We start from the raw sequence: 113581 nt of genomic DNA, 5'->3' as shown, positions 1-113581 counted from the left end.
ACGGACCCTCGTGTCTGGAAGACCTCCAGTGTTAGCGCCATCACTTCAAGTTTGGACGAGACAAACGCTCGGAGTTCCTCGACACTCCCACGTTCGCGCATCTCGGCTGTGGCAGCCGAGCTGATTGTGTCCATTCGGCTCTGAACCTGTGGGAGGGCACGGTGATATGGCGCAAGATAGGCCTCCTCAGAGGTCAGGAGAAAGCCACGTAATCCCGTTTCTGCATCTTGTATGTCGATCAAAAGCAGGTCGAGCGCCACCACAAGACCATGCGTTTGCGTCACTCTCGCATTGCTGTCTCTGACGTTCTGGACTGTGTAAACGGTTAGCGCGGTGCTGATGACGAAAAAGAAGATCGCGGTCGCTGCGCCGATGAGGGCATTTCGCTCCAGACCGAGCATTCTGTTGCCTGTAAGTGCGGATGTTTTTCTGTGCATCAGAAGGTCTCTAAAAACTCGGTCAGATGATATTATCACGTAAGAGTGACGGCATCGGATGCGGGAAATGGCTAGCGGGGTCGCAAAGCGTGTGGTTGCTGTGTCCCATCCACTCCCGCCGATCACGTCAACTTGAATAGAGTCCTAGGTAGCAATAATTTTATGAGGAAAGCAAGATTACGCTAAAAATGGAACGAAATGAGTTGCTTGCCCTTCAGGGGTTGGCCCATTCGCCGCAACGTCACGCAAGGAAGCTCAGCGGCTTCACGGTGGAGTACCTTCAACCAGAGTTGGGTGCTGCTTTCAGTTACGACTGGACGAGCGACCTCCATTACCATGACATTGTCCTGGAAGATGGGGGCATACGTGCAGGGGATGGATTGGAGGACAACCGCCGTGACCTCCGCCACACGCTGACTTATGTCCCGCGGGGTGCACGCGTCACTGGCTGGTCCGAACTCCAAAGGCGGAACAACTCGTTCGCAGCTATCTATTTAGATCCGGCAGCTATCCGGCAGGAGCTGGACACTCGCTTCGCCGAACATGTCGATGAAAAGGTTTATTACCGAAGCGACGAAGTCGCGGGATACCTGCGCCAATGGGCCGGCCTGCTAAAGCGAGATCATTCTGATGCTCTATACGAAGAAGCATTGGGCCTGATCACGATCTTGGCGATCCACAAAGCAACAATGCCGGCATTGAGACAGCCGCCGCCCCTTGGCAGAGCGCCTCTGGCTCTGATCGACGAGTTTATCGAGGAGAACCTTGGCTCAGATCTCAGCCTATCGAGCCTTGCTGCACTCGCGGGCCTAAGTCGGTTCCATTTCAGCAGGGCCTTCAAGGCGTCCACCGGAGAGACCCCATACCAGCACGTGCTCCGACGTCGAATGGAAAGGGCACGATTGCTCTTGGCCGCAGGAGAAATGCCCATCGACGAAATCGCCAGCAGGCTGGGCTTTCAGGATAGCGCGTATTTCCAAAGGACTTTCAAATCATGGGTTGGAATGAGTGTGAAAGAGTTCAGGGACCGGATGTAGGTCCTCACTGAAGGCTTCGCGCGCTTCAATAGTTCGCCCAATAAGAGCAGACTGTCTGCCTGCGCCTGCGCCTGCTTCGCAGCTAGGAACTCTGCGAACTCTCTCTGGCCAATCGTGGCTAGACGAGAATTGAAATGGGTATCTCACAATCGGCCCTACCAAACCGCGTGGACCGGCTTGGAACGCTGGCAAACAAGTTGGCGTCAGCCAACCTTCAAAAATCCCCGTTTGGGCAGTCCGAATCAAGATCTGTAGAAAGGCGTTAGGTTGCTGCATCAATCTTCGCAAAAAGATTGCAAACTAGTCCCGGGTCCCAGTTTTCTGGAACATCAAGCCGTGTTCGGTGGATATTGAATATTGGTGAATGAAGGAACAACTATGCGAAAAATCGGTCGAGTGCGGGAAGTCTGGCGCTATCCGGTGAGTTCTCTTGGCGGGGAGACGCTCGCCTCGATCACCGTGTCGCCCGAGGGCATCGCAGGCGACCGACGGTTCGCGCTGTTCGATCCGGAAACCGGCCTCGCCGCCGCCCCCGAGAAGGAAACGCGCTGGCGTCCTGCCCTCTTCATCACCGCCTGGCAACCGGCCTCCGGACTGCCGGTGCTGCGCTTTGCCGACGGCGCCGAACATGCGCTCGACGACGGTGCATTGCCGGACCGCCTGGCAGAGCATTTCGGCTTCCCGGTCGCGGTCGGGCTCGTCGGGTCTGGCGATTACCGCTTCCCCGTCGTCTCCAATCGTTACAAGCCAGCGCCGCTTCACCTTGTGACGACCGCTTCGACGGAGGCGCTTGCCGCGGTAACAGGCCTTCCGCCACTCGACGCAAGACGGTTCCGCCCCTCCGTGCTGATCGAAACGGAAGAAGGCGAAGGTTTCATCGAAAACGAGTGGGTTGACCATACGTTACGCATCGGAGACACGGATATCCGCGTCACCGAGGCGTCGCGCCGCTGTGGCATGACGCTTGTCGCACAGCCCGGCATGGCGGAAGAGCCCGATGTGCTGCGCGGGATCATGCGCCACAACAAGCGCAATCTCGGCGTCTATGCCACGCCCATCGAGGGCGTGACCATCAGTGTCGGCGATGCCGTCTATGCCGAGATCTGAAAGAGCGGCGTTTCCGCCTGCGAGATATCCTTGAGGATTGCCCGGCCGACAGTCTCGCCGATATCCCGGGCACTGGTGATGCCCTGAACGAAGGGCTCCTTGTGCAGGAGGAAGGCGATTGCCGCGCAATAGAGCCGGCCTTCCGACATCAGGCCGAGACGCGGGCGATAGAATTCATCGACATCGATGCCGCCGGTGCGCACCATATCGGGATCGCGATCGAGCGACATGATCGCCTCGACCTTGGGCGTCGCGGCTTCGCGCACGCCTCCCTGATCGACAAGCGTCGGAAAGGGGAGATCCGTCGCCGAGAGGGTTTCCTGACCGGTCGCATCGATGAAGGCGCCGAAGCGATGCACCGTGCCTGACACCTCGACCTCTGCGCCCCGCTCCAGACCGACCTCGGCCGTGCGGATCGTATAGTCTTCGCCGAGCCGCAGGATGGACAGTTTGCCGACACGCGACAGCGCGAGCAGACGGCGGATCGACATCAGCGGCACGGTTGCATAGTCGTCGATGAAGATGCCCTTGAAGTGGCGGTGGAAGCGCTTGAGGTCTTTCTCGTCCAGATGCGGAATGACGCGCGCGACAATCTCGTGGGTGATCAGGATCGCATAGCGCCACGGCACGGTATAGCGCTTCACCCTATTGTCCTCGGCCTCGGCCAGGTTCTTCGCGGCCCAGACGAACGGATCGCTTTCGGCTCGGTCGGCATAGTAGGCGGCTGCGAAGGTCTCGACGGTCAGCTGCGAAAGGCCGATGCGGGTGGCATAATCCGGGTCGCGGGCGACGATTTCTCCGCGGAACAGCTCGAAGACCTCATCGAGCAGGTCGTGACGACCTGTCGCGATCAGCGCGTCTATGGCCTCTTCCGTGCAGACGAGCGGCGTCACATAGGGCAGCGGGCAGTAGAAGTCGGCCTCCGGCAGGATGCCCTTGCGGGACATCAGCGTCGCGCGAAAATCCTCAGTCCCGGCAGCCGGCTGATATTGCAGATCACCCGCCGCATCGCTGTAGAACATGCCGTGGGCCGTCGCCACGGTCATCAGGGCGTCGATCCCGCTCAGCGAGGTGCCGAGAATGCCGACGGGTTCATTGCGGATCGACTTCAAAACAGTGGCCGGCCAGGGCGAAACGAAGTAGCCGGGTCGTATTTCGGTGCTGTCGGGCCAATTGTGGCCGGTCGCCATCACGACGTGGTCGAAGACTGCGTCCTCCTCTGCGTCGGGACGGGATACCCTCAGCCGCACTGCGGCCGCCTGTATCTCGATATCGGTGACCTTATGGCGGGCCAGCACGTGGATTTCGTGGCCGCGTTCGCCGGCCAGATTTTGCATCCGGGCAAACTGCGCCTGCATGTAGTCGCCGAGCACGAGGCGGGGATAGAATTCCCGCTCATCAATCGCCTCGCGGCGGATGCCGTGGCGCATCAGCGTGTCCTCATCCTGCCGCCGCAGCCATTCGACCAGGGTCTCGGTGAAAGCCGGAAGCTCGATGCTCGGAATGTTGGAGAGCATCGCCGGGTCATTCATATCGGGGTGATAGGGCGTACCCTTGCCCGGCTCTCCCTCTGCTTCATAAAGGGTGATCGACAGGGGAACGGTCGAGCCGATCAGTTGTTTGAACGTGTAGAGGCCGGTTGGACCCGTGCCGATGATCGCAATTCGTGGAAGCATGGACATATCCTATGTCCGGCGAACAATCTCGCACGGCTGTCAGGGAATGTTCCACCCTTGAAATTGTTCCCGCCCTCATGCGCCCGCGCGAACTAGCCTTCGAGAAAAGGGGGATCGTGTGAACGTGATGTGAGATCTGGCCTGCTGCCGGTTTCATGGACACCGAGTTAAGGTGTTCCTCCTGAAACCGGAGAGCATGAATGCAACGAAGGAAGTTCAGCCGCGAGTACAAGCTTGAGGCGGTGAAGTTGGTCAAGGAGCGTGGGGTCTCTGTTGCCCAGGCGGCCCGTGACCTTGATGTCCACGAGAATGTGTTGCGCAAATGGGTTCGCGAATACGGCGACGATCCCAGCCAGTCCTTTCCTGGAAAAGGCCAGATGAAGCCAGAGCAGCTTGAGATTGATCGGCTCCGTCGTGAAGTCGCCAAGTTGAAGGCGGAGCGCGACATCCTAAAAAACGATCACGGGCTTTGGTCCGCCTGTGCGCGGTAGAAACAGGCTGTGCTACGCTGCACTCCGGAGGGGAGTTGCCGACTGCTTATTGGAGGCGTTCGACCCCGTTAAAAAACGTGGCACATGGGCTGTTGCGAACTTGAGAGTGGTGACGCGGCTTCAGCAGCGATCCCGATTAGGAAAATGACGAACTTGTGCGGCCCAGCCCCTCCCGAACCGAAGGAGGAGAAGCCATGCCCAAGACAAGATTATCTGCCCCGCAGAACCTCACCCGCCTGAACCCGAGCGCAGCCGCGATCGACATCGGGTCCACAATGCATATGGCGGCGGTCAATCCGGACAGCGATGACATGCCAATCCGCGCTTTCGGCACCTTCACCCATGATCTGCATGATCTCGCTGCCTGGTTCCGATCTTGCGGCGTCACGAGCGTGGCTATGGAGTCGACCGGCGTCTACTGGATACCGTCTTTCGAGATTCTGGAGGAGCATGGCTTTGAGGTAATCCTGGTCAATGCGCGTTACGCGAAGAACGTCCCAGGGCGGAAGACCGACGTCAATGATGCGGCATGGCTTCGCCAGTTGCATTCCTATGGTCTGTTACGCGGCAGCTTTCGTCCCAATGCGCAGGTTGCCACTTTGCGTGCTTATCTGCGCCAGCGAGAACGTCTGGTCGAGTATGCGGCAGCTCATATCCAGCACATGCAGAAGGCTCTGATGGAAATGAACCTGCAGCTCCATCATGTTGTCTCCGACATCACCGGCGTGACCGGTATGAAGATTATCCGGGCAATCGTTTCCGGCGAGCGCGATCCTGACGCCCTGGCCTCTTTGCGTGACGTTCGCTGCCACTCTTCTATCGAAACGATCAAAGCATCGCTGGTCGGCAACGATCGTGATGAACACGTGTTTGCTCTTTCCCAATCACTGGAGCTTTACGACTTCTATCAATTGAAGATGCTCGAATGCGACCGCAAGCTGGAAACGGCGATCGCCATGATGACTGTGGAAGTCGAAGTGCCGCTCGCGCCGCTGCCAAAAATCCGGACAAAGACCAAGCAGACGAATGCACCGTCCTTTGATGTCCGGGCCGCTCTATACGGCCTTACGGGCACCGACTTAACACAGATTCACGGCCTCGGCTCCTCGCTCGCCCTCAAGCTCATCGGCGAATGCGGAACTGACCTACGAGCATGGCCCACCGCCAAGCACTTCACATCATGGCTCTGCCTGGCTCCCGGCAACAAAATATCTGGCGGAAGACTTCTCTCCTCGAGAACGCGCCGATCATCGAACCGGGCAGCCGCACTCTTGCGGTTGGCAGCCACCACGATTGGCCGAAGCGACACGGCACTGGGTGCATTTTATCGACGTTTGGCAAGGCGCATCGGAAAGCAGAAAGCCGTGACGGCGACGGCACGTAAGATCGCGGTTCTCTTCTTCAATGCCCTTCGGTTCGGCATGGCTTATCGTGATCCCGGTGCGGCGGCATATGACGAGCGCCATCGCGGTCGAGTCTTGGCAAACCTGCAGCGCCGTGCTCGCTCTTTGGGATATCAACTTGATCCCATTCCCGATGCTGAGAGTGTTTCTTAGGAAGGCCGCAGCCTACTTTGCCAGGGACGCGATATGAGGTTCGCGTTCATTGCAAAGCACCGTTCGATCTGGCCGGTGGCATGGCTCTGCGAAGCGCTAGGGGTTTCTCGTTCAGGTTTCCATGCCTGGTTCAATCGTTCTGCGAGTGAACGCGCTCGCTATGATGAGGTTCTGCTGGACAAGATCAGGCAGAGCTTCAAAGCCAGCGACCGCACTTATGGTGCTCGCCGTGTATGGCATGACGTGCCGGAAGAAGGATTATCCTGTGGTCTCCATCGTATCGAGCGGCTGATGCGCTTGAATGCGCTCAGGGCGAGGCCGAGACGGCGTGGCTTGCCGAAAGATGCCGGTGACCGTGCCGTCATCATGCCGAACGTGCTGGACCGTCAGTTCATGGCAGAGCGGCCGAACCAGAAATGGGTGGCCGACTTCACCTATATCTGGACAGCAGAAGGCTGGCTGTATGTCGCGGCCGTCATTGACCTGTTCTCACGCCGTGTCGTCGGCTGGTCGATGAATGCCAACATGACGGCCCAGCTTGTCACAGATGCGCTGATCATGGCGATCTGGCGTCGAGGAAAACCAGACGCGCTACTGCATCATTCTGATCAGGGAAGCCAATATACGAGCGAGCAGTTCCAGCGCCTCATGAGCGACCACGGCATCACCTGCTCCATGAGCCGCTCTGGAAATGTCTGGGACAACGCTGCAATGGAAAGCTTCTTCTCATCCCTGAAAACGGAGAGAACAGCACGCAGGGTTTATCGCACGAGGAATGACGCCAGAGCGGATGTGTTCGATTACATAGAGCGCTTCTACAATCCGAAGCGTCGCCACTCGACACTGGGCTATCTCAGCCCCAATGACTTTGAAACCAAGGTGGGATTAGCTTAACTCGGTGTCCGAAAACCGGCAGCAGGCCAAAGGCCGCAAATCTCAAAGGCTCGTCAATCACGTTCTAGTTGAGCTCCTCAAACAGCTGTTCTTCATCGATTTAAAGGATCAGCCCGGCTGCGCCCCCTTGGCAGCCTTGTCGCAATCCGTGCGCTAAAAGCCATTTAGCCGGCCGCCGAGACCGTGGCTTGGAATTGTAAGCCTGTAGTGGCCCGAATAAATGTCCCAGCCCGCCCGTACGGCGCCAACCCCAATTTGCACGGGTCCCCATCCGCCGGTCTCGATGTTATTCGGCTCAACGAGCGCGGCCAGCAGAGACTTTATAGACTGACTCCTCATTTATGGGCTCCGGGTGCGTTAGTTCATGCGTGTTTGTCGTTCCATGGAACGCCAACATTGGAAACAACTATCTCGTCCCTCACCGTTTAGAGAGAACGGCGCGGACACGAGGTCCGCGCCTGAACTTCACTCGACCGGAGGCGAGGCTTTGCCGAGCTTAAGAGCAGGTTCCCGGCCCCACACCCGCAACTTCCCAAGTTCGGATACAAAAGCGGCAACCCCCCCTTCACCGGGAAGTGCGATCGTGCCTTCGTCGAGATCGTCGGTGATTCCAGCCTTGACGAGAAGCGGGAAAGCGCTCTCGTCGTAGCCGATGAACTTGCAGTGCTGGAATGCGTCCGCCACGAAGTCCCGTGCTGTCGCCTCCTTCACCAAATCCTCAACTGCGCCCGGAGCCGCGAGGACGGCGACGGCGTCGAACAGCACCGAGGGGCCACCGTCGATCATGTGCTGCGCCTCTATCCAGGTCCCATCGGACGCGGTCACGCCTCCGATCTTCGGCGCAATCAGCTCAACCAAAGCCTTCTCCTTCTCGATCACCATCATCAGCTTCTTGAGGAGCTTTGCATCGACGCCATCCGTTACAAGCACGCCGAGTTTGCGGCCCTCAAACCGCTTCGGTCCGCCTTGCACGATGCTAAGCGCGGGAGACGGCTCCAGATCCTGACGTGTGGGCATGGCAGCGTCGGCGGGCTTAGGCATTGTCTGGATTCCGAGCTTCTGGGCAACGGTGGTGGCGAGCGTCTCGTCGATGTTCAGCAGGTGCGAGATCATCCGTTCGCGGATAGCGACGGTCTCGACCTTGCTTAGCTCGAACGTGAGTGCCATCGCGATGTGCCGCTGCTCGGGCGGCGTCTGACTGAGGAAAAACTGGCGGGCCTGGCTATAGTGGTCGCCGAAGCTTTCCGGACGCAGCCGCACTTTCTGGCCGTTCTCCTCGGCCAGAAAGTGGCGGTATCCTCGGGACGGGGCCTGCCGGGGACCTTCCCCGAACGAGTTCGGCTGGTAGTTTACCCTGCCGACCGGGTTGCGCATCGCCATGTGCCCGTCCTGCTGGAAGTTGTGGAAGGGACACTTTGGTGCGTTGATGGGAAGGTGCGTGAAATTCGGTCCGCCAAGCCGCTTGAGCTGCGTGTCGAGGTAGGAAAAGTTTCTGCCCTGAAGAAGAGGGTCGTTGCTGAAGTCGATCCCCGGCGGAACGTTGTGCGTCATGAACGCGACCTGCTCGGTCTCCGCGAAGAAGTTGTCCGGCATGCGGTCGAGCACGAGACGGCCGATTGGTTTTACCGGCAACAACTCTTCCGGAATAATCTTCGTCGGATCGAGGACGTCGAAGTCCCAGTTGTCGGCAAACTCTTGATCAAAGAGCTGCACAGAGAGTTCCCATTCCGGAAAGTTGCCGGATTGGATCGCCTGCCAGAGATCGCGACGATGGAAGTCGGGGTCGGCGCCGTTGATCTTGACTGCCTCGTTCCACGCAACCGACTGGAGGCCGAGCTTTGGCTTCCAGTGGAACTTGACGAACGTGGACTCGTCTTTGTCATTGACGAAACGGAAGGTGTGTACACCGAACCCCTCCATGAAACGGAAGGATCGTGGGATGGTGCGGTCGGACATGATCCACATGACCATGTGCATGCTTTCCGGCGTAAGGCTGATGAAATCCCAGAAGTTGTCGTGGGCGGTCTGCGCCTGGGGGAAGGCCCGGTCCGGCTCCTGCTTTGCGGCATGTACTAAGTCCGGAAACTTGATTGCGTCCTGAATGAAGAAGACAGGGATGTTGTTGCCGACGAGATCCCAGTTGCCTTCCTGCGTATAGAACTTCACGGCGAAACCGCGGACATCGCGGGCGAGGTCGGCAGAACCTTTGTTGCCGGCGACAGTAGAAAAGCGGACAAAGACAGGCGTTTTCTCGCCTGCGCGCTGAAAGATGTCGGCGCGGGTGACGTCGGACAAGGATTCATAGGTTTCGAAGAAGCCGTGGGCGCCATAGCCACGTGCGTGAACCACGCGTTCCGGAATTCGCTCGTGGTCGAAGTGGAAGATTTTCTCGCGGAAATGGAAGTCGTCCATCAGCAGCGGACCGCGGGCGCCGATCCGAAGAGAGTTCTGGTCGTCGGCGATTGGTCCGCCTTGCGACGTGGTCAACACGTCGGCACCGTCCTCAGCGATCTGGTGGAGTTCGCCGCCCGCGCCTCGGTGAAGCTGCTGATCATGGATGGTGACAGTGTCCGTGGAAGAGGTCGAGCGGGTCGCCCGTTTTGTACGCTTTGCCATGGTTATCCCCTTTGGTGATGGCTGGATACAAAAAGGCCGCCCCTGTGGGACGGCCTTGAATAATGCACTGGGACCTCAGGAAGCATTGCTTTTGCCCTTGGCGTTCGCAGAGGCCTTTGTGAGCTGCGTGAGCTTCTCGTCTGTCGCTTTCTCCTCGGCGAGGTTCGCCTCCAGCAGGGGTACGGCGTCCTTCAGACCAAGCTGTTTGGCCCACTCGATCAACGTGCCGTAACGGGCGATCTCGTAGTGCTCGACTGCCTGGGCGGATGAGATGAGCCCTGCATCCAGAGCCGGAGACTCCTTGAACTCTTCGATGATCTCTTCGCCTTCGGCAATAATGCCCTGTATGGCTTCGCAGGTCTTGCCGCGCGCCGCCTTTCCGAGCAGTTCGAAGACCTCTTCCAAGCGTTCGATCTGGCCCTGGGTCTCGTCGCGGTGCTGCAGGAAGCTTGCCTTCCCTTCTTCCGAATTGGCGGCGCGGGCCATCTTCGGAAGGGCCTTCAGGATCTTTTTCTCTGCGAAGTAGATGTCTTTGAGAGTGTCGAGGAACAAGTCGTCGAGTGTCTTGGTGGCTGCCATTTCAATTCTCCCTTGTGGTTCAAGATCAGGTCTAAGAGTTTGGTTCAGTCAAGCAGGTCGGCGGGGACTTTTCCTCCGTTTTCCGACAGCTTCTTCATGAGAGCCTTGTGAAGAAACGTGTTCATTTTCGCGCTGCCATCGGCGTCGCCGGTGTAGCCTAGTTCCTGCGCCAACTCCTTGCGCTCCTCAAGGCTGGCGTCCATGCCGAGAGCCTTCATCAGGTCAACAATTGAGCGCCGCCAGTCGAGCTTTTGGCCAGACTTCTTCGCCGCTTCGTTGAGTATGGATTCGACGTCGATTGGAGCCCGAGAATTTGAGCCGGAAGAAACGCCTCCGTCTAATTGCGGCGCAGGGTTCGCAGTCTGTGCTGCGGGCGGGGCGGGCTGGCTTATAGCCGGGTTGGCCGCAGTCTCTGACAGTGCGGGTGGTTGAGTGGTAGGCGCGGCTGAAGATGACGGTGCCAAAGAGGCCGTGCTTGACGCTTGCGGGGCGGGCGCGGCATTTGCTTCGCCAAAAATTGCGTCCTTGATGCGGTCGAAGATGCTCATTCATTCCTCCTGCTATGAGCTGGTCAGGGCGCTCGATCCACTCGTAAGCTGCAGCACGCATATGTACCCGGCCGTCGCGAAAAGTTGATGTGCTGTCGCCCCGCCGATTAACGCAGCGAACAAATCGCAGTTCCTTGTGCCCCAGGCTTGGGAGCAAATATTCTTTCGCGTTGGTCGCCCAGCGCGAGGCGGCCCGGTTCGAAGGGCGAGGTGGGCAGCCGCGGTGCACGCTGCTTAGTGCGCGGTGGTCCGCTTGTTCTTTCACGGATTCTTTTTCCGGGATAAGCAACCTTTGTATCGGTGTGATGCCTAATAGAATGCGTGGATCCATGAGCAATTCGGGTCCCGCCGCGTTGGCGTCATTAAGTGGCCTTTCGAAGCAAGCTTGACTCTTCTGCGCTGAGAAAAAACACCGCGATAGCTTTTGTAGAGGACATTAGATCCTGCTCAACACAAGGTGAGGGAGGTCCGTGAAGGATGTCGCGTATCGAAAACCCTCGGGTGATCAACGGACTCAGGGACCACATCGGTAACCCGGAATGGAATGGTCGGGAAGGACCGCGGTTCTACCCTTTGGGGCTTTAATGCCAATCTGCGCTAATGGCCTGCAAACCAGTCCGCCGCGCCGCGCCATTTCCGCCTGAGCACTGAAGCGAACGCCGGTAGCCCGACCCCGCGCGAAGTTCTTCAGCGCTGCGTTAGAGATCCGCTCCCAGGTTTTTCCTCGGTCCCGGCCGGCGGGAACGCGGGGCAGCAGCCCGGGTTCTGCGCTCCAGGCCAGAAGTTGGTCCAAGGATGACGCTGTCGCGGAGGTGGTGCTCGATGAGATAAGCGTCCAGCATGGCACGGTGGGCAGGCAGGCCGATCTCGTGAACGAGCCCTTCCGGCATGCGCTGGTAGCGCAGCATCTGGTTGGAAGCGGGGAAGCTCCGACCAAGACCCCCAGCGCCGACTTCCAAAAACAGACCCATGGTGCGCCGCAGGTACAGCTGGGCGTGCATTAGCGCTGTCGAAACCAGTGCGCTGGGCGGCCAGCGCATCCAGGCACCGGACGGCCGGAGCACGTCTGCGGCAAACTCCTTCCAGAAGGCCGGGTCGGCGACGTCGGCGTCAAGAATATGATGCACGGCGATTGAATCCGGTGTCGTCGGCGGCTCGGGATTGACCACAGAGCTCCGCGCTCCTCGGTCACTCACCACTGGTCATCATCAGCCATAGTGACGTCCTGCCAGCCGATCTCGCAAACGTCGCTCAGACCATTGCCGCCGGTCTCCAGATCGATGACGCGAACTCTAGAGAGAGAATTGTCGGAAATCCTCGTCTATCCTCTAGTTATCCAATCATAACGCCAGATAGAGTTGCGGTTGTTCCCCGTCATCTTCCGACTGATCGTTGGTAAGCGAAGAGAGCGTGACGCCCAGCAGACGGATCGGACGCTTGAACGGATAGACGGTGGAAAGCAGGGCAGATGCGGCCTCCGTGATCTCGGCAACGCCCGTGGCCGGGAGAGTGCCTGTTCTGCTTCGTGTTGCCTGCGTGAAGTCCGAATATTTGATCTTAACGGTTACCATCTTGCCGCTGATCGACTTTGCCTGACAATGCGACCAGCCTTTTGCCGCTGAAGGTTCCATCCGGTGGTGGCGAGGGCTAGATCGTCGGTGTCGTCGACTAACGTATCCTCGGCACCGATTGGTTTTGTCACCCGGTCGGGCCGAACAGGGGGCTCATCGATGCCGCGCGCGATACCGTAAAAGTAGGGACCGGATTTACCGAAGTTCTCAGTCAGGAACTGCAGCGATTTTGATTTCAAGTCGGCTCCGGTTTTGATGCCGAGGCGGTGCATCTTCTCGGCGTTGGCCCACACCGCGAAATTTCTTGACCGCTAGTCCGTCGACGAAAGCTGGGCCGTTCTTCGGGCTGATGACGGTCTGGCCGTTCGGCTTGTTGAGATCCGACGCCATCTTGGCCAAAAACTTGTTGTACGGAATGCCGGCTGATGCATTGAGACCAGCGACTGACTTGATTTTTCGCACGGATCTCCAGCGTGATCTCGGTGGCGATCGGCATGTCCTTCAGATTTTCCGTTACTTCGAGATAGGCTTCATCGAGTGACAATGGCTGATCAGCGGCGTGTATTCGGCAAAGATATCGCGGATCTGTTGGGAAACAGCGCGATAGATCTCGAATGACCTGCCACTGAACTTTCATCCAGTGGCGATTAGAGCCCCGGCGGTTTTGAATACGCCAAGTGGCGCGGTGTGAGCAACCGGCGGAAACGCGAAGCTTTCATTTGCGCAGCGTTGGAGCCGGTTGCGGCGATGGACCCGGCATAGTCGGCCGGGGTCTGATATCCGAGCTATGAGTGCGGCCGGAAATTGTTGTAATCTTCGGCCCATTCAGCGATGGCGCTGCGGGCATGATCGAGGCCGAAGAACAGGCTTTCGTTGAGCAATTCGTCACGCATTCGCCCGTTGAAGCTCTCGACATAGCCGTTTTGCATGGGCTTTCTCGGCGCGATGTAATGCCACTCGACCTTGTGATCCTTCGACCAGGCAAGGATGGCATTCGAGGTGAGTTCGGTGCCGTTATCGGAGACAATCATTCCGGGCTTGCCGCGTCGTTCGATCAGCATCGTCAGCTCCCGTGCGACACGGCGGCCGGAGATTGAGGTGTCTGGAATTGCTGCCAGGCATTCACGCGTCACATCATCGACGATGTTGAGCACCCGAAACCTCCGTCCGCAGGCGAACTGGTCGTGGACGAAATCCAGCGATCAGCGGGCATTGGTCTTTGCTTCGACGAGGATCGGGGCACGCGTGCCAACAGCACGACGCCTGGCTTTGCGCTTGCGCACAGAAAGACCTTCCTCGCGATAGAGCAGGAGATGCGATTGACCCCGGACGGCTCTCCGTCCCGTCGAAGCAAGATGAACAGCCGACGATAGCCAAACCGGCGGCGCTCATTGGCCAGATCGCGCAGCTTCGCTCGCAACTCGATCTCAGGCGGCCGAGAGGATCGATAGCGGATCGTCTTTCTGTCTGCGGATGTAATCTGGCATGCCCGCCGTTCCGAAAGGCCCATAATGGCCTTCAGGTGCGCGACAGCGTCACGTTTGGCGGCAGGCCCTACCATTAATGGGATGGTCCGCCTCGTCCTCCTGCCGCATCATGAGGCGGCCAAACCGAAGGAGGTTGCAATGCCACAGCGCAATATGCCGCGCCCAGCGGCTGTCTACGGAATTGATATTGGCAAGAACATCTTTCACGTTGTCGGCCTCGGGAGCGATGGCGTGCCAGTGCAAAAGGTTCGTTTCCGACGCGACACGCTGCTACAGTTCTTCGAGCGCGCAGCCCCGGCGATCGTGGGGATGGAATCGTGCGCCGGATCTCAGTGGATTGCCAGGAAGATACAGGCGCTTGGACATAAGGTGCGCTTGATCCCCGCGCAGTTCGTGAAGCCCTACGTGAAGTCGAACAAGAGCGACATCATCGACGCGGAAGCGATCGCTGAAGCTGCCACACGTCCAACAATGCGATTTGCTGCACTCAAGAGCGAGGAACAAGCCGACCTTCAGGCTTTACACAGGGTCCGAGATCAGATGATCGGAACGAGAACGCGTCTGATCAATCAGATGAGAGCTTTCTGCCTCGAATACGGGATCGCATTGCGCCAAGGCGCGGGCCTATTCAAGGTCGATCTGCCGCAAGCTGTCGAAGATCAATCCAACGATCTCTCGTCGGCAATGCGTAAGCTGCTTGCAGACCTGTTTGCAGATCTGCGCCAATTGGAACAGCGCATTGGTGACGTCACACGCGAGATCGAGGCGATCGCCAGTCGCGAGGATGTCGCACGGCGGCTCATGACGATCCCTGGGATCGGAGCGTTGGGAGCCACCGCACTTCTTGCAGCGGTTGGCAACGGCCGACAATTCCAGAAAGCTCGCGATCTTGCAGCGTGGCTTGGCCTTGTGCCACGGGAATACTCGACCGGAGGAAAGCAGAAGCTTCTCGGCATCAGTAAGCGGGGAAACCGCTATGTGCGCAAGCTCCTTGTTCATGGAGCACGATCCTGCTTTCGGCACCTCGACCGAACACGAGATCGATTGGGGAACTGGCTGAATGGCCTTCAGGCACGAATGCACCCCAACAAAGCTGTCGTCGCACTTGCCGCTAAAATGGCCCGGATTGTCTGGGTCGTCCTGACCAAGCCTGGAGCGCTCTACGAACGCAGGGACCCTGCCTTCACCTGACGCTCCTGGCTCGATTGCAAGGCTCGAGAATAGTGATGACGAAACAGTGGATCAACATGCCGTAAGTCCTGTGCAAAAAAGCGGGCTTCGTGCCCGAACCATTTATTGGGAACGGCATGTGCGGATCTCATCATGGCCTGGCTGCAACCGCAGCCCACTCGCGAGAGGCCGGATACATTTATGCAACTGGAATCGTCATTTACGATGTCGCGTACCCTTGCACGGACGAGGCGGACCATACATTTTTTGAGAGAAGCTCGCGGAGTGCGGCTGTATCCAGCATCTGCTCGGCGAGCAGCTTCTTCAACTTGGCATTCTCGTCCTCAAGCGCCTTCAAACGTTTGGCCTCTGACACTTCCATGCCGCCATATTTGGCCTTCCAATTATAAAAGGTCGCCTCGGAAATCCCGTGCCTGCGGCAAAGATCAGCCGCTTTGGCTCCGGCCTCCTGCTCCTTCAAAACCGCAATGATCTGTTCTTCCGTAAATCGCTGCTTCTTCATAAGTCCGTCCTCAATAGGCCGGACTCTAATCCATTCCGGAGGAAATTCTCAGTGGCAGGTCAACGCGTGTTAACGCCGTGGGTCAATCAAAGCGGCGGCTGAATACCGGCGCTCGCGGAAGATACGGCTTCAATCGGGAAAGTTGTCGAGATTCTCCCCTACCCGCTCTCGCTTCGGCGATGAGAGCGAGACCTGAGCAAAAGCACAAGGTCCGCGTGGAGTGCCGATGTCACTTTGAGCGGATCAGACGAGTTCTAACATTGCGCTGTCATTTCCTTTGATATCTAACCTTCGAATGAAGAAGGTAACGGCAACAGAACTGGCATCAGACATTGGGAACATCGCGCGGACGATCACCTATCTCGCTCTCCCGGGAATGCGACCGACGGATCTCGTAGGCGCGGTCGGAAAGAAACATCCTTCTGTGGCATAGTAAAGTTAACGACCGAGAAGCAAAGGTGTGACGCCAACCTCTTCCACATCCCGCGCCACGACATCCCCTCCAACCATCATCGAAAACTGCGCACAGCGACGATGAACCCTATGGGCGAAGATCGCTCGGGCATGAACGGTTTTATGCGGCTGGCGTCACACCTTTGCTTCTCGGTCGTTAACTTTACGATGCCGGTATCCACTATCTGATGAAGGTTGAGTCGACGATGCTCCCTCAAATCTGATAAGTCTTACAGTCTGGATCAAACCCGCCGGAAGGTCATTGACAAGTTCGATACTGCCGCCGAAGCGCTCGATGATTTCCCTGGCGATGGCAAGACCGAGCCCCACGCCCGGGGTTGACTTGCGCCGCGCGAGGTCGACCCGGAAGAAGGGTTCGAAAACCCGCCCGATCAGTTCCTGCGGAATGCCAGGGCCTTCATCCCTGATCGTCACGACGATTTCGCTCTCGTCTCCGGTCAGATCGATATGCGCCTTCTTGCCATGGGTGACGGCGTTCAGGATGAGGTTGCGCAGGGCTCTTTTCAGCGCCAGCGGTGCCGCCTTGATGGTCATGGCGGCTTCCGGCTCGATGAAGTCGATCGCACCAGCATGACCAAGATCGGAAACATCGCTGACGATTTCGCTGAGAAGCGTGCCGATGTCGATCGTCTTGACGCTGTCCTGGCTGACCTCTTCCCGCACCAGAAGAATGGCGCTGTCGGCGATGGCGTCCAGCTCCTCGAGGTCCGCCAGCCATTTGGCCCGTTCCTCGTCGTTCTCGATGAATTCCGCCCTCAGCCGCATGCGGGTCATCGGGGTTCTGAGATCGTGGCCGGCGGCGGCGACGAGGCGCATGCGGCTTTCCATCGCCGCCTTCAGGCGGGTGGCGAGTTCGTTCAGCGCCCGCGCCGTGGCGCGGATTTCGCCCGGTCCGGTTTCCGGCAGGTGCGGCAGCGAACCGTCAGGCCCGATGCTGGCGGCGGCATTTTCCAGCATGTCGAGCGGGCGGGTGATCTTGCTGGCGGCAAAGATCGAAACGGCGGCACTGCCGAGGATGATCAGCCCGATCCACATGCCGAAAATCTTCCAGCCGCCCGGCGGCGGACCCATATGCGGAATTTCCGCGACCAGCCAGCCACCTTTTTCCAGCGCGATAGCCGCCACGGGGGCAGGATTTCCCGGTGAGCGGATGACCACCGCGGTGCGCGGCTCTCCGACGCGGGCCAGCGCCTTTTCCAGAAATTCCGAGAGCATGCCGTCGAGATCGCCTTGCGGCGGCCTCTGTTCTATCTGGAAATAGCCGGGCTGCTGCAGGGAAGGATCACGCTCGGCCATGGTCACGGCAAAGGCGAGGCTGCGGGCCAGCGGCTCGATGGTGGCGTCGGGCGGCGGCGGCTGCAATGTCCGGTCCGCCACAAAAGTCGCAAGCGCGATGACGGCGATGATGGAGACGATCATCAGCGCCGTGATGCGGTTTTTAAGCGAGCTCATCGCTGCACCGGCAGGGTTCTGACTTGAACCGTCATCTGGTAACCGCCATTGCGCACGGTCTTGAAGATCGGCGTGTGTGTGTCGGCGTCCAGCTTCTTGCGCAAGCGGCTCATCAGCACGTCGATGGAGCGGTCGAACGGGCCGCGATCCTTGCCCTGCGTGAGATCGAGAAGCTGATCGCGGGAAAGCAGCCGGCCGGGCCTGTCGAGAAAGACTTTCAGAAGATCGAACTCAGCTCCCGTCAAATCTATCTTTTCACCGCTGGCGCGGATGACGGAGCGCTGCTCGGGATCGGCGGTGAAATCCGCAAAACCATAGGCGGCGGATGAGGGGCGGGGGGCTTCCTGCGGTGTGGTGCGGCGGAGCACGGCCTTGATGCGCGCGGTCAGTTCGCGCGGATTGAAGGGTTTGCCGAGATAGTCGTCAGCGCCGATTTCCAGCCCGACGATCCGGTCGACATCTTCCTTCAGCGCAGTCAGGAGAATGACCGGCGTGCGCGGCCGGCGACCCTGCAGATCGCGGCAGATATCGAGGCCGGAGCCATCGGGCAGCATCACGTCGAGCACGATGAGATCGGGATCGGAGCTGGCGATCTTTTCCTCGAACTCACGCCTGTCGGCGGCCATCGACACGCGAAACCCCTGCGAGCCGAGATATTTCGCGAGCAATGTGCGTATTTCCGGATCGTCATCGACGATCAATATATGTGTCACCGAAACTGTCGTCATATCGTCCAACCTTTTGATGCCACTATACATAAGCGTTGAAAAGAAACGGCGGATTTTTGCAACGAAAGCTTTCCGGCGCCGTTCTGGCAACATTCGGTTACAAATAGGCGGTTTGCGGAAGCAGCCCGGAAACATTCGGACCAAAGCCGGAAACGCGATGCTCCTATCGTCCATTCATGTTGGAAAACGGAAGGAAGGTAAGATGAGAAACTCGCTACTGGCCGCCGCCATCGCGACAGCAACTATTGGCGTTTCCGCCGCCGCGCAGGCAGCGGAAGAGAATGCGCCCGCACCCCAGGCGACCGAACAGGCTGCGCCGCCGCACGCCAATCTCGATCTCGGCCCGGACATCGGCCCGGATCGGGGTCCGGATGAAAGGCCGCTGCCGCCGCATATGCGCAGAATGCCCGGCCCGGATGTTCTAGGGCTGGCGACGAAGCTTTCGGCGGCTGAAATCTATCTCGGCGTCACGCCGGAACAGCTCGGTCCATGGCGCGCCTATACCGCGGCGCTGATCGATCTCGTTTCCCCCGGTCCAGAGCGCAATCCGCCGCCGTCGGTGCCGGGTGAAGGCAAGGCCAGGCCCGAGCCGCGTCTTGCGGGAGAGGAGCTGGCAGGCATCATCGCGCAGAAGGCGGAAAAGGCCAAAGCCCTGCAGGACGCCATTGCGGCGCTGAAACCGAAGCTTTCGCCGCAGCAGGTGCTGAAGCTTGCCGAGCTTGAGCGTGCACTGATGCCGCCTCCGCCTCCCGGCCCGCGTCATGGCCCCGCAGACCGCGGCGGCTTTGCTCCCCCGCATGGCGATATGAGGCCGCCGGTTCCCGAGGCGGAACGGGGCTGAGGCAATTATTCGAAGTTTCCTCCTTTAATCTGCCCCCCAGTAAAGGAGGAAATCAGCCGGCGACGGCTGGAGCCGGGGGATCGCACGCCTGCGATCCCCCGCGTGATTTTCAAGCAGGAAGACGATGATGAGATACTTCTATCTGGTGCTGGCAACGGCTTTTGGTTTGAGCTTTGCCTGGTCGGTGGCCGTAGCAAAGGACAAGCCCGTGCAACAGCCGGCGGCCAAATCCCGGCAGGATGAACAGCGGCGTCAGCCCGCCTGTGCGAGGGATCAGCGCGGAAAGACGGATTCCAGACGTCTTCGCAGCACCTGCCGCAAGGCCGCGGTGCGAAAATCGGCCTCTGCCTATGAATGGATCGAAGCGGAGAGGGGTTTCATCCTCGTGAAACACGAGATGACGCCGGTTTCTTCCTTCGAGTGAACCGGCTGGATAGGACATCGATATGAAAACGGCACGCAAGGCAGGTGCATTGCTGGCGGTTGTCGCTCTCGCCGTGGGCGGCTACTGGCTGTCCTCGCAATATACGCGGGCCGCAACGCCCGGTTATATCACCTCGTCTGTGACGCGCGGCGATATCGAGCAAACGGTGCTGGCGACGGGAACGCTGAAGCCCGTTCGCCTTGTCGCCGTCGGCGCTCAGGCCTCGGGCCGCATCACCGCCGTCAAGGTGGCGCTCGGCGATACCGTCAAGGCAGGCGATCTGATCGCCGAAATCGATTCCGTTACCCAGACGAACAGTCTGCGCACGGCGCAGGCGGCCCTGGCGAATGTGAAGGCGCAGCGGGTTGAGAAGCAGGCGACGCTTATTCTCAACCGCCAGAGCCTTGCCCGTCAGCAGGAGATGGTGTCAAAAAACGCCGCCTCCCGCGCCGATTTCGAAAGCGCCACCGCAGCCCTTGCCGTCACCGAGGCGCAGATCGAAGCCATCGACGCCCAGATCGAGGAAGCGCAGGTGGCGGTGGAAACGGCCGAGGCCAATCTTGGCTATACCAAGATCACAGCCCCCATCGAAGGCACGGTTCTGTCGATCGTCAGCCAGGAAGGGCAGACCGTCAACGCCACGCAATCCGCGCCAACCATCGTCATCCTCGGCCAGCTCGACCGGATGACGGTGCGCACGGAAATTTCCGAGGCGGATGTAACGCGGGTCAAGCCGGACCTGCCGGTCTATTTCACGGTGCTCGGCGAGCCGCAGCAGCGGTATGACGCGACGCTCGCCTCGATAGAGCCGGCGCCGGAATCGGTGCGCAGCGATTCCAGCTTCAGTTCCTCGACCTCTTCATCCTCCAGCTCATCCTCTTCCACCACGTCGTCCTCCGAGGCGATCTATTACAATGGCGTGTTCGAAGTGCCGAACCCGGAAGGCAAGCTGCGTACCTATATGACGGCGGAGGTCCATATCGTTCTCGGGGAAGCGAAGGATGTGCTGACCGTCTCTTCGGCAGCCCTTGGCAGCATGGACAGCGACGGCAGCTATGCCGTGCGCGTGGCCGGTGCCGATGGCAGGGTTTCCGAGCGCAAGGTCGAAATCGGGTTGAACAACAAGGTCACGGCGGAAGTGCGTTCGGGCCTTGTCGAAAACGAGCGGGTGGTGACCGGCGAACGTTCCACCGACACCACCGCAAACGCCATGCCGGGGCCGGGCGGCCCGCCAATGGGGCTTTGAAACCATGGCTGAACCTCTGATTTCGCTTAAATCCGTGCGGCGGGATTATCCCTCCGGCGAAGGCACGATCAGCGTGCTGAAGCACATCGACCTCACCATCGAGGCCGGTGAGATGGTGGCGATCGTCGGCGCGTCCGGGTCGGGCAAGTCGACGCTGATGAATATTCTCGGCTGTCTCGACCGCCCGACATCGGGTAGCTACAGCATCAGGGGCCGGGAAACGGGCAATCTCGATGCCGACGCGCTTTCGGCGCTGCGGCGTGAAAATCTCGGCTTCATCTTCCAGCGCTACCATCTGCTGGCCGAGTTGACGGCGCTCGGCAATGTCGAAATTCCGGCGATCTATGCCGGTAAGACACAGGGCGACCGCAGGCACAATGCCGCAAGGCTGCTTGGCCGCCTCGGCATGGCGGAACGCCTCGATCACCGTCCCGGCCAGCTTTCCGGCGGCCAGCAGCAGCGCGTTTCCATCGCCCGCGCCCTGATGAACGACGCCGAGATCATTCTTGCCGACGAGCCGACCGGCGCGCTCGACAGCACCAGCGGTGACGAGGTGCTGCGCATCCTCGGCGAGCTGCATGCCGAAGGCCGCACCGTCATCATCGTTACCCATGATATGTCGATTGCCAGACGCGCCGGGCGGATCATCGAAATCAGCGACGGCACGATCATTTCCGACCGCAGGACGGATGCAACGCCCGTACCGCAGGACGATGCCAAACCCGTTGCCGTTTCCGGCGGGTCTTCCGGTCTCGCGGGTCTCGTTTCGTCCCTGCGCGAAGCCTTGCGCATGGCGATTCTGTCGATGCGGGCGCACAAGCTGCGCACCTTTCTCACCATGCTCGGCATCATCATCGGCATCGCCTCGGTCATCAGCGTCGTGGCGCTGGGGCAGGGGTCGCAGCAGCGGGTGCTGCAGAACATATCGAGCCTCGGCACCAACACGCTGGAAATCTTCGCCGGCAAGGATTTCGGCGACATAAGGTCGGGCAAGATCACCACGCTCGTCGTTTCCGATGCCGAAGCGCTTGCCAGGCAATCCTATGTTGCGGCGGTGACGCCGACGGTCTCGACCTCCAGCACGGTGCGTTTCGGCGCGAAGGAGGCGAATGCGCTGGTGAACGGCGTCAGCGAGCGCTATTTCGTCGCCAAGGGCACCAAGCTGTCGCAAGGCCGCTTTTTCGATGGCGGAAGCGTGGCGCAGAAGGCGCAGGAAGTGGTGATCGACGAAAATACCCGCAAATCGCTGTTTGCGGATTTCGACGGCAGCCCTGTCGGCCAGGTCATTCTCATCGGCAAGGTGCCGGCCCGCATCGTCGGCGTCACGCAGGCGCAGCAGGGCGGTTTCGGCTCAAGCCAGAACCTGTCGCTTTACCTGCCCTATACCGCCGTCCAGTCGCGCTTTCGCGGCAGCCTGTCGCTGCGCAGCATCACGGTGCAGGTGGCCGACGATGTCGATGCCTCAATCGCCGAACAGGCGGTGACGACGCTTCTGACCCAGCGGCACGGCACACGGGATTTCTACATTCTCAATACCGACGATATCCGCCAGACCATCACCAGCACCACGCAGACGCTGACCCTTCTGATTGCGGCCATTGCGGTGATTTCGCTGCTGGTCGGCGGCATCGGGGTGATGAACATCATGCTCGTTTCTGTGTCTGAACGCGTATCGGAAATCGGCGTGCGCATGGCGGTCGGCGCACGGCGCACCGATATTCTGCGGCAGTTCCTTATCGAGGCGGTGCTTGTCTGCATCATCGGCGGTACGCTGGGCGTGCTGGGCAGCCTCGGCTTCGGCGCGCTTTTCTCCGCCTTCAGCAGCAATTTCGCCATGGTCTATTCCACGACGTCGATCGTCGCCGCCTTCGTCTGCTCGACGCTGATCGGCGTTGTCTTCGGTTATCTGCCGGCGCGCAATGCGTCGAAACTCGATCCCGTCGCGGCGCTCTCGAGTGTATGAAGAATAAAATCATTGGGATCACGTTCAAAGCACTGAAAGGAGTGTAAAAGCCTTGTTCGAGGCACGCCGCAAGTTCGAACATCCAATCCCCGCTCTCGACATGGTCGCGCCACAACCGAACAACTGGCCGCTCTCAAAAGCTCACCGACGAGGGGAACACACCCCCACGGCGAAAAAATAGAAGACCGCCCTCTCTAGAAAGTCTCACATCGTGCTGGCCAGATCGGTGGCAATGCTACGGTGATGGAAATGGGCATCGTAAAGTTAACTTCAGCGAAGCAAACGCGTGACGCCCGCCACGTGCACTGCTCATGCGCGAGCGATCTTCGCCCATAGTTTCATTGCCGCTGTGCGCAGTTTTCGATGATGGTTGGAGGGGGTGTCGTAGCGCGGGATGTGGAAGAGGTTGGCAATCGGATCATGGATCGAGACGAAGCGTTGCAATGCCGCTTTGACTTGAAGCGCTTCATGATCCGCTCTCGCCGTCGGACTGGTTGGTGGGAGTTCTCCGCCCGATTGTTCAGCCCTTTATGGGAGCAGTGCTCGACGCCGGGCGTGATTTCCTGTTTTGCTGCGCTGTAGGAGCGAAGCTTGTCGGTGATCACTACGCATGGCGATCGTCCCAGACCTTTCAAAAGCATGCGCATCAGGCGGTTGGCCGATTTGGCGTTGGCGCGGCTTTGCACCAGAACCTCCAGGACAAAACCGTCCTGATCCACGGCGCGCCATAGCCAATGCTTCTTGCCCCCGATCGAGATAACGACCACATCGAGGTGCCACTTGTCACCGAGCCGGCCGGATGACCGAGGACGGATCTCGTTGGCAAAGGTCCTGCCAAATTTCTCCGCCCATACCCGCACGGTCTGATGCGAGACAATGATGCCACGGGGCCGGCAGCATGTCTTCAACCATCCGCAGGCTGAGAGGGAAGCGGAACTAGAGCCACACCGCGAGGGCAATGATTTCAGCGGGAAAGCGGTGGCGACGGTAGAGCGGATCACGGGTGGTCATGCCCCTTCATCGCCTATCAAACTCCAAGTTCAGTTAACCTTACGATGCCAGTTCTGTCTCATGGGCGCAGATGTCAAACATACTATGAACGTTTGGCTGGTGTGCACCGTCATACGGCTCTCCACATATCCCTGTTTATTTATTTTGATTCAAGTAAGCACTGAGCGTGGCATTGGTCAGTCAACCTTTTGTTACGTTCGTCGTTGTAAGGGCGCGAACGTGAGCGAAGCTGGATTGTTCCGGTAGCTCACTGGTTCTTCACCAAGGCCTAGTTGTAAGTGTATGTCTGCACGAGCCCCAGTGTGTTTTTTGAGAGTAGCCTGAGCCAGATAGCCAGCAGCGGCGGGACATTTGCTTTACCTCGGCTCATTGCCTCCACGACTGACAGATCGCATTGGAGGACTTCTGCCAAGTCTGGAAGTGACCACTGGAGATTGCACAGGCAACGGCGAAACTCTTCGGGGGCCATGGTCTTGCCACTTTACTTCGCTTCAAGCAAAGGAACCCACCATTCTCGGCGGGTTCCCTCACGATGCACTACCATACGTTGGAGCGCGGTCTTCTGGTCCCGCGCACGCTCATAGTGTGGCACTGCGGTTAATGATGGGTTAACGGCCAAAAAGAAATCCGCCGGAGCAGGTCTCATGCAAAGACACCATCAGACAAGGCCGCTTGAACCACCAGGCCAAAGCGGCGTCACGACACGAAAGTGTTGAATCTGTCCGACTTTTGAGAACGTATGGTGATCACGCTGCGAGGATGGATGTTTCGCGCCGTAGCGGCCTGAGATCGAGGCTTTCCGTCGAGGTCCAAATGTAATCGCCACTGAGCCTGATGTGTCGCCACCCGAGCGGGGTGATCTGTTTGACTAGGTCGGGCGATACCCTCCCGGTTGAGTTGGGCGAAGGCCGGTTGGAGATAGAGAGTGTTCCAGTAGACGATGGCATTGAACAGCAGGTTCAGCCCGGACGCCCGGTAGAACTGACTCTCGAAGGTCCTGTCTCGCAGTTCTCCGAGCCGGTTGAAGAACAGCGCACGGGCCAAGGTGTTCTGGGATTCGCTCTTGTTGACTGTGATTAGGCATGGAATAAGGGCTCTAACTCACTTTTGATGAAATCAAGTGCTGGCTGATGTTGGTTTCATGCAAGGAATCAATACCATGGGCCATTCGCTCAGATCGTCGACGCTCGTCCCTCGCGGCTTTATAGTCGACAATACAGCCATTGATGACGACGTCATGTTGATCGCAGTCCGGCCGACGAGCAAAGCAAGCTTTTGCCCAATCTGTGGAACAAGGTCGGAACGAATCCACAGTCGATATCAACGACGCCTGGCTGACCTGCCCTTGGTGGGAAAGCCCGTTCGGCTTGTCATTGAAGCGCGCCGGTTCCACTGCGATGCACTGCTATGCGGTCGGCGAATCTTCGCCGAGCGCTTCGACGGAGACATTCTCGCGCCTTCGGCGCGGCGAACCGCCAGGCTTGACCACATCGTCCATCATCTCGGACTTGCACTGGGTGGCAGGCCAGCGGCCACCTTTGCCAAAAGGCTGATGTTGCCGGTCAGCAACGATACGCTGCTGCGCGTCGTGCGGCGACGCGGCAGTCCGCGCTTTGTCCCACCCACCGTGATCGGTATCGACGACAGGGCGTGGCGACGAAATCAACGCTATGGGACCATCATCTGCGATCTGGAACGGCGCAAAACCATTGCTCTCCTGCCGGATCGGGAGCCGTCGACGGCCCAGGCCTGGCTCTCGGACCAACCTCAGATCAGCATCGTCGCTCGCGACCGCGGCGGCGGTTACGCGACGGCTGCAGCCAAGGCGTTGCCACACGCCACCCAGGTCGCTGACCGCTGGCACTTAATGGAGAACGCCAGCCGGGCATTCCTCGATGCGGTGCGCAAATCGATGCGCCAGATCCGAACTGCGATCGGAGCGGCCACGATCAACCCCGAACTGCTGACGGCCGCCGAGAGGATCCAGTACGAGGGATATCTTCGCCGGGAAGACACCAACGCCGCAATTCTCGACATGGCCAAGTCCGGAGCAACAATCAAGGAGATCGTGCGCCGGACCGGATACAGTCGCGGCCTTGTCCGACGCGTACTGCGTGGTCAACGTTCGGATGTCTTCCGCGTCCGTGAGAACTCGCTTGAACTCTACCTGCCCTGGCTTGACGCTCAATGGACGGCCGGAAACCGGAATGGAACGGAGCTATGGCGGCAACTCAAGAGCCAAGGGTTCCGCGGCTGTCTTCGAGTTGTCACCGAGTGGGCCACACGCCGTCGAAAAGCAGAGAAGGTCGATGCGGGCGCGTTGAGCCGAGCGCCTTCGGCCAGGACCATTGCGCGTCTCATGACCATCGGCCGCGACGACCTTTCCAAATCTGAGACCGTGACGGTTGCGGCGATTGAGGGTGGCGTGCCGCTGCTGGTTGAGGCCCGGGAAGTCATCGCCGCCTTCCAGGCCATGATCCGCAAGAAATCTCTCGCTGATCTCGATACATGGTTGGAACGCGCTCGATCGGGCTTGGTCGCCTCCTTCGCCAACGGTGTCGTTAGAGACCGAGCAGCCGTCAGCGCAGCGATCTCTTCACCATGGTCCAACGGCCAGACGGAGGGGCAGATCACCACGCTCAAACTTGTGAAACGCCAGATGTACGGCCGCGGAAAAATTGATCTCCTCCAAGCCCGCGTCATCGGCGCGGGATAAAATCCATCACCACCAAAACTGCGTCAGAGCCGAATAAGGACCCTGCACATGGGGTGATCGGCGTCCAAACGGGGTCTGACGCGATTTCGATGACATCAGGGGGCTCCGACGATACGCGCCTCGAGCAGATCGAGCTTTCCGCGTCCATACATTTGCCGCTTGATGAGTTTGAGCTTGGTGATCTGGCCTTCTGTCTGGCCGTTCGACCACTGCGAGGTTATCGCACTGGCGAACAGCGTCGCGCTTAAATTCTTCGGTGAAATTCGTTTTGCTCATGATGCTCTTCCTGCCTCAAAATTAGGAAAGAAGGCGTCTACAAATCTAGGGGCTATTCAAGCGTCTCCTCAACTAAACGGGAAAGTCGAACGGTCACACCGTACCGATGATCAAGAGTTCTATCAGCTTTTGTCCTATACAGATGACATCGACCTCATTCAAAAACTCAGCGAGTGGGAGAGGTTCTACAATCTTGCAAGGCCGCATGGCGCTTTCAATGGAAAGGCACCTTACGAAATCCTCCGAGAACGCTTATAATCCAGATAAGGATGTCTCATCGCCCTTCAGAAGATTACACCAGCAGTGCCTGTCTTTCCGTCGTGGTTTTGGAAGAACCAGGTATCCGTGCTTTTCGTGGTCCGGTTATCAGCTCTGCCGAACGGGATCCGACGAACAAACAGGAACGCGGCTCTGTGCCTAACGCATGGTTTGCCCGCGATGAGACGAAAATCGCCGATATTCTGCGCTATCAGAGGTGGCTCGGTTTGTCTGAACAGTTTCGGGCTTTTTGTTAAGTGGATTTCCGCCTCGATTATGCTGCCACCATCATTGGTGCCAGCGCGTTGAAGTAGGCCTGATCCGGCGTCTGCCGGTCAAGGGATGAATGTGGGCGTCGGCTATTGTAAAAGGTCAGATAGCGGCCGATGCCAGCGCGGGCCTCGGACACTGTTTTATAGGCATGGAGGTAGACTTCCTCGTATTTGATCGAACGCCAGAGCCGCTCGACGAACACGTTGTCCCGCCACGCACCCTTGCCATCCATTGAGATGGCGATTTCCGCCTTCTTCAGCACCGCCGTGAAGTCCACCGAGGTGAACTGCGATCCCTGGTCCGTATTGAATATGTCGGGTCTGCCATAACGGGCCAGCGCTTCCTCGACTGCTTCGATGCAGAAGGCTGCCTCCATCGTGATCGACAGCCGCCACGACAGAACCCTCCGACTGAACCAGTCCACAACGGCGCAGAGATAGACGAATCCGCGAGCCATCGGAACATAGGTCAGGTCCATCGCCCAGACCTGGTTGGGCCTTGTAACCGCCAGCTTGCGCAGGAGGTAGGGATAGATTTTGTGCCCAGGTGCCGGTTTCGACGTGTTCGGGCGACGGTAGATCGCCTCGATGCCCATCTTCTTCATCAGCGTGGCGACGTGCCGCCGCCCAGCCTCCAGCCCTTCTCCCCTCAGTAGCCCTTGCAACATCCGACTTCCGGCAAAGGGGTAGTCAATATGCAGTTCGTCGATCCGGCGCATCAGAGCCAGATCGCCCTCAGACACCGGACGAGGCAGATAATAGACACTGCCACGGCTGAAGCCGAGAAGCTTCGCTTGGCGCACGACGGATAGCTTATGCTGGCGGTCGATCATTTCTTTCCGCCCAGCAATCCCGCCTTGCCGAGCGCACCGGATAAAAAATCGTTCTCCAGTGTCAGTTCGCCGATCTTGGCGTGCAGTGTTTTGACATCGACGGTTGGACCCGCCGGTTCCGCCTTCGCTTCATCACCGAAAACGCCTGTCGCCCCCTCAAGGAGCTGGTCTTTCCACTGTTTGATCTGGTTGGCGTGCACGTCAAACTGCTGGGACAACTCCACCAGCGTCTGTTCGCCTCGAATAGCGGCAAGCGCCACCTTTGCCTTGAAAGCCGGGCTGTGGTTCCGGCGCGGTCGTCTCGTCATGGTATCTCCTGTTCACGGCATCTAAGCCGAAGTCAGGCAGAAATTCCACTTATCCCCGCTGTTCAAATTTCCCGAGCCAGCTCTATCCACGTGCCAAAATGAAAATGCTCCGGAAGGTTCGCAACGGGATCACGATCGATGATCTCTATGGTTTCCTGACTACCGATGCCAATCGCCTCGTGTAGCTTTCCGGGCGCTCCACCGCTTCAGTTGCTACCTCCTCTTATTCGGCCGTTCGCCTGCGCCACTGTCCAGACCCTTGCATGGTCACTCGTATGCCCGACGCGCCGCCATGCTTGTTGAGCACCTTGCCTCCGATGCTGGAACCAAAAGAACATAAAAGGGTTAATCAGGCGGATCAATCTACGCAGATCCGAGCTAGGGAGAAAACCATGAAAAACACTATTCTCACAGCCGCCTTCATTTGTGTCTCGGCCCTTACAGCACATGCCCAGGGTGCGCCCGCGGCCAACAGCGACGGAAACACGCCGGCAATTGCGACCCCCGACACGAAAAACCCGACGGCCCCGGTCGAGGGCGCCAACAGTTTTACTGAGGACCAGGCAAAGGATCGGATCCAAAAAGCGGGTTATACGGGGTTGAAGGATCTCAAGAAAGACGACAGGGGCGTTTGGAATGCCACCGGCATGAAGGACGGCAAAACTGTTTCGATCGCTCTCGATTATCAGGGCAATGTTGTTGCCAAGTAACCCCTAGGAGGATGTTATGAGAACTGTTACCGGACTTTTTGACGATTACGCAGACGCAAGTTCCACCGTCAGTGAACTCGAAGCTCTGGGCGTACCATCCAGCGATATCAGTATCGTTTCCAATAACGCCGATCGGCGGCACGAAGAGTCGAATGCCGCAGAAGGGGCCGGAACTGGCGCGGGGATCGGTGCGGTCGTCGGCGGCGCGGGCGGCCTGCTCACCGGCCTTGGCTTGATGGCCATTCCGGGCGTCGGTCCGGTCGTTGCAGCCGGCTGGCTTGCTGCGACTGCAGCCGGCGCGGCAGCCGGTGCGGTTGCAGGTGGGGCCGCTGGTGGGATTATTGGCGCACTGACGAGCTCCGGCGTCCCGGAACGAGATGCCCACTTCTACGCCGAAGGCGTCCGCCGGGGTGGCACCCTCGTCACCGCAAAAGTGGATGACGCCTTGGCGCCGGAGGCTGAAGCCATTCTCAAACGCTCGAATTGGGTCGATCCGACAGAACGTCGCGCCGCCTACGAAAAGCAAGGATGGACGCATTTCGACGAAACGCTCTCGCCCTACGAGGCCAACCAGATCGAGCAGGAACGGCTTCGCTATCGCCGCAATGGTATGTGAGAGTTTCAGGAGGGGCGCCACGGTGGCGCCCCTTCAGTGACGCCCGATACCGCCTTTGATAAAGATCTCGTTTGTAAGACAATTGCCGCGATTAATTTAACGGTCTGCGACATAGATTTCATTCCACCCGCTCAAATTAGTATGCAGAATTCGTAAGCGGGACAACCAGCCGGCCGTAAGAGCCCCTCGCCCCTTCGTCAGCCGTTTGAAGCCTGAAATCTATCGGCATGCAAAACCTTGCAACTCCGCGCGGGCCCCGTTTCCGCACCGTCCGCCACGCAGGGAATATCGCAAACCAAGTTTTAACCATTGCCGTCAATTATAATATGGCGCGGCTTGTATAGCGTCCGCGCGTTTCAGTCGGAGACACTCGCATTTTCCGAAAGATTTTACTTTTCCTGATCGTCACCTTGTCTACAATATTCGCGGCCATGCTGATCGCAGTGATTGCAGCAGAGACAAATTGGATCGCGAGTTGGGACAGCAAAATAACGCTCGCCCCTGGCACAGCTTATAAGCTCTAACTGCGATCGCGACATTGCCGTCTCGCGAGGGTCGAATGCAGATGCTCGACTCAATCCTCACCCTGATTGTCATTTTTATCCCGTCTACGCGTTCTTCAAATGGGTTCATCATGACGCGCCGAATGCGGGTACATCCTCAAAACCGCACCAGGCCAGCCGCGGCCTAAAACGCCACTAATTTTCGCGCTGCCGCTCTCCTGTCGATAATGAAAAATTTCCCCGCGCCTGCATTTAAGATTCCCAGAGCTCCGGTCAACCCGGGCATGGTGCAGGACTGCCGTCATTGCCGGATGATCCAAGTTGGGTGACAATCTTACGGCGTCCCGACCTCGCCGAACGAAGTGAACGACATGAGCGGAAGGTAGCTTGCTCTTAGGGACGCCACCTGCATGGTGCCGCTATCGGACATCCGTTCTCTCTCTCTCTCTCTCTCTCTCTCTCTCTCACCCCGTTCATTAGCGCGTTTATCAGAAGAAGCGGCAGCCAGTCTCCATCCATTGACCTCATGGAACCTCATTGCCGACCAATCGTTTTGTTCTCGCGAGGGGGCCACGTCGCCATGTTTTCTCGGGGCCCAGGAAAACAAGGAGAAAAATCATGGTGAGCGGCCAACTGAAAGCATTGCTGGGTGTACTTGCGGTAGCAGGCTATCAGAACAGGGAGAAAATCGCGGATTTTCTGCGGGGGTTGAACACGCAGCAGACCTCCGGAGCTAACCGGGATGAAGAAGCGTCCTCCAACCAGACAAGCGGTGGCGACCTGCCCGGCAAGCTCGGTGGCGGCAGGGAGTCGGGAGGCATCGGATCTATTTTTGACGGGCTCACCTCAGGAGGAACTTTAAGCGGTGGTCTGAGCGACCTTCTCAAGACGTTCCAACAAAACGGCTTCGGGCAGAAGGCGGAGTCCTGGATCAAGCCGGGGGCAAATGACGACATCAACGCCGACGAACTCTCGGAGGCGATCGGGCCGGAGGTTCTCGATGAATTGGCCGCGAAGACACGTCTGTCGCGGGAAGAGATATTGGCGCGTCTTAGCAAGGATCTACCGCAAGCTGTCGATGAACTGACGCCAGATGGGACCATTCCATCCGAGCAGCAGGTTTCGAAGCTCTGATATATATCTTTGCCGGATAGCGCTGACACGCTGTGGGGTGCTTGATCTGTGAGAAAATGCTCGCCGCGAGAGGTCGGCATATAAAATGTCGCAGACGTTTTTTACTCTCTGGAGCAACAGGAAAATGGAGGCGGCAGGCCTCATTTCCGCTGATCAGGAAACACCGGTCCCAAAACGCGCAGGTTCTCATCGCGACCGTAGACCCTTCGCGGTTTACTCTTTCCTGCAACCACTCGCTGCCTTAATTCAACTTAGGGAGACCTGATGGAGTCACATAGTCAACCGATATACATAGCGTTCTCACGAACAGAAGCAAAAATTTTACACCAAGCCTTGAATGAAGTTTGCAATGGTCTTTCTCTGCCAGAGTTCGAAACTCGAATGGGAGCGAATCGCGATGAAGTCGAAAATCTCCTTACTAGGTTGACCGAAATACTTGATGCCCCATGACCGCAATTGGCGCAAAGCAGTCACTACAACTGAGGAAGCTAAAGCCAAAGAGGGAGAACAACACCCGCCCCCTCCCTACCCTTGCAACCCGGCCCAGCCGGTCCGGTCGGGGGCTGATTGTCGGAGCCAGTGTCGCATTTCTAACGGGCCAGAGGCGTCGCATCTCTAATCGGCTTTGACATTGATTGATTGTAGCTGGAATTCCCTTTCATGGAAATTACGCGCTTCCAAGCCCTCGGGATCTCCTGCAAAAATGCCCAGGGCCTCCGCCGTTACGAAAAACCCGCGGGCGGGCAGCCTTTGCTGCAATCTGCTGACACAAAGCGCTGCAAGCAACGGTCGACCGGCCAGGGCATCCTCCGCCATGAGAACTTCGAGCGCCTGCGCTACGCGATGAATGGCTTGCGGCGGCGTCAAGCCAAGTCGATCGGCGAGTTCCCTGTAAGTGACCGGCTCGCCGGTCCGGGCCTGCTCGATGAGAACCACTCGCAAGCGGTCCTTTAGCATCCCTCCGTCTTCGCTGTGCATCATCTATACAGCCGCCTGCCACGCCGCGACACGGACGAATTCCGGATCATCGGCATGGTCCAACAGCATGCGCGCCACACGATCCTGCCAGTGCTTCGCGAATCGGGCCTGCTCTTGCCGTCCGCCGATCCCGCTGCGACCTTCGGGAAGAGCATCCTCATCGCCGCATCCCGCTGCACCCGTGGAGCTTTCCGCCGGAACCCAGGGCAATCGATATCCGAACGGCCATGGAACGCGCCGTTTCATGTCGTCAAAAGAGTCGTCCGGATGGCAGCGGTCGTAATCCTCCCGCACGAGCGGTTCCAGACGGGCGCGTTCGGCATCGTCCCAGGTGTGGGCAGGTTCCTGGTAATTACGCGGCATTTTGCTCACTCCTTCTCATTCGTAACGCCCTCATTCGTAACGCCCGTTTGCGCGCAAGCGGCGCACGAAGCCTTAGATGCGAAGGCCCAGTGGTCGCCTAGCCCCTATTGTCAGGCTCAATCAACCTCGCTGTCATGTGCACGTCGCCAGATAAAGACCCACCCCTAAATCTCAGCGCGCCTCCCGGAGCGGAGCGTACGTAGGCTATCGATCAATTCCGCCGCGAAACCCTGAGCGCGATCCCGTTCCAACTCGTCGGTCGCGGTCTCGCCAAGGTCGAGATAACAATCGGTTAGAAGCTCGCAGAGCGATAGGATCTGTTCAGTTGCCGCATCGGGCACCGCTTCAAGAAGCGGTGCAGATGCAAATGGGGTTCCGGCAAGCGATTCAGCACGCAGCCGGGCTTGTTCGGCCAAGGTCTGCAATTTACCGATCTTCTGCTCACCAGCAACCTTGGCGAGGTGTCGGAACTGCTCGGCAAGCCGCGTTTCCAGCGCCCGCAAATTGGTGCTCGCAGCGTCGGTCGTCCTGCGACGCTCACGATGAAAGGCACGCCTGCGTTCGCTCCTGAGCTTTGCGACGTGGCCCAATTCTTCTCGCGCCATGCGCTCGGCAGCATTGCGGATCGCGTCGGATTTCGCGTGCGCGGCGACATAAGTCCAGAACGCAAAGGCACGTTCTTCATTTCGCACCGCCATGGAAAAAGCGCGGTAGGCGCTGAGCATGTCAGGTGCGACCATGCTGGCCCCCTCGTCGTCAAAAACGTCTTCGGGAGGATGTATCATCGCCTCACGCGGCTGACCGGACGCCTCTTGCCAATCATCCACCTTTGCGAGATGACCCTCTTCCTCTACAATTAGTTTTTCGAACACTACGGCGAGATCGGGACGATCCATGCTTCTCATGCGCGCCGCTAGCGCGACATAGCCATCGATGGATTCTTGCTCCATAGAGCGGGCTAGTGCCAACAGTTCATTCATCGATGCGACCTCCCAAGGATCGCTTTCCGTTGTCGGCATGTTTATCTCCTTCGTCGTGCAATCGTTGTCGCATAGACCGTGTTTTGCAACAATTTGTTTTGGAGCGTTTGATTTCCCTCATAGAAGCTCTAGACTATTCATGAAATTCGGTGTGTCACTGTAAACATTAGAAAGACGGTATTAATGGCGTCGTTCGAAAACAAACAACGCGCATGGCTACTGAGCATCTTGTGGATGTCCGTCTTCGTTGTCGCCTGGATGAATGCCACCCCTAGTGCGGCGGCGAACCTGTTAACAAGCTATCTCGAGGAGCTTCAGCCAAGTGAACTTTTTGAGGGCGCAGACCGGTTCGGCGCGGTAGAAGGCGATCCGCCTATCGCGCCAGTCTATAAGGGCGAGGAATTGCTCGGCTATGCCTATCTGAATTCCGATTTCACCAGCTCCATCGGCTATTCCGGCAAGCCTATCCATATCGTCGTCGGTATCGAGCGATCGGGCATTATTCGCGGGATCAAGCTCGTCGATCACAAGGAACCGATCGTACTGATCGGCATTCCCGAGAAAGACGTAGTCGCCGGCCTGAACTCGATTATCGGCAAGGATCTCGGCCGCGTCGCCGCCGGTCAGGAGCGCCCGCCGCAAGTGGACATCGTCAGCGGCGCCACCGTGACCGTTCTGGTGATGAGCGACAGCGTCGTGCGGTCCGCGGTGGCGCTGATCCGCAGCAACCGGCTAAGCGGGGAAAGCGTTGCGAACACACAGGCGGTAACTGAGAAGAGGACGCTCGATCTTTCGAAAACGGAAGCAAGCGACTGGGAGACACTGCTCGGTGATGGGTCGATCCGAAGCCTGCGCCTGACAGTCGGCGAAGTTTCGAGAGCGTTCGCGGATGCCGGTCACGCGGAGGCGGCGAAGAAGCCGGAAACACCGCAGCCTGAAGACAGGTTCATCGATCTCTACATTGCCCCTGTCAGCGTGCCGGTTATCGGGAAGACGCTGCTTGGCGAGACGGGCTATCAGCGGCTCCAGTCCCGGTTGAAGCCGGGCCAGTCGGCTCTCCTCGTCGCGGGCGACGGCGCCTATTCGTTCAAGGGCTCCGGCTATGTCCGGGGTGGCATTTTCGACCGCATCGAGTTGCTGCAGAACGGCCAGGGTTTGCGGTTCAGGGATCGCAACCACACCAGGATTTCGGCTTTCGCAACGGACGGCGCCCCTCGTCTGCGGGAGATCGCCCTTTTCGTCGTGCCCACCGATTTCCAGTTCGATATAACTGAACCATTCGAACTGCAATTGCTAGCGCAGCGCAGCACCGTGGCGCGTGACAAGGCTGCTATCGCTTTCAATCTTGGCTATACGCTGCCGTCTTCCTACTACACCGTTACCCGGGTGGTGACGCCCGTCGCGGCGGCCAGGACCGAAACTTCCGCCGAAGAACCGGCGGTGGTGACCCAGACCGAACCACTACCCGACGCGCCGCCGCTCTGGGTCAGCATCTGGGACATGAACCGGGTGACGATGGCCATCACCGTGGCCGCCCTTCTCGTGCTCACCGGAATTTTCTTTTTCCAGGACTGGCTAGTGAAGCGGCCGAAACTGTTTGCGTGGGTCCGCACAAGCTATCTCGTTTTCACCCTAGTTTGGCTCGGCTGGTACGCCAATGCCCAGCTTTCCGTGGTCAATGTCCTGACGTTCATCAATTCGCTCGTCACGTCGTTCCGGTGGGAGTTCTTTCTGGCAGCGCCGCTGATCTTCATACTCTGGGCCGCGGTTGCCGCCGGCCTGCTGTTCTGGGGACGTGGCCCTTTCTGCGGCTGGCTCTGCCCGTTCGGAGCGCTGCAGGAACTGCTCAACAAGATTGCCGTAAAGCTGAAGATCCCGCAGGTGAAGGTGCCATGGGGCCTGCACGAGCGCCTCTGGCCGATCAAGTACATCATTTTCCTCGGGCTTTTCGGGCTGTCCTTCTATTCGATGGCCTATGCCGAGATGCTGGCCGAAGTGGAACCGTTCAAGACGGCAATCATTCTGAAGTTCGCCCGCGAGTGGCCCTTCGTCATCTTCGCTTTGACGCTTCTGGCCGCCGGCCTGTTCATCGAACGTTTCTACTGCCGCTATCTCTGCCCGCTTGGTGCGGCGCTGGCCATTCCCGGCCGGATCCGCATGTTCGAATGGCTGAAGCGCTGGCCCGAATGCGGCACGCCATGCCAGCGTTGTGCCAAGGAATGTCCTGTGCAGTCCATTCATCCGGAAGGCCAGATCAATGTCAACGAGTGTATCTACTGCATGCATTGCCAGGAACTCTATCACGATGATCATCGCTGCCCGCACATGATCCAGGTCCGCCTGAAACGGGAGAAGTTCATGGCTCTGTCGACGCCGGCATCGCGCGGTGAAAGCCCGCCCAGAACCGTCGTCACCCACAATGGCGAAGCCATAAAGAAAACATGAATTCGGCAGCGGACAGACGTCTGGGCCAACAACACCAGCAACAAGGGAAGACACCATGTCCAACGACGATACCCAACCGCGCCTGAACAGACGCCAGCTTCTGGGATCAACCGCCGCCGTCGCGGCTGCAGGCGCTGCCACCGCCGGTGGCGCGCTGACCTTTGCCGGCGGCGGCACGCCCGCGAAGGCCGCCACCAGCGGAGAATTGCCCTACGAGGTCAAGCCCGGCGAACTGGACGAATATTACACGTTCTTCTCCAGCGGCCAGAGCGGCGAGGTCCGCATTGTCGGACTTCCATCGATGCGCGAATTCATGCGCATTCCGGTGTTTAATCGGTGCAGCGCCACCGGCTGGGGCCAGACCAATGAAAGCCTGAAGGTGATGACCGAAGGCCTGCGTCCCGAAACGATCGAGTACCTCAAGGACAAGGGCGGCGTCTATCACAACGGGGACCTGCACCACCCGCATCTGTCCTTCACCGACGGCACCTATGACGGTCGCTATCTCTATGCGAACGACAAGTCCAATACCCGGGTCTGCCGCATCCGCCTCGACGTCATGAAATGCGACAAGATCATCGAACTGCCGAACCAGCACACCGTGCATGGCCTGCGCGTTCAGAAATACCCTAAGACCGGCTATGTGTTCTGCAACGGCGAGGACGGTGTGCCGCTGCCGAACGACGGCAAGATCCTCGACAAGCCCACCGAATATTTCTCGATCTTCTCGGCGGTCGACGGCGAGACCATGGAGGTTGCATGGCAGGTGATCGTCGATGGCAACCTCGACAATGTCGATGCCGATTACCAGGGCAAATACTGCTTTGCGACCTGCTACAATTCCGAAAAGGGCGTCACGCTCGAAGAGATGATGTCGAAGGAGCAGGACTGGGTCGTCATCTTCAACATCAAGCGGATCGAGGAAGCCGTCGCCAAGGGCGACTTCAAGGAAATGAACGGCGTACCGGTGATCGACGGTCGGGCGGGATCCGCCTACACCCGTTATGTCCCGGTTTCCAACGGCCCGCACGGCATGAACACCGCCCCCGATGGCATCCACGTGGTCGCCGCCGGCAAGCTATCCCCGACCGTCACGGTGTTCGACGTGCGCAAGTTCGACGATCTCTTCGACGACAAGATCAAGCCGCGCGACGTGGTGGTCGCCGAGCCGGAACTCGGCCTCGGTCCGTTGCACACGGCTTATGACAACAAGGGCAACGCCTATACGACGCTGTTCATCGACAGCCAGATCTGCAAGTGGAACATCGAGGACGCCAAGCGCGCCTTTGCCGGCGAGAAGATCGATCCGATTCGCCAGAAGCTCGACGTCCACTATCAGCCGGGCCACAACCATACCTCCATGGGCCAGACCAAGGAAGCCGATGGCAAGTGGCTGATCTCGCTGAACAAGTTCTCGAAGGACCGGTTCCTCAACGTCGGCCCGCTGAAGCCCGAATGCGATCAGTTGATCGACATTTCCGGCGATCAGATGGTGCTTGTGCATGACAACCCGACTTTCGCCGAACCGCATGACGCAACCATCGTCCATGCTTCGAAGATCAATCCGGTCAGCATCTGGAGCCGTGACGATGTCTTCTTCGCCGATGCCGTGGAACAGGCCAAGAAGGACAATATCGACCTGCTCATCGATTCGGAGATCATTCGCGACGGCAACAAGGTGCGCGTCTACATGACCTCGTCGGCGCCGGCGTTCGGGCTCGAATCCTTTACGGTCAAGCAGGGCGACGAAGTCACAGTGTATGTGACCAATATTGACGAGGTGGAGGACCTGACCCACGGCTTCTGCATCGTCAACTACGGAATCAACATGGAGGTCGCACCTCAGGCTACCGCCTCGGTGACGTTCAAGGCCGACCGGCCTGGCGTCTACTGGTACTATTGCTCGTGGTTCTGCCATGCCATGCACATGGAAATGAAGGGCCGCATGCTGGTGGAGCCTAAATCGGCCTGATGCGGTATAGATTGGCAAAACTCTGGATGGCGGCCCTTCTGGCCGCCATTCCTTCGGTTGCGCTGGCGGCGGAATGGATCGTCACACCTTCCGACGGGCCGACGCTGTCCGCCGTTCTTAAAGCGGCAGCTCCGGGCGACCGGATACGCCTCAAGCCGGGCCGGCACGATGGACCGCTGGTCATCGACAAGCCGGTAACGCTGGACGGCGAGGACGGAGCCAGCATCGTCGGCAACGGCAAGGGCAGCGTTGTTACCATCGAGGCGGAAAAGGTTGCCGTGCGCGGCATCGCGGTCACCGGCTCGGGCATGAACCTGTCGACGCTGGATTCCGGCATTTTCGCAGCCCGGACGGCGACCGGCGCGATCATCGAGAACAACACCCTCACCGGAAACCTGTTCGGCATCTATCTCCACGGCGCGAAAGACTCGTTGGCCCGGAAGAACGTGATCGTCGGCCTCAAGGATGGTCGGATGAGCGAGTTCGGCAGCGGCATATCGGTGTGGAACGCGCCGGGCGGCAAGGTCATCGATAACGATATCAGCTTCGGTCGCGACGGAATCGCCACGATGGCTAGTAAGAAGAACGTCTTCAGCGGCAACCGCATCCGTGACCTGCGCTTCGCCATCCATTATATGTATACCAATGACAGCGTGATCAGCGGCAATGTCTCGACAGGCAATTCCGTCGGCTACGCCATCATGTTCTCCAACCGGCTGAAGATCGTCCACAACACCTCCGATGGCGACCGCGACCATGGCCTGCTGCTGAATTCGGCCAACAGTTCGACGATATCGGGCAATATCATACGCGGCCGGCTACAGCCGACGGTCCGCTGGACGATGGCAGGAATCCAAGATTCCGATCATGGTGTGAAGGATGATGCCGAGACGACGGGCGCCATCGAGGGCGGCATGCGGCTCGGGCCCGAGAAATGCGTCTTTATCTACAATGCCAACAGGAACAAGCTGCGCGGCAACGAATTCCGGGGCTGCGCCATCGGCATCCATTTCACCGCCGGGTCGGAAGGCAATACGATGACCGGCAATGCCTTCATCGATAATCGCAATCAGGTGAAATATGTGGGCACCCGCTATCTGGACTGGTCGGTGGACGGGCGCGGCAACTACTGGAGCGACAACCCGGCCTTTGACCTTGATGGCGATGGAATCGGCGATAATGCCTATCGCCCGAACGACCTCATGGACAAGGTCCTGTGGACCTCGCCGCAGGCCAAAGTTCTCACATCGAGCCCAGCCGTGCAGATCATCCGCTGGGCCCAGGTCCAGTTTCCGGCGCTGTTGCCCGGCGGCGTGATAGACAGCCATCCGTTGATGGCACCGACAAGACAAAAGGACGGTTTGCAGTGACGGCACCCACGGTCACATTATCAGGCGTGGCGAAACGCTACGGCCGGATCGAAGCGGTCAAGAATGTATCCTTCGAACTTGAGCAGGGGCAGACGGTCGCGCTTGTCGGTCATAACGGCGCGGGCAAGACGACGCTGATCAAGCTGATGCTCGGCCTCATCCGGCCGACGCAAGGCACAGTTCAGGTGCTGGGCGAAGACCCGGCCAGGGGCGATTTCGCTGTGCGCCAGCGGCTCGGTTACCTGCCGGAGAGCGTCTCCTTCCACATGGCGCTGACGGGGCGCGAGACGCTTAACTTCTATGCACGGCTGAAACGTGTGGATATGTCGGACATGGAGGGCCTGTTCGAGCGCGTCGGGCTCGCGCCGGCTGCAGCCGATCGCCCCGTCCGGACCTATTCCAAGGGCATGCGGCAACGACTGGGACTGGCGCAGGCGCTGCTCGGCGCACCGCGCATCCTGCTGCTCGACGAGCCCACCAGCGGCCTTGATCCGGCATTGAGACGAAATTTTTATGAACTGGTGTCCGGCCTGCGCTCGGCAGGTACAACGATCCTGCTTTCCTCGCATGCGCTGACGGAACTTGAAGATCGCACCGACCGGGTGATCATCATCAACGAGGGTGTGGCAATCGCCGACGGCACGCTGGAGAAGCTGCGGGGCATCGCCCGCCTGCCGACCCGGATCAGCGTCACGCTGGCGGACGGCGCGGGAATAACCGCTCCGAGCGGCGGGCAGGTCGCCTGGAAGGCGATCAGGGACCGCACCTTCGAGGCGGAGGTTACACCAGAAAACAAAATCTCGATCCTCAGGGACGTCACGGCCGATCCCGCCGCAGTTACGGCGCTGCATGTGGTGGAGCCGACGCTCGATGAACTCTACGCCCATTTCCTTGGCGGACGGGGGATGATGCGATGAACAATATATTGATCGTGGCGCGCAAGGAGATCCAGGAAGGCCTGCGGAACCGCTGGGTGCTGGCCACGACGCTGTTGCTGGCAGCGCTTGCGCTCACTCTGTCCTTCCTCGGCAGCGCGCCGACCGGCAATGTCGGCGTCAACCAGCTCGATATCGTCATCGTCAGCCTGTCGAGCCTTACCATATTTCTGGTGCCGCTGATTGCACTGCTGCTGGCGCATGATGCGATTGTCGGCGAAGTAGAACGTGGTACGATGCTGCTGCTGATCAGCTATCCGATCGGTCGGTGGCAGATCGTCTTCGGCAAGTTCCTCGGGCATCTGGCGATCCTCTCTTTCGCCACCCTGTTCGGCTATGGCACTGCTGCTGCCGTACTGGCGGTAACCGGAACCGAGATCGGCCTGGCCAGTTGGTGGGCCTTCCTGTCGATGATTGCTTCATCAATCCTGCTCGGCATGGTATTCATTGCTATCGGCTATGTAACGAGCGCGCTTTCCAGCGAGCGGAGCACGGCCGGCGGCATCGCGATCGGCGTCTGGCTGTTCTTTGTGCTGATCTACGACATGGCTCTGCTGGGAGCATTGGTGGCCGCAGAAGGCCGGCCGCTGCCCAGCGGACTTCTCGATGTCCTGCTCGTCCTCAACCCGACCGATGCCTATCGACTCCTCAATCTGGGCTCGGGAGAGGCGGGCGCGCTTTCGGGGCTCGGCGGCATCGCCGGACATACAGGGCTCAACGGGCCCATGCTCGTTGCTGCTCTCGTCACCTGGATCGCCGCGCCGCTTGCGCTCGCGCTTAGGATATTCTCAAGGAGAGAGCTATGAAGATTGCTCCCGTCATCGCACTCTTGCTCTGCGGCCTTATCTTATCAGGCTGCAGCGAGGAAAAGGACGTGACGCCACCAGCTCCCTACGCACTCACCGAGGAAGCGATGGGCCGTTATTGTGGGATGAATGTTCTGGAACATCCGGGCCCCAAGGGACAGATTATAATGTCCCAAATCCCAGAGCCTATCTGGTTCAGTTCGGCGCGAGACACGCTCGCATTCACGATGCTGCCAGAGGAGCCAAAGGACATTGCGGCCATCTATGTGTCGGATATGGCTAAGGCAACCACATGGGAAGAGCCTGGAGCCGATAACTGGATCGATGCGCGCCTCGCATTCTTCGTGATCGGCAGCGGGCTGCGCGGCGGCATGGGCACGGACGAGACGGTACCGTTTTCGACGCGTGATGCCGCCGACAAATTCGCCGACGAGCATGGCGGCCGCGTTGTCAGCTTCGAAGAAGTTCCTCGCGATTACGTGCTAGGGTCGACGACGGACGATGCTGAGAGATAGAATACGCCGGAAAATTTCGTAGAACCCGGGAAAGGACAGACAAATGGCTAGTATTGTCACCCGCCGCCGCGCCATTGCGATATTCGCCGCAGCCGCTGGCCTACCCCTGATACGGCCCGCGCGGGCGGTGACCCATGCGGTCACCTGGAAAGGGCAGGCGCTGGGTGCACCTGCGACGCTTATCCTACATCACGAGGACAGGGACAAGGCCCAGCTGCTGATCAACCGCGTCGTGACGGAGGTGTCGCGGCTGGAAGAGGTGTTCAGCCTTTACAGGAGCACATCCGCGATCAGCGAGCTGAACCGAGTCGGTGGCCTGGCCGCACCATCCGGTGATCTGGTAGCACTGCTCGAAGCCTGCCACCACCATTGGCATGAGAGCGGCGGTGCTTTCGACCCGACCATACAGCCGCTTTGGGCGCTTTATCGCGATCATTTCTCGGCACCCGGCGCGGATCCCGACGGCCCTCCACCCGAACAAATCGCACAGGCGGTCGCGCGAGTCGGCTTCGACGCGGTCCGCTTCAACCGCGACCGCATCGTGTTCAAGCGGCCAGGCATGGCGCTGACGCTGAACGGCATAGCTCAAGGCTATGTCACCGACCGCGTGGTTTCGTTGCTGCGGGATGCGGGTATCACCAGCAGCATGGTGGACATGGGTGAAGGTCGAGTTATTGGCGCGCAGGGCGACGGCACTCCGTGGCGCATCGGCCTTGCCGACCTCCAGGGCGCCGAACGTCCCGACAGCGTTCTCGATCTTATCGACCGGGCGGTCGCGACATCCAGCCCGGCCGGCTTCCAATTCGACACCGCACGCCGGTTTAGCCATATCCTCGACCCGCGCAACGGCCATGCCAGCGCGTCTTATCGGCGCCTGACGGTCGTGGCGCCGGACGCCACGACAGCAGACGCTCTCTCGACCGTCTTCACTCTGATGAATCCGGATAGTATCCGTTCAAACCTTACTGGAAAACCGGACATCATGGTGGATCTTATTCTCGCGTCAGGCGAACACAGACGATACGGGAGTTGAACGTCCCGCATGGGCTCAAGCAATTTTGTCGAAATGCTTTTACGCTTTCACTGTCTTTGGCCGGAGGTATTCGCCTGCCGCTGATGACGAACTCGACATTTCCCAGGCCCTAGATGTCTATGTTCTGGGTGGGCGGCAATTACACGTCAACGTTGGGAAGAAACCTTCACCTCAGCTAGTGGGATTTATTGACAGCTAGGATTGGCCACCATCCTATCTATGCCAATTCGTGGATTTCGATTCTGCGTCTAAGCCGATCGGTTCGAAACGGAACTTTATGCTTTTCCTTGGGTTGAACGGGCATTCCTGGTTGTTATGTTCAGACAGAGGCTGCCCCACGGCTCCTTAGTTCCATGATCTACGCTGCCGTCGTGCAGCCGTATAAATATCGAGGAGAAATACAATGAATTTTATCGCAACGACTCTCATCGGAAGCGCTGTTTCGGTTTTGATAGGCAGTAGCGCAATCGCTGCGGACTTCGAAGTTGATATGCTTAACAAGGGTCCCGATGGGGTGATGGTGTTCGAGCCGCTCATGTCAAAAATCGCTGTCGGTGACACTGTCACTTTTGTGCCGAAGGACAAAGGCCACAACGCTGAAGCCATAAAAAACATGGTTCCAGACGGGGCAGAGCCGTTCAAGGGCAAGATCAATGAAACAGTAAAACAAACGTTCGATAAGCCCGGGGTATATGTCATAAAGTGCACGCCGCATTTTAGTATGGGTATGGTCGCAGTGATCGTGGTGGGAGATAACCCCGCCAATGTGCAGGCGATCAAGGACGCAAAGTTGCCGAAGAAGGCGCGCGAGCGGACCGACAAGGCACTGTCGCAGCTGTAAGTGCGATTAATACAAACGATACCGACGGCCGGTCAAGGGACCGGCCATGCTCACCGGAATTCTCCTTGAGATTTACAGCAAGGGCCTGATAGCCCTTGCAAACTGCATTTGGTCCAGTGCCGCCGCTAGCCTCTTCTATCTTTAGAAGAACAGGAGCCAGGCAGAACTTCGAAACTCAGGGTTACCGAAGCGATCGACAACCAGTTTGGGGTCAGAACAAGAGCAGTCCGAAATCGTACGCTAAGGACGAACGGAATGAGAACTTACGCGGCGTTCCTTAGCCTAGCCGGAAAGCGGAGCGATCGAAATCCGTTCGGCATCTGATGTTCGGCATCCCATGTGTAGATGCCGGTAAGGTTGATATGTTCCCAACTGAGCGGCGATATGTGTTTCAATAGAGTATCAGGAATGTCTCGCCCCGCTCGTTTCAGCTGTGTGACCGCGCGATCAAGATAAACCGTATTCCAGTGCACGATCGCACTGACGACGAGATTGAGCCCCGAGGCGCGGAAAGCTTGGCTTTCGAACGACCGGTCACGGATCTCGCCTCGCTCGTGGAAGAACACAGCGCGTTTCAGCTTATGGGCGGCCTCTCCCCTGTTGAGACCGGCTTGGCATCTCCGCCGCAATGCCGGACTTGAGTACCATTCGATCATGAAGAGCGACCTTTCGATACGGCCGAGTTCGCGGAGCGCCCTCGCGAGATGGCTTTGCTTCGGAGATGCGGACAGCTTCTTCAGGATCGTAGACGGTACCACGGACCGCGTCGTGATCGACGCCGCGAGATGCAGCAGATCGTCCCAATGGTCGAGAATCAGGGCGGTGTTGATCGGCGCCCCGATATGGTTCGACAGGGTTGGATATGCATCGCTCCTCTCGAACGTGTGGAACTTCCGGTCTTTGAGATTGCGCAGTCGCGGTGAGAACCGCTTTCCGATCAAGGCGAACAGCCCGAAGATATGATCACTGGCACCGCCCGTGTCGGTAAAGTGTTCCTGAATGTCGAGCACCGTGTCCTGGTCGAAGAGCCCATCGAGCACATAGGCCGCCTCGCTTTCGGTCGGACTGATGGGCAAAATGCCGAAGTAGCCGTACTGATCTGATAGATGGCTATAGAATTTCGTCCCGGGTTCGCTGCCGTAGTGCAAATTGATGTCGCCGCGCTTTGCGGCTCGGTCACTCGCACGAAAAAATTGGCCATCTGACGATGACGTTGTGCCATTGCCCCAAAGGCGGGAATGCGGATGCTGGGTGTGGACATCGGTGATGCACGCTTGCGCCGCGCGGTAGGTCTCCGATCGGGCATGGAATGTGCGCATCCACCCAATCTGGTGAGCGCTGATCCCCTTGGATGCGCCCGCCATTCGCTTTGGGCCGAGGTTCGTCGCATCGGCCAGTACACCAGCGAGCATGGCAGAGACATTTTTCGGGATGTCGCCGGTACGAACATGCGTGAAGTGATCCGCAAAGCCGGTCCATTCATGCACTTCCCTTAACAAGTCGGGAACCTCGACCAACGGATACATATCGCTGATCTCGGCATTCAGTTCCTCTGCTGCCACGGGGACTTCGCCGACGGTTGGTGTGACGATCAACGTTCCGGCCTCAAGACGAACTCCTTCGAGCTTTCCGGATCGTGCTCTGTGCGCAAGACGCTGCAGGTTGAACTCGAGCATCTGGCACGCTTCAGCAAGCCACTGCGCGCCGTCGCCTTGGACCCCCAAACCGAGACGATCTTCTTCCTTCATCGTGATGAATGTCGACCGCGGCATCAGATGCTCGTCAATCGGCCGGAAAGATCGGCTGCCGTCGACCCAAATGTCCGCAGATCTAAGCCGGTCTCGCAAAGCCGCTAGCGTGGCGATCTCGTAGAGACGGCGATCAGGTTTCCCTTGTTCGAAGATAAGCCGTCGATCAGTTTGGCTGAGATGGGTGAGCGGCACGCGATCAGGGAGTGTCCGCCGCTTCTCGGCATAAAGCCGTTTCAGCAGCGCAATTGCCGCCAGAAGCGGGTCGTGGCGATGCGCCGAGCGAAACGTGAAGGCCTGAAGAAATGCACCAATGTATTTGTGGACGGTCGCGTATTGTTCGGCTGCCACGGTCAACGGCGGTGCCTCGTTGTCGTCGACCATCGACTCAAGCTCAGGCTTCATCCGAAGCAACCGGTCCCAACCGACTTTTTGGTCGAGAACATCCAATGCGTTCCGACCATGGTCGTTGGCGGACTGCAGTGCGGTGATCGTATCTAGAAACATGCGCAGCGCTTTGGCGGTATTCGCCCTGCAGTCCATCTGTCGCTGCTTCTTTCGATTGTTGGCTTGCGAGAACAATTTACCCATCAGCTTGATGAACATCGTCACCGCATCGTCCGTGAGCTTCTGGCAAAGCTTGATGACTTGGGCCACGATCAGAGCGTGGCGACGGCTGGCGTTGAAGTCGTTGGCAAGCCAAGCCGGCGTTGCGTTGCCCTCCCGGATCATCTGGTCCCACCGTCCGGATGACACGCGCGCCTGCAGTTCCGGATCGATCTCCAGCCGCCGCAGAAAGGCTATCCGCTCGGTCAGCCCGACGAGGTTCGACGCGGCCGGCGCTTCTGGTGCCGAACGCAGCCAATGAAAGCGGGTCTGGCCGATCGACGGGTCAACCTCTAACAGCCTATCCAGTGATTGAAGCCTATCGAGTGGGATGTCTTCAATCAGGGTTCTTTCTGCTCGCCGCCGGGCTATGGCACGGCCGGCAAGGCCGATGCGTTCGATCGTGTCGATCGCCGGCAGAAGAGCGCCGCGTTCGCGAAACGCGGCGACAGTCGAACTGGCTATCGCAGCACCGTCGTCGGACAAGGTCGCCGCTTGAATTGCCGCCAATAGCGCGGCGCGGCGATCTTGCAGCGTCGCGCTTCTCGTATCCAGATACACCATTAGCCGCGCCATATGATCCCGACGGGTTTCTTCGCGGCGTGCATAGAGGGCAAATTCGTCTGGAGCGGCGCCGATCTGATCAGCAACATACTTCAGCATGGCGCGAGGCGGAGTTTCTTCTGCTCCAAGCACTCGACCCGGGTATCGCATTAGACATAGCTGGATGGCGAAGCCGAGCCGATTGTGATTACGTCTCCGGATCGTGTCCCGGGGAGTGGTGTAGCTTAGACGACCACGGCTCATCCCAGAGGGGCGGATGAGTGTCAGCTTGCGGCTGGCAGGCTGATGAGCGGATCATCGCTCATTGTGGCGATGGTCTCAAGTGTCATGTAGCGGGATCGCTGAACAGCCCACTCGTCGTTTTGCTCGAGGAGCAAAGCGCCGACGAGCCTGACGATGGCGTCGTCGTTCGGAAAGATACCGACGACTTCGGTGCGCCGCTTGATCTCGCCGTTGAGACGTTCGATCGGGTTTGTTGAATGAAGCTTTGCCCAGTGCTGCTTGGGAAAGGTCATGTAGGCGAGCACATCCTGCTCGGCACTATCCATCAGGGTAGCGAGTTTCGGCACTTTCGGCCTGATCTGGTCGGCGACATTACGCCATTGGGTGCTTGCAGCCTCCGGAGTATCCTGGGCAAACGCCGTGGCGATGAAGGCAGAGACGACACGCCGTCCGCTCTTCCCGGCATGGGCAAGCGCATTGCGCATAAAGTGGACCCGGCACCTCTGCCATGTGGCGGACAGCACCTTCGACACCGCTGCCTTGATGCCCTCATGCGCATCGGAGACAGCAAGCTTCACGCCGCGCAGGCCTCGCCTGGTCAGCTTGCGCAGGAACTCAGTCCAGATCGCTTCTGCTTCTGAAGTGCCGATCTCCATGCCGAGCACCTCGCGTCGACCGTCGGTGTTGACGCCGACAGCGATGATGACAGCGACAGAGACGATGCGTCCGCCGCGACGAACCTTCAGATAGGTGGCATCGATCCAGAGGTATGGCCACTCGCCCTCGATAGGACGGTCGAGGAAGGCCTTCACCTTCTCGTCGATCTCCTCGCAGAGCCGCGATACCTGGCTCTTGGAGATGCCGCTCATGCCCATGGCCTTGACGAGATCATCTACGGATCGGGTCGAAACGCCTTGGATGTAAGCCTCCTGAATGACCGCCGTCAGAGCCATCTCCGCCATCCGGCGCGGCTCCAGGAAACTCGGGAAGTAGCTGCCTGTGCGAAGCTTGGGAATGCGCAGCTCGACGGTCCCTGCTCGTGTCTCCCAGTCTCGATCGCGGTAGCCGTTGCGCTGGGCAAGTCGAAAGCCGTTCTTCTCGCCATATCCCGCGCCAGTCTTCGCCCCGACTTCCAGTGCCATCAACTTCTCGGCAGCAAAGCCGATCATATCCCGGAGCAAATCGGCGTCGGCACTCTTCTCAACGAGTGAGCGCAGGTTCATCATATCGTCGGTCATCGGTGGTGTCCTTCAGGTTGGATCTAAGCAACCCGACCCTACCGGAAATCACCGATGGCTATGAAATCCAGCTACACCACGCGCTGGGACACGATCCGTCTCCGCAGTTCAATCTCCAGGCGATCCGCCAATGACAACGAATAGTGTCGGATTAGGTTATCCTCGTCGACTGGTATGTCGACAAGCTTCCGGCGATCTTGATCTTTAAGAAGCTTGCGCTTTGCCATCGCCCGACTCCATTGATGAGCAATCTGCTCGAAGCGTTGTCGAGTCGGGCCGGACAGAGAAATCAAAATTGGCGCATGTCGGTGGCAATCCACAGAGATCGGATGTTGCACATCGGATCTACGGCATCGTTCCGGTTTCGTTCGACCTTAGCGTACGATTTCGGACTGCTCTTGTTCCGACCCCGAATAGATAACCTCCACCTCACCGTAGCGCGGGGATACGTCACCAAACTGCTTGCCAATGGCCGTGTCACCCGGTGGTTAGAAAATCACCGCCAGGAATATCTTGGGGAATTCCAGAAGATTGCCGAGATCGACTCGATCGCACCCTTCAAGGATGCTCCCGAGCCGTAGGACTTGCGTGAGTTATCAACATTGGCAACAGACGATCGAGGTTGCGTCCCTCCTGCGGGACTTCGGTCCCGCCGAAATCAGGCTCATCTGCTGAGCGGTCATAAGGAAGTGCGTGAGATCGAAAATTGGCCTGTTACCGCATGCAGTAGGACGCCCTTGTTTAGGTTTGAGCGCATCTGAAAGCATGCGAATTAGAAGATCGCGGCCGCTCTCTTTCATGACCTGAGTTGTGGGTGCCCCACCAGTTTCATCAACATGCCACCGGCCTACGTCGCGTTCGTTCGGGCGGCACACAAGTTTCTCGTAGCATCGCCCGAAACGACGTGGACAAACCCGTCAAAAGTTCTCGCTGACGTCACACACGCGGTACATTTGCCACCTCGACAAATCCATTCACTGCTCTGTCTCGCCTTTTCGAGTTGACTGTCATGTCTTGAGCGACTTGTTTCTAGCACCCGTCTCAGGCAAGATAAAACGAGTTGCTCTTGTCGCAAAATTAAACTCAGGCTTTTGCGCCTCAGTTTTGCAACTCGCTTTCTCAACCGTTGTTCAGGCGGCGATTTTTGCAGAAAACTATCCGATTGTGCAGATCGAGGTCTCGGGAGATGAATTCTCTGCCGTAACATCTTCGGAAGAATGCGCTGAATGAGGCTTGACCAGTTGCGTAGCCTTATCAGGCGAAGCAGGTGGTCATAGCCGGGCAATAGGTATCACAGTGGTCTTGCGAAGCCACACTGCAAGGAGACCGGCTATGACCGACAACAACATTACCGCATCCGCTCCCGTTCTGGAAGCGATCGATATTTCTAAGGAACGCCACGAAGTGCTGATCGAAGCGCCGGACAGAATCCGTGGCCGCCGAGTAAGCGTTCTCAACAATCTCGATGAGTTTGATCGCCTGATCAGCCTATTGCGCAGTTATCAGCGCCCTGTCCGCGTCGGGCGTTGTCACGTTGTTCGTGGCTTAGCGGTTGACGGATAACCGGACGTGATGAGCACGCCGACCATCAGCTACAAGAACCACCGTTTCCCACCGCAGATCATCGCCCATGCGGTCTGGCTGTATTACCGGTTCCCGTTAAGCCTGCGGCTGGTGGAAGAAATGCTGCTGGAGCGCGGCATCGTCGTGTCCTACGAAACGATCCGGCGCTGGGGCCGGAAATTCGGTGCGGCCTACGCAAAGCGACTGCGCAGAAAGACGCCGTCGCGAGAGGATATCTGGCATCTGGACGAAGTGGTCGTAACGATCGGCGGGCGAAAGCATTGGCTTTGGCGAGCCGTCGACCAGGACGGATATGTTCTCGACGAGATCGTGCAGACCCGTCGAGACACCAAGGCTGCCAAGCGATTGCTGATCAGGCTGCTGAAGAAGCAAGCCCTCGCGCCAAAGAGGATTGTCACCGATAAACTGCGTTCATACGGGGCGGCAAAGCGAGATGTGATGCCGGCCATTGAACATAGATCACACAAGGGCCTTAGCAACCGTGCGGAAAATTCCCATCTGCCGCTGCGAAAACGAGAACGAGTGATGCAGGGTTTCCGATCCGTCGGCAGTCTGCAACAATTTGTCCCCGTGTTTTCAGCGGTTAGAAATCATTTCGTCCCGTCGCATCAAAAACACTCCGCCCTCGCCACCCACATTCATCGGATCCGCGCCATGGCGCACTGGAAGGCCGTGACCGGCGCAACTGCCTGAGTTTAACTGAAAGCGCTTCGTCCGGCCTCAGTCGAACAACGTGACAACGCCGGCCAGGTTGCACCGGGCACTTCTTTCTCAAGTCACCCTGTGAGATTACTTGGTAGCAAGGATGTCGAAATTGCGGGCGTTTGCCACAACACCATCGTCCCATCCGCCTGCGACCAATTCTGAAGCCTTTGCATTAAGGAGCCCGGCGACTTGTCCGGCAAAGTGCGCTTCGCGCCCAGAGCTGTCGGCAAAGATGTCAAAGATGGCGAAGTTGTTCTCGTCAATCTGCAGCGCCGTCCAGAACAAAGTTTTTGGTTCGGTATCTGCAACGATCGGACCAGCGGCGGTCAACAAGGCTGTCAATTCGGGACCTTTACCTGGAGCAGCTTCGAGCTTGATATAAGTTGCGGTTGTTGCCTTGTGGAGGTCAACCGGCGCTTTTACCGAAAGGACATCGGAGTTGTTGATGTTCGCGACAACACCGGCGTCCCATCCTCCGTCGACCAACGCGTCTGCGTTCTGGTTCAAGGCAGCTGCAACTGCTCCTGAGAAGTGAGCGCCCCGTGCTTCTTCGTCTCCGAAGATGTCAAAGATTGCGAACGTATCACCGGCTTGCAGAGCAAACCACAGTACAGTGCCCGGCTCTGTTTCTCGCACGATAGGTGCAGCACCAGCCAGAAACTCCGCGAAGGCTACGGTCTGGCCTTCGACGGCGGGCATGGCGATGTAGCTGGCAGTATGATTTTCCATTGGATTGTCCTGTGCAGTTGCAGAAGTTGTGATCAGAGCCAGTGCGGCGCATATCGGAAGGATTTGCGTGTTCATGGTCGTCCCCTGACTTGACGTTCGTCGTGTTTGGTTTCGATGCACTCTTGTCCCATGGCGGATGGGTCGGACTCCAATTCCGAAGTTCTATTTTTTAATAGACATGGACTATGGAAGTTGCTTTGATGGCGTGCGTTGAGATGTGGCGGAGAATGCGGCGATGGAAATGAACCAGATCAGGTATTTTCTCGCTGTCTTTGAGCACCGAAACTTCACCCACGCAGCCAGTGCCTCCAATGTCTCCCAACCTTCCTTGACGACTGCGATCAAGAAACTTGAAGACGAGCTTGGAGGTGAGCTGTTTGTCAGGGACCGTGCGGGATGCAGGCTTACAGCCCTCGGAAAACTCATGCAGCCAAGGTTGCAGAGGATCTACGATGAGACGCGCCAGGCGAAGGCTGAGGCGGTCCGTCACATGCGTTTGGAGCGGGTTCCAATCTCTGTTGGTGTCGGCGAAACGATTGGCCACAACCTGATTTCGGCAGCTATGGAGCGTACGCGTAAGCGATTACCGCAAGCCGAAATCGAATTGATCGTTGCATCATCCTCCGAGCTTCTTGCCGGGTTGCGAGACGGCAAACTCGACGTTGCAGTCACCGCAGAGAAGGTCAGTGAAGACCTCTATCGCATAGACCGTCTCTATGAAGAGGACTACAAGGTAGTAATGTCAAAGTCGCATCCGTTGTCTGAACAAGATGCGATTTCTCTTGCGGCTCTCGCAAAAACCGACATGCTCGACCGACTAAATTGCGAAATGCGGGACGCTTTGCATGGGACCTGCGCAGATTATGGTCATGAACTCTACGCGGCGTATCGGTCCAACCGCGTGGATTGGTTAGTTGAACTTGCTCGGCAAGGGTCAGGTGCGCTGATCTTGCCGGCCACTGCTATTCCTTCGGACATGGGCCTGGTGTCGAAGCCCATCGAGGGCCTTCAATTATCGAGAACTGTTCTGGCTCTCCGATATCGGCACCAAACGACGAGACCAGAGACAAATGATCTGATCCGTGAGATTATGCGGACGCCGATGTAGTGAGGTCGGCAGTCGACATTCGCCCATGGTGCAGCATTCGTCCCGTTGGGCTCCAGCCGGCGTTGTCACGTTGTTCGACTGAGGCCGGACGAAGCGCTTTCAGTTAAACTCAGGCAGTTGCGCCGGTCACGGCCTTCCAGTGCGCCATGGCGCGGATCCGATGAATGTGGGTGGCGAGGGCGGAATGTTTTTGATGCGACGGGACGAAATGATTTCTAACCGCTGAAAACACGGGGACAAATTGTTGCAGACTGCCGACGGATCGGAAACCCTGCATCACTCGTTCTCGTTTTCGCAGCGGCAGATGGGAATTTTCCGCACGGTTGCTAAGGCCCTTGTGTGATCTATGTTCAATGGCCGGCATCACATCTCGCTTTGCCGCCCCGTATGAACGCAGTTTATCGGTGACAATCCTCTTTGGCGCGAGGGCTTGCTTCTTCAGCAGCCTGATCAGCAATCGCTTGGCAGCCTTGGTGTCTCGACGGGTCTGCACGATCTCGTCGAGAACATATCCGTCCTGGTCGACGGCTCGCCAAAGCCAATGCTTTCGCCCGCCGATCGTTACGACCACTTCGTCCAGATGCCAGATATCCTCTCGCGACGGCGTCTTTCTGCGCAGTCGCTTTGCGTAGGCCGCACCGAATTTCCGGCCCCAGCGCCGGATCGTTTCGTAGGACACGACGATGCCGCGCTCCAGCAGCATTTCTTCCACCAGCCGCAGGCTTAACGGGAACCGGTAATACAGCCAGACCGCATGGGCGATGATCTGCGGTGGGAAACGGTGGTTCTTGTAGCTGATGGTCGGCGTGCTCATCACGTCCGGTTATCCGTCAACCGCTAAGCCACGAACAACGTGACAACGCCCTGGCGGCGGTGGAAATGCGCAAGCGGAACATCAGCCTTTGGGGGCGCTTACGGAAGTCAACCGGCGTCGCCCGGCCGACAGACGTCCATCACGCTGGCGACGGCATCGCTGTCACTGGCGTCTTGCCCTTGAAGTCGGTGATGATCTCGCCGATCAGCGCCCGTAGCCAGCGGTGTGCACGATCGTGCTGGTAGCGGACGTGCCAGGCCATCTCCACGGGAAAGCTGCCGAGGTCGACCGGCGCCGGCAAGATCTTCAGCCGAGGGTCATCCATCAGCCGCCTGCAGATGAGCGAGGGTAAAGTGGCGCAGTAGTCGGTCACTGCCACCATCTCGGCTGCAGCGAAGAAGTTGGTCACGGAGATCGCGATGTCGCGCTTCAGCTGTTGCTGCGCCAGCGCCTGGAACAGACCGGCGCGCATCCGTCCGGGCGGCATGATGTTGACGTGCTTCATCGCCTCGAACTGCTCGCGCGTCATGGCATCGCCGACGCCTGGATGGTCGGCGCGGACGGCGCAGGCTAGCCCCTCGTCCATCAAGTGCTGGACGACGAGGTTGTCGGGTGGGTCGACGATGCGGCCCAGCACGAGGGCCGTCGTGCCCGACACGACGCCCGTCTCAACGAGATCGTTGCCGTACGGCGTCAGGTGGAGCTTAATGCCGGGCGCGACCTTTTCCAGGCGCGCCACGACAGCGGGGACGAGGACGAACTCGACATAGCCGTTGGGCGCGATCGTGAAGAGCCGCTCGGCCTGTGCGGGGTCGAAAGCCTGCTGACCGAGGACCGCGTCGTCGAGCAGCGCGAGTGCCTCGGCGATCAGCGGTGAGAGTTCGAGCGCGATCGGGGTCGGCTGGATGCCATAGCGCTCGCGGACGAACAGCTGGTCCTGAAGCATCAGTCGTAGACGCGATAGGGCATTGGACAAGGCGGGCTGGGTCATGCCCATGCGCTCGGCGGCCCGCGTGACGCTGCGCTCATCCATCAAGGCGACGAAGATCGGCAATAGGTTTAGATCGTAGCGCATGCAGTCATGCTATCAGCGATATATCTGAAATCAAGAAAATAAATTTCTAGAATGTGTCTACATGGCCTATCTCCCATCCATCGGCGATGGACGCCGCGAACATGGAGGTTCAGATGAGCAAGGGTCAGAATCCGGCGTCGGACCAGGCCATAGCTGGCGCGTTGATCGAAGCCCTCGATCGCGCCGCTGCATGAGTACCAGGATGACCGGCGGGGCGCTCAGGATGCGCCCTGCTTCGAATATAGCCAAAACAAGGAACGATGCCATGACCGCCAACGTGAAGATCGTCGCCGTCCTCACCGCCCGTGCGGATACCGTCGACCGCCTGAGCGCTCTGCTAGACGCCATGCTAAAACCGAGCCGTGCCGAGCCGGGCAACCTGCGCTACGATTTGTGGCAGGATCAGAGCGATCCGAATCGTTTCGTGCTCGACGAGCTGTACGCGGACGCGGATGCGGTCGCCGCCCACCGCGAGACGCCCCACTTCCAGAACTACCTCTCTCAGATCGGCGATCTGGCCGAGCGCGCCGCGTTCGTCCTCAACCCCGTCTCAGCGACCTGAGGATGGTGCCATGGGCAAGCTTAAGGAATGGGTGGGATCGGCGCTGCGCGCACAGCCGTTCTGTACCGAGGATCTGCGGTTGATCGGCCTGTTGACACCTGCTCTCCGCGTGGGCCTGATGGGCCTCATTCATCCACGCGACTACCGCTAAGGCGGAGCCGCGATCCGGCGAAAAATCAACATGTGAATTGAAGGAACACAATCATGACAAAGGGTATCAAAGACAAGGTCGTTCTCATCACCGGCGGCAGCACCGGCATCGGCGCAGAAACCGCGCGTCTTCTCGCTGAACGCGGCGCGAAGGTGGCCATCGCCGCGCGGCGCAAGGACAGGCTCGACGAGGTTGTCGCGGAAATCGCCGCAAGCGGCGGCGCGGCGCGTAGCTACGCGCTCGACGTCACCGACAAGTCGGCGGTCCAGTCCGTCGTCGCTGCAGTCATTGCCGACTTCGGCCGCCTCGATGTGCTGATCAACAACGCCGGGCTGATGCCGATCCGTCCGATGGCCGAGGTCAACACCGACGAGTGGGACCAGATGATCGACGTTAATCTAAAGGGTACGCTCTACGGCATCGCGGCGACCCTTCCCGGCTTCCTCGAGCAGGGCAGCGGTCACATCATCAACCTGAGCTCGGTTGCGGGCATCAAGGTCTTCGCACCGGGCGGCACGGTTTATTCCGGCACCAAGTTCGCCGTCAGCGCGATCAGCGAGGGCCTGCGCCAGGAGGTGGGTGAAAAGGTCCGTGTCACGTCGATCGAGCCTGGAGCCGTCGAAAGCGACTTGAAGTTCACGACGTCTGGCACGGCTGCCGAGACGGTACTCGACTTCTACAAGCAGGCCATCCCGGCGGCGGCGGTGGCGCGCGCTATTGCGTTCGCTGTAGAACAACCTGATGACGTCGACGTCAACGCGATCGTCATCCGGCCGACCGCACAGCAGTTCTGATCTCGACGAGGAGGCGGGGCCGCGTGTGCTCCGCCTTCGTAACGTCAGCTAATCTCACCGTCGTTCAGCAAAAAATGCCGACGTGGCGACCTATGCGCTGACGATTGTGTATCGCAGCTCATGTCAGTCCCAGGTCGGCGCAACCAAGGCCGAAATGATCTTCTCACCGCAAGGCCATTTCCTCGAAAATGCGAGCGATACCGAGGATCTGCTGGTCGTTGTCGCATTCAATGCATCCTCGATGGAGCCGGTCGATGACATCGGTCTCGGCCAATCTAACAGGGCGATGCCCGCAAACGTTCCGGCCGCGGCGTTCAGCGGCTCGATCGGGAAATTCGAGAACCGTCCCGACAAGCTCGGTCGCGCCGTCCTCGCCACCACGGAGGGGCTGACGTTATGCCAACGTACGCTTCCGACCCATTGGGGTGCAAGATGGATTGATGCGCTGATTCACGTGGGCAGACCGCTGTCTGCCCTGCAACAGGTCGGTGGATGCCGCGTCCGCTCTTGCGGGCAGGTAGCTGCCGCGTTAGCTCATTGCGTTTTCCACTGCGGCGTTGCCAATCGGGTGATTGCTGGGGAACGTTTAGGCCCGCTCGCGCGTTATTTTGCCAGATGATATCTGTTCATTTACCCTTAGGAGTTGATCATGCCCAAACTTGCGCTGTACGTGCCATTGAAGGCCAGGCCCGGAAAGGAGAACGATGTTACCGATTTCCTGACCTCGGCGTTACCGCTCGTTCAAGCCGAGTCCGGTACCCTGACCTGGTACGCAATCCAGGAGGGTCCCGGTGCGTACGCGATCTTCGATACGTTTGACACAGAGGAAGATCGGCAGGCGCATCTTGACGGCAAGGTTGCCGCCGCACTTATGGATAAGGCGGAAGAACTGTTTTCCGAACCGCCGCAGATTCATAAGCTTACCCTACTGGCAGCTAAATAGCGGAATACTCGGCACCATTCCGGTGGGCTTGGGTGAACGGAAGATCAGTACTTCATACGCTCGTGTTCTCGACGTACGATGTTGGAGTCCTAAGCTGCCGTTTGACTGCACGCTGAGGGGCGTGTGCTATTCGGAATGAATGGGCCGGCTCTCGATCTCAATCAGAGGGAAGACAACAGGCCGTCCGCCATAGTGGATCGCCTCGTCCTTTGCGTTTATCCCGCTTTTGACGTTACTGTCTGATAAGGCTGCATTCCTGCATCGCAGGTAATAAAGAGAGCTTACGCTAAGGTCGAGGGAGGGGTGGCGCTTGGTTGCGGACCGCACCGGACGGAAACAAGGTGTCCATTCGAGGTTTCGTTACCAGTCAGACTCGTTGTTTTCGCAGGAATTTCTTGAGTATATCAATCTGCCGTTTTTTAGACTGTTTAAGCTCAGGAAATCAACAATCCGCTGTAAATCGATCTGAGAATTGCCGAACGGTGGAACCGCTCAGGTGTCAAGCCGTTAGGGTCAAGACCCATTGATTTGAACTGACGGCTGTGATTCAGATGGGCGTATAGGAGCCCGACTGATGAGTAATTTGTTTTGGCTGACGGACGAGCAAATGGCTCGTCTTCAGCCCTATTTCCCCAAGAGCCATGGCCGCCAGCGTGTTGATGATCGACGCGTTCTGAGCGGCATCATCTTCGTCAACCGCAACGGGCTGCGTTGGCGTGATGCGCCGAAGGAATATGGCCCGGCGAAGACGCTTTATAACCGCTGGAAACGCTGGGGCGACAAGGGCGTATTTATCCAGATGATGGAAGGTCTGGCCGTGCCTGAAGCCGCAGAGCACAAGACCATCATGATCGATGCGACCTATCTCAAGGCCCACCGCACGGCTTCCAGCTTGCGGGTAAAAAAGGGGGCGCGGGCCGCCTGATTGGACGCACGAAAGGCGGCATGAACACCAAGCTTCATGCCGTAACGGATGCGAGTGGTCGCCCGATCAGCTTCTTCATAACGGCAGGCCAGGTCAGCGATTACACCGGTGCTGCCGCCTTGCTTGATGAACTTCCCAAGGCCAAATGGTTGCTGGCCGACCGTGGCTATGATGCCGACTGGTATCGTGACGCTTTACAGGCGAAGGGGATCACTCCCTGCATTCCAGGTCGAAAATCCCGCAAGAAGACCATCAAATACGACAAACGCCGCTACAAACGGCGCAACCGGATCGAGATCATGTTCGGGCGTCTCAAAGACTGGCGGCGTGTCGCTACGCGTTACGACCGGTGCCCAATGGCCTTTCTCTCCGCCATCGCTCTCGCTGCGACCGTTATCTTCTGGCTATGAGCAATGAGTCCTGACCCTAGGACGCTGAGATCAGCTAGAAAGATGCCATGTCCTCCGCCGCTGCGCTGGATTGGCTCATAAGCAAACTTCGAACTGATGGCGCTTTGAGCAAAGCTACAAGAGGAGATGATCCGTGAAAGCTGTCGTATACAACGGACCTAAAGACGTTTCCGTCGATACCATCGATGATCCCAAGATCGAGAAACCGACCGATGTAATCATCCGCCTGACTACGACAAACATCTGTGGGTAGGACCTGCACATGTACGATGGCCGCACCAGCTTCGAGAAGGGCAGGGTCTTTGGCCACGAAAATCTTGGCGAGGTTATCGAAGTCGGCTCCGGCGTCGATCGGATCAAGAAGGGCGATCGCGTCTGCATGCCGTTCAACGTCGGTTGCGGGTTCTGCGATAATTGCGAACGCGGACTTACGGGTTTTTGCCTCACAACCAATCCTGGCACTGCCGGCGCTGCGTATGGCTTCGCCGAGATGGGGCCGTGGCAAGGCGGTCAGGCCGAGATGATGCGCGTACCTTATGCCGACTTCAATTGTCTAAAGCTGCCCCACGATGCCGAAGAGAAGGAGGACGACTATGTCATGCTCTCCGACATCTTTCCGACCGGTTGGCACGGCGTCGAACTATCCGGTCTCTTGCCTGGCGAGAGCATCGCGATCTACGGCGCTGGTCCGGTCGGTTTGATGGCCGCGCACTCGGCCGAAATCCGAGGTGCCGCGTAGATTTTCGTGGTCGATGCTCACGATGACCGCCTAAAGCTCGCCGTGGCTATGGGCGCGATCCCGATCGACATGCGTAAGGGCGATCCCGCCCAGCAGATACTTGACGCGACCGGCGGCCAGGGTACCGACCGTGGCGTCGAGGCAGTCGGTTACCAGTGCTGCGATCGCCACGGCAAGGAGCGCAGCAACTATACGATGAACTGCCTTGTCCAAAGCACAAAGGCTACCGGCGGCATCGGCGTCGTCGGGGTGTTTATCCCGGAGGATCCGAAGGCGCCCGACGATCTCCAGAAGGAAGGCAAGATTGCGTTCGACTTCGGCAGCTTTTGGTTCAAGGGACAGAAGATCGGCACTGGGCAGTGCAATGTGAAGCATTATAACCGGCGGCTGATGAACCTTATCGAGCATGGCCGGGCCAATCCTGCGCAAATCATCTCGCACCGACTGCCGCTCGATCAGGCACCGGATGCCTACAAACATTTCGATGCGCGCGATGATGGTTGGACAAAGGTCGTGCTGAAGCCGACCGCCTGACCTTAGTATTTGACGGAATAGGGGATAACTTATGACCTTAGATGGCAAATCAGTTGCGGTTCTGATCGCGCCCCGCGGGACGGAAGAGCCAGAATTCTTGAAGCCGAAGCAAGCTATCGAGGAGGCTGGCGGCAAAGTCACCGTGGTCAGTTCTGAGGCAGGCAAGGCTCGCACAGTCAATAATGATCTTGACGAGGGTGGCAGCTATACTATCGACAAGACGTTTGCGGACGTTGAAGTCGATGTTTTCGACGGCCTTGTTGTGCCCGGAGGTACTGTCGGTGCCGACATGCTGCGCGGCAGCGGCGAAGCAATTGATTTCATCCGCGCTTTCTTCGATCAAAAAAAGCCGGTTGCGGTTATATGCCATGCACCTTGGACATTGATCGAGGCTGACGTTCTTAAGGGACGTACCTTGACCTCCTATCCAACGCTGAAAACCGATATCGAGAATGCCGGCGGTACATGGATCAATGAGGAAGTCGTGGTCGACAAAGGCCTTGTCACAAGCCGCAACCCTAGTGATCTACCCGCCTTCTGTGCCAAACTCGTCGAGGAATTCGCCGCAGGTGTGGGCGCTGGGCTCGCAGCCGGGAGTTAATGACGGGTCGGTTTCGACAGACCATATGGCCCGCCCACATATCTTATCGTGACTACAACGTTTATCAGTGGGTGGGCCACTCGCTTCGCGCTGGCGAAATGCGGCGCTTTTTGCGTGGCTGCTCTCGGTCTCCTCGATTGAGAACGAAGCGGTTGAGGATGGCTGCGCGGATTTGCATTTCGGCGACCTGACCATCGAAGCCTCGTGCCATGAGGCGTTCGCCCGGCAACTTGGAGCAATGCATTTTTGTTTCGACCATGCTGCGCTGGTGATAGCCGCTCTATCGTTTCCAGAGCGCTCTGCTGAACCGCCTGATTGAGCGAAAAATTTCGTTCCGGACCACAAAGTCCGGCTTATTTTCGGACCAGGTTTGCGCATTGCTGCGGGCGAGGGTAATGGCGTTGGCATCGCGTGCGCAATGGCTTCGCGACAGTTTCTTGTGTCGAAAGCGCCATCGGCGCTGACGCTCGCGATGGCTTGATGATGTGGTATCTGGTCCAGCAGTTCGGGTAGCATGGGCGCATCGCCCACTCGGCTTCCCGTCACTTCGATAGTCCCGATTTCCCAGAATACGAGGTCTACATGTTGGTTTCCGCGCAGAAGTGAGCCGGTTAGGCGGCGGCTCACTTCTGCGCGGAAACCAACAGCCGGTCTACGCCAATATGTGAACCCTAAAAACGAGATGGTGGCGGTTCTGCGCGCCACCAGCCGAATCAAAAGGAGTGTTCCATAATACAGATTATGCGATATGTTATTGTAAGGGCTATTTAGTAATGCGACAGTTGGGCCAGTTAGAGATGCGACAGTCTCGCCTCTCGACGCACTGGTCAAAGCCAACGTTGGGAGCAAGGATGACGATCTTCAGCCTGGTCGAGACCATGAGCGGTCGGAGTCGTCATGTCCTTTTTGATCACCATGTCGCAGAAAGAATTGCATCGCCTCGAACTTATCCAGAAGATCCGTGACGAACGCCTGAGCGTCGTCCAGGCGGCGGACCGGCTCGACCTCAGTCGAAGTCAGGTCCATCGGCTGCTGCAGGCCTATGACCGGGATGGCCCGGCCGGGCTCGTTTCGAAGAAGCGATCACAGCCAAGCAACCGGCGCCACAGCGAGGAATTTCGCAATGCGGCGCTGGATCTGATCCGCGAACGCTATCTGGATTTCGGCCCAACGCTGGCGCGTGAGAAGCTGATCGAGCTGCACCGGATCTCGGTCGCCAAAGAGACGCTGCGGCAATGGATGACCGAGGCCGGAATCTGGATCTCGCGCCAGGAACGCAAGAAACGGGTTTTCCAACCACGTGGCCGACGTGATTGCTTTGGCGAACTGGTTCAGATCGATGGTTCGCATCACTGGTGGTTCGAGAACCGCGGCCCCAAATGCGCCCTGCTCGTCTATATCGATGATGCCACCGGCAAGCTTCTGCATCTACGCTTTGCCGGATCGGAGAACACGTTCGACTATCTGCATGCTACGAAGGCCTATCTACAGCAATGGGGCAAGCCGCTGGCCTTCTACAGCGACAAGCACGGCGTTTTCCGCTCGCTGCATGCGTCGAAGAAGGACCGCACCAGCGGACTGACGCAGTTTGGCCGTGCTCTTTATGAGCTAAACATCGACATCATTTGTGCCAACACCCCGCAGGCTAAAGGCCGGGTGGAGCGTGCCAATCAGACGCTGCAGGATCGGTTAGTGAAAGAGATGCGGCTTCGCGGCATCGACACGATTGAAGAAGCCAATGCCTTTGCACCTGAGTTCATTGCGGATTTCAACATTCGTTTCGGCAAGCTGCCACGCAATCCGAAGGACATGCACAGACCGCTGGCCGATCAGGAGAACCTCGATGGCGCCATGTGCCGCAAGGAAGTCCGCACCCTGTCGCAATCTCTGACACTGCGTTACGACAAGGTGCTGTTCATTCTCGATCCGACCGAGATATCCAGGCCATTGGCGGGCCAGAAGGTGATCGTGTGCGATTATCCCGACGGCCGGCTCGAGATCATGCACGAGAGCTTTGCCCTGCCCTATAGAACCTTCGACACGTTACGCTCGGTACATCGCGCCGAAGTCGTAGACAACAAGCGACTGGATGACATGCTGTCGCTGGTTGCCGAGATGCAGGCTGGTCGCGAACAGCAACGCAGCAAGGACGGCCATCGCCGCACCGGTCAGACGGATCATATGTTCGGCATTCGCGACGGCAGCACGGCGAACGGCTATCAGAAGCGTGGCCGCAAGCCGGGACGACGCACGGATTTCATGAATGATCCGGAGGTGATTGCGAGAAGGCAGAAAGCGCTTGCTCGAATGGAGGCGGCTGAATAAGGCCGCTTTCGGCCCGAAGGAGACATTGTATTAGACTGATACGATACCGGCCCGCTTTTCAGATCGAGTAAAAATGATAGACAATTGTCGCTCTGATCCAGAGATGCAGGAGTCGCCATTGCCAAACGTGTCGCTCGTACACAGAATTGAGCAATCGCTTTTGTCATTATGTCGTCGGGAAATTCTTCCGTCATCTGCGGCAAGTTCCTTCCTGCTTAACGGGCGGGCGCTGGAAGCACTCCCGTATCATCTCATCAAAGAGATGGAAGACATCGGAATGGACCTCGAGATTGCGGCTTGGCACGATGAAGAAGAGTTTAGTCCAAATATTCGCCCTGTTATCTCCCGTGCAGAAGAGTGGCTGGCGAAGGTTCCTCGGTAACTTTTCGCTGAGAACTGATGACCGGTATTGGCGCAAAGCAGTCGCCACAACTGAGGAAGCTAAAGCCGAAGAGGGAGTTTCATTACCCGCCCCCTCCCTACCCTTGCAACCCGGCCCAGCCGGTCCGGTCGGGGGCTGATTGTCGGAGCCAGTGTCGCATTTCTAACGGGCCAGCGGCGTCGCATCTCTAATCAGCTTTGACAGTTATACCATAACGGTACATTCTATTTCGAAGTGCGACATGCCAATAATTTCAATGGCTTCACTTTGGAGATTTTACATGTCCGGATGCTATACGCAATTGACCCTTGCCGATCGCCGCCTCCTTCATCGTCTCGTTGATCAGAAAGTCTCCGTCAATGAAATGGCCCGGCGGCTGGGACGCCACAGGTCGACCATCTATCGAGAAATCCGCCGCAACACCTTCCATGACAACGAGCTGCCCGAGTACACCGGGTATTTTGGGACGATCGCTGATGAACTGAGGCGCGAGCGTCGTCGTCGCCTGCGCAAGCTTCGACGCTATCCAGATCTTCGTGCCGAAGTCATCCGACAATTGGAGGCCCGGTGGTCACCCGAACAGATCGCCGGGCGTCTGGTATCGGAGAAATTGAGCCTTGTCCGTGTGTGCGCCGAGACCATTTACCGGTTCATCTACAGCAAGGAAGATTATCAGCTCGGTCTCTATCACTATCTGCCGGAAGCACGCCGCAAACGTCGGCCACTGCGGTCAAGAAAGCCTCGCGACGGAGCATTCCCGGCCAGCCATCGCATATCGCAAAGGCCTGATTTCATTGGAAACAGATCGCGGTTTGGGCACTGGGAGGGTGACCTTATCATCTTCGAGCGACCGTTTGGCCATGCCAATGTCACGTCCCTCGTCGAGCGCAAGAGCCGCTACACCGTTCTCATCAAAAACCCGAGCCGGCATTCGCGACCAATCATGGACAAGATCGTGCGGGCATTCTCCCGCCTGCCCGCCTTCGCACGTCAGAGCTTCACGTTTGATCGCGGCACAGAGTTCGCGGCATTCCGGGCTTTGGAAGATGGGTATCGGTGCACGAAGCTGGTTCTGCGATCCAAGCGCGCCCTGGCAGAAAGGCGCCGTCGAAAATGCCAACAAACGCATCCGCCGCTTTTTGCCGTCGAACACCGACCTCAGCCAGATGTCGCAAGCAACCCTGAACCAGGTCGCACGCATCCTTAACGACCAACCCAGAAAGTGCCTTGGATACCGGACACCAGCCGAAGCATTCATGGCCCATTTGCAGGAGGAGGCCTGATCCCCTACCCTGCAAACCGGCATGGTGCACTTGGGTTAGGACGTCCAACTTGATAGTATCCCTGTCCACGCGCCGGCATCACTGTCGCTGGAATGTTCGCGCGCCGCCCTCTCTCTAAGCGATTGGACCAGGAAGCGCGCCGAACACCTGCATCCCTCTGAAGGAGTTTAGAATGGATTCGGATACACAATCGGCGCTTTTCCAAGCCGCATTTCGCGAGATTAACGCGACGCCGGACGTCGAGATCGCTCTTCACGGGCTCAATAAGGTCTATCGGATCGATTTTTCCACCTATCATCTTGCTCAGACAATCGCCGATGTCGTCGACATACCTTTTGTGAGAACCACGTATCCCGGTCCTTGGGTTTCTCGCTATCTTCTCAGAGGATACGCCAAGGTCGATCCCATCCTTCGCGACGGCATTATGCGGCAACTGCCTTTCGACTGGCGCGAGATCGAAATCCCGGCAACAGCCCGCGATTTTCTGGTCGATGCCGCAGAACACGGCGTTGGTGCAAGTGGCTACTCCATTCCCATCATCGACAAGTCGCGGCGCGCCCTGCTGTCTTTCAATTCTCACAAGCTGCCTGCGGAATGGAGCGCGAGCATTGATCGGCATCGAGGCGAGTGGCTGGAACTCGCTTTCCTGATCCACAAGAAGGCTGTTTTCGAGCTGCACGGTAAGAATGACCCGGTTCCACGGCTCGGTCCACGCGAAAAGGAGTGCCTCCATTGGAGCGCGCTCGGCAAGACAAATGAGCAGATCGCCGAAATCCTCGGGCTCTCCGAACACACGATACAACGATACCTGACGACCGCCCGGACCAAGCTTGGGGCCGCATCAACCACCTCTGCGACTGCGCTTGCGATTCAGCTTCGCCTAATAAACCCGTATGGCAATACTCAGGATTCGGGGAGCTGATTTCCAAGTATTTATCGGCTGCGAGAAGAGCAGCATGTTGGCTTCTGTCATCAGATGGAGGCCAACATGTATCTCCTTGTTCAAGCGCATGAATTTCACAAATTTCGGAATCTGCTCGACCAGTCGTTCCGCCTGAGGAAAAAAGTCTTCGTTGACCAACTCGGCTGGGCGGTCAGCGCGCGTGGGCCGTACGAGCACGACCGATACGACGCTCTTCACCCGGCGTATCTGCTTTGGTGCGACGAAGAATTGGAACAGCTCTATGGCTCGGTCCGGCTGATGCCAACGACGGGTCCGACACTGCTCTACGACGTCTTCCGCGATACATTCCCCAATGCCTGCGATCTCATTGCGCCTGGAATATGGGAAGGTACGCGAATGTGCATCGATGACGAGGCTGTCGGACACTCGTTTCCGGACATGCGGCCGGAACGAGCCTTTTCACTGCTGTTGCTCGCCCTCTGCGAAGTCGCTTTGGAGAATGGCATCGACATGTTGATTTCGAATTACGAACCACACATGAAGCGAATCTATCAGCGGGCGGGCGCCGAATTCGATGAACTCGGACGTGCCGAAGGGTTCGGCAGGTTCCCGGTGTGCTGTGGCGCCTTTGAAGTGTCACCGCGCGTGCTCGAGCAGATGCGCAGCAAGATCCATGTCGTCGAGCCACTCTACAGACGCCCGCATTTTAAGAGAGCGGGCTCCGAAATCCTCGAAGCGGTGTCGGCATGAGCCGAAGCGTCCACCTCCGCAACGGGCTCCTCTTGCACAGCACGACGGAGCAGTTGAGGCTAAAATGGAGCTCAAATGTACAAACACATTGCCGAGGCCTTCGTCGCCGTCGCGCACGCGCAACGCGTAACCGAGAATATTTGCGCGAGAGTGCAGGATTTCTGCCAATCCACCGTGTCCGTAGATCCCGACAGGCTGCTGGACTTCGGTGACGGACGGGTGATCATCCGGCCGGTTGACGAAGGTCTACTCGTTCATGTCTCAGCCGAGCATCTCGTCATTTTTTATGGGATCCGGGCTCTGCTTGAAGGCAGCCTTATAAAATACTTGCCCCGCGCCGAGGGGGCAATCGAATGGCTACCGGCCGACCGAGCGCCGTTTCGGGCGATCAACCGGCACGTCGCTGACGACGGAGCTGGCAAAGCGAAATGTCCATAGGCTAGGCCTATGGGTGACTGTTTGCACTCTAGCGCCGGATATCGAGTTGATTTGCACGGGAAAGGTCGCGGTTTTGCCGCAGCGCCCTTTGCTGCACCACCCCCAATCGCTCGTGGATTCCACGCAATGCTATTCCCTGCTCCGGCGATATCCCCAGAGATGAAGCCAATCTGCCTATATTGCCGTCCTTTAGGTCCGTCTTCTCCGCAGGAGAGAGCCGTTTGGCGATTGCCAGCGTCAAAGATTCGAGCTCACGTCTCAAAACCGGCTCAGCGCTTAATCGCCGGCCTTGTTCCTGTTTTTCTGTTCCCAGGACTTCCATCAATGCTGCAGAAGGCTGCGGAATCTCCACACGCTGCCTCACCTGTTCCTCGCGGCGCTGCGTCATTATCTGATGCCGCTCGAAATCCACCGCCAGACCATAATCGGCAAGTGCCGCCGCAAGTTGCGGCGCATGGGCTTCGGCTGTCTGGCGATCAAGGTTAGGGCCACGCAACCATTTTCGTCCCTCACCGGCGAGATCGCCCAGCCTGCCATCGCGCATATCGTCGCTGGCGGCCGCGCCACTGCGTGCATCGGTGATCCGATCGACCGATGCCGACAGCGCCTGGCTGTTGCCGAACACAAGCCGCGAGAGGTTTTCGATCTCGGCGCGTTTGTCGGCCAGCCGCGAGGAAACGCGCAGGCGATCGGCGACCTCCGGCTCGGTCAGGTCGGGCAATTGCCGCGCTGGCACGAGGACGTCGGGTTGCGGGGCGCCCCGACCCGGTGCTTGGTGCATTCCGAGATTTCGTTCGTTTTCGGCAATCCCGCGAACAAACTCTTCGGCGGTTCGCCGCTGTTCCGGACCAAGATGACCGTGCCGTGCCGTCTCGGCCAGAGCCGCCTCCATCATGGCCTTCGCCCGTGCCCGATTGTTTAGATCGGCCGTTCGTAGCCGAAGATCGTCCCGCATTGCGCGAAATGGCTCTCCTTTCTCATCGATGACCAGAGTCGCGATCGCCGCGCGCTCGGCAAGCGCCATGTTCCGATCAAGGCGCCGGCTGGCCTGTGCATTTGCCGCCGCATAACCCGGCTCGACGATTTCGGACATCGCCGCGTCGGCCGACATGCCGCCGCTGGCGACCGCATTAGCGGCACGAGCGAGCGTCTTGCGCATCCCGGCAGCCTCCACCCAAGAATCCGCGACATTGGCGAGACGCGACAGGCGATCGGTTCGACTGAACACCTCGCGATCGACAGCGACGCGATTGAGCTCGACGTCAAAATGATCCGTGAGCCGCCGGCGCGTGCCGTCCTGCATTTCAACGGCGATATCCGCGGGCAGGCGGTGCGCCGCGGGAAACTCTTGGGTCGCGCGCTTGTCCTGGACCATGGCGCGCGTTGCGACAATCTTCCCGTCCTCCGGCAAAAGGCCGAGGCCGCTGGCGGCTTCGACCAACTTCAGGGCGATGTAAGTCTGCGTGAGCCGGCCGATGGCATGAGCCTCTATGTCGCCGATCGGCCGGCGTACTGCGTCGCGTGAACCACCGTCGTAAAGTTCGACAAAGAGGGCCAGCGCATCGGCCTGACGCTGGAAGATCGTCCGTCCCCGCTGCGTGCCCTCCTCTCCATTTGTCTCACGCCGTTGCGTGAGCAGAAAGTTCACGTCTTCGACAGCACGTGCCCTGACCGCCGCGATACGGTCGTCGGGAGCATGGCGTTCTTCCATCCGGCTCAGCACATAGCTCCAGTCATCGGCAAAGCGCTGCAGCTCGGCTCGAGTCATCGGGCGCGACTGTTCCACCTCGAGCGCCTGCCTGGCGCCGGAAGTGCGGGACCATTCGCGATTGTGCATTTCATTGTCGTAAAGGATCGTGCCGCCGCGTGTCAGCAACTGCACCCGGTCGACCAGGCGCTCACTCTCCACTTTCTCCAGGCTGATGCGAAGCCCGTCGACTGCGGCGTCGTGAATATGCTGCGGCGGGACGCGCGCCGCGTCTCCAGCGCGCAGCATTTCCTCGAAGCGATAGTGGTTGCCCTGCCAGCTGAGCCGCGGATTGACGGCGACGGCGCGTACCTCGACGTTATAACCGGCCTCACGCGCCACACCGATGACCCGGGCGACGTTTTCCGGGGTGCGCATCGTCGTTTCGAAGACGATGTTGACCTGACGCGCGACCGCGGCCGCCAACAGCTTTTCCGTCCAGCGACCGGCATCACCTTGAGTGAACTGTGACGCAGTTTCCGGATCCTGTCGCTGGAAGACTGGGAATTGCGGATGATAGGACCTGAGATCATCGCCGATGATGCGGATCGTCGATCCCGATTGCTCGAGCTCCGCATGGCTCGCGATCAGAACCGCCGTCTTGCCGGCGCCCGGCTGACCGCCGAGCAAGATCAGGCGCGGGCGCTGCGCCGGCCTCATTGCGTCCGGCAGATAGTCTTGCACAATGTCGTTACGAAAGATGCTCTCGTTCTTCTCTGGCGAGAGCAGACCGGAAACCGTCTCCTCCGCCATGGTCAGAACTCCGCCCAGAAGCGGGCCTCGTCCTTCACGCGCGGTCCCCAGACAGCGATCAGGTTTTCGACCGTGTCACGATCGGCGACGCGGATGCTCTGCTGCAATTCGATGAGGTCGCGCCGGCGCCGGCGCAGGTCTTCGGCGGCGCCGGGATCCTGCTCTTCGAGTTCGTAGACGCGTGCCGTGACGATGGCGCGCGCCTGGTTGATGAGTTCGATGGCGATCTCGGCGCGAACGATCGCGTCGTAAGAGATTTCCTGTTCAGCCATTTTCTTCTCCTTCGGCTTTCTTCAAAATTCTCAACGGATGACGCCGCGGGCGCGATCGAGGACACGCCGCTGGCGCTCCGCTATGATTTCTTGGCTGCTCTGCATACGCACCGTCTGCTGCAGAACCTTCAGTCGCTCGTGCATCGCCTCGAAGGCGCGACGCTGCGCCGGCGGTACCCGATTGATGACGTCCTTCTCGCCCCGCAAGATCGCATTGCGACCGAAGCGCTCGTCGAGCGCACGGCTGACGGCTGTGAATTCCTGGGCGACGCGGGGATCGAGCGAACTCACCGCGACGGCGAGCTTGGCGTTCTTCTTCTTCATCTCCGCCGCCAACTGTCTGAGCGCGTCTTCGGCTGGTTGCGACAGACCGGGAATGGCGACCGCCATGCGCCGGCGCTCCTCGGTGATGTCTCTAGTTTCGGCCTCGAGGGCACTGGCATAAGATGCGCCGAGCGAACGGACGCGGCCTGCGGCTTCCGGCACGGCCAGAAGGGCGTCCCTCCGCTCTCTGCCGACGGCGAGCAGTTTGTCCATGATGCGGTCGGAGCCGCGCAGCGCACCGTAGGCAGCGGGATCGTTGCTGACCGCCGCCGCGATGCGCTCGCCGGCAAAGCTCTTCATGACAAGCTCCTCGATCTTGCCAATCGCGCCGGCCGGATCACGCCAGATGCGCGTCGCGGTCTCGGCGAGTGCTGCGCGATGATGGCGATAGTGAGAAGCAGCCAACGCCCTCCCCCGGGCCTCCTCTTCCACTGGTGTCTTGAATTCGGTCACAGCGGCGAACATCGGCAACATGGGCGCGGTCTCCTTGTCCAGCGCGACGCTGGCGCCGGCAACGATCTTCGAGCGGTCCTGCCGCTCGGCCAGATGCTGTTCTTCCGCAAAACGCCTGATGACGGCGAACAGGCGGGTGAGCTTCTCGCGGCGCTCGGGAGCAAGATCCTCCGGCATCCGCTCGACCATGCTGCGCTCGGCGGTCGCATCCGCCTTCGCGGTGAAGGCACTCCAGCCGAAGCGTCCGCTCAAGGCATCGTTGACGGCCTTGACCTCCTGGACCAGCAAGCGGTCCTCCACGGCAAAGGCGAAGGCGGTCTTGTAGGCATCGTCTCCGCCGCGGTCGCGCACCGCCTCGATTTCGACCAGACGCGCCATCGCCTGTTTCGACAGCGCCGGGATCGACAAGGACATGTGCGCACGGCGCTGCTGCTCGCGGATGCCGAAGCGCTCCGCCTGCCTGCGGAACTCGGTCGCATGGGCGCGCGCCAGAGGCAGCAATTCCGCCATGGCGGCCTTGGCAATGTTGCGCTCGTCGCGCGCTGCGCGACCATCTACCATCAAGTCCGATCCCCGCAGACGACCGAGGCGATCCGATGTAACGGCGAGATCCTCGGCGAGCCTGCGCGGCTCGATGCCAGCATCCGACGCCAGCGCGTCCAGGCGGACGAGCGCTTGATCCGGATCGCGATAGATTTTCTCGAGCACCGGCCGCAGGATCACATCCCGCTCCTTCCACCGTTCCGAGGCAAGCTGCGCTCGGCGCGCATCCTCTTCGACGCTGCGGACGAACAGGGTGGTGGGCGGGATCAGATATTTCCCGCGCGCCCCGACGTCTGCTGCGAGGGTTTCGTTCTGAGCCTCGTTGTAGGAAACGCGCCGTTCGCGCTCGATCGCGAAACCAAGCGCAACGCTCGCCCGCTCCCAGAGCTTCGCCACCTGCTCCTTCCTTTCCAGAATCCACGCCAGCCGCCGGGAAGCTCCCTCCTCCATCCCGGCCGCGACCTCGGCGAGCGTGTCGATCCCACGCCGCCGCGCGAAATCCCGCGCATGCGCCCGGTAGCCTTCCTCGCTCTCGAAATCGAGCGTGGTCGTCTTGGCACCGGATCTGCAGAGGCGCTCGACCAGTTGCTTGAACACATCCGGCCGATGGCTTTCCCGCTCGATCCGCTCCAGGCGGACTTCGGCGGTTTCAATCTGCTTGGCAGTCCAGACATTCCGGTCGACCTCGCGTTCCTCGAAACGCTTCTGCCCGGTTTTCTCATCGAAGATGGGAACCTGGACCTTGACCCTTTCGACGCCGCCCTTGCGCAGAGTCACCGTGTCACCATCCGAGACGCGGGCATCCTCCAGCGCCTTTGGCAGGCTCACGCCCCAGAGACGGACCGTTCCGTCATCCGTCTTCACATCGGCGTAGGGGCTCTCGTCCGCATCCTCATCATGCGGCCGGAATTTTGCCTCCCCGGTTTCCACGAGCTCACCGGTGACGCCGGCAGCATGATCGACACGCGGCTCCCGCCCCCATTCCGGCTTCGCTTCAAAGTCCTCGCTTGCGGCATAGAGGTCGGCGCGGTCGCGATGGCGCGTCATCGCCACATAGGTCAGATGCTGGTCCATCATGCCGGTGGCGAGCACGAAGGTCCGGTCGACGGTGGCGCCCTGAGATTTATGGATGGTTGCGGCGTAGCCGTGATCGATATTGCGATAACTGGCCTCGCTGATGACGATGTCGCGGCCATTGTCGAGATGTATGGTCAGCAACGGATCGCCGCGTTTGTCGCCAGTGGAAACGACCGTGCCGAGCATGCCGTTCTTGACATATTGCGGACCGAGCCGCCTTGCCCGCGGCTCAAGGAAGCGGGCGTTTTCGAGGAAGATGATCCGATCGCCGGCGGCGAACTCGCGCACCCCGCGCGCCGTCTGGAATTCACGCGCACCGGTCAGGGCGCCCTCTTCCATCATAACCTTGCGCAGGAACGCGTTGAGCTTCTGCACGTCGACATTGGTATGCGCTAGCACCAGCAGTTCGTCGCCACGAAGGCGGCCAGGATGTTCGCCATCGGCAGATTTCTGAAGTAGCTCGCGGCGGGCAGCCGTCCAATCGGCAACGATGCGCTCGACGAGATCGGCGCGGGTTTCCGTCTCGACGATGCGGCCCTGCTGCGCATAGGCGTCGAGGCTCTCTTCGATTTTACCGCGGGCGAAGTGACGCGAGGCATCGCGCGCCCACTCATCGCGCTGGCGGCGCACACCGGCAAGTTCGGCAAAGCCGATCCGCTCGGTGATCGCCCGGAACGCCGCACCCGCCTGGATCGGCTGAAGCTGCATGGCGTCACCGACCAGGACGATTTTCGCCTGCGCCTCCTCAGCGATCTTCAGGACACGCGCCATCTGCTGCGACGACACCATGCCGGCTTCGTCGATCACCATCACATCACCGCGACCCAGCAATTCGCGTCCACTGGCCCAGGCCATTTCCCAGGAAGCGAGTGTCCGCGACCTGATGCCGGAACTGTCCTCCAGCCCTTCCGCTGCCTTGCCGGCCAACGCCGCACCGATCACTCGGCGGCCATTACTTTCCCAGGCGACGCGGGCCGCCGCCAGTAATGTCGACTTGCCCGCGCCGGCAAGCCCGACCACGGCGGCGATGCCGTTGTCTCCGGTGACATGACGGACGGCGTCCACTTGCTCCGGATCAAGACGGAACGCCTTTTCCGGATCCTGGGTTTCGACCTTTTTGATCGCAGCCGCAATCGCCCGGTCGGAAACGACAAAACCGCGGCGCGCCGATGAAACCTGCGCCGACTGCGCCATATCAAATTCGATGCGCAGGATTTCCCGCGTCGTGAAGACCGCCGGTTCCGTCGCCTTCCCCGTTTCGGTATCGACCTGCTGCGGCTTCAACAGCACCAGGTCGTCCGAGGCCATCAGCCGCGCGCGGATATTGGCGAAATCCAAGGGATCGTCGACGGTGCGATGCAGGGCCTTGGCGATATCGCGCTCATCGAAGGTGGAGCGTTCATTGCTCAACTGCTTCAGCAGCAGCTCCGGTTCCGCGAGCAGCCGGTCTGCCATCTCCTGCCGTCGCGCAAGATCGGCCGGCGCGAAATACATCTCGACACCCTTGCGCGCCAGCGCCGCTTTCTCTGGCCCGAGATGTTTCTGCGCGATGCCATCCAGGCCCTGTTCGGCATAGGAGCGGCCGTCGAGGCGGATCTCATGGCCGGCAAGCGCCAAGTGCCGATTGGCGGTTTCGGCCCAGGCGATCTTCCACGCCTTCATGGTTTCCTTGTCGCCGGCCCAGAGCTTGTAGACGATCTTGCCGTTCGGCCGGTCGGGCGTCACCACGCGTAGCGGATCGCCGTCTGCATCCAGCACCGGCACCTTCTTCGGCCCGAACCCCTCGTCCGTCAGCGGCCTCAAAGTGGTCATCAAATGGATATGCGGATTGCCGTCCTTGTCGTGAAGCACCCAGTCCGCGATCATGCCCTTTGAGATAAAATTGTCCCGGACGAATTCGCGCACCAGCGCGATGTTCTCCGCTCGCGTCAGTTCCTCCGGCAGCGCGATGATCAGCTCGCGGGCAAGCTGCGCGTCCGCCCGCGTCTCGAAGGTATCGACCGCGTTCCAGAGTGCCTCGCTCGCCTTGGCGACGGATCTGCCGTCGACGGCCGATTGCAGCCAGGCCGGCATCTGGTCCGGCAACGCCAGTTCCTCATGCACCAGTTCCGACGCCCCGCCCCGATAGCTGAAGGACGTTCCGGCCTGTTCGTCCATCATCCGGGCGCGGTGGCGATAGGCGGCGGCCGAGACGATGCTGCGTCCCGCTCCCCTGCTGATCACCTGCGCTCTGACGAACATAATCGCCACTACCGTCTCCAGACATCTCCGAGCACGTCGCGCCAGCGACGTATATTGCGCCCTCAAACCGATCGGCCCGCAGGGCCGATGCCGCTTTTCCGGAAGACGGCCCAAGCCGGAATTCCGGCATCGACGTTTTGGGGACTTGTGCAAGGTAGCTTATTTTACTATCGTATTCTAGTCAGTATAATAGATAAATCTGAAGATTGTCGCGACGGAAAAGGATACGCAGATGGCCGCAAAATCATCAATTCTGGATATCGACGCCCAGATCGAGAAGCTGCGCGAACGCAGGCGTTCTCTGATAGTTAAATCCGCCGAGCGCTTCGCCAGGGCCGCCACGAAGTCGGGGCTGGCGGAGATGGAGATCGCCGATGAGGAGGTCGATCGCATCTTCGAGGAGATCGCCGCGCGATTTCGGAAAGAAGAGAAGAAAGGTTCTGGTGGCGCAGCTGCTCCGGCGCGTCGACCGGCAGATAGTGGGGCTGGAACGGCGGAGGCGGTTTCAAATGACGGCTGACCGCAAACAGGAGGCGCGGGAAAAATTCCTGCTCGGCGGCATCGTCGTCAAGGCAGGCCTGTCGAAAGCCGACCGGGCCTTCCTGCTTGGTGGCCTGCTCGAACTGGCGCGCGTGGCAACCGGCTCTCCCGAACACCGGCGGCTGCGCGATATCGGCGAAAAGGCCTTCAAGGCACCCGCTCTAAAGAGCGAGCCCGCGCATGCCGGGGAGATGCTGGAATGGCATTGAAGGGAAAACTCCATCCGAGCCTGTTGCTGACCCTCGTGCCGGTCGTTGTCACTGCGATCACCGTCCATATCGCCGGCTGGCGTTGGACAGGATTGGCGACCGGGATGTCGGGCAAAACGGCATACTGGTTTCTGCGCGCCGCCCCGTTACCAGCGCTTCTGTTCGGGCCGCTCGCCGGCCTGTTGACGGTCTGGGCCTTGCCCATGCATCGCCGGCGGCCCATAGCCATGGTGAGCCTGTTGTGCTTTCTCGGCGTCGTCGGCTTCTATGCCTTGCGAGAATTCGGCCGTCTCGCTCCATCGGTCGAGCGCGGTCTCGTCAGTTGGGACTATGCCCTTTCCTATCTCGACATGGTTGCCGTGGTGGGAGCCTTGGGCGGCTTCATGGCGGTTGCGGCCTCGGCCCGCATCTCCTCCGTCGTTCCCGAACAGGTCAAGCGGGCGCGGCGCGCGACCTTCGGCGATGCGGACTGGCTTTCGATGTCGGCCGCCGGAAAACTCTTTCCGCCGGACGGCGAGATCGTCGTCGGCGAGCGTTACCGCGTCGACAAGGAAATCGTGCATGAACTGCCCTTCGATCCGAATGATCGCTCGACCTGGGGGCAAGGCGGCAAGGCCCCGTTGCTCACCTATGGGCAAGACTTCGATTCCACCCATATGCTGTTTTTCGCAGGATCGGGAGGCTACAAAACGACGAGCAATGTCGTGCCGACGGCGCTGCGCTATACCGGTCCGCTGATCTGCCTCGATCCTTCCACCGAGGTCGCGCCAATGGTGGTCGAGCATCGCACAGCCAAGCTCGGCCGCGAGGTCATGGTGCTCGATCCGACGAACCCGATCATGGGGTTCAACGTGCTCGACGGGATCGAGACGTCAAAACAGAAAGAAGAAGACATCGTCGGTGTCGCCCATATGCTCTTGTCGGAGAGCGTTCGCTTCGAAAGCTCGACCGGCTCCTACTTCCAGAGCCAGGCGCACAATCTGCTGACGGGACTCCTCGCCCACGTCATGCTATCGCCGGACTATACTGGCCGGCGAAACCTCCGCAGCCTGCGCCAGATCGTCTCCGAGCCCGAGCCATCGGTGCTGGCCATGCTACGCGACATTCAGGAGAATTCGGGATCGACCTTTATCCGTGAAACCTTGGGCGTGTTCACCAACATGACCGAACAAACGTTCAGCGGCGTCTATTCGACGGCGTCGAAAGATACGCAATGGCTGTCACTCGACAGCTATGCAGCACTGGTCTGCGGCAGTGCCTTCACATCAAGCGATATCGTTACTGGCACAAAGGACGTTTTTCTGAATATCCCGGCGTCGATCCTGCGCTCCTATCCGGGCATCGGCCGGGTGATCATCGGCGCGCTGATCAATGCGATGATTCAGGCTGACGGCGGGTTCAAACGTCGGGCGCTGTTCATGCTCGATGAGGTCGACCTGCTCGGCTACATGCGCGTCCTCGAAGAGGCGCGCGATCGCGGTCGCAAATACGGGATTTCGATGATGCTGATGTACCAGTCTGTCGGCCAGTTGGAACGGCATTTCGGGAAGGATGGTGCGACATCATGGATCGATGGATGTGCTTTTGCAAGCTACGCGGCGATCAAGGCGCTCGACACGGCGCGCAACGTCTCGGCGCAATGCGGCGAGATGACGGTCGAGGTGAAGGGAAGCTCGCGCAACATCGGCTGGGATACGAAGAACAGCGCGTCGCGCAAATCGGAGAATGTCAATTTCCAACGTCGGCCGTTGATCATGCCGCACGAAATCACGCAGTCGATGCGCAAGGACGAGCAGATCATCATCGTGCAGGGGCACAGCCCGATCCGTTGCGGACGCGCGATCTACTTCCGGCGCAAGGAGATGGATCAGGCTGCGAGAGCCAACCGTTTCGTCAAAGCGGAACCGTGATCAGGCTTGTTCCGCCAAGTCGTACTCAGCCTCGGTCGGCCACTTCGCGGCTTCCATGACCGCCAGCGCCGCATCGATCGCCTTTCGTGCTTCAAGGAGATCGCGACGCCGGCCCGAAGGATCGACATAGATACCATAGCCGTTCACGATGCGGCCGTTGAAGCCGGACTGCAGGGCCTCCAACGCTGTACCGGCATGGTCCTGTATTGTGGTTGTTGAAGCTGCAGCTTTCTCGATGGTCGACATAACGTTCTCTCACTAGTCTATCTTCGATGGGGCGTCTGTTCTCGCGGAGCTTAGCCGCTACGAGCGGCGAAAGCGAGCCGTCCCAACTCGGAGAAAGTCGCCTTATCGGCTGGACGGCGATACCGCGCGAAAGGGTCGGCGGCGCCGGGCGGCGTGATCCAGCCGAGGAAGATGGTATAACCGATGGCGAAGCCGACAAAGCCGAGCGTCATCAGGATAAAGGCCCAGAATGGCATACCGTTCGCGACCTCCGGTTTCACGAAGGCTGCAATGGAGAGCGGCACCATCACGACCGCCGCCGCCACAGCCATCCCGATGAACGGACGGAGCATGCAGAGGATGAAAAATAGCATGTACCATGCGCTGTAGAGCAGCGCCCAAACGATGACGCGAAAAATGGCAAAGGGTAGCCTCGCGGTGAACCGTAGGATACGGCCACGGGGATTTTGATGAGATTCCTCAACAGCCGACTCGCATGAGCAAGGTTCAGCGGTCATCGATGCGCCTCCTGTTGCAAGTAGCCGGCAAGCCCCGGGCCGAACGTGGCGGTAAGATTTACTTGCTTGTTTGCGTGAGTCTAGCTCCGGCAAAAACGCTGCGCAAGCATTGGCGTGTACCGGACACGTCTTGTCCGCATGACGAGAGACAGAGAGGGGTCAGGCCGCCGGGCGACGAGCGCGCAGCCGATTTTCTGGCGCCGCCTTTTTTTCTTTCTTGGGGGTGGCGACGGAGCTGAACACGGTCCAGTTGCCTCCTGGTCGTTCCACATCGCGAGAGGATCGTCACGCGGATGCGCGGAGACCGCTTGCGGGCTCCGGGAGCGCCCATTCGGGCGCGAGTAGAGCCGCGCCCAGCAAGGGCCTCGCCCGAACCTTCTTTACGGAAGACACCGGATTAAACCCACCAATCATCACTGCAATGAATCAGTCGGGGCGGATCGATTCAAAGAAGTCGTTGGACGGGTCTTCCAAAGGAAGCAAGACTCCGATCATGGAAAATGAGGATACAGGAACAATTCATCTTCGCCGCATCGATCCGTCACAGAACATGCGGCGCTTCTATGTGCTCGCGATCCAGCCGACGCTCTTCGGTGGCGCATCAGTCATCCGCAACTGGGGCCGGATCGGCACGAACGGCCAGTCGAAGATCGAAACCTTCGACAGCGACAACGATGCCGCAACTGCCGCGATGCGGCTTCAAAAGGCAAAACGCCGAAGGGGATATCGGGATGATGGTACGACCTGAAGGCAGGTGACACGACGAAAACGTCGATTTCCAGTGGATTCAGGGCGGTACTGTATTCTTTGCCCCTACCATCGCCGCTGGCCGATTGCGATACAGGAAGGGATCATCAACCTGGTAACGAGATTTCTTCCATGACGACAGCAACCGAGATCGCGGACAAGATCGCCGGCGAACAGAACCTGACCAAAGCACAGGCGAAAGCTATCGTCGACAGCGTGTTCCGGCAGATCGGCGAAGCGGCAAAGAGCGGCGCTGAGACGAACGTGCCGGGTTTCGGCAAATTCAAGGTGAAAGAGACGCCAGCGCGTGAAGGCCGCAATCCGGCGACGGGAGCGACAATCAAGATCGCAGCGTCGAAGAAGCTGACCTTCACGCCGGCCAAATCCGTGAAGGACGCGCTCAACGGCTGAAGCCGCCGAGCGCGCCGGAAGCGTGACGCCGCCCTAGAAGGGCGGCTCGTTCTTGAGGAAGGCTGCCTGCGCGGCCCAGAGCGTCTCGCGCTCGGCCAGTGCCTTCGCCAGTTCCTTCTCGATCCAGCGGCGCTCGTTGTGATGGACGGCGTTTCGCAGTTCGGCCCGCAGTTCCTCAATGTGCTGATCGATCGACATTGGTCATCTCCTTGATGTTTGTGAAAGACGCCGCCCGCGGTCATGGCGGGCCGGAGGGGTCAAGGAGCGCGGAACGCGACCGCCGGAGGCGGCGAGTGGGGGAGCCGATTTTCTGACGTGGTCCCGCAGGGGCTGCGGCTGAAAATTGGGGGAACCGCTCGTCCTTGAGGCATTCGGGTCGCCATGGCACCCTTGGACGGACTGAGCAGACAAAGTTTGGTCTCGTTTGCCACCGGAGAGGAGCGGAAGGGGCTCGATGCCCGCTTTCGCTCCCGTGACCACGCGGGGTCGGCTGGCACAAAAATGCCGAAGCCGGCCCCGATCGCTCAGGGCCGGCTGCGTGCCGTTCAGTTCGGGTTGTTCCAGAGGATCACCTTCTTCGCCGGATCGCCGCCGGGGGCCTGGGCGAGGTTGCCGAAGATCACGCCGATCTCGGGGGCCTCCAGCTTCACCGAGAGATATTCCTCGCCGGTCTGGCGGGCGATGCGGTTCCAGCCGGCGCCGATTTCGAAACCGGTCTTGCGGTGGATGACGCGGTAGTCGGGGGCTTCTTCGCTCGCCTTGTTGGCGTTCGGGACGATGGCGATCGGGGCGTTGACCCGGATGGTGGCGAAGACGCCTTCGAGGATGCCGTCGGTCTTCTGCGTGAGCGTTGCGATCGTGGTGGCCATGGTTCTGTCTCCTTCGGTTGCTCGGGACCATTCCCGATGGCGCACGAAGAGACGGCCGATCTGCTGCGGTCAGCTCGCCTGAAAATTTTGCAAAATTGTATTTTCCGCCAACACAAGGAACCGAAATAGAATTTTGCAAAAATTTCGGGCGAGTCTTACCCCTTCAGGGGTTGGCCGCAAAAGCGGGCGGTCGTCTATACGAGCGACATACAACGGGAATGGTTCGGGGCAATCGAAGGGCAAGACATCATGCCTGCCCGGTCCGGCACTGTGCGAAGCGGCCGTACAGCTCCATCAATCCCTTCGCCACTATCCGCTTCAACGCCACCTCCCTGGCGACCGCTCCCGGTTGAAAGGCATGCGGTGACGCTTCCGCCTTGCCATCCCTTCGCGGTCCGCGACGATCGGCACCGCGACCGTCTTTGTCCATTGCCAACCGTGCGGCAATATCTGGTGGCGCTGCATGCGCTCGTATCCGATGCGCAATCTTTGCTAGCTGCCCGGTTATCGCCCAGACACCCGGAACTAGAGACCCTCTGGCACGCTGTCTACCGGCAGGCCAGCAGTACCGAGCGAACTGGGACGACTTCGTCGACGGAGCCAGACCATCGGAGATCACAAGGCGACTGGACCTGGACAAGTCAAAAAGGAATGCGTCCCCGAGCTTGCCGATCCGCAGTTCCAAAGCATCTGCTTATTTTTCAAAGAGTACGGCAGCGTAGTCCAATGCACCATGCAAGACATGGACAATGACCACTTGTTCGGCGTCCACACGGTAGAAAATCAGATAGTTCCCATGTACCCGGCGGCGAATGCCGTAACCTTCGTATCGGGGTACCAGAGGAAACGCCAATGGGTTGTAGGCCAATGCTTCGCACTTGCCGCGTAATTCCTGTACGAATGAGAGCGCCCGGCGCGGATTATCTTTGGCGATGTAATCCACAATTTGTTCAAGATCGCTTTCCGCCTCGCCGGAAAATTCAACGATCATGCGGACCGTTCATCCTGTGCAGCCATCGCACGATATTTGGCCTCCAGGCGGTCAAACACCTCGCTGGCTGGCTTCGTGCGGCCAGCGTCAGCATCGGCCAACCCGCGCATAATCGATGCATCAAGTGCGGCCAGTTTCGTTTCTCTGTCCTGCACAAGCCGCACGCCCTCGCGTAGCACTTCGCTCTTGGACCCATAGCGACCTGTATCGACAAGCTGCTGGATATAGCTTTCGAGCTGCTTGCCCAAATCGGCACTGATCATGTCAAAATCTCCGTCGATTGTGTTCGCAAAGCATAATAGATTTATCAACTATTATCAATGCTCGCCAACTGGATGTACCTCAACGTGGAATGTTGAAGACTGGCCGACTGAATGAAGTCAACGGAGAGAGGCTAACCAGCTTCCTATTCTGTGTGCTCTGTTCGCGAAATCCGGCTTGATGGCTTCGGCAAAGAGCAGAAACATTGCGTCGATTAAAACAAACAAGACGGCGATAGCGCTCAGAACAACAATCACCCATCCGAAAGCGATAATGATCACAAAAGCAGGTTGTTCGACTACCGGTCCCCATAGATCGGCATTGCCGACAATCAAGCCGAAGGCGAGAAGGATCAGCACGAAAGGCGTGGCCCCCACTGCGAGAATAAGGACCTCTATGCATCGGAGCGACGGCGAAACGGCGCTATGCTTCATCTGCCATGGAAAACGGAAGCGTATCGATGAGGCCGGATCCGTGAACCTCATCTCAAGATACCCGCGCTTCAGTCCTGGCAGAGCGGATATGAACTTCCCGATCAACGCAACAGTTAGACTCGCACCACGGTTGTAGCGGCAGTCCGGCGAGGTTGTCAGTGCGATCACTGAGCGAAGAGTACTCGCCGACACAAGAATCCACACTCCGACTGTTGCTGCGGCCGCCAGCCACGATGGGCTTTCCTGGTGCCTGAAAACAAGCGCGAAATTCACACACCCAAGAGCGCCGAGCACGACGGCTGTGCGGAATGGAAACATGACGAATATCTCCGCTCGACGAAGAGATGAGCGTCGCTGTTCGAACGATGAAACAGAGTTCGGCATAGCACTCCTCGTCAATCATACGATATCCTGACCGAACTATAGCATCCGGACGTGCTACATCAACCATACCGGGCCAGTGCCTTCAGGGGCAACGTTGAAGCCCTTGCGCGCGATAATTCGGAATCACTCGGCCATATGATGACCCTGGAGTATTTCAGAGGCCGCTGCGCACGGACCGCACGGCCTCCGAAGGGACCGCTTAAGCACTGTCTCCGCCGAAGCTCCAGACCGGGATGCCGAGCCGGCGAGCCTTGTCGGCAAGATTGTCGGTAATCCCGGAGCCGGGAAAGACGATGACGCCTGCCGGCATGACCGAGAGCATGGCATCGTTGCGGCGGAACGGGGCCGCCTTGGCGTGTTTCGTCCAGTCGGGCTTAAAGGCGATCTGCGTCACCTTGCGGGTCTCGGCCCAGCAAGCGGCGATGCGCTCAGTACCCTTCGGCGAACCGCCGTGCAGCAGGACTAGATCGGGATATTTGGCATGGGCCTTGTCGAGTGCGGCCCAGATCCGCTCATGGTCATTGTAATCCATGCCGCCGCCAACAGCGATCTTGGTGCCGGTCGGGATCAGCACTTCGGTCTCGGCGCGCCGGCGGGCGGAGAGGAAGTCTCTGGAGTCGATCATTGCCGCGGTCATGTTGGCATGGCTGACCTTGGACCCCGTGCGCGGCCGCCATGTCGATCCGGTGTGCGCTTCGAACAGGTCAGCAGCGACATCGCGCATGAACTCAAAGGCATTGCGGCGTTCGAGGAGCGTGATGCCTTCGGCGACATGCCGCTCAAGCTCGACGCTCTTGACCTCCGAGCCATCCTGCTCACGCTGGCCGGTACGCTGGGCATCCTCGTTGCGCTGAAGATCGCGCTGGATGCGCTCGCCGGCGCGATGGAAGAGATTGGGAACCGACCACATCAGGTCTTCGAGATCGGGTTCCAGCCGCGTGTCTCCGAGCATCTCGTAGAGAGCGTCGAAGATCGCGGTCAGCGCGGACTGAACGGTCGGCTCCTCGGGCAGCCGTCGCGGGTCCGGCTCGTCCTGGAAGGGGCGATGGCCGTAGATCTGCATTTCGTAGATGAAGCGGTCGGTTGGCGACGATGCGTGGTGCGGTTCGAAGGCGTCGTCGATGGGAAGCGTCATGTTCACGATGGTCTCCGTCGGTTTGGGCCGCGCCTCTCGCGGCCTGACGGCGATCCCTGTCCAGGCGGCGGGCGGGCCGGAACCGCGAGCGAAGCGAAGCGGCCCAGCGCAAGCGCCGGGCGGTTGAGGGAGGGTTTCTTGGCCCGCGAGGAGCGCCGGCGAGCCGGCGCGGGGAAGAAACCAGACCGATCCGCTGAAGGCCCAACAGCCCCCTGGTAAGGGTCGCCTCTCGGCAGGCCCCGCAGGCGCGCCACCCAGACTGAGACCGGCACGATCGGTGCTTACGCAACGCAATGCCGGCCCCACCCGCGTTCACCGCCTGCCTCCCGGCCCTGTCACGCAAGCAGAGCGGCCTTAGCATCCTCAGAGGACAGCTGGGCGCGGAGATTTGCGATCAGCCGGTCAGGTCCAAGCCGACGCAGATCCTCGTTGAAGTCGCCGAGTTCCGGGGTGAGCACAAGCGGCAGGATCCCGAGCGCCTGCGCCCGGCGGCTCAGTCCCTCGATGCCATGCCGCCCGGCCGCATCCGCGTCGGCTGCAACGTAGAGGCGCAAGCACCCGTCCGGCGTCCGGAAGGCGGCCAGGTGATTGGCCGTCAGCGCCGAGACCATCGGCAGGCCGGGCATCACATGCGACAGCGACAGGATGCTTTCCAGGCCTTCCCCCGCGACCATGACAGGTACAGGGCCAGAGGCCGGAAAGGCAAAGCGCACGGCATTGCCAAGAAGCCCGCCCAGCGCGCGGCGGGGATCGTCGATCTTCGCCTTTCCGTCGCCATTGGGGTCGAGCCATGTGCGATGCACGCCGGTGATGCCGCCGGCGGGATTTGTGACGGCGGCTATCAGTGCGGGCAAGGCGCGTGTCCGCCCGGTTTCCAGATCCCGGTAGTAGCATGAGGGATGGAAGCGCAGCGCCGCGTGCTGAGCCCCTCGAAGAATGCCGCGCTGGCGCAGGTAGCTGTCGGCAAGCGTGCCGGAGAGTGGCTGCGTCATGCGGAACAGGCGTCTTGCGCGTTCGGCGGCCGGTCTTTCAGCTGGCTGGCTGTCGGAAGTCTCTTGCCCGCGGGGCGCGCCCGGTCCGGGCTGGGGCTCGTTCAGGAAACGTCGCGCCTCGTCCGCGACATCGCGGAAGTCGATCAGACCGCAGGTCTCGCGCACGAGATCGAGCAGATCGCCATATTCCGATGTCGCCGCATCGGCCCATCGCCCTGCTCGCGGCCCGGTGAGGTGGACGTAGAGCGATTTGCCCTTATTGTTGGCAGTGTCCCCAACGACCCAGTAGTTGCCAGCCCGGCGGCCGGCGGAGAGGTAGTGGCGGCAGACCGCCTCGGCATGGCGCGCGAGACGGTCGGCAAGTTCGGAAGCGGACAGCATGACGGTCAGGCCCGGCCGGCGACGTCGACGACGCGATGGCGTTCGAGGAGGCGCGACAGGACCGCCTGCCCGTCCTCCGACGCCGGGATGAAGAAGCGGAGCTTCCAGGCAATCATCTCGGAGAAGAGGCCCATGGATCTCAGCCGGTCGCGCATGCCATCGGTGAAGCCGGTGAGCTCGACGCGATAATCGTTCATCACCCGAACGCGTCGCAGCGTCATGTCGCCGGCGAGCAGCGAGTGCCACACCTCGGCGGCGCTGACCGCCACGGTCTGGTCGAGCCCGAAGTTGCGGCACAGCCTGGAAAGCCCTTCGGACGAGACAAGCCGACCGACGATGCGCTCGCCTTCGTCGGTCTGAAGACGATAGACCCTGCAATGGTCCTGCGGCAGCAGTTTCCAGATCGCCAAGAGCAGGCCGGAGACGACGTGCATCGTCGACAGGGAGAATTCTGGAAGAGCGGCGACCTCTGCCTCCCAGGCAGCGGCAAAACTCTGCTCGTCCGTCTCCTCCCAGTTCGTCTCTTCGAGCTGGCGCAGTTCGAAACGGATCTCGTCCATCGGCCGGACGAGCGCGACGCGCGGCTGCACCGAACCGTCATCGAGCATGATCGACCGCGTCGGGATCCGGACGGCCGGACGGCCGGACTTGCCGTTGACCATCAGCCTTGCCCGCGGATCGCGCTGAACTAGTCCCAAGGCATCGGCAAGCAGCATCGGCTTGTTGCGATCCATGCGTTCAATGGTCAGAAGATGCGACTGCGCGCCGGTGACGGGATGAGTGTAGATGAGCCTTCGCTCCTTCACCGTCATTCGGTCCGCAGTCAACGTCTCAAGCCCCCTGTCATAGACGCCGGCGGCGATCGCCCCTTCGATGCGGCCTGCCAGCAGTTGTTCGAAAGCCTCGAACAGGAGGTTCTGCATGGCGATCGTCAACGCCAGCATGCGGTTCAGGAAGGTGTGGATCGGCGGCAGCTCGTCCCTGAGCCCGCCTTCCTCTGACGTCAGCGACAGGCCGGTGATCGCCTCGAATGTCTCCAGCGAGCAGCCGGCGACGCCGCCGCCGTGGATCAGCCTGTAGAATTGCCGCAGCGCATCGCGGGCATATTGGGATTCGAGGTTGTCCTCGCTCCTGAACATCCCCTGTCCGCCCGTCTGCCGCTGCCCGCGGGTGATGGCGCCGAGCGTGTCGAGGCGCCGGGCGATCGTCGACAGGAAGCGCCGTTCGGCCTTGACGTTGGTGGCGATCATCCGGAATTTCGGCGGCTGCGCCTGGTTGGTGCGGTGGCTGCGGCCGAGACCCTGGATGGCGACGTCGGCGCGCCAGCCGGCTTCGAGAAGGTTGTGCAAGCGCAGGCGCTGGTTCTTCGCACCGAGGTCGGCATGGTAGGAGCGCCCCGTGCCGCCGGCCTCCGAGAAGACCAGGATCGGCTTCTCGTCATCCATGAAGGCGCGGGTCTCGTCGAGATTGGCGCTGCCCGGCCGGCTTTCGACGGCGAAGCGGTCGATCGTGCCGCCGTCGTCACGGCGCACGATGCGGCGCGTGCGGCCAGTGATCTCGGCGACCTGGGCAGTCCCGAACGTCTGGACGATCTGATCGAGCGCGGTTGGGATCGCCGGGAGGCTGCCGAGCCGTTCAAGCAATGCGTCCCGGCGCGCAACCGCCTCGCGGCACAGGACCGGATTGCCGTCGGCGTCGTAGACCGGCCGGGACAAAAGATTGCCTTCGGCGTCGGAATATTCCTCGAAGAGCTGGGTCGGGAACGAGTTGTTGAGGTATTCGGCGACGATCTCGCGCGGCGTGACGTCAACCTGGATGTCGTTCCATTCCGCGGTCGGGATCTCCGCCAGCCGGCGCTCGGTGATCGACTGGCCGGTGGAAATGATCTGGACGATCGCGGCGTGGCCCTCCTCCACATCCGATCTAATCGCGCTCATCAGCGAAGGCGTCTTCATCGACGTCAGCAGGTGGTTGAAGAAGCGCTGCTTGGTGCTTTCGAAGGCGGAGCGCGCGGCCGCCTTGGCCTGTCTGTTGAGTGTGCCGCCGCTGGAGATGATGCCGGACGCCTCCAGCGCCTGGTCGAGGTGATTGTGGATGACCTGGTAGGCTTCGGCATAGGCATCGTAGATGCGAACCTGCTCCTCGCTCAGTTCGTGTTCGAGGATGTCGTACTCGACACCCTCGAACGACAGCGAGCGGGAAGCGTAGAGCCCCATCGCCTTGAGATCCCTCGCGAGCACTTCCATGGTCGCCACGCCGCCATCCTCGACTGCGGCAACGAACTCGGAACGGGTCGAGAACGGGAAATCGGCGCCGCCCCAAAGGCCGAGGCGTTCGGCATAGGCAAGCGACTCCACCTCGGACGCGCCGGTCGCCGAGACGTAAACGACGCGGGCATCGGGGAGCGCGCGCTGCAGCCGCAGGCCGGCGCGGCCCTGTTGCGAGGCCGACTTTTCGCCGCGCTCGGACTTGCCGCCGGCGGCATTGGCCATCGAATGGCCCTCGTCAAAGACGATGACGCCGTCAAAATTTTCTCCCAGCCAGTCCACAATCTGCTGGACGCGTGACCGCTTGCCCTCGCGCTCGTCGGTCCGTAGCGTCGCGAAGGTGACGAACAGGATGCCCACATCAAGCGTGATTGGCTTGCCCTGCCGGAAGCGCGACAGCGGTGTGACCAGCAGCTTCTCCTGCCCGAGTGCCGCCCAGTCGCGCTGGGCGTCCTCGATCAGGGTCTCGGACTTGGAGATCCACAGGTGCCGACGACGGCCCTTGAGCCAGTTGTCGAGGATAATACCGGCGGCCTGGCGGCCTTTGCCGGCTCCGGTGCCATCGCCGAGAAACCAGCCGCGACGAAAGCGGCGGGCGCCTTCTCCGTCAGGCTTGACGGCTTTCAGGTTGTCAAAACTGGCGTCGACCGTCCAATGGCCGGCGAGATAGCCGGAATGCGCCTCGCCGGCATAGATGACGCTTTCGAGCTGGGCGTCGGAGAGGTCTCCGCCGGTGACGACACGCTTCGGCAGATGCGGCCGATAGGTCGGCCTCGGCGGCGCGACCGACGCCATGGCGACGGATTCGACAAGTTTGTCGGGGTGCGGCTTCGCGTCCAGGATGTGGATCGCCTGCAGCCGATAGGGCTCGTAGATGCCGTCGGCGACGTCGGTCTGGTTCGTCCACGCTGCCTCACGTAGCTCATACGAGAGTTCGACGATCTCGTCAGCGATGCGGGCAGGCATCGACGCGGCGGATGTGGGGAGGGATGAAGGAGCAGGCGGTGAAAGACGAAGGCCGGGAGCGGCGACCGCAGCAGGGCGCAGGGTCTCACCGGCTGTTCGGGCTGCCATTTTCGCCGCGCAGGCGCGCAGGATGCCATTCGACAATGCGCCGATCGAGTTCGGCGCGGTCGATGGCGAGCGGGGCGGGAGGTCGGAGATCCATGAGAGCAGGGTTTCGAGATCGGGAGCGGTGCCCTGCGAGGCGATGAGGCGCGTCGGATCGGCGGCGGCGATCTTGTCGATCACCGTCAGTCGGGTTTCCATCGTCGTGCCGTGCCGGACATACACGCGGCCGTCGATCGCCGCGCTGAAGAGCACGGTGCCGCACTCCTGCAGGCGGACGAATGCGTCGCGCCATTTGGGGTTGTCGGGAGACAGACTGGAGCCGGTGATCGCGACCAGGCGGCCGCCGGGCGCAAGCCGCGCGAAGGCGGAGGCGAGATGACGCCATGCGGCGTCGGCCATTCGCCCTTCCACATGGATCCCGGCGGAGAACGGTGGGTTCATCAGGACGACGGACGGGCGAGCGGCGCGATCGAGATAGTCGTCGATGTGGGCCGCGTCATGCTGCGACACGGTTGTTCCAGGGAAGAGCTGCTCCAGCAGGCCGCGGCGCACCGGCGCATATTCGTTGAGAACGAGACGCGCACGCGTGAGCTCGGCGAAGACCGCCATCAGGCCGGTCCCGGCAGACGGCTCCAGCACGGTATCGTCCGCCATGATGCCGGCGGCGCGGGCCGCGACGAAGGCCAAGGGGATCGGCGTCGACAACTGCTGGAGATGCTGGCTTTCCTCCGAGCGCCGCGTATGAGTGGGGATCTGGCTCGCGACCTTCGTCAGCATCGAGAGCGTCCCCTGCGGTGCGTGGGCGCGGGCGGCGATGGCCACGCCGAACTTGCGCAGGAACAGGACCTGTGCGGCCTCCGTCGCCTCGTAGGCGTCTTTCCAGGACCAGAAGCCTTCGGCATCCGAGCCGCCGAAGACATCGGTCAGAATGGTGCGAAGGTCGGCTGCGCCGATGGGCTGGCCACGTTCGAGAAACGTCAGAAGCTGCTCACCGGCGCAAGCAAGTTTTGCCGCGCGGCCAATCTGATCTGCCGGAGCCGGAGAAACAACTGCGGCGGTGGCAGCGCGAGAAGAAACGATGTTCATGGGAGATCCTGTCGAGAGCGGGAAGGGACAGACCCGCCCGGACGCTCTCCAAGCCCCAGCAGGTCATCTCTTTCCGGCCCCTCTCCCCCTCTGCCCAACGCAAGGCGGCGGGCGCCCGGCCACCAGCCGGGCGCGAGCTTCAGGTTTCCAAACGCCGCAGTGCCCGAAACCGACACTTCGTGCAGGACGGCCTTGCCTCCGGCGGCGATCCAGTCTGCCGCCTGCCCGACCGACAGCTCTTGGACGTGGACGCAATGCCGCTCCGCCGTGGCGCGCTGGCGCTCGAAGGCAGTCCTGTCCTCGAAGGCGTAGATCGTATCGCCCGGGCCGTCCCAATAGACGACGGCGAAGCAGACCGGCCGGACGACCTCGGAACGGAAGTTCAGGAATACCGGCTCTGCGGCCGGGCGGCGAATATCGATGGCTCGAATGGACATGTTACTCTCCTTAAAATGCGGAAAGGCCCGGCGCTCCTTGGGAGCACCGGACCTTGTTCAGAAAAACGACGTCGCGGACGGCTCTTCGCCGGCGACACCTAGGGCGGGCCGACGGTTGCAGCCTCGACGAAGACCTCATCGCTATTGGCTTCGAAGAGCATCAGGATGCGATCGCCAACGGCAACACACTCGTTGATCCAGCGGTGATCGGTCGTCGAATGGTGGCCGAAGCGGGCGGTCGGAACATAGACGATCGTAAAATGCTCGTAGTCCCGGCCATCGGGCGCCTGATAGACGACGGGGCCCTCGACCGCGATGACAATGCCGCCCGTGCCATAGGAGGTGCGAACCGCCATGCCGGACCGGACAAGGGCCGGCACGTCCGGAGCGCCGGATCGGGTTACGCGATAGCGCCCCTCATCGTGTGCGCCAAGCTTGGCCGAATACAGCGAATGGGCGATATGCCGACGCTCGCCGGGCCGCGGTTTACGCCGGGTCTGCATCGCCACCCTCTTCGGCGCTGTTGGTTGATGGACCGGCGGCGGCTCCCGCCTGAACCATGGTCAGGAAACCGCTGGGATCATCGGGATCAGGCGGGGAATAGGCCTCGTACGGGTTTCCGTCGGCAAGATGGCCGAAGGGCGTTAGAACGCGGTCCGTGCCGTCGCCGCCGACGGCGCACAGCACGTAACGAGGTTCCCGCGTTCGAGCGTCGAGGCACTCCATGAGGGCAAGATTGCCGTCGGCCGCGGCGCGCAGCAAGGTTCGGAAATTTGTCTGAGCGTAACTCGGTATAGTCATTCTGTCCTCCTGAGATGGAAAAGCCTGGCTTTTGCCGGGCGGATGGATGATCGATTTGATAGACGGCTCAAAATCGACGTAGCCTGCCCGGGCAACTCTCTACCGGCTGGACAAGCCCAACTGCCCCTCTGCCCCCTCTCCCTCTGCCGCACGCGCTGACGCAGCTTCTTCGAGGTCGTCGCTGATGGACATGCGGGCCTGGTGCGGAGCCTGGAGGAAAGACAGATTTTGACTAACGATTTTGCGTTAGTCAAATGGCTCGTGCTTCTGTAGCGTGGCACAATGAACAGGGAGAATTGAATTGAGGACTTTCAAGCTAGGTGATCGGGTGTTCGGGGAAGCCTCCGAAGAGCTGCAGGCATTTCTTCCCCAAGCCTACGAGCAACGATTGCGGCCGATGTGCATGTGCAAGGCACCGCCCGTTCCGATGTACATTGCGCGGGTCGAAGACCAGCATCTCGTCAAGCGGATGCCGTTGTCGGGGCGCGATCATGACGCAACCTGCCCGTCCTACGAGCCTCCCTATGAGCTTTCCGGACTTGGGCCGTTGATCGGCAATGCTATCCAGATCGATGCCGCCGGCAAGGCCGAGCTCAAGCTCGACTTTTCCTTGACGAAGCGCGGGCCTCGCGCCGCGCCCGGCAGTTCGGCTGAAGCTCTAGAGCACGGCATCCGCAGCGAGCCCAGGAAACTGTCGCTGCGGGCGATGCTGCATTACCTGTGGGAGGCGGGCGAGTTGACCGAATGGCGGTCGACCTGGTCAGGCAGGCGCGGCTGGGGTCGCGTGCGCGCAAGCCTCCTCAATGCCGCGGCGCAGATGACGGCGAGAGGGGCTGCTTTGGGCGAGATGCTCTTTGTGCCGGAAGTGTTCCATGCCGAGGATAAGGATGGGATCGCCGCCCGCCGTACAGCTGCACTCAAAGGCATCCAGGCGGCCGGCGCGGGACCGCGCAAGCTGATGATGATCGTGGGGGAGGTGAAGGAGTTTTCCGCCGCGCGCGAGGGACAGAGGATCGCCGTTCGGCATTTGCCCTTCCCGTTGATGATCGAGGAGGGCGCATCGCGGCGGCTGGCCGCTCGTTACGAGACGGAACTGGAACTGTGGCGTTCGAACGAAGCGTTTCACCTGATCGTCATCGCCACGTTCGGCGTCTCCGCGGCCGGCATTGCAGCGGTCGATGAGACGGCGCTCATGGTTGTCAACGAGCACTGGCTGCCATTCGAGGATATTCACGAGTTGCGGCTTCTCGAAAAGCTGGGTCAGATGAAGCGAAAGAGCGTCAAGGGCTTGCGCTTCAACCTGCCGCGCGACGCGCCGATCGTTTCCGTGACATTGCCGGAGCAGAAACCGGCGGCGGTCGCCATGTTCATCGTGCCGGCGAGCGCTGGAGAGGAATACGAGCAGGCGCTTGCGCGAATGATCGAGGAAAGACCCGAGATCACGCCCTGGGTCTGGCGCGTATCGGAAGGCGAAATCCCTCGCCTGCCGTGATCCGCGTCGATCACCACGGCGCCGGTCAAACAGAGAACCGCGAGGCACGACAACGTCAAAGCCCCTGTGTGGCCGCCCGGTTTACTCCTGCGGAGGCCGGCAAGAATATTCGAAGCCGCGACCATCGTGAGGAACTGGCTCGCCATCGACGCCGGCGTACCGCCAGTCGATCAGCCGCGATCCGGGCGAGAACTTTCGCAGTTGTTCCCGTAGAGTCTCGGCAATGCAGTCGCTGGCCTCCGTCTCGCAATCGACATCGACGAGAAGCTCCAAGGTTGCCTTGAACAGGGCCATGTCACCGTCCTCCGAATGAGGCGATCCTTTCGGAAGCCGGATCGGGGCTTGATGCACTCTGCGCGACGATATCGCCCCGATAGCGCCTGACAGCCGTCATCACCTGTTCTAGGAAGTCTTCCGGCTCGCCTTCACGGTGGGCTCCATCCTACGACCAGAGCAGGGTTTCGACAAAGGCCGGCGCGAAATCGAATCGAAGGTGAAGCCTTCTTCTTCAAGATCCTCGAACAGGTCGTCATAAACATCATGCGCAAAGGGCACGAGCGCGCGAACGCGGAGCCGCATGGGCTGCCATCCTACCTCATCCCAGAGCTCCGACATGCGAACGATATTGTTGGGGACCGGCCGGCCATCCTGATGAAGCCCGCGGAAATACAGCATGGCCTCCCACAGGCACAGAGCCGTCTCAAGTTCCTTGCCTTCAAGGCGGTTGGTTGCGGTGCCATTGTCACAGACGCCGCCATCCTTTGGAAGCACAAACCGGGATGTCTTGGGCAATAAGCCCTTGTCCTGCTGCCTGAAGCCGGCGAGAAGATCCTCGCTGGTGGCGTGGTGGATAGCCTTGGCGGTGATCAGCGAAACACTGGCACCGTATGAATCGGGACGTTGAGAAGGATGGTTCATCCACTGGATCACGGTAACCTCGCGCAGATCCGTCGATCGTGCGACGATACCCTGCACCACGGATTGCCACGGGAAATCGCTGAGATCGATATCGATCGTTGCGTCGACTTCGGAGGTGTTGCCGCCTGCCGGCAGAAGGGCAAGCACACGGCTGGCAACGAAAATATTGACCGCCGCCTCGGCACGCTGGGCCGAGGCGCGAAATGCCTCGATCAAGTCGCCGCGCGCGACGCGAATAGGGTTGGCCGGCCCCAGATCGGTGAACAGGACGAGGCCCGCGTCGGTTTCGCTGCACTCGAGCACATTGGTGAGGATGAGCATCTCGAGCGGACTGATGTCCGCGAGCGGAATAGGTGGCCAGCTGTAGATCCTTGTTTCGGGAGAGGTCATGACAGTTCCTTTCCGGGAATGGAAAAGCCCGGCGCGATGGCCGGGCGATGAAGGGTGGGGAAGACAATGGAGGGCCGTCACGCGGCGCTCTCGAGCAGCTTCTTCGCCTTGGCTTCGAGTTCGAGCCGGGAGTCCTGATGCGGCTTGCCTCTGGCAAGTGCGGTGATGCCTTGCACGAAGTCGAAAATGCTTTCCGGTGGCCGGCCCTCCTCGCTCAAAACCGTCTCGATGATCTTGCCGGTTTCGGCCTTGGAGAAGCCGCGCTTGCGCAGGAATTCCGAGCGATCGTCCTCGTTTCGCGCGACGATTCGCTCGCGGGCGGCGCGGATGCCGGCGATGAACGGCGCGGGCGAGGAATTGGCGAAGTTCGTCAGCGCCGGGGCGGCCTCGTGGGCGAAACGCTGGGCCGCGAATTTCGAATGCCTGATCGTAATTTCCTCGAAATTTTCCGTACCCCAGAGATTCCTGTTGGCGCACACTGCCCTGAGGTAGAAGCTCGCGATCCCAAGAGTTTTGGAGCCCACCTCCGAGTTCCAGGCGTAAAAACCGCGAAAATACAGATCGGGCTCGCCGTTTGGCAGGCGGCCTGCTTCGATCGGATGGGTGTCATCGCAAAGGAAGGCGAAGACATCGCGGTCGCTGGCATAAAGCGTCGTCGTATCCTTCGTGATGTCGACGAAGGGATTGTGGGTCATCGTCGACCAGTCGAGCAGGCCGGGAACCTTCCAGATCGTGTCGCCTGTGCCATTGCCTGCAATGTTCATGATGGCGGCGATCAGATCCTTGTCCCAGATACGACCATATTCAGGACCGGTCGCGGCGCGCAGTTCGAGGCGGCCGTCCTCCATCTCTAGCGTCTTGACCGTTTCGGCGTTGTGATTGAGCAAGCCGTGCTGGAGATTGATGGCGGCGAGCGATGCTGGGAGCTGGCGCATGTAGCTCGCCGGCGCGCCGACCAGGCTGCAGAGTTGACCATAACTCCAATGGGTCGGGGCCAACGGCTCACGGCTGCCAGGCAAGATCAGCGACATGCGCTCGGTGTTGTCGCGGGTCGCTTCGACGTGGACGTCGGCGGCTTCGACGGTGCGGACACGAGCCTGATCGGTCCGTGCGCTGACGGCGCGATGAAGGTCGGAAAGGGACAGGTAGCGTTCGTCGTCTGGCCGCGAGAACCATTCCGACGACACGCGGCCGATGCGTTCGCCGCGCGATATATCGACCTTGAAGCCTGACGAGGCCGGCCGGGAGTTGGAAATCATGGTGTGCATGTTGGTGTCTCCTTGGACAAAAGGGCGGGCGGCTGACCGCTCCTGCGGACAACCGGACGGGCGAAACGGGTGTTGAAGCACAGAGCGCCACAGCGCATGGGCGGCGCTTTATGGTGGGGGCAGTCGACTGCGCCGCCCTAGGCGGCGGCGCAGGGGAACACTCAATCGATGGCCTGGAAGATTTCCGAGGCTTCGGGATGGTCCGCGGCGTAGGCGTAGAGGCAGCCGTAGCCTTCCGAGAGACGATCGGATTGATGCTGGAAGGAGAGATGCGAGAAGGCGAACAGCGTCGCGATCACCCCGGCAGCCTCCGCCGAGACGTCCCCCTGAAACCCGGTGATCTCACCGGTGATCCTGAAACGCGATGTCGATCTCGGAGCTAGAAACAGCGACTTGCCGTCCTGCTCGTAGAAATCCCAGAACCCGCCGCGGTAATCGAGCGGGCTGAGCCTCTCCATGAGACCATAGACGGCATTCTCGCCGATGATGACGAGCGAACGCCCGAACAAGGTGGGAAGGAATTCCGCGCGGCGATCGTCGGGGACAATAGACGCGGCCAGGGGTGATATTTGGCAACTGGACATTGATTTTCTCCGGAGAGGCGATGGGACGACACCGGGCTGCCCTCTCTTCGCCCGCCCGGCCTGCCCCTTCCCGGCCCAACTCTCGCCTCTCGCCGGCCGCAGCTGCCGGGTTCCACGCGCGCGCCGGATAATCACCCCCGGTGCGTCAACCTGGCTGGAGCCGACGGTGCGCCGCCCGGATCGCCTCCATTGCCGCCAGAAACTCCGCATTGCTCACGGCGTCGGAGAGATCTGCGGTTGCGACGATGGTTTCGCAGGCAGCTCTGACGTCTTCATCCGTCACCAGAGCCGGCGAGACCGATCGGAAGCTGTCGTCAACATCGAGCACCGAGGCGATCGCGCTGCGCACGCGCTCTTCGTCCAGACGCGCAAGGACATAGCTCGGCTTTGGCGCGACGACCGGATCGGCGGGATCAGCGGAACCGGCCAAGATCGCTTCACCCCGCGCAATCGCCCAATCCGATTTGGCAAGCCAGTCGACCGGCAGCCGACGGCGCGCGTGGACATCGTGGGCCATCATCTTCAGCAGGCCGAGCAGGATTTCGAAGTGGTGGGCCCGGCGCTGAACGGATTCATCGAACTGCGAAGGGACTGCCACCGGCGATCCGGCATAGGCGGCATTCTCGCCTTCCCAGATGCCGGTTACGTGGATCTCACCGGAGGAATCGTAGTCTTTCTTCAGAGACTCCCAGTTGTCGTCACCGAGTGCCGCCTTGCAGGCAGCCTCGGGCGTGTCGGCGAAATAGGTCGCATGCCGGAATACCGGCAGAGTGTAGGTGGTTTCGATCGTATAGGCAGGCATGACACTCTCCTGAAAAACAGAGAAGCCCGGCACAGCGGCCGGGCTTTCGTGAATGTGCGTTTTGGAGTGGTTACTCGGCGGCTTGCAGATGCTCGCCGTCGCCATCGATCGGGTCGGAGGTCGCTTCCGCGGCTTCCTCTTCCTCCGTCAGGAAGGACGGCAGATCGATGTCCGCGGCCTCAACGACAGCGTCGGATACGACGGTATCAAGCTCCGCCTCCGCCCGAACCTGATCGACCGGCAGCCGCAGCACTTCGGGAAGCCATCCGCTGCCTTCGAGCAACCGGGCGGCTTCGCGCGCCATGTCGGGCTTCTTCAGGTGGTCGATCAGTTGAGCCGACTGCTCGCCTTTCGCCTCGCGGACCGCCTGCAGGATGTGCGCCTTGGTCACGCGGCCGAGGTAGTTGTCGACCGTCGGCGTCCAGCCGGCCGTGACCATGCCGAAGCCGAGCGAGCGGGCGAGCTGCGTGGCATGGGCGTTTTCCTTGCTCCGCCGGTTCCATGCCTGCACGGTGGTGTTTACCGACAGCGAGACGCAATGGGCAAAGAGCGCCATGCGGCTATCCTGATCGAGCGCGATCAGGTATTCCCAGACCTCGTCGGCGTTGCCGGGGAGATCATAGCCCCAGGATTCCTGCCGCTGTTCGATCTCCTTGGCCCAGACCGTGTCGCCGAGGCCCTGCGTCTGACTGAAGGCGGTGTGCTGGAGCGTGATCTCGAGGCATGAGTCGCTGCCGTATCGATAGAAGATCTTCAGGACCGCGACATGCAAGGCGGCGATGAAGGCCATGACGGGATCGTTGGCCAACGCATTGCGCAGAGCGACGGTGCGCGCCGCGGTCAGATCCTCGATGACGCGATCGGAAAGCGGACGAACCTTGCCGTCGTCTTCCTCCGGTTCCTCGACGCCAGCAGGCTTTCCGTTGACCGAGACGCCCCCATTCGAAGAAGGGGCAACGGCGTCATCGTCGCCATTGCCATGGTTGTCACCGGCATCACCGCCTTCCGGCTCGGCGATCGGTTCGTCTTCGGGCCGCACGAAGCCGCGTTCGATCTTCAGTTCGCCATTGGCGGCAAGCGAGACGAAGGCGCCGCCGCGAGCGACCTCTTGCGGGTCGAAGACGTAGGGCCGGTCGTTGAGGGCATCGAGCTCGTTGCCCAGTTCATCGAGGCGCGCCTCGGTCTCGTCGGACTGTTCATCCGCCTCGGCGTATTCCGCGTCGAGCTTGTCATATTCCGCCTTCAGCGTGTCATGCCGCGCGAGCTCTTCCTCGGTGTATTCGGCACGCTCGCCGTAGAAGCGGCGAAGGCCGCCGGTGTGGCCGTAGGGGAAGTCGAACGCCGCATCGACCCACTTCCAGCCTTCCTGGTCCTTGAGCGCTTCCGCCTCAGTGGTCAGCTTTTCCAGCACCAGTTGTTCGAGCAGCGCCGGATCCTGCAGCCATCCGCCGTTGTCCTGCTCGAACAGGTCGCGCATCACGACGCCGCCGGCTGCCTCGTATGCTTCGACGCCGACGTAGACGGCGCGGCGGTCGGAGGCCCGCACCGCGGTTTCGGTCAGCATGCGCCGGATGTAGTAGGCGTCCTGATTGTGGGAACGCGAGATCGTGTCCCACACTTGTTCCTGGCGGACATGGTCGTTGGTGATCGAGAACGCCATGACCTGGCTGAGTTTCATCTCGTCGTTGGCATAGGTTTCGAGTAGCCGGGGCGAGACCGAAGCCAGACGCAGGCGCTGCTTGACGGTGGCCACCGACATGTGGAACCGGGCTGCAATGTCCTCCTCGTCGAGCCCCTGTTCGCGCAGCGTCACGATGGCGCGAAACTCGTCCAGCGGATGAAGATCGACACGCTTGACGTTTTCGGCGAGCGAATCCTCGACCTCGAGGGTATCACCTTTGCTGACGATGCAGGGAATGGCGGCTGTCTTGGCGAGCTTCCTCTGGCTGACAAGAAGTTCGAGGGCGCGATAGCGGCGACCGCCGGCCGGAATGCGATAGATGCCGGTCTCGTTGCCGTCGCCATCGACTTCGGCGCGGACGTTGAGGCTGGTCATCAGCCCGCGATGGGCGATGTCCTCGGCAAGCTCCTCGATCGAGACGCCCGCCTTGGTCTTGCGGACGTTTTGCTGGCTGAGAACAAGCTTGTTGAAGGGGATGTCACGCCCGGTATTGAGCATGATCTTCTGGATGGCCTGTGCCATGTCGTTTCTCCGTGGCGGGCTGGCCGGAGGCTCTCTCCGACAACCTCAACCCACCGCGAACACCCCTTCCCCCCTCTTCCTCCAGCCACATCCGCTCGCCACCGTTTCCAACCGGCCGCCCGCCACGCTCCTCCGCCACAACTCTCGCCACGGTGCGATGCCGCCTGCTCCCGGCCATACACGTCGCCGGATATGAGGTTTGAAGGCCAAGGTGTCGCATAAAAATTCGTCGAGATGTCCTAAGCTGGCCGGGAAGCAGTACGCGCTGCTTTGGGGCGTCGAAACCCCTGTATCCAATGGTTGGGCCTGCCCAAAAGGCCCCCTCCTTGACCTTTTGCGTCGGGGAGCCTGTGGCGTATGTCCAGGTTCTCGAACTAAAGGCTACAGGGCTGTGGATACACAGTTTCGAACTCCCCGCGGCTGGGGTCATTGAGTGCGCGAACGGGGGCGAACCGTTCCGCCGCATGAAGTTGGAAACGCATTGGGCAATTCGGACAGAGAGAAGGATGTTGCGAGAGCGCCTCAACGTCGCGCGCGCGGGCGACACGAAATCCACCAGACCTACGCGAGCGATGCGCACAAGGCTCTGGATCATTGGCTGGCTCAGGCGACGTTCGTTGCCGCGCTCGGCGACATACTGAAGACTCCGCTTGCCGATGAGACACCTGCGGCCAAGCTCAAGCAGCTCGGCATGCTGGTCTATATTATTGAACTGATAGGTCAGGACAAACCAATCACCTTGACGTCTCTCGTCGAGGCGAGCGGTCTGGCTCGCAGCGCCGTCGGCGACATCATGGACAAGCTGGTCGAAAAAGGCTGTCTGATCGAGTCGATGGGGAGGAACGCGTGGGGGCGAGGCAAGGCGCGCCAGTTCAGGGTCAGCGCGTCCATTTTCGACCGCATTCGACCTTAGGCTGTCCGATAATTTCGTGCCTGCCCGTCTCGTTCGTTCGCAGGTACGGCGACTGCATCACGATAGTAAATCTCGGTCACCCGAAACCGTCCATCGATCCGTTTGCATTGGACGATGATATCGATCGCGATCGTCAGCATTTCGCGTATGTCGTGCCGTTCGAGATCGCCACCACCTTCCGACTCCTTCACCAGCAGGGTCAGTTGCTCGAAGGCAAGGCGTGCGGAATCGGCGTGAACCGTCGTAATCGATCCTGGATGGCCGGAATTCACATTGCGGATATAGTAAAAGGCCGTGCCATCTCTGAGCTCCTGCAACAATATCCGGTCCGGACGCATACGCAGGCAGGATTCGAGTAGCTCCCTAGCCCCGATCTTCGCGGTCCCCTGGCCGCCCTTCGAATAGAAGAGACGGACGTGGTTGGGCTGCGGGATGACCAGTTCGGGCGTATCCTCAATGGAAATGATCCGTTCGGTATCCGGGATATACTGGATCAACGCCTTGGATAGCGTCGTCTTGCCCGATCCCGTGGCCCCGGAAATGATGATGTTTTTCCGCGCCAGCACCGCTTCGCGAAGAAACTGCCTGTGTGCGCCGGCACGATAGAGTTCCGACAATCGTTGGTCCGGTTGCCCGCTATTCTCCTGCGTGCGGACCACATCGGCAAACAGTCCACTCTGGTCAAGATCGTCAAGGCCGAGCGACACCGAGGACGGTTTGCGAATGGTGACGCTGACGGTTCCCCTCGTCGTCGCAGGCGGGATCACGATCTGGATTCGCTCGTCGTCGGGAAGGGTCGCCGACAGGATCGGGCGCGTTTCGTCGATCGATTGATTGGAGTAGCTCGCCACCGCGCGAGCGAGACGCATCAGCCGGTCATAGGCAAGTTCCGGTATATCGTGGATCTGCCATCCGTTCGCTCCTTCGGTCACGACCTTGCCGGGCCTGTTGACGATGACTTCATACAGCGCCTTGTCGCGAAGGAACGGCGAGAGCGGCAGGAGCAGTTCACGCACGACACCGGAATCTGTGGCTTCAGTCATCGCAACACCTACTTCGTTACAAGCTTGGAGTCCGGGGCAAAGTCGCCGAGAACGGCGCGGTCATAGACGCGGTTGCGCGGTTCGGTCACGCGCAGCCGGTAGACGCTGGAAAAATCGAGATCGCGCGCCACGAAGATCGAGACCAGTCCTCCCTGATGTTTCATCAAGGTCGGCGGAATGTTGATCGATTGTTCAACGGCAATCGCCGCGGCCTGCTGACCGGCGCTGGTGGTGTTCTGTGCATCGACGTCGCTATCGCGTAACTGGCTGTTGGCATGGGATGTCACATCGCCAACGAGCGATAGCAGGATGGCGCTGCCGAACCGTTCCCACCAATGCGTATCGACATAGCCGTCCATGCCTGCGCGACCCAGGGCATCGGTGGCCGGCGACGCCAGCGTGATGATCACGCCCTTCGGGGTCTTCGCACGGTTCCAGAGGACAAAAAGCCTCTTCTGGCCCCGGCGCAGTCCGCCACGATATTCGCCGACGACCTGCGTGCCCTTCTCCATCAGCACGACGCGGCCGTTGTCCGACAGGACATCGCGATTGATGACGCAGCTGGTGAATCCCGGCTGATCGGAAGAAAGCGCCGTCTCGAGCACGCAAGGGATGGAGGTTCCCATCGCGATGATGAAATCCCGGTTGCCGAGTGTGCCGGCACGCGATCCCTGCAACTGCGTCGGGGTCAGCATACGATTGAAGCGCTGATCCTCGTTTTCCCCCTGCCCCGTAAAGCTGCCCGGGGTGTTTGCGAGCGGAACATAGTTCGAGGCGGCGTTGGTGTTCGCATCGTCCTGCTGGCGCCTGGCGGTCGGCGTTTTCTCGGCGCCATACGCCATAACAGGAGCGCGGCGCGCTGCGTCGAGCAACTTATCGTCACCGGTGGGCGCCTGCTCGGTAACGACGGGCGCCGGGAGTTGAACCTCAGTTGGGGTGGTCACGGGCTGGACCAGCTCCTTAGCCGGCTCGAAATCCGACGTCTGACGGATGACCACGCGCTCCGGCTGCACGCCGTCCGTCGGTTTGTTCTTCCCACCCATCGACCAGAGGGCAAAGGTAACAAAGGCAACGATCGCGACGGCGACGGCGCCCCGTTTGAGAACGGGGTTGTTGTCGATCCGCCGGCTGGTCGATGTTTCGGCGCGCTCGCCGGGGATCGGGGTGGTTTCTTCGTCGGCCATGACACCTCCTATTGCGTCGTGCCGGGGGCGGCCTTGACGACGCGCTCAACCGACGGTGACGTCGTATTCGTCTCGGGATTAATGCCGACGCGATCGTAGGCCTCGTTGAAGACGCACAGGACATCGCCGCCGCGGCGCAGGATGAACTTGCGGCTGATCGCATGGACCAGCACCAGATTGCCGTCGACGGATTTTGGAACCAGGCTTTCGCTGCCGTCCGAATTCTCCATATAGATCGCCGGCATTTCCTGATTGCCGGTAAAGGCGAAGGTCGTGACCTTGCCGTTGTCGTAGACGGCCTGCGGTTCGAGCGCTTGCGAACCTTGAGCGGAATACCGCCAGTTGCGCGGTCCATAGGCCTCGTGAAGAGAGAGAACACGATCGGCCTCGCCGGCCTGCGCCGCCAGGGCGCGAGCGGCTGCGACCTCTCTCCGGCGCTCCGCTTCATCGGCCGGATAGCGGTATTTTACATAAAAATAGGTGTTCTGCCCGGCTTCGACACTGCCGTCCCTGACCGTCAACTCCATCTGGTAGCTGCGCGTCGAACCGTCCCGTCTGGTCGTCACGACGGAGATGTTGGTGACGGGCTGGTTTTCCCGGGGTTTAAGAAAAAGGATGTTGCCGGCCGGGGCCACCTCCCATGCGACGCTGTTGCCGAGCGCCACATGCGCGATTTCCTCGTCGGCGGCGAACTCGACCTGCACCGATGAACGCAGCGTCCCAACAACCCGGGTGATGTTATAGGGCTGGTAGTCGACAAACCGGACTCGGCTGTCCTGCGACGCCCCGCGCGGGATCTCCAGAGCTGATGCCGGCAAGGAAAAGCCGGCGATCAGGAAAAGAACAGGTAAAAATCTCTGTATCAATTGATGGCCTCCGGATCGGCGCGATACTCGCTGACGACGAAGCCCAGGGGATTGACCAGCCGGTCGGTGGAAGACATCGGAGCGTTGACGTAGGAGAAGGTGAGCGTCGCCACCCAATGCGTGGTGCGAACGTCGTCGCCACGGGTGACGGTGCGCATGTATCGGACTGATGCCACATTGGCGTTGATCAGGGAGATCGAAACGATGTTGATCCGCGAGGTCGCGTTCCGGCCGTAGGTATTCTGCGGCGAGTCCGGATTGCTGCCGCGATAGGCCGCGGCAAAGCGGGACTGCTCTGGCTGTGTCGACAGGAGCGCCACCGTCCGAAAGTTCTCCTCCCCCTCGCTCCAGACATAGCCTTCGCGGGCGCGCACATATCTGGCCGCAAAAAATTTCGTGACGGCTTCGTCATAGGTGCCGGCGGTGGAGGTTAGTGCTGACACCACGTCAACGATCCCCGTCGAATTGTCGACCCGCACGACGAACGGCTCGACCGTCTTTAGAGGCGTGAGGCCGGCGATCGCGAAGACAGAGACGACGGCAAGGACGCTGGCCGAGATCGCAACGAACCAGGCGATGCGGGCCGAGCGCTCGACCTGGATGAGCCGATCCTGATCGAAACGGCGCGCCGTGTCGAAATAGCTCTTGAGGCTGTCGGTGTTCACCATCTCAGTTGCCCTCACACGGACGGTATGAGCCTGCGACATCGAACTGCGCAAACGCAGCCGGCGTTACCGAGGCCGGCTCTTCCGCGAAAGGGGCCGCGCGGCTCACCTGGTTATGAGCGTTCTCAGCGCCAGGCTTCTGCAGCTTCCCCTTATCCTCCCACTGCCACATAGAGCGGTTCAGCGGACGCCGGGAATAGCCGTCACATTTGGGCAGCGGGTTGGAGATCGAGGCGCAACCGGAGAGGCTGGCGCTCAGCGAAAGCAGCAAGAGAATACGGATCATCTAAAAATAACCTGTCCAATGTCCTTGATATCGAGGCGGTCATTCCGCCCGGTTTGGTGTCAGTCGGCGGCCGACAGCGCGTGTTCCGCGGCCAACTGCCCTCACCGTGTGCGAGGTAGCCCAGGCGAGTGTGCTTTCATGCGCGTCCCGGGCCGCGCCATAGCCATAGGTCAACGATGCCCCGCCGGCGGCGAGCGCCGAAGCGATGCCGGGCAATTGATAGAAGACATAGAGAGCGGCGATGCAGATGGCGCAGAGCGCGATCGGACGCATCAACACATCGCTGTACCCTTCGATCGCGGTGAAGGTCGTGTCGATACAGGTGATCAGCAGCGAGCCGATGGCAACGACCAGCACCTGCAGAATGACGAAGTTCACCAGCTGACCAATCCAGGATTCGGTAAACCGGCGCGTCGACTGGAACATGGCGAGTGCGATGAAGATCGGCCCGATCGCCAGAACGATGGCGAGCGCCAGACGGGCATAAAGCGAGACGATATAGCCGATGGCCGCGACGAGAAAGCTTGCGCCGATCACCAGCATACCGCCAACGCCGGTGACAATGTCTACCGGCCAGGAGGCGCGGGACCAGATCTCATAAGCGCACTTCTGGCCCTTATCCAGCAGGCTGTCGAAAGTCGATGCGCTCGGGGACGTCCCGGAGTTCAGTGCCTCGGCGATCTCCTTCGGCAGGGTGTCGAAAAAGATGTTGGTGACGTAGGTCTGGTAGTCGCTGGCGTTCCTCACCAGCATGACGATGATGGCAAGTTTTATGGCCCGGAAGGCGAATTCCAGGATCGGTTCCTGCACCGAGCCACGCAGCACGAGATAACCGTAGAGCACAACATACAGTGTTAGTGCCGCCGTGAGCGGGCCGCTGACCCAGTTGGCGATGTTCGAGGTGCCGGTGGAAATGAAGTTTTCGAGTGGCGCCTTGAACTGCCCGTCGACGAAACTGAATACCTGATACATCGGTCAGCCTCCGAGCGACTTGCGCATGCGTTCGAGGCGGAGCTTGCCGTCGGAGGCTTCGGCATTACGGCAATTGGCGGTGTCGCTAAGTTCACCGGGATTGTTTCGGCATTCCCCGATGATTTTCGTCAGAAGGGCCGCGTCGGTGACCAGTTCATCGACGGTGTATATCCTCTCCTCAGAGGAACAGGCCGACAGGAGAAGCATCATCAAACCGGAAACCAACCATCTCATTTGAGGGCTGCTCCCATGGTGTCCATACGCTGGCGCCAGTCCTCGGCCTTTCGCTGGTCATCGACCTGCACCTGCGCCTGCTGGACCATCTGCAGGCCCTGCATGCGAAGGACATCGGTTTGCAGAAAGGCGGTTTCGGCCTGCAAGCGCGCCTGCAGATCGGCGATGTCCTTGGCGTCGGCGGCACTAGAGATTTTCTGCCGAAGCTCATCGATGCCGTCGATCCGCTTGGTGGCGGCATCATAAATCTGCTGGCCGAGACTTAATTGTCCGGCGTTCCTGTTCTGGACGCGTGAGAGTTCCTGCGCGTAGAAATCGTTCGCGTTGGTACGGTAAGTGGAATTGCCCTCGAGAAATTTCGAGGCCGAGTCGCCGAAGACGCCGCTTGCCGAGCCCTTGAACAAGCTTTCGATGGCATTGAAGTTTTGCGGGAGCGCCTTGCGGATCGAGGAATCGTTGAGCAGGCTGGCGACATCGGCCATGTTGGTGATTTTGTTCAGCGAGCCATAGAGCTGCTGCGCCTGCTGTAGCTGCTGGTTCAGCGCATCAAGCTGGGACTTGAGCTGGGCGATACTCTCGATCTGTTTGGCGATCGCCGCCTGGTCGGTAACGGGAATGCCCTGAGCATTCACTAGACCGACCGACGCCAGCAGCGTGACGGTTGCCAGCAAGAGCCCTGTCCTGCCGTTACGGATCATGATGTCCTCCTTCTTTGCTGGAACACGGTCAACCAGTCCTGGTGTCCCTCGCCGAGTTCGGCGCGGATGGCATCCGCCAGTTCCACATTCACTGTCCGACCCGACAGGATCGCGAGCTCATCGTCGAAGCCATTGAGGTTCAGTTCGGCCACCACGCTGTTGTGGCCCTGCTTGACGATGAAGCGCCGGCTTTCGAGCGAAAGCTCGCGGGAGATCAGTTCGAATTCGCGCTCGGTCAGCTTGAAACCGTCGACATAGTCGGCGCGGTCGCCGCGCGGGTTGGGCAGAAAAATCTGCGTCGGGCACTGTTCGATGATCGTATGGGCAATCGGTGATTTGATAGCGTCACGCGGGCTTTGAGTGGAAAACACCATCAGCCCGTTTTGCTTGCGAAAGGTTTTCAGCTTGTTCTGGGCAAGAGCGAGGAATTCTTCCTCCTCCAGCACGCGCCAAGACTCGTCGATAACGATGATGATCCGGCGGCCATCGACCAGTTGCTCGACACGGTAGAACAAATAGCCCATCAGCGGCGTGCGGATCTCCTCGTTGTCGAGGAAGTCGGTCATGTCATAGCCGATAAACCTGGCGCCGATCCCGATATCATCCAGATCGTTGTCGAAGACCCAGCCGAGCGGCCCTCCCCTTTCCCAGCGCCGGAGCCGCGAGGCAATGCCTTCTGGATCGGTATTGTTGAGGAAGGTGCGCAGGGCGCCGATGGAGCGGCGCTCGACGGGAAGGTCCGCCAGACCGTCGACCGCGGCTGCGATATCGCGCAGCTCGCTGACATTCAGTTCCCGTGTCGCCGCTCCCGCCAGCTTGCCGATCCAGCGAGCGAGAAATATCCTGTTCTCTGGTGTCAGATCAAGCGCTTTCAGCGGTGCGCAGCCGGTCGGCACACCATTCCTGAGCGGCAGATAGGTGCCGCCAGCGGCGCGAACGAACAGGTCGGCGCCCCTGTCCTTGTCGAAGAACACCATATGCGGATCATGCTTCTCGAGCTGTGAGAGCATGAAGTTGAGGAGCACCGTCTTGCCGGCACCCGATGGGCCGCAGACAAAGGTGTTGCCGAGATCGCTGTGATGGAAATTGAAATAGAACGGCGATCCTGAGGCCGTCTTCAGCATGGCAACCGCCGGGCCCCATTCATTGCCGTCCTTCTGGCCTGTCGGATAGGAATGATAGGGTGAAAGTGCTGCAAAATTGCGGGAGGTAATCGCTCCCGAGCGCGCACGATAGCGGAGATTGCCCGGCAGCTGCGCCCACCAGGCGGCCTCAAGCCCCAGATCCTCGCGGGCGACAACAGCGCCACCGCTGGTCAGATGCGCGCGTGCCTTCGCCATATGGTCGGCCAGTTCCTTGACGGTCGGAGCGAAGACCGCAAGGCCGAGGTGATGCTCGCCCATCACGAAGCGGTTGGATTCGAGATCGTCCATCGCCTCGCCAAGCTCCTCAATCTGCGAGGCGGCCTTGTCGGCGGCGCTGACCATCTGGTTCTGCTTGCGGCCCATGATCGTGCGGGCGTCCGCCTTCGAGGTGAAGGCAAAGGACTGCGTCAGGACAAGTTCGAAAGGAGCGGTCAGGATGCCATCGAGCATGCCGCTGCGCGTCGTTGCCGGATATTCTTTGAAGCCGAACATGCCGGCATAACGGGTTTCCGCCTCATGTCGAATTTCCACCGTCTCGCGGCCGAAGATCACCCGGTCCGAATAGATCGCCGATGAAATCCGCCCCTCCGTCAGGGGCACGGGTTCACGCCGCCCGCCGACAAGTTGATGAAGAAACTCGCTCGGCTCGGAGAACAGGATCCCGTCGAGCTCATGGAGAGACAGAACACGAGGGGCGAAGCGCTTCAGCCCGGCAGCGACGTCAATCACCTTGTCCTGCAGGTGCTTGAGCGCCGCTTCGTCCAGCTCCATGCCGGATCGGCGCGCTTTGCGCAGACGGGAAAGGAGATTGGCTGCCTTTTCGGTGGGATTGTGGCTCGGAGACCAGACAAGGGTGAGATAGAGATCGTTGCGGAACAGATCTTCGCGCACCATCCGCTCGCGGTATCTGGCATTGAGACTATCGGAAAAACGATTGGTGAAGTGCCCTTCAGGATAGTCGTTGTCGCGACGGCGGATGACATGCGTCCAGAGCGCCAACCGCTCGTCGGCAATATTGCGATAGAGCGTATTGAGGCTGCGGTGCAGCCCGTTGAGATCCAGAACATCGGCGGTTTCGAAGGAGACGCCCTCGAGCACGAGCACGGTCATCAGCGCGCGGGAATTGAGCGCGATGGTGGTCTCGTCGACATGGCGTACATAGGGGATGAAGGTCTCCGGCCCGAGCTCTCGGGACCGCATCGTCACAAGGCTAGGCAAGGCTCAGATCCCTTTCGTCGTAGCGCCGGACAAGCTTCAACGGCGAGAGTGTTGCACCACCCCAATAGGCCGCGTTGCGCGAGCGGCCGCGGGTCCCGACCCAGGCAAGCAGAATGCGGAACATATTGTGGTCGTGCTTGACGAGCGCCCGGAACACGAGATGGAAGATGACGCCGACAAGCGCGTACGCGATCGATCCTGCGGTGATATAGAGGACGGTGGTCAGCATGATGTTGATGCCCATCGCTTCCATGGTCACGCCGGCAATCATCGCCGGGCGCGTGCAGGCCAGGAACAGCGTGTCTTCCTCAAGGACGGGAGTGCTCGCCATTGATGATCAACCGCCGACGATGGTGTTGACCAGCTCGGTGGCCCCGAAAATACCGCCGATACCAATGATCCAGAAGCCGGCCTTTCTCAGATCCATATAGCCGAACATCCAGGCAATGCAGATAATGATCACGGCGATGATCGCCAGCAGGCGGGCAATATTGCCGGTGAGCATGGTGACGATGTTCTGCAGCACGGTTTCGATGCCGGAGGATTGGGCTAAGGCCGGTTCGACGAAGCAAGCGACAATAACGACGGCCATGAGCGTGGAGGCCGCATGGGGACGAAAGCTGGTTCTGGAGATCATTCACTCTGCTCCGATGGGTCATGCTGGAAAATGAGAACAGAAGAGTGCCGTCTGGAACGGAACACGTCCCATGATGCGGTTTCTTCGGTTTGGGCGACTTGGTTGGGGACGGGCTGGGCCAATTGTTCGTGAGCCTGCTCCTCCGGGGCATCCTCGCGATCAAGCGGCCCGTCGATGGCGATCGACGCGAGTTTCGGAGAGAGGCGTTTCGCCTCCTTCCGCACCTGCTCGTCATACCGGACCATCTCACCGACGGACGGGTCGTCCCGTCCGTACCAGGACTGGAGCATCACCGTTTCGGCCCGCTGCGTATCAGCACCGAAACGCAGGGCAAGACGGTAGTAGCCATCGAGTAGAGTGGCTGTCGCCTTGAGGTTCTGGCACGGATCAAAGGCGTCGGAAACGGAGAGGTTGAATTTGCGAAGCTCCTCCACGCCGATACCGCCAAGCCCGATCTGGATATCCTGGTGATCCGCTATCAGGGACGTCGCCACCTCGATCGCCTCCGCCTTGCTGGCGGGCTGCGCGGGAAGCGGCATGCCGCTATTGATGCGGATATTGAAAGGAAGGAACCGGCTCTCCAGGCTGACGATGGCGGCCAGCGTTTCAACCTGAACCATCGGCGCGCAATTCTGCGCGATATCGACGAATGCGGCACTCATCGCTCAGTACCAGGCGCGCTGCTTGCCGACGCCATCGATGGTCACGTCGATATAGTGCGGCTGCGATCGCAGGTTGGGGCGCGTGATCGGATAACCCATGCACTGGAGCCGGCCGTCCTGGCGCTGCCACCGTGCCGACAGGACCGAGCCGGAGTTGCCTCCGTCATTGTCTCGGCCGAAAGAGCAAAGCGAGCCGTCTACCCGCTGGAGGGAGGTTGAAACGCAGGTCGCCTGTTCACCGCGAGATCCGTAGCTGCTCGAAAGCCGATAACCTTCGTCGCAATAATACGGCTCGTAGCCAGGCCGAGAACTATGAAACCCGACGCCGCTGCAGATTGGAAACGAATGCCCCTTGGCGAGTTCACGCCAGAGTTTCTGGATCGGTGGCCGGCATTCCGCATACTGGGTTGGCCCGCCGGGATTGGAAAGGCACAGAATAACCTGACATCCCCAGTCATCGGCACGCGCATTGCTGTGGGAAATCAGATAGTATGGCAGCATGAAGGAAACAGACAGCAGGCTATTCAGCAGAAGGTTTTTCATGGACTTGCCCCTCCGAAACAACGACAGCGCGCTACGGCAACAATGTCCGACGAGGGCGCAACGCAATGTTACTAACGTATATAACACAGTTAAATAACATGACAAGAGCGCTCAAGACACAATTGCACAACCTCGCCTTCTCCGGACTGATCCTCCATGAAATCCTCGACCATCCACTGGAAGACGAAACACCACAGGCGCGGCTGAAGGAGATCGGCATGATGACGATCTTGTACACGATGAGCCAGGCTCATCAGAAGCTAACCCTTTCCAATATCGTTGAAATTACTGGATTGACGCGGAGCGGAGCAAAGGAGACTGTCGATCTTCTGGTCAAGCGGGGAATGCTGAATGAAACCATGGGCACGAATTCCATGGGGCGGGGAACCGCGCGTCAGTTCGAGATATCGGAAGACCTTCTGAAAAAGCTGAGCACCTTCGAAAGCTGACCGCATCTTCGCGATTAAACTAACGTTTTTTGATACAGTGTGGTGGAGACGAATCGATCTCTTACGAAGCACGCAGCTGTGCATTCGCCCTCCGCCGCAAAAAAGTGTTCGTACTTGAAAACAAGCCTTCGGTGATATAGGTTATAGCATAATAGATAACCGAAATATCCCGGAGTATCGAGATGGCTGCCACTAACGGTCTTCGCGTCTATGATGGCGCCGAATTTGCCCACGCGCTACAGGTCGAGATGGATTCTGCTTCCGGCGAGAAAACACCGGACGCGGGTGGGCGCCTGCTGAAGCGTAAGCTGACAGGAAAACAGCGCGCGTCTTCTATCGCCGCAAAACTGCGCAGGGCAATGGCAAATGCGATGCACTCGACGCCGGAAACCGATGTCGATGACATGATGGTCCTACTGGTCGACACCCCAAACCTGGCGGTTCGGGAAACCATCCGCGATATCGTCGAGCATGTGCCGGCGATCATGGAAGCCCGGCAAAGCAAACTGACCGATGACGCGATCGACGCGCTGGTTTCGGTCTATATGCGCACGCCTCCCAACGCCGAAGTCGAGAGGTTGCTCTATGACAGCAATGCGAAGGCAAGAGCGCGGTTTTTTGGGGAGTGGCCAAGCTTTACCAGCAAGGATCTGGCGGACGTGGCCGGACATGGTTCCAAGAACAAAAGCATGACCGCCTCGCGATGGAAAATGAAAGGCAAGGTCTTCTCGATCAGGCATGGGGGCGTCGAATATTTCCCGGCCTTCCAGTTCGAGGAAGGCCAGCCTATTGAAACCGTTGCCAAAGTGCTCGCCCTGCTTGGTGAGAAAAAGTCCGGCTGGCAACTGGCATTCTGGTTCACCTCTCCGAATGGGTGGCTTGCTGGCAAGCGCCCGGTCGACGTCCTGAAAGACGGCGATGCGGTCGTATCGGCGGCAGCCCGTGAGGCGGAAAATATCGCCGGATGATTTCTCTGCCGCCATCACCCCTCCCCGCCTCGAACTCTCACGAGATCAAGGCGGGGACGAGATTCCACAGAGTTCATGATCACCGTTTCGAAAGCTGCTCTTTTAACCCTGGAAAAGGTCGTCCCAGCCGTTTTGCACCGCTATTCCTAGGCAGCGATCCGATCCCGACGCAATATCTTGCGACCGATTACGAGTGCGCGGTCCATGAAACGATTTTTCACGACGTGCCGATTGACGAGCCGAGCAAGGCCGTCGGCGTCGACAATATCAAGCCGCTCGCTCATTCGGTCATCGAGTTGAAGCGCGATCTCGTTCTGGTCCCGCTGTTCGCCCCTGATCTGGCCAAGTGGGGCGTCAGCAGGTCGAATCTCATCGACACGACGGCCGCTGATTATCACATCACAGCCCAGTGGGCACTAGCGATCCACCAAAGCCGGCCGGACGCGCATGGCTTGATCTGGACGTCAAAACGTTGTGATCCGCAGCAGGCAGTGGTTTTGTTCGGAGATCGCGTCGCAGAGGCCGATCTGCTCGAGATCAGCAATGTTCCGATCTATTCGGATGTTGGAGAAATGAGGCAGATCGTTGCCTTTGCCGCTCGTGTCGATATCACCCTCGTCCTGTAAATGCGCGGCTGTTCCGCGGCGATATAAGCGAAACATGAATTTTGCTCCCGCAGAAAACGGCACATCCGCAACGGGGTACATTAGATCCCTTACACCGGACCTCTCGTTTGACTGAGGACTATGCCGGAAGAGCTCTTAATCGGATGATCAATCCTGACAAACCTAGCAGGGATGGCTTGCATGGGTTGGTTCGATACGCGCACTCTAAACGGATAGACTTGGCGCCCGCTCTTACGATGGTCTTGATCTCGATCTAAGAAGCGCTAGGAGCATAGGGCCGGCACTGAATTGCCGAAGGCATGCCCGCCGGCTAAGGTCCCTGAGGTAGGCACCAGCGGAATTGATTTCCTCTGCCCTCTCAAAGATGCAGGCAATCACTACAGCTGCATTCACCGGGCCCATCGCCCGGCAAGCGGCTTGAAAGGCGGGCCGATTGATCTGCAGCATGGAGCCTAGGATGGTGCTTGCTGCCACAAAGTCTCTCCAGCTTGTGATCGAACCTCCTGGACCATAGTGTTTGATTTCAGGGCAAGCACGTAACACTGTATCCAACGAAATGGCTGGACGGATGGCATCCTGATGGGCTGGGTGATCGTTCTCTCGATGTCCAGTGTCTTGTTTGAACTTAGATCCTTGAGATGGAACCACACGGTTTGAAGCTTCGTGACCGCATTCAGATTCAAATTGGGAATATGTTTGTGAATCCTTTATGTGCCGCTCATTTTGGGATTCATTGGCGCTCATATTTCTAGAATTATCGTGTTCTTCCAAAAGGTTGATGATCCGCGCGCGGATTTCATTCAGTTGTGACAAAAGTGCTTGAAGTTCTTCAAGCGAGGGGTGCCGCGGAAGTGATGACAAGAATGACCGAAAGCGATCGTAAAGCTCCGCCCAATCGCCTGGGATGGCGTTTTCCCGGGCGAGATAGATTAGCTTGGTGATCTCGCGGCGGCAGAGACTGATTTTCTCTCGAGCGGATTGGTAAAGTTCACGATCGGCAGCCATGCGGGCGGCAATTGTCTCAATCTCCTGAGCACGAGACAAGAGCGGTGCCAGACTGAAGCCAAAGGCTTCGCTGACGTCCCCTGCCCTGCTCCTACGAGCATAACGCTTTCCGTTTGGGCTGTCCTTTCGCAGGATGAGACCCGCATCAACGAGTGCGGCAAGATGCCGTCTGAGCGTCGCAGCAGTCATCCCGCGTGCTCGGATCGAAAGCTGAGCGTTGGACGGAAACACGATCATGCTGTTCGTTGCTGAAAGCTCGTCCGATGGATAAAAGGACAATAGCGCGTCCAGGACAGTCAGAGAGCGGTCACTGACGTCAAGGTCCTCACGAGCCTCGCAGACGGCCCGAAAGAGCTTCCACTTGTTACGTTTGATGTCTGGCGGTGTTTTCTCGGCTTGCCTATGCTTTGCCAGTAAGGCAAACGTCATCGACCGCCGCCCAAAAGGCGTCGTCACGCATGCGGTATCCATGTTCTTCCACCTTTACAAAGGCAAAAGAAATTCGCTCACCAAAACGGTGCCAAGACTCTTGACGGGGATTCGTGAAAATGCGATTCTCTGATTGCTACATACAGAGGAAGGCTTCCACGACGGCAACGTTATGGGGGCCTTTTTTCTTTTGCGGTTAATCTCCTGCTTCAGTCTGCACTTCACGCTGGAACGTCTGATAGAGCGACTCCAACTGGTCGGATAAAAACGCTCCGAATCTCGATGCATCTTTCGAGGTCAGCGCGAGCGTAAATGTTTTTCCGGACGATTTGGTCGTCACGGCAACAGATTTTGCGGCTACGTCAAACTGACGAACGGACGGAGATGCGTTCTGTTTTTTTTTCGGCTTCTTTGCGGTTTTAAGTTCGGCCAGGAGAACATTGAATCGCTCCGCTTCTGCCGTATGGCGGAAATCATCCGTGCGGATAAATTCACACGCCCTCTCAGCATTGGCTGGAATCTGGAGGAGCTTTTTCAGTTCTTCCCAGCGATCGCGTCCGACGCCTTTTGCAGCGCCGACAGCGTCAAAAACAGTCTCGGGAACGGTCTCTGCGACAGCCAGCATTCTCGAAAGAAGCGTATCGTCGATCGTTAGGGCGATCTTCACGACATCCTTGCTCATACCATTGGCGACGAGCTTTCTGGCAAAGAGGGCCTTCTCGACGAAGGTCAGGTCGGATCGAGCCGTGTTTTCTTGACCCTGAGCGATCACGTGGGCGATGTCTTCGAGGGGCTTGATCACTGCCCGCACTGGGATCCGAAGGTCCCGCGCGGCACGGGCACGACGATGCCCAAAGACGATCATGTACCGCCCTTCGGCAGCCGGATGGGGGCGAACGAGTATCGGGGTTGACTGGCCCGATTGACGGATTGCTTCGCGAAGCTGGATGTAATCCTCTTGATCGTCGCCGATGCGGTCTGCAACGAATGAACCTTCAAGCAGGTCAGGATCAAGTGCAACCACCGTCTCGCCTTCGAGCATGCGGATAGAAGTCTCAGCCAGTTCGTCGAGTGACTGCATCATCGAACGCGAAGCTCCACGACGGGTATACTCCGCGCGGGCGTCCGCAGTTTTCTGATGCTCTTCCGCTGACGGCTGTACGAACTTCGCCAAAGAGTGGTTTCTAGCCATTGGTTGTCTCCCTAACGCCTTCAAGTCGATGATTTGCTGAAAGATTCAGCGCTTCTGCACGGCTGTCAAAAAGTCCCGTCATTTGCGTCCCCATGCCTTATGAATGAGGTCTGTGACTTCGCCGTTCACGGCATTGAGGCATTCGAGAGCGCGATCGTAGGTTGATCGAGTGAATTGGTGCTTCTCCACCTCATAAAGCGTCTGCTTGGTAATGCCGGCATCGCTGATGGCGGTGGATTTCAACATGTGGTTCTGCAGCATGCGCTTCGAGAACATTGCCTGCATGAACCCCACCATCTGAGCCTGAGGGCCGTCTGTCGGTTCATATCGCGTCACCAGATACCTGAACCAGTTCAACTTGACGCGCGCACCTGCTCCCTTGATCGATTCAAGGATTCCACCGAGCATGAGGAGGAACTGGCTCATCGACATGATGTCGAGCATTTGCGGATGGACTGTGATCAGGACGGAGGTGGATGCTGTCAGCGCGGTCAGGGTGAGATAACCAAGCTGCGGTGGGCAGTCGATCACCACGACATCGTAGCGATCGTCGACTTCCTTTAGTGCGCTAGAAATGCGCGTGAAGAACAGCCTGCCCTCCGGCGACGATTTGTTCGATGCGGCTAGTGGCGTCTGGTACTCGTATTCCTGGAGCTCGAGATTTGCCGGAATAATGTCGAGCCCCGGAAAGTTCGTCGATTGGATGACCTCAGTGATTGACTTGCGCTGCTCGTCGTAGCGGAGCGTTTCGAAGAGAGAGGGGTTTTTGTCGAGCTCAGGCTGAATGCCGTGAAGGGACGTCAGCGAGGCCTGAGGATCGAGATCGATGGCAAGAACACGATGGCCGGTGAGAGCCAAATATTGAGCCAAGTGGGCGGTTGTTGTTGTCTTGCCGGAGCCGCCTTTGAAATTGACGACCGAAACGATCTGCAGCGGCTCTCCTGCCCTGCGATGTGGAACGTAACGTTTAAAGTCGCTGCGCCCGTTCTTGTCCAGGAAATGGCGAAGTTCCAGCATCTGCTCGGCGGTGTAAGTTCTGCGCCCCGACGAGGTGGTCGCTGGGACCGGTCCCTTTCCTTCGAGGTGAAGCTTCTTGATGTGATTTTGCGTCACGCCGAGATAGTCGGCGACTTCGGCCAGCGAGAAGGAACGTAGACCTTTTTCTGCATCCGGTGGATATTGCTCCAACCGGAGCATGTTGAGATTGTCAGAGATCAATTCTCCCTGCTGAAGAATCTCCTGATCAAAATCAGATGCCTCGATGTTGATTGCCATGTTCAT

At 59.6% G+C, this 113581-nt stretch carries 100 protein-coding genes and 15 pseudogenes (1 of these 115 cut by a window edge); 54 read left to right on the top strand and 61 right to left on the bottom strand.

Annotated elements, in window-relative coordinates; translation table 11 throughout:
• Positions 1-437, bottom strand: partial view of a response regulator gene (locus tag CFBP6623_RS25670; RefSeq protein WP_072492895.1) — the 5' portion only. Its footprint begins 3010 nt before the window's first position; the window shows 437 of its 3447 coding nt (coding positions 1-437); it begins with the start codon at positions 435-437; its stop codon lies beyond the left edge, outside the window.
• Between the two features lie 188 nt (positions 438-625).
• Here CFBP6623_RS25670 and CFBP6623_RS25665 point away from each other — a divergent pair, with 188 nt between their 5' ends.
• Together CFBP6623_RS25665 and CFBP6623_RS25660 are read left to right on the top strand one after the other, a co-directional pair.
• Complete coding sequence (locus CFBP6623_RS25665) at positions 626-1474, top strand: helix-turn-helix transcriptional regulator (protein ID WP_072492894.1); 849 nt, start codon at positions 626-628, stop codon at positions 1472-1474.
• Positions 1475-1852: 378 nt separating this feature from the next.
• On the top strand, positions 1853-2581 hold the full coding sequence (locus tag CFBP6623_RS25660; protein ID WP_072492893.1) for an MOSC domain-containing protein: 729 nt from the start codon (positions 1853-1855) through the stop codon (positions 2579-2581).
• Here CFBP6623_RS25660 and CFBP6623_RS25655 read toward each other — a convergent pair.
• Positions 2566-4257, bottom strand: a complete 1692-nt coding sequence (locus tag CFBP6623_RS25655) for an FAD/NAD(P)-binding protein (protein WP_072492908.1) — start codon at positions 4255-4257, stop codon at positions 2566-2568. The genes CFBP6623_RS25660 and CFBP6623_RS25655 overlap by 16 nt on opposite strands.
• 200 nt (positions 4258-4457) lie before the next feature.
• Here CFBP6623_RS25655 and CFBP6623_RS25650 point away from each other — a divergent pair.
• The 3 genes and pseudogenes from CFBP6623_RS25650 to CFBP6623_RS25640 form a co-directional block, all read left to right on the top strand.
• Positions 4458-4727, top strand: a pseudogene (locus tag CFBP6623_RS25650) (transposase); the annotation flags it as partial.
• A 215-nt stretch (positions 4728-4942) separates the two neighbouring features.
• Positions 4943-6304 carry an IS110 family transposase gene (locus CFBP6623_RS25645; protein WP_072492891.1) on the top strand — a complete coding sequence of 454 codons (1362 nt, stop codon included), beginning with the start codon at positions 4943-4945 and terminating at the stop codon, positions 6302-6304.
• Positions 6305-7198, top strand: a pseudogene (locus tag CFBP6623_RS25640) (IS3 family transposase); the annotation flags it as partial.
• A gap of 465 nt (positions 7199-7663) precedes the next feature.
• Here the strand turns inward: CFBP6623_RS25640 and catE are convergent.
• The 6 genes and pseudogenes from catE to CFBP6623_RS25610 all read right to left on the bottom strand — a co-directional run.
• Positions 7664-9814, bottom strand: coding sequence for a catalase C (catE, locus tag CFBP6623_RS25635; protein WP_072492890.1), 2151 nt, complete (start codon positions 9812-9814; stop codon positions 7664-7666).
• A 75-nt stretch (positions 9815-9889) separates the two neighbouring features.
• Positions 9890-10393: a ferritin-like domain-containing protein gene (locus CFBP6623_RS25630; protein ID WP_072492889.1), complete on the bottom strand. Its 504-nt coding sequence runs from the start codon at positions 10391-10393 to the stop codon at positions 9890-9892.
• 44 nt (positions 10394-10437) lie between these two features.
• A complete protein-coding gene (locus tag CFBP6623_RS25625) occupies positions 10438-10941 on the bottom strand; it encodes a DUF3597 domain-containing protein (RefSeq protein ID WP_072492888.1) in 504 nt (167 codons plus the stop codon).
• A gap of 698 nt (positions 10942-11639) precedes the next feature.
• The gene (locus tag CFBP6623_RS25620) at positions 11640-12110 is read right to left on the bottom strand and encodes a hypothetical protein (protein WP_232370480.1); all 471 of its coding nucleotides are present in this window, start codon (positions 12108-12110) and stop codon (positions 11640-11642) included.
• 171 nt (positions 12111-12281) lie between these two features.
• Positions 12282-13127 (bottom strand): annotated as a pseudogene (gene dinB / locus CFBP6623_RS25615) (DNA polymerase IV); the annotation flags it as partial.
• 18 nt (positions 13128-13145) lie between these two features.
• Positions 13146-14073: pseudogene (locus CFBP6623_RS25610) on the bottom strand (IS3 family transposase); the annotation flags it as partial.
• Between the two features lie 64 nt (positions 14074-14137).
• On the opposite strand from CFBP6623_RS25610, the gene CFBP6623_RS25605 reads away from it, so the two are divergent.
• Positions 14138-15190 (top strand): IS110 family transposase, encoded by a 1053-nt coding sequence (locus CFBP6623_RS25605; protein ID WP_080843372.1) that lies wholly within the window; start codon positions 14138-14140, stop codon positions 15188-15190.
• Between the two features lie 238 nt (positions 15191-15428).
• Here the strand turns inward: CFBP6623_RS25605 and CFBP6623_RS25600 are convergent.
• A pseudogene (locus CFBP6623_RS25600) lies at positions 15429-15692 on the bottom strand (transposase); the annotation flags it as partial.
• A 462-nt stretch (positions 15693-16154) separates the two neighbouring features.
• On the opposite strand from CFBP6623_RS25600, the pseudogene CFBP6623_RS27150 reads away from it, so the two are divergent.
• Positions 16155-16260: pseudogene (locus CFBP6623_RS27150) on the top strand (IS6 family transposase); the annotation flags it as partial.
• Between the two features lie 20 nt (positions 16261-16280).
• On the opposite strand, the gene CFBP6623_RS25590 reads toward CFBP6623_RS27150, so the two are convergent.
• Together CFBP6623_RS25590 and CFBP6623_RS25585 are read right to left on the bottom strand one after the other, a co-directional pair.
• Positions 16281-17618 (bottom strand): ATP-binding protein, encoded by a 1338-nt coding sequence (locus CFBP6623_RS25590; RefSeq protein ID WP_052114349.1) that lies wholly within the window; start codon positions 17616-17618, stop codon positions 16281-16283.
• Positions 17615-18346: a response regulator gene (locus CFBP6623_RS25585; protein WP_200883221.1), complete on the bottom strand. Its 732-nt coding sequence runs from the start codon at positions 18344-18346 to the stop codon at positions 17615-17617. Before CFBP6623_RS25585 ends, CFBP6623_RS25590 begins: the two co-directional genes overlap by 4 nt.
• A gap of 202 nt (positions 18347-18548) precedes the next feature.
• Here CFBP6623_RS25585 and CFBP6623_RS25580 point away from each other — a divergent pair, with 202 nt between their 5' ends.
• From CFBP6623_RS25580 to CFBP6623_RS25565, 4 genes are all read left to right on the top strand, one after another.
• A complete protein-coding gene (locus CFBP6623_RS25580) occupies positions 18549-19187 on the top strand; it encodes a hypothetical protein (protein WP_037094614.1) in 639 nt (212 codons plus the stop codon).
• 127 nt (positions 19188-19314) lie between these two features.
• Positions 19315-19611, top strand: a complete 297-nt coding sequence (locus CFBP6623_RS25575) for a hypothetical protein (protein WP_037094617.1) — start codon at positions 19315-19317, stop codon at positions 19609-19611.
• Positions 19612-19633: 22 nt separating this feature from the next.
• Complete coding sequence (locus CFBP6623_RS25570) at positions 19634-20857, top strand: efflux RND transporter periplasmic adaptor subunit (protein WP_080843309.1); 1224 nt, start codon at positions 19634-19636, stop codon at positions 20855-20857.
• A 4-nt stretch (positions 20858-20861) separates the two neighbouring features.
• Positions 20862-22820 carry a MacB family efflux pump subunit gene (locus CFBP6623_RS25565; RefSeq protein ID WP_080843308.1) on the top strand — a complete coding sequence of 653 codons (1959 nt, stop codon included), beginning with the start codon at positions 20862-20864 and terminating at the stop codon, positions 22818-22820.
• A gap of 309 nt (positions 22821-23129) precedes the next feature.
• Here CFBP6623_RS25565 and CFBP6623_RS25560 read toward each other — a convergent pair.
• Both CFBP6623_RS25560 and CFBP6623_RS25550 read right to left on the bottom strand, forming a co-directional pair.
• A pseudogene (locus CFBP6623_RS25560) lies at positions 23130-23831 on the bottom strand (IS6 family transposase).
• Between the two features lie 746 nt (positions 23832-24577).
• A pseudogene (locus CFBP6623_RS25550) lies at positions 24578-24902 on the bottom strand (Tn3 family transposase); the annotation flags it as partial.
• Between the two features lie 88 nt (positions 24903-24990).
• On the opposite strand from CFBP6623_RS25550, the gene CFBP6623_RS25545 reads away from it, so the two are divergent.
• From CFBP6623_RS25545 to CFBP6623_RS27145, 3 genes and pseudogenes are all read left to right on the top strand, one after another.
• Entirely contained in the window at positions 24991-26547 is a 1557-nt protein-coding gene (locus CFBP6623_RS25545) for an ISL3 family transposase (RefSeq protein WP_137002617.1), read from the top strand.
• 333 nt (positions 26548-26880) lie between these two features.
• Positions 26881-27081: pseudogene (locus CFBP6623_RS25535) on the top strand (integrase core domain-containing protein); the annotation flags it as partial.
• A 101-nt stretch (positions 27082-27182) separates the two neighbouring features.
• Positions 27183-27272, top strand: a pseudogene (locus tag CFBP6623_RS27145) (SOS response-associated peptidase); the annotation flags it as partial.
• An 83-nt stretch (positions 27273-27355) separates the two neighbouring features.
• On the opposite strand, the gene CFBP6623_RS25520 reads toward CFBP6623_RS27145, so the two are convergent.
• Positions 27356-28494, bottom strand: a protein-coding gene (locus CFBP6623_RS25520; RefSeq protein ID WP_113731869.1) for an IS3 family transposase whose coding sequence is annotated in 2 segments (ribosomal slippage) — positions 27356-28236 and positions 28236-28494 — 1140 coding nt in all. Because the reading frame shifts where the segments join, the coding sequence is not laid out codon by codon here.
• Positions 28495-28886: 392 nt separating this feature from the next.
• On the opposite strand from CFBP6623_RS25520, the gene CFBP6623_RS25510 reads away from it, so the two are divergent.
• The 3 genes from CFBP6623_RS25510 to CFBP6623_RS25500 all read left to right on the top strand — a co-directional run bounded on the left by CFBP6623_RS25510 (position 28887) and on the right by CFBP6623_RS25500 (position 31457).
• Positions 28887-29204, top strand: a complete 318-nt coding sequence (locus CFBP6623_RS25510; protein WP_080843306.1) for a hypothetical protein — start codon at positions 28887-28889, stop codon at positions 29202-29204.
• A 16-nt stretch (positions 29205-29220) separates the two neighbouring features.
• Positions 29221-29820: a general stress protein gene (locus CFBP6623_RS25505; RefSeq protein WP_080843305.1), complete on the top strand. Its 600-nt coding sequence runs from the start codon at positions 29221-29223 to the stop codon at positions 29818-29820.
• 1121 nt (positions 29821-30941) lie between these two features.
• The gene (locus tag CFBP6623_RS25500) at positions 30942-31457 is read left to right on the top strand and encodes a YidB family protein (RefSeq protein ID WP_052114369.1); all 516 of its coding nucleotides are present in this window, start codon (positions 30942-30944) and stop codon (positions 31455-31457) included.
• Between the two features lie 615 nt (positions 31458-32072).
• Here the strand turns inward: CFBP6623_RS25500 and CFBP6623_RS25495 are convergent.
• The 3 genes from CFBP6623_RS25495 to CFBP6623_RS25485 form a co-directional block, all read right to left on the bottom strand.
• On the bottom strand, positions 32073-32438 hold the full coding sequence (locus CFBP6623_RS25495; protein WP_200883220.1) for a hypothetical protein: 366 nt from the start codon (positions 32436-32438) through the stop codon (positions 32073-32075).
• The gene (locus tag CFBP6623_RS25490; RefSeq protein ID WP_037094324.1) at positions 32439-32798 is read right to left on the bottom strand and encodes a hypothetical protein; all 360 of its coding nucleotides are present in this window, start codon (positions 32796-32798) and stop codon (positions 32439-32441) included.
• Between the two features lie 164 nt (positions 32799-32962).
• Positions 32963-33817 (bottom strand): ferritin-like domain-containing protein, encoded by an 855-nt coding sequence (locus tag CFBP6623_RS25485; RefSeq protein WP_037094322.1) that lies wholly within the window; start codon positions 33815-33817, stop codon positions 32963-32965.
• Between the two features lie 195 nt (positions 33818-34012).
• On the opposite strand from CFBP6623_RS25485, the gene CFBP6623_RS25480 reads away from it, so the two are divergent.
• The 8 genes from CFBP6623_RS25480 to CFBP6623_RS25445 all read left to right on the top strand — a co-directional run bounded on the left by CFBP6623_RS25480 (position 34013) and on the right by CFBP6623_RS25445 (position 43695).
• Positions 34013-36223 (top strand): NosR/NirI family protein, encoded by a 2211-nt coding sequence (locus CFBP6623_RS25480; protein WP_232370479.1) that lies wholly within the window; start codon positions 34013-34015, stop codon positions 36221-36223.
• A 55-nt stretch (positions 36224-36278) separates the two neighbouring features.
• On the top strand, positions 36279-38195 hold the full coding sequence (gene nosZ, locus CFBP6623_RS25475; protein ID WP_080843303.1) for a TAT-dependent nitrous-oxide reductase: 1917 nt from the start codon (positions 36279-36281) through the stop codon (positions 38193-38195).
• A complete protein-coding gene (locus CFBP6623_RS25470; RefSeq protein WP_408606512.1) occupies positions 38192-39565 on the top strand; it encodes a nitrous oxide reductase family maturation protein NosD in 1374 nt (457 codons plus the stop codon). The genes nosZ and CFBP6623_RS25470 overlap by 4 nt, the downstream gene beginning before the upstream one ends.
• Positions 39562-40482: an ABC transporter ATP-binding protein gene (locus CFBP6623_RS25465; RefSeq protein WP_080843301.1), complete on the top strand. Its 921-nt coding sequence runs from the start codon at positions 39562-39564 to the stop codon at positions 40480-40482. Before CFBP6623_RS25470 ends, CFBP6623_RS25465 begins: the two co-directional genes overlap by 4 nt.
• Positions 40479-41306: an ABC transporter permease gene (locus tag CFBP6623_RS25460; RefSeq protein WP_080843300.1), complete on the top strand. Its 828-nt coding sequence runs from the start codon at positions 40479-40481 to the stop codon at positions 41304-41306. The genes CFBP6623_RS25465 and CFBP6623_RS25460 overlap by 4 nt, the downstream gene beginning before the upstream one ends.
• Complete coding sequence (locus tag CFBP6623_RS25455; RefSeq protein ID WP_080843299.1) at positions 41303-41821, top strand: nitrous oxide reductase accessory protein NosL; 519 nt, start codon at positions 41303-41305, stop codon at positions 41819-41821. The genes CFBP6623_RS25460 and CFBP6623_RS25455 overlap by 4 nt, the downstream gene beginning before the upstream one ends.
• Before the next feature lie 43 nt (positions 41822-41864).
• Complete coding sequence (locus tag CFBP6623_RS25450) at positions 41865-42854, top strand: FAD:protein FMN transferase (RefSeq protein ID WP_080843298.1); 990 nt, start codon at positions 41865-41867, stop codon at positions 42852-42854.
• A 403-nt stretch (positions 42855-43257) separates the two neighbouring features.
• Entirely contained in the window at positions 43258-43695 is a 438-nt protein-coding gene (locus CFBP6623_RS25445) for a pseudoazurin (protein ID WP_080843297.1), read from the top strand.
• 263 nt (positions 43696-43958) lie between these two features.
• Here CFBP6623_RS25445 and CFBP6623_RS25440 read toward each other — a convergent pair.
• Together CFBP6623_RS25440 and CFBP6623_RS25435 are read right to left on the bottom strand one after the other, a co-directional pair.
• A pseudogene (locus CFBP6623_RS25440) lies at positions 43959-46814 on the bottom strand (Tn3 family transposase); the annotation flags it as partial.
• A 62-nt stretch (positions 46815-46876) separates the two neighbouring features.
• A complete protein-coding gene (locus tag CFBP6623_RS25435) occupies positions 46877-48073 on the bottom strand; it encodes an IS256 family transposase (RefSeq protein WP_080843295.1) in 1197 nt (398 codons plus the stop codon).
• Between the two features lie 242 nt (positions 48074-48315).
• On the opposite strand from CFBP6623_RS25435, the gene CFBP6623_RS27140 reads away from it, so the two are divergent.
• The 4 genes and pseudogenes from CFBP6623_RS27140 to CFBP6623_RS25405 all read left to right on the top strand — a co-directional run bounded on the left by CFBP6623_RS27140 (position 48316) and on the right by CFBP6623_RS25405 (position 50350).
• Positions 48316-48654 carry a hypothetical protein gene (locus CFBP6623_RS27140; protein ID WP_232370478.1) on the top strand — a complete coding sequence of 113 codons (339 nt, stop codon included), beginning with the start codon at positions 48316-48318 and terminating at the stop codon, positions 48652-48654.
• Positions 48655-49087: 433 nt separating this feature from the next.
• Positions 49088-49303, top strand: a complete 216-nt coding sequence (locus CFBP6623_RS25415) for a hypothetical protein (RefSeq protein WP_137002608.1) — start codon at positions 49088-49090, stop codon at positions 49301-49303.
• Positions 49304-49405: 102 nt separating this feature from the next.
• Positions 49406-49594, top strand: a pseudogene (locus CFBP6623_RS25410) (IS110 family transposase); the annotation flags it as partial.
• 51 nt (positions 49595-49645) lie between these two features.
• Positions 49646-50350 (top strand): IS6 family transposase, encoded by a 705-nt coding sequence (locus CFBP6623_RS25405; protein ID WP_137002607.1) that lies wholly within the window; start codon positions 49646-49648, stop codon positions 50348-50350.
• 96 nt (positions 50351-50446) lie between these two features.
• Here CFBP6623_RS25405 and CFBP6623_RS25400 read toward each other — a convergent pair whose 3' ends face one another.
• Entirely contained in the window at positions 50447-51166 is a 720-nt protein-coding gene (locus tag CFBP6623_RS25400) for a putative quinol monooxygenase (protein ID WP_080843293.1), read from the bottom strand.
• A 160-nt stretch (positions 51167-51326) separates the two neighbouring features.
• Between CFBP6623_RS25400 and CFBP6623_RS25395 the strand changes: the two genes are divergently transcribed.
• Positions 51327-52199, top strand: a complete 873-nt coding sequence (locus CFBP6623_RS25395; RefSeq protein ID WP_080843292.1) for a LysR family transcriptional regulator — start codon at positions 51327-51329, stop codon at positions 52197-52199.
• Between the two features lie 109 nt (positions 52200-52308).
• On the opposite strand, the gene CFBP6623_RS25390 is transcribed toward CFBP6623_RS25395, so the two are convergent.
• Positions 52309-53013, bottom strand: a complete 705-nt coding sequence (locus CFBP6623_RS25390) for an IS6 family transposase (protein WP_137002607.1) — start codon at positions 53011-53013, stop codon at positions 52309-52311.
• A 139-nt stretch (positions 53014-53152) separates the two neighbouring features.
• Entirely contained in the window at positions 53153-54088 is a 936-nt protein-coding gene (locus CFBP6623_RS25385; RefSeq protein WP_052821435.1) for a LysR family transcriptional regulator, read from the bottom strand.
• 265 nt (positions 54089-54353) lie between these two features.
• On the opposite strand from CFBP6623_RS25385, the gene CFBP6623_RS25375 reads away from it, so the two are divergent.
• The 8 genes and pseudogenes from CFBP6623_RS25375 to CFBP6623_RS25345 all read left to right on the top strand — a co-directional run bounded on the left by CFBP6623_RS25375 (position 54354) and on the right by CFBP6623_RS25345 (position 59747).
• Entirely contained in the window at positions 54354-54650 is a 297-nt protein-coding gene (locus CFBP6623_RS25375) for a putative quinol monooxygenase (RefSeq protein ID WP_037094014.1), read from the top strand.
• Between the two features lie 10 nt (positions 54651-54660).
• Positions 54661-54801 carry a hypothetical protein gene (locus CFBP6623_RS26990; RefSeq protein ID WP_167379203.1) on the top strand — a complete coding sequence of 47 codons (141 nt, stop codon included), beginning with the start codon at positions 54661-54663 and terminating at the stop codon, positions 54799-54801.
• A gap of 53 nt (positions 54802-54854) precedes the next feature.
• Positions 54855-55595, top strand: coding sequence for an SDR family oxidoreductase (locus CFBP6623_RS25370; protein WP_080843291.1), 741 nt, complete (start codon positions 54855-54857; stop codon positions 55593-55595).
• Positions 55596-55677: 82 nt separating this feature from the next.
• Entirely contained in the window at positions 55678-56214 is a 537-nt protein-coding gene (locus CFBP6623_RS25365) for a hypothetical protein (protein ID WP_080843290.1), read from the top strand.
• Positions 56215-56244: 30 nt separating this feature from the next.
• The gene (locus CFBP6623_RS25360) at positions 56245-56538 is read left to right on the top strand and encodes a putative quinol monooxygenase (protein WP_062653115.1); all 294 of its coding nucleotides are present in this window, start codon (positions 56245-56247) and stop codon (positions 56536-56538) included.
• Positions 56539-57112: 574 nt separating this feature from the next.
• Positions 57113-57873, top strand: a protein-coding gene (locus CFBP6623_RS25355; RefSeq protein ID WP_085947932.1) for an IS5-like element ISKpn12 family transposase whose coding sequence is annotated in 2 segments (ribosomal slippage) — positions 57113-57437 and positions 57437-57873 — 762 coding nt in all. Because the reading frame shifts where the segments join, the coding sequence is not laid out codon by codon here.
• Between the two features lie 133 nt (positions 57874-58006).
• A pseudogene (locus tag CFBP6623_RS25350) lies at positions 58007-59146 on the top strand (glutathione-independent formaldehyde dehydrogenase).
• Positions 59147-59177: 31 nt separating this feature from the next.
• Positions 59178-59747 (top strand): type 1 glutamine amidotransferase domain-containing protein, encoded by a 570-nt coding sequence (locus CFBP6623_RS25345; protein ID WP_080843289.1) that lies wholly within the window; start codon positions 59178-59180, stop codon positions 59745-59747.
• A 64-nt stretch (positions 59748-59811) separates the two neighbouring features.
• Here the strand turns inward: CFBP6623_RS25345 and CFBP6623_RS25340 are convergent.
• Positions 59812-60308: pseudogene (locus CFBP6623_RS25340) on the bottom strand (transposase); the annotation flags it as partial.
• Between the two features lie 336 nt (positions 60309-60644).
• Here CFBP6623_RS25340 and CFBP6623_RS25330 point away from each other — a divergent pair.
• The 6 genes and pseudogenes from CFBP6623_RS25330 (at position 60645) to rctB (ending at position 65829) form a co-directional block, all read left to right on the top strand.
• The gene (locus tag CFBP6623_RS25330; protein WP_080842151.1) at positions 60645-62072 is read left to right on the top strand and encodes an ISNCY family transposase; all 1428 of its coding nucleotides are present in this window, start codon (positions 60645-60647) and stop codon (positions 62070-62072) included.
• A gap of 118 nt (positions 62073-62190) precedes the next feature.
• Positions 62191-62454, top strand: coding sequence for a hypothetical protein (locus CFBP6623_RS25325; RefSeq protein WP_137002500.1), 264 nt, complete (start codon positions 62191-62193; stop codon positions 62452-62454).
• Between the two features lie 280 nt (positions 62455-62734).
• Positions 62735-63737: pseudogene (locus CFBP6623_RS25320) on the top strand (IS30 family transposase).
• Between the two features lie 172 nt (positions 63738-63909).
• On the top strand, positions 63910-64659 hold the full coding sequence (locus CFBP6623_RS25315) for a helix-turn-helix transcriptional regulator (RefSeq protein ID WP_062653659.1): 750 nt from the start codon (positions 63910-63912) through the stop codon (positions 64657-64659).
• Positions 64660-64725: 66 nt separating this feature from the next.
• Complete coding sequence (locus tag CFBP6623_RS25310) at positions 64726-65391, top strand: acyl-homoserine-lactone synthase (protein WP_062653665.1); 666 nt, start codon at positions 64726-64728, stop codon at positions 65389-65391.
• 75 nt (positions 65392-65466) lie between these two features.
• Positions 65467-65829 carry an SMa0974 family conjugal transfer regulator gene (gene rctB / locus CFBP6623_RS25305; RefSeq protein ID WP_062653657.1) on the top strand — a complete coding sequence of 121 codons (363 nt, stop codon included), beginning with the start codon at positions 65467-65469 and terminating at the stop codon, positions 65827-65829.
• Positions 65830-65857: 28 nt separating this feature from the next.
• Here the strand turns inward: rctB and CFBP6623_RS25300 are convergent, their stop codons facing one another.
• Genes CFBP6623_RS25300 through traA form a run of 3 tightly spaced genes read right to left on the bottom strand, consistent with a single transcriptional unit; the run spans position 65858 to position 73248 of the window.
• Complete coding sequence (locus tag CFBP6623_RS25300; RefSeq protein ID WP_062653655.1) at positions 65858-68329, bottom strand: zeta toxin family protein; 2472 nt, start codon at positions 68327-68329, stop codon at positions 65858-65860.
• A 2-nt stretch (positions 68330-68331) separates the two neighbouring features.
• Positions 68332-68601, bottom strand: coding sequence for a hypothetical protein (locus CFBP6623_RS25295; RefSeq protein ID WP_062653653.1), 270 nt, complete (start codon positions 68599-68601; stop codon positions 68332-68334).
• 30 nt (positions 68602-68631) lie between these two features.
• Complete coding sequence (gene traA / locus CFBP6623_RS25290; protein ID WP_062653651.1) at positions 68632-73248, bottom strand: Ti-type conjugative transfer relaxase TraA; 4617 nt, start codon at positions 73246-73248, stop codon at positions 68632-68634.
• Positions 73249-73471: 223 nt separating this feature from the next.
• On the opposite strand from traA, the gene CFBP6623_RS25285 reads away from it, so the two are divergent.
• From CFBP6623_RS25285 to traG, 3 genes are read left to right on the top strand one after another with little or no spacing between them, the layout of a single operon-like run.
• Entirely contained in the window at positions 73472-73759 is a 288-nt protein-coding gene (locus tag CFBP6623_RS25285) for a TraC family protein (protein WP_062653648.1), read from the top strand.
• Positions 73749-73988, top strand: a complete 240-nt coding sequence (locus CFBP6623_RS25280; protein ID WP_062653646.1) for a conjugal transfer protein TraD — start codon at positions 73749-73751, stop codon at positions 73986-73988. The genes CFBP6623_RS25285 and CFBP6623_RS25280 overlap by 11 nt, the downstream gene beginning before the upstream one ends.
• Positions 73979-75898: a Ti-type conjugative transfer system protein TraG gene (gene traG / locus CFBP6623_RS25275; protein ID WP_062653644.1), complete on the top strand. Its 1920-nt coding sequence runs from the start codon at positions 73979-73981 to the stop codon at positions 75896-75898. The genes CFBP6623_RS25280 and traG overlap by 10 nt, the downstream gene beginning before the upstream one ends.
• On the opposite strand, the gene CFBP6623_RS25270 is transcribed toward traG, so the two are convergent.
• Both CFBP6623_RS25270 and CFBP6623_RS26985 read right to left on the bottom strand, forming a co-directional pair.
• Entirely contained in the window at positions 75899-76144 is a 246-nt protein-coding gene (locus CFBP6623_RS25270; protein WP_062653642.1) for a hypothetical protein, read from the bottom strand.
• A gap of 50 nt (positions 76145-76194) precedes the next feature.
• Complete coding sequence (locus CFBP6623_RS26985) at positions 76195-76641, bottom strand: hypothetical protein (protein WP_175414670.1); 447 nt, start codon at positions 76639-76641, stop codon at positions 76195-76197.
• Positions 76642-77134: 493 nt separating this feature from the next.
• Between CFBP6623_RS26985 and CFBP6623_RS25260 the strand changes: the two genes are divergently transcribed.
• The gene (locus tag CFBP6623_RS25260) at positions 77135-77389 is read left to right on the top strand and encodes a WGR domain-containing protein (protein WP_062653663.1); all 255 of its coding nucleotides are present in this window, start codon (positions 77135-77137) and stop codon (positions 77387-77389) included.
• Positions 77390-77520: 131 nt separating this feature from the next.
• On the top strand, positions 77521-77799 hold the full coding sequence (locus tag CFBP6623_RS25255; protein ID WP_062653640.1) for an HU family DNA-binding protein: 279 nt from the start codon (positions 77521-77523) through the stop codon (positions 77797-77799).
• Positions 77800-77832: 33 nt separating this feature from the next.
• Here CFBP6623_RS25255 and CFBP6623_RS26980 read toward each other — a convergent pair whose 3' ends face one another.
• The 11 genes from CFBP6623_RS26980 to CFBP6623_RS25190 form a co-directional block, all read right to left on the bottom strand.
• A complete protein-coding gene (locus CFBP6623_RS26980) occupies positions 77833-77997 on the bottom strand; it encodes a hypothetical protein (RefSeq protein ID WP_167373951.1) in 165 nt (54 codons plus the stop codon).
• A gap of 347 nt (positions 77998-78344) precedes the next feature.
• Complete coding sequence (locus tag CFBP6623_RS25250; protein WP_062653638.1) at positions 78345-78668, bottom strand: DUF736 domain-containing protein; 324 nt, start codon at positions 78666-78668, stop codon at positions 78345-78347.
• Between the two features lie 694 nt (positions 78669-79362).
• Entirely contained in the window at positions 79363-79659 is a 297-nt protein-coding gene (locus CFBP6623_RS25240; RefSeq protein ID WP_062653634.1) for a type II toxin-antitoxin system RelE/ParE family toxin, read from the bottom strand.
• A complete protein-coding gene (locus CFBP6623_RS25235) occupies positions 79656-79922 on the bottom strand; it encodes a type II toxin-antitoxin system ParD family antitoxin (protein ID WP_062653632.1) in 267 nt (88 codons plus the stop codon). Before CFBP6623_RS25235 ends, CFBP6623_RS25240 begins: the two co-directional genes overlap by 4 nt.
• Before the next feature lie 117 nt (positions 79923-80039).
• Positions 80040-80672, bottom strand: coding sequence for a hypothetical protein (locus tag CFBP6623_RS25230; protein WP_062653630.1), 633 nt, complete (start codon positions 80670-80672; stop codon positions 80040-80042).
• 265 nt (positions 80673-80937) lie between these two features.
• On the bottom strand, positions 80938-81873 hold the full coding sequence (locus tag CFBP6623_RS25225) for a DUF2493 domain-containing protein (RefSeq protein ID WP_263647315.1): 936 nt from the start codon (positions 81871-81873) through the stop codon (positions 80938-80940).
• 335 nt (positions 81874-82208) lie between these two features.
• Positions 82209-83246: a DUF7146 domain-containing protein gene (locus tag CFBP6623_RS25215; protein ID WP_062653626.1), complete on the bottom strand. Its 1038-nt coding sequence runs from the start codon at positions 83244-83246 to the stop codon at positions 82209-82211.
• Positions 83247-83251: 5 nt separating this feature from the next.
• Positions 83252-87670, bottom strand: coding sequence for a bifunctional class I SAM-dependent methyltransferase/DEAD/DEAH box helicase (locus tag CFBP6623_RS25210; RefSeq protein ID WP_080843288.1), 4419 nt, complete (start codon positions 87668-87670; stop codon positions 83252-83254).
• Complete coding sequence (locus tag CFBP6623_RS25200; RefSeq protein WP_062653622.1) at positions 87667-88107, bottom strand: hypothetical protein; 441 nt, start codon at positions 88105-88107, stop codon at positions 87667-87669. Before CFBP6623_RS25200 ends, CFBP6623_RS25210 begins: the two co-directional genes overlap by 4 nt.
• 98 nt (positions 88108-88205) lie before the next feature.
• Positions 88206-88610: a hypothetical protein gene (locus CFBP6623_RS25195; RefSeq protein ID WP_062653620.1), complete on the bottom strand. Its 405-nt coding sequence runs from the start codon at positions 88608-88610 to the stop codon at positions 88206-88208.
• Positions 88594-88908 (bottom strand): DUF6117 family protein, encoded by a 315-nt coding sequence (locus CFBP6623_RS25190; RefSeq protein ID WP_062653619.1) that lies wholly within the window; start codon positions 88906-88908, stop codon positions 88594-88596. The genes CFBP6623_RS25195 and CFBP6623_RS25190 overlap by 17 nt, the downstream gene beginning before the upstream one ends.
• Before the next feature lie 301 nt (positions 88909-89209).
• Here CFBP6623_RS25190 and CFBP6623_RS25185 point away from each other — a divergent pair, with 301 nt between their 5' ends.
• Entirely contained in the window at positions 89210-90400 is a 1191-nt protein-coding gene (locus CFBP6623_RS25185; protein WP_062653616.1) for a DUF1173 domain-containing protein, read from the top strand.
• 81 nt (positions 90401-90481) lie between these two features.
• Here the strand turns inward: CFBP6623_RS25185 and CFBP6623_RS25180 are convergent, their stop codons facing one another.
• The 6 genes from CFBP6623_RS25180 to CFBP6623_RS25155 all read right to left on the bottom strand — a co-directional run bounded on the left by CFBP6623_RS25180 (position 90482) and on the right by CFBP6623_RS25155 (position 96565).
• A complete protein-coding gene (locus CFBP6623_RS25180; protein WP_062653615.1) occupies positions 90482-90694 on the bottom strand; it encodes a hypothetical protein in 213 nt (70 codons plus the stop codon).
• 108 nt (positions 90695-90802) lie between these two features.
• Positions 90803-91708, bottom strand: a complete 906-nt coding sequence (locus CFBP6623_RS25175; protein ID WP_225340018.1) for a hypothetical protein — start codon at positions 91706-91708, stop codon at positions 90803-90805.
• Positions 91709-91785: 77 nt separating this feature from the next.
• Positions 91786-92976 (bottom strand): hypothetical protein, encoded by a 1191-nt coding sequence (locus CFBP6623_RS25170; RefSeq protein ID WP_062653609.1) that lies wholly within the window; start codon positions 92974-92976, stop codon positions 91786-91788.
• 161 nt (positions 92977-93137) lie between these two features.
• Positions 93138-93560: an antirestriction protein gene (locus tag CFBP6623_RS25165; protein ID WP_062653606.1), complete on the bottom strand. Its 423-nt coding sequence runs from the start codon at positions 93558-93560 to the stop codon at positions 93138-93140.
• Positions 93561-93705: 145 nt separating this feature from the next.
• Positions 93706-94362, bottom strand: a complete 657-nt coding sequence (locus tag CFBP6623_RS25160) for a hypothetical protein (RefSeq protein ID WP_062653662.1) — start codon at positions 94360-94362, stop codon at positions 93706-93708.
• 70 nt (positions 94363-94432) lie between these two features.
• Complete coding sequence (locus tag CFBP6623_RS25155; RefSeq protein WP_062653604.1) at positions 94433-96565, bottom strand: ParB/RepB/Spo0J family partition protein; 2133 nt, start codon at positions 96563-96565, stop codon at positions 94433-94435.
• A gap of 481 nt (positions 96566-97046) precedes the next feature.
• Here CFBP6623_RS25155 and CFBP6623_RS25150 point away from each other — a divergent pair, with 481 nt between their 5' ends.
• Positions 97047-97478 carry a winged helix-turn-helix domain-containing protein gene (locus CFBP6623_RS25150; protein ID WP_062653602.1) on the top strand — a complete coding sequence of 144 codons (432 nt, stop codon included), beginning with the start codon at positions 97047-97049 and terminating at the stop codon, positions 97476-97478.
• On the opposite strand, the gene virB11 is transcribed toward CFBP6623_RS25150, so the two are convergent.
• The 13 genes from virB11 to CFBP6623_RS25085 are packed head-to-tail and all read right to left on the bottom strand — an operon-like array spanning position 97475 to position 107631.
• On the bottom strand, positions 97475-98521 hold the full coding sequence (virB11, locus tag CFBP6623_RS25145) for a P-type DNA transfer ATPase VirB11 (RefSeq protein ID WP_062653600.1): 1047 nt from the start codon (positions 98519-98521) through the stop codon (positions 97475-97477). The genes CFBP6623_RS25150 and virB11 overlap by 4 nt on opposite strands.
• A gap of 8 nt (positions 98522-98529) precedes the next feature.
• Complete coding sequence (gene virB10 / locus CFBP6623_RS25140) at positions 98530-99705, bottom strand: type IV secretion system protein VirB10 (protein ID WP_080843287.1); 1176 nt, start codon at positions 99703-99705, stop codon at positions 98530-98532.
• A gap of 8 nt (positions 99706-99713) precedes the next feature.
• Complete coding sequence (gene virB9, locus CFBP6623_RS25135; protein ID WP_145980565.1) at positions 99714-100571, bottom strand: P-type conjugative transfer protein VirB9; 858 nt, start codon at positions 100569-100571, stop codon at positions 99714-99716.
• Positions 100568-101239 carry a virB8 family protein gene (locus CFBP6623_RS25130; protein WP_062653931.1) on the bottom strand — a complete coding sequence of 224 codons (672 nt, stop codon included), beginning with the start codon at positions 101237-101239 and terminating at the stop codon, positions 100568-100570. Before CFBP6623_RS25130 ends, virB9 begins: the two co-directional genes overlap by 4 nt.
• A gap of 1 nt (position 101240) precedes the next feature.
• Positions 101241-101522 (bottom strand): hypothetical protein, encoded by a 282-nt coding sequence (locus CFBP6623_RS25125; protein ID WP_062653935.1) that lies wholly within the window; start codon positions 101520-101522, stop codon positions 101241-101243.
• Between the two features lie 39 nt (positions 101523-101561).
• Complete coding sequence (locus CFBP6623_RS25120; RefSeq protein WP_062653937.1) at positions 101562-102494, bottom strand: type IV secretion system protein; 933 nt, start codon at positions 102492-102494, stop codon at positions 101562-101564.
• A gap of 3 nt (positions 102495-102497) precedes the next feature.
• Entirely contained in the window at positions 102498-102728 is a 231-nt protein-coding gene (locus tag CFBP6623_RS25115; RefSeq protein WP_062653939.1) for an EexN family lipoprotein, read from the bottom strand.
• Complete coding sequence (gene virB5 / locus CFBP6623_RS25110; protein WP_062653941.1) at positions 102725-103426, bottom strand: P-type DNA transfer protein VirB5; 702 nt, start codon at positions 103424-103426, stop codon at positions 102725-102727. The genes CFBP6623_RS25115 and virB5 overlap by 4 nt, the downstream gene beginning before the upstream one ends.
• Positions 103423-105771: a VirB4 family type IV secretion/conjugal transfer ATPase gene (locus tag CFBP6623_RS25105; protein WP_080843286.1), complete on the bottom strand. Its 2349-nt coding sequence runs from the start codon at positions 105769-105771 to the stop codon at positions 103423-103425. The genes virB5 and CFBP6623_RS25105 overlap by 4 nt, the downstream gene beginning before the upstream one ends.
• 10 nt (positions 105772-105781) lie before the next feature.
• Positions 105782-106120 carry a type IV secretion system protein VirB3 gene (locus CFBP6623_RS25100; protein ID WP_062653945.1) on the bottom strand — a complete coding sequence of 113 codons (339 nt, stop codon included), beginning with the start codon at positions 106118-106120 and terminating at the stop codon, positions 105782-105784.
• A 6-nt stretch (positions 106121-106126) separates the two neighbouring features.
• Positions 106127-106426 carry a TrbC/VirB2 family protein gene (locus CFBP6623_RS25095; RefSeq protein ID WP_062653947.1) on the bottom strand — a complete coding sequence of 100 codons (300 nt, stop codon included), beginning with the start codon at positions 106424-106426 and terminating at the stop codon, positions 106127-106129.
• Positions 106423-107088 carry a lytic transglycosylase domain-containing protein gene (locus tag CFBP6623_RS25090; protein WP_062653949.1) on the bottom strand — a complete coding sequence of 222 codons (666 nt, stop codon included), beginning with the start codon at positions 107086-107088 and terminating at the stop codon, positions 106423-106425. Before CFBP6623_RS25090 ends, CFBP6623_RS25095 begins: the two co-directional genes overlap by 4 nt.
• 3 nt (positions 107089-107091) lie before the next feature.
• Positions 107092-107631 carry a hypothetical protein gene (locus CFBP6623_RS25085; RefSeq protein ID WP_062653956.1) on the bottom strand — a complete coding sequence of 180 codons (540 nt, stop codon included), beginning with the start codon at positions 107629-107631 and terminating at the stop codon, positions 107092-107094.
• Between the two features lie 98 nt (positions 107632-107729).
• On the opposite strand from CFBP6623_RS25085, the gene CFBP6623_RS25080 reads away from it, so the two are divergent.
• From CFBP6623_RS25080 to CFBP6623_RS25070, 3 genes are all read left to right on the top strand, one after another.
• A complete protein-coding gene (locus tag CFBP6623_RS25080; protein WP_062653986.1) occupies positions 107730-108080 on the top strand; it encodes a MarR family transcriptional regulator in 351 nt (116 codons plus the stop codon).
• A 182-nt stretch (positions 108081-108262) separates the two neighbouring features.
• Complete coding sequence (locus CFBP6623_RS25075) at positions 108263-109048, top strand: hypothetical protein (RefSeq protein WP_062653958.1); 786 nt, start codon at positions 108263-108265, stop codon at positions 109046-109048.
• Positions 109045-109674 (top strand): RES family NAD+ phosphorylase, encoded by a 630-nt coding sequence (locus tag CFBP6623_RS25070; RefSeq protein WP_080843285.1) that lies wholly within the window; start codon positions 109045-109047, stop codon positions 109672-109674. The genes CFBP6623_RS25075 and CFBP6623_RS25070 overlap by 4 nt, the downstream gene beginning before the upstream one ends.
• Before the next feature lie 231 nt (positions 109675-109905).
• Here CFBP6623_RS25070 and repC read toward each other — a convergent pair whose 3' ends face one another.
• The 3 genes from repC to repA all read right to left on the bottom strand — a co-directional run bounded on the left by repC (position 109906) and on the right by repA (position 113581).
• Positions 109906-111150 carry a plasmid replication protein RepC gene (gene repC / locus CFBP6623_RS25065; protein ID WP_062653962.1) on the bottom strand — a complete coding sequence of 415 codons (1245 nt, stop codon included), beginning with the start codon at positions 111148-111150 and terminating at the stop codon, positions 109906-109908.
• A 154-nt stretch (positions 111151-111304) separates the two neighbouring features.
• Positions 111305-112300, bottom strand: coding sequence for a plasmid partitioning protein RepB (repB, locus tag CFBP6623_RS25060; protein ID WP_062653964.1), 996 nt, complete (start codon positions 112298-112300; stop codon positions 111305-111307).
• Positions 112301-112378: 78 nt separating this feature from the next.
• Positions 112379-113581 carry a plasmid partitioning protein RepA gene (repA, locus tag CFBP6623_RS25055; RefSeq protein ID WP_062653966.1) on the bottom strand — a complete coding sequence of 401 codons (1203 nt, stop codon included), beginning with the start codon at positions 113579-113581 and terminating at the stop codon, positions 112379-112381.

The organism is Agrobacterium tumefaciens (assembly GCF_005221385.1).
GTDB classification, from domain to species: domain Bacteria; phylum Pseudomonadota; class Alphaproteobacteria; order Rhizobiales; family Rhizobiaceae; genus Agrobacterium; species Agrobacterium tomkonis.
This window is presented reverse-complemented; position numbering and strand designations above follow the sequence as displayed.

What these genes read in the sequence shown, in the direction of transcription:
- virB10 (WP_080843287.1), bottom strand. Translation starts at nt 99,705, where the DNA reads ATGGCCGACGAAGAAACCACCCCGATCCCCGGCGAGCGCGCCGAAACA.
- CFBP6623_RS25385 (WP_052821435.1), bottom strand. Translation starts at nt 54,088, where the DNA reads ATGCGCTACGATCTAAACCTATTGCCGATCTTCGTCGCCTTGATGGAT.
- repC (WP_062653962.1), bottom strand. Translation starts at nt 111,150, where the DNA reads ATGGATACCGCATGCGTGACGACGCCTTTTGGGCGGCGGTCGATGACG.
- CFBP6623_RS25190 (WP_062653619.1), bottom strand. Translation starts at nt 88,908, where the DNA reads ATGACTATACCGAGTTACGCTCAGACAAATTTCCGAACCTTGCTGCGC.
- CFBP6623_RS25195 (WP_062653620.1), bottom strand. Translation starts at nt 88,610, where the DNA reads ATGCAGACCCGGCGTAAACCGCGGCCCGGCGAGCGTCGGCATATCGCC.
- CFBP6623_RS25225 (WP_263647315.1), bottom strand. Translation starts at nt 81,873, where the DNA reads ATGACGCTTCCCATCGACGACGCCTTCGAACCGCACCACGCATCGTCG.
- CFBP6623_RS25580 (WP_037094614.1), top strand. Translation starts at nt 18,549, where the DNA reads ATGAGAAACTCGCTACTGGCCGCCGCCATCGCGACAGCAACTATTGGC.
- CFBP6623_RS25230 (WP_062653630.1), bottom strand. Translation starts at nt 80,672, where the DNA reads ATGTTTCCATTCCGCACAGCCGTCGTGCTCGGCGCTCTTGGGTGTGTG.
- CFBP6623_RS25435 (WP_080843295.1), bottom strand. Translation starts at nt 48,073, where the DNA reads ATGACCGACGATATGATGAACCTGCGCTCACTCGTTGAGAAGAGTGCC.
- CFBP6623_RS25115 (WP_062653939.1), bottom strand. Translation starts at nt 102,728, where the DNA reads ATGAGATGGTTGGTTTCCGGTTTGATGATGCTTCTCCTGTCGGCCTGT.
- CFBP6623_RS25120 (WP_062653937.1), bottom strand. Translation starts at nt 102,494, where the DNA reads ATGTATCAGGTATTCAGTTTCGTCGACGGGCAGTTCAAGGCGCCACTC.
- CFBP6623_RS25545 (WP_137002617.1), top strand. Translation starts at nt 24,991, where the DNA reads ATGGGCCATTCGCTCAGATCGTCGACGCTCGTCCCTCGCGGCTTTATA.
- CFBP6623_RS25400 (WP_080843293.1), bottom strand. Translation starts at nt 51,166, where the DNA reads ATGAACACGCAAATCCTTCCGATATGCGCCGCACTGGCTCTGATCACA.
- rctB (WP_062653657.1), top strand. Translation starts at nt 65,467, where the DNA reads ATGTACAAACACATTGCCGAGGCCTTCGTCGCCGTCGCGCACGCGCAA.
- CFBP6623_RS25130 (WP_062653931.1), bottom strand. Translation starts at nt 101,239, where the DNA reads ATGGTGAACACCGACAGCCTCAAGAGCTATTTCGACACGGCGCGCCGT.
- CFBP6623_RS25075 (WP_062653958.1), top strand. Translation starts at nt 108,263, where the DNA reads ATGGCTGCCACTAACGGTCTTCGCGTCTATGATGGCGCCGAATTTGCC.
- CFBP6623_RS25330 (WP_080842151.1), top strand. Translation starts at nt 60,645, where the DNA reads ATGTCCTTTTTGATCACCATGTCGCAGAAAGAATTGCATCGCCTCGAA.
- virB11 (WP_062653600.1), bottom strand. Translation starts at nt 98,521, where the DNA reads ATGACTGAAGCCACAGATTCCGGTGTCGTGCGTGAACTGCTCCTGCCG.
- CFBP6623_RS25390 (WP_137002607.1), bottom strand. Translation starts at nt 53,013, where the DNA reads ATGAGCACGCCGACCATCAGCTACAAGAACCACCGTTTCCCACCGCAG.
- CFBP6623_RS25280 (WP_062653646.1), top strand. Translation starts at nt 73,749, where the DNA reads ATGACGGCTGACCGCAAACAGGAGGCGCGGGAAAAATTCCTGCTCGGC.
- CFBP6623_RS25665 (WP_072492894.1), top strand. Translation starts at nt 626, where the DNA reads ATGGAACGAAATGAGTTGCTTGCCCTTCAGGGGTTGGCCCATTCGCCG.
- CFBP6623_RS25215 (WP_062653626.1), bottom strand. Translation starts at nt 83,246, where the DNA reads ATGCTGTCCGCTTCCGAACTTGCCGACCGTCTCGCGCGCCATGCCGAG.
- CFBP6623_RS26990 (WP_167379203.1), top strand. Translation starts at nt 54,661, where the DNA reads ATGGGCAAGCTTAAGGAATGGGTGGGATCGGCGCTGCGCGCACAGCCG.
- catE (WP_072492890.1), bottom strand. Translation starts at nt 9,814, where the DNA reads ATGGCAAAGCGTACAAAACGGGCGACCCGCTCGACCTCTTCCACGGAC.
- CFBP6623_RS25605 (WP_080843372.1), top strand. Translation starts at nt 14,138, where the DNA reads ATGCCACAGCGCAATATGCCGCGCCCAGCGGCTGTCTACGGAATTGAT.
- CFBP6623_RS25300 (WP_062653655.1), bottom strand. Translation starts at nt 68,329, where the DNA reads ATGGCGGAGGAGACGGTTTCCGGTCTGCTCTCGCCAGAGAAGAACGAG.
- CFBP6623_RS25655 (WP_072492908.1), bottom strand. Translation starts at nt 4,257, where the DNA reads ATGCTTCCACGAATTGCGATCATCGGCACGGGTCCAACCGGCCTCTAC.
- CFBP6623_RS25375 (WP_037094014.1), top strand. Translation starts at nt 54,354, where the DNA reads ATGACCGCCAACGTGAAGATCGTCGCCGTCCTCACCGCCCGTGCGGAT.
- CFBP6623_RS25160 (WP_062653662.1), bottom strand. Translation starts at nt 94,362, where the DNA reads ATGCCTGCCTATACGATCGAAACCACCTACACTCTGCCGGTATTCCGG.
- CFBP6623_RS27140 (WP_232370478.1), top strand. Translation starts at nt 48,316, where the DNA reads ATGAGCAATCTGCTCGAAGCGTTGTCGAGTCGGGCCGGACAGAGAAAT.
- CFBP6623_RS25100 (WP_062653945.1), bottom strand. Translation starts at nt 106,120, where the DNA reads ATGGCGAGCACTCCCGTCCTTGAGGAAGACACGCTGTTCCTGGCCTGC.
- CFBP6623_RS25210 (WP_080843288.1), bottom strand. Translation starts at nt 87,670, where the DNA reads ATGAACATCGTTTCTTCTCGCGCTGCCACCGCCGCAGTTGTTTCTCCG.
- CFBP6623_RS25370 (WP_080843291.1), top strand. Translation starts at nt 54,855, where the DNA reads ATGACAAAGGGTATCAAAGACAAGGTCGTTCTCATCACCGGCGGCAGC.
- CFBP6623_RS25455 (WP_080843299.1), top strand. Translation starts at nt 41,303, where the DNA reads ATGAAGATTGCTCCCGTCATCGCACTCTTGCTCTGCGGCCTTATCTTA.
- CFBP6623_RS25095 (WP_062653947.1), bottom strand. Translation starts at nt 106,426, where the DNA reads ATGATCTCCAGAACCAGCTTTCGTCCCCATGCGGCCTCCACGCTCATG.
- CFBP6623_RS26985 (WP_175414670.1), bottom strand. Translation starts at nt 76,641, where the DNA reads ATGACCGCTGAACCTTGCTCATGCGAGTCGGCTGTTGAGGAATCTCAT.
- CFBP6623_RS25565 (WP_080843308.1), top strand. Translation starts at nt 20,862, where the DNA reads ATGGCTGAACCTCTGATTTCGCTTAAATCCGTGCGGCGGGATTATCCC.
- CFBP6623_RS25295 (WP_062653653.1), bottom strand. Translation starts at nt 68,601, where the DNA reads ATGGCTGAACAGGAAATCTCTTACGACGCGATCGTTCGCGCCGAGATC.
- CFBP6623_RS26980 (WP_167373951.1), bottom strand. Translation starts at nt 77,997, where the DNA reads ATGTCGATCGATCAGCACATTGAGGAACTGCGGGCCGAACTGCGAAAC.
- CFBP6623_RS25235 (WP_062653632.1), bottom strand. Translation starts at nt 79,922, where the DNA reads ATGATCAGTGCCGATTTGGGCAAGCAGCTCGAAAGCTATATCCAGCAG.
- CFBP6623_RS25165 (WP_062653606.1), bottom strand. Translation starts at nt 93,560, where the DNA reads ATGTCCAGTTGCCAAATATCACCCCTGGCCGCGTCTATTGTCCCCGAC.
- CFBP6623_RS25645 (WP_072492891.1), top strand. Translation starts at nt 4,943, where the DNA reads ATGCCCAAGACAAGATTATCTGCCCCGCAGAACCTCACCCGCCTGAAC.
- CFBP6623_RS25490 (WP_037094324.1), bottom strand. Translation starts at nt 32,798, where the DNA reads ATGCCGCGTAATTACCAGGAACCTGCCCACACCTGGGACGATGCCGAA.
- CFBP6623_RS25180 (WP_062653615.1), bottom strand. Translation starts at nt 90,694, where the DNA reads ATGGCCCTGTTCAAGGCAACCTTGGAGCTTCTCGTCGATGTCGATTGC.
- CFBP6623_RS25480 (WP_232370479.1), top strand. Translation starts at nt 34,013, where the DNA reads ATGTCCGTCTTCGTTGTCGCCTGGATGAATGCCACCCCTAGTGCGGCG.
- CFBP6623_RS25080 (WP_062653986.1), top strand. Translation starts at nt 107,730, where the DNA reads ATGACAAGAGCGCTCAAGACACAATTGCACAACCTCGCCTTCTCCGGA.
- CFBP6623_RS25240 (WP_062653634.1), bottom strand. Translation starts at nt 79,659, where the DNA reads ATGATCGTTGAATTTTCCGGCGAGGCGGAAAGCGATCTTGAACAAATT.
- CFBP6623_RS25070 (WP_080843285.1), top strand. Translation starts at nt 109,045, where the DNA reads ATGATTTCTCTGCCGCCATCACCCCTCCCCGCCTCGAACTCTCACGAG.
- CFBP6623_RS25170 (WP_062653609.1), bottom strand. Translation starts at nt 92,976, where the DNA reads ATGCACACCATGATTTCCAACTCCCGGCCGGCCTCGTCAGGCTTCAAG.
- CFBP6623_RS25250 (WP_062653638.1), bottom strand. Translation starts at nt 78,668, where the DNA reads ATGGCCACCACGATCGCAACGCTCACGCAGAAGACCGACGGCATCCTC.
- CFBP6623_RS25105 (WP_080843286.1), bottom strand. Translation starts at nt 105,771, where the DNA reads ATGCGGTCCCGAGAGCTCGGGCCGGAGACCTTCATCCCCTATGTACGC.
- CFBP6623_RS25125 (WP_062653935.1), bottom strand. Translation starts at nt 101,522, where the DNA reads ATGATCCGTATTCTCTTGCTGCTTTCGCTGAGCGCCAGCCTCTCCGGT.
- CFBP6623_RS25285 (WP_062653648.1), top strand. Translation starts at nt 73,472, where the DNA reads ATGGCCGCAAAATCATCAATTCTGGATATCGACGCCCAGATCGAGAAG.
- CFBP6623_RS25085 (WP_062653956.1), bottom strand. Translation starts at nt 107,631, where the DNA reads ATGAAAAACCTTCTGCTGAATAGCCTGCTGTCTGTTTCCTTCATGCTG.
- CFBP6623_RS25345 (WP_080843289.1), top strand. Translation starts at nt 59,178, where the DNA reads ATGACCTTAGATGGCAAATCAGTTGCGGTTCTGATCGCGCCCCGCGGG.
- CFBP6623_RS25255 (WP_062653640.1), top strand. Translation starts at nt 77,521, where the DNA reads ATGACGACAGCAACCGAGATCGCGGACAAGATCGCCGGCGAACAGAAC.
- CFBP6623_RS25200 (WP_062653622.1), bottom strand. Translation starts at nt 88,107, where the DNA reads ATGTCCATTCGAGCCATCGATATTCGCCGCCCGGCCGCAGAGCCGGTA.
- CFBP6623_RS25660 (WP_072492893.1), top strand. Translation starts at nt 1,853, where the DNA reads ATGCGAAAAATCGGTCGAGTGCGGGAAGTCTGGCGCTATCCGGTGAGT.
- repA (WP_062653966.1), bottom strand. Translation starts at nt 113,581, where the DNA reads ATGAACATGGCAATCAACATCGAGGCATCTGATTTTGATCAGGAGATT.
- CFBP6623_RS25460 (WP_080843300.1), top strand. Translation starts at nt 40,479, where the DNA reads ATGAACAATATATTGATCGTGGCGCGCAAGGAGATCCAGGAAGGCCTG.
- CFBP6623_RS25510 (WP_080843306.1), top strand. Translation starts at nt 28,887, where the DNA reads ATGAAAAACACTATTCTCACAGCCGCCTTCATTTGTGTCTCGGCCCTT.
- CFBP6623_RS25485 (WP_037094322.1), bottom strand. Translation starts at nt 33,817, where the DNA reads ATGCCGACAACGGAAAGCGATCCTTGGGAGGTCGCATCGATGAATGAA.
- CFBP6623_RS25500 (WP_052114369.1), top strand. Translation starts at nt 30,942, where the DNA reads ATGGTGAGCGGCCAACTGAAAGCATTGCTGGGTGTACTTGCGGTAGCA.
- CFBP6623_RS25155 (WP_062653604.1), bottom strand. Translation starts at nt 96,565, where the DNA reads ATGGCACAGGCCATCCAGAAGATCATGCTCAATACCGGGCGTGACATC.
- nosZ (WP_080843303.1), top strand. Translation starts at nt 36,279, where the DNA reads ATGTCCAACGACGATACCCAACCGCGCCTGAACAGACGCCAGCTTCTG.
- CFBP6623_RS25450 (WP_080843298.1), top strand. Translation starts at nt 41,865, where the DNA reads ATGGCTAGTATTGTCACCCGCCGCCGCGCCATTGCGATATTCGCCGCA.
- CFBP6623_RS25445 (WP_080843297.1), top strand. Translation starts at nt 43,258, where the DNA reads ATGAATTTTATCGCAACGACTCTCATCGGAAGCGCTGTTTCGGTTTTG.
- traG (WP_062653644.1), top strand. Translation starts at nt 73,979, where the DNA reads ATGGCATTGAAGGGAAAACTCCATCCGAGCCTGTTGCTGACCCTCGTG.
- CFBP6623_RS25585 (WP_200883221.1), bottom strand. Translation starts at nt 18,346, where the DNA reads ATGACGACAGTTTCGGTGACACATATATTGATCGTCGATGACGATCCG.
- CFBP6623_RS25570 (WP_080843309.1), top strand. Translation starts at nt 19,634, where the DNA reads ATGAAAACGGCACGCAAGGCAGGTGCATTGCTGGCGGTTGTCGCTCTC.
- virB5 (WP_062653941.1), bottom strand. Translation starts at nt 103,426, where the DNA reads ATGATCCGTAACGGCAGGACAGGGCTCTTGCTGGCAACCGTCACGCTG.
- CFBP6623_RS25395 (WP_080843292.1), top strand. Translation starts at nt 51,327, where the DNA reads ATGGAAATGAACCAGATCAGGTATTTTCTCGCTGTCTTTGAGCACCGA.
- repB (WP_062653964.1), bottom strand. Translation starts at nt 112,300, where the DNA reads ATGGCTAGAAACCACTCTTTGGCGAAGTTCGTACAGCCGTCAGCGGAA.
- CFBP6623_RS25495 (WP_200883220.1), bottom strand. Translation starts at nt 32,438, where the DNA reads ATGATGCACAGCGAAGACGGAGGGATGCTAAAGGACCGCTTGCGAGTG.
- CFBP6623_RS25315 (WP_062653659.1), top strand. Translation starts at nt 63,910, where the DNA reads ATGGATTCGGATACACAATCGGCGCTTTTCCAAGCCGCATTTCGCGAG.
- CFBP6623_RS25405 (WP_137002607.1), top strand. Translation starts at nt 49,646, where the DNA reads ATGAGCACGCCGACCATCAGCTACAAGAACCACCGTTTCCCACCGCAG.
- CFBP6623_RS25175 (WP_225340018.1), bottom strand. Translation starts at nt 91,708, where the DNA reads ATGACCTCTCCCGAAACAAGGATCTACAGCTGGCCACCTATTCCGCTC.
- CFBP6623_RS25625 (WP_072492888.1), bottom strand. Translation starts at nt 10,941, where the DNA reads ATGAGCATCTTCGACCGCATCAAGGACGCAATTTTTGGCGAAGCAAAT.
- CFBP6623_RS25090 (WP_062653949.1), bottom strand. Translation starts at nt 107,088, where the DNA reads ATGAGTGCCGCATTCGTCGATATCGCGCAGAATTGCGCGCCGATGGTT.
- CFBP6623_RS25310 (WP_062653665.1), top strand. Translation starts at nt 64,726, where the DNA reads ATGTATCTCCTTGTTCAAGCGCATGAATTTCACAAATTTCGGAATCTG.
- CFBP6623_RS25260 (WP_062653663.1), top strand. Translation starts at nt 77,135, where the DNA reads ATGGAAAATGAGGATACAGGAACAATTCATCTTCGCCGCATCGATCCG.
- CFBP6623_RS25630 (WP_072492889.1), bottom strand. Translation starts at nt 10,393, where the DNA reads ATGGCAGCCACCAAGACACTCGACGACTTGTTCCTCGACACTCTCAAA.
- CFBP6623_RS25270 (WP_062653642.1), bottom strand. Translation starts at nt 76,144, where the DNA reads ATGTCGACCATCGAGAAAGCTGCAGCTTCAACAACCACAATACAGGAC.
- CFBP6623_RS25590 (WP_052114349.1), bottom strand. Translation starts at nt 17,618, where the DNA reads ATGAGCTCGCTTAAAAACCGCATCACGGCGCTGATGATCGTCTCCATC.
- CFBP6623_RS25505 (WP_080843305.1), top strand. Translation starts at nt 29,221, where the DNA reads ATGAGAACTGTTACCGGACTTTTTGACGATTACGCAGACGCAAGTTCC.
- CFBP6623_RS25360 (WP_062653115.1), top strand. Translation starts at nt 56,245, where the DNA reads ATGCCCAAACTTGCGCTGTACGTGCCATTGAAGGCCAGGCCCGGAAAG.
- CFBP6623_RS25575 (WP_037094617.1), top strand. Translation starts at nt 19,315, where the DNA reads ATGAGATACTTCTATCTGGTGCTGGCAACGGCTTTTGGTTTGAGCTTT.